The sequence below is a fragment of the Escherichia sp. E3659 genome (genome assembly GCF_005781135.1).
Lineage (GTDB): Bacteria > Pseudomonadota > Gammaproteobacteria > Enterobacterales > Enterobacteriaceae > Escherichia.
In genome coordinates this window covers 56256-156349 of sequence record NZ_VATQ01000007.1, presented here as the reverse complement: position 1 = coordinate 156349, position 100094 = coordinate 56256, and the positions used below count along the sequence as shown (strand labels likewise).

The 100094-nt window shown below is 51.1% G+C and carries 86 protein-coding genes, 1 tRNA gene and 2 pseudogenes (1 of these 89 only partly in view); 33 read left to right on the top strand and 56 right to left on the bottom strand.

Annotated elements, in window-relative coordinates; translation table 11 throughout:
- Positions 1–157: 157 nt before the first annotated feature.
- Genes torD through torC form a run of 3 tightly spaced genes read right to left on the bottom strand, consistent with a single transcriptional unit; the run spans position 158 to position 4457 of the window.
- Entirely contained in the window at positions 158–757 is a 600-nt protein-coding gene (torD, locus tag FEK47_RS08205) for a molecular chaperone TorD (protein WP_135486353.1), read from the bottom strand.
- The gene (gene torA, locus FEK47_RS08200; RefSeq protein WP_135486354.1) at positions 754–3288 is read right to left on the bottom strand and encodes a trimethylamine-N-oxide reductase TorA; all 2535 of its coding nucleotides are present in this window, start codon (positions 3286–3288) and stop codon (positions 754–756) included. Before torA ends, torD begins: the two co-directional genes overlap by 4 nt.
- The gene (torC, locus tag FEK47_RS08195) at positions 3288–4457 is read right to left on the bottom strand and encodes a pentaheme c-type cytochrome TorC (protein ID WP_130215817.1); all 1170 of its coding nucleotides are present in this window, start codon (positions 4455–4457) and stop codon (positions 3288–3290) included. The genes torA and torC overlap by 1 nt, the downstream gene beginning before the upstream one ends.
- Positions 4458–4588: 131 nt before the next feature.
- On the opposite strand from torC, the gene torR reads away from it, so the two are divergent.
- The 3 genes from torR to FEK47_RS08180 all read left to right on the top strand — a co-directional run bounded on the left by torR (position 4589) and on the right by FEK47_RS08180 (position 9203).
- Entirely contained in the window at positions 4589–5281 is a 693-nt protein-coding gene (gene torR / locus FEK47_RS08190; protein WP_130205416.1) for a two-component system response regulator TorR, read from the top strand.
- A gap of 32 nt (positions 5282–5313) precedes the next feature.
- The gene (gene torS / locus FEK47_RS08185) at positions 5314–8058 is read left to right on the top strand and encodes a TMAO reductase system sensor histidine kinase/response regulator TorS (protein ID WP_135486355.1); all 2745 of its coding nucleotides are present in this window, start codon (positions 5314–5316) and stop codon (positions 8056–8058) included.
- A 71-nt stretch (positions 8059–8129) separates the two neighbouring features.
- Positions 8130–9203 carry a 4Fe-4S binding protein gene (locus FEK47_RS08180; protein WP_135486356.1) on the top strand — a complete coding sequence of 358 codons (1074 nt, stop codon included), beginning with the start codon at positions 8130–8132 and terminating at the stop codon, positions 9201–9203.
- Positions 9204–9251: 48 nt separating this feature from the next.
- Here FEK47_RS08180 and FEK47_RS08175 read toward each other — a convergent pair whose 3' ends face one another.
- The 4 genes and pseudogenes from FEK47_RS08175 to cspG form a co-directional block, all read right to left on the bottom strand.
- Positions 9252–9425, bottom strand: a complete 174-nt coding sequence (locus FEK47_RS08175; RefSeq protein ID WP_130205410.1) for an addiction module toxin, GnsA/GnsB family — start codon at positions 9423–9425, stop codon at positions 9252–9254.
- Positions 9415–9632 (bottom strand): annotated as a pseudogene (locus tag FEK47_RS08170) (cold-shock protein). The gene FEK47_RS08175 and the pseudogene FEK47_RS08170 overlap by 11 nt, the downstream one beginning before the upstream one ends.
- Positions 9619–9807 (bottom strand): cold-shock protein, encoded by a 189-nt coding sequence (locus FEK47_RS08165; protein WP_130216139.1) that lies wholly within the window; start codon positions 9805–9807, stop codon positions 9619–9621. The pseudogene FEK47_RS08170 and the gene FEK47_RS08165 overlap by 14 nt, the downstream one beginning before the upstream one ends.
- A gap of 10 nt (positions 9808–9817) precedes the next feature.
- Positions 9818–10030, bottom strand: a complete 213-nt coding sequence (gene cspG / locus FEK47_RS08160) for a cold shock protein CspG (RefSeq protein ID WP_000066493.1) — start codon at positions 10028–10030, stop codon at positions 9818–9820.
- 286 nt (positions 10031–10316) lie between these two features.
- Between cspG and cspH the strand changes: the two genes are divergently transcribed.
- On the top strand, positions 10317–10529 hold the full coding sequence (cspH, locus tag FEK47_RS08155) for a cold shock-like protein CspH (RefSeq protein WP_130205408.1): 213 nt from the start codon (positions 10317–10319) through the stop codon (positions 10527–10529).
- On the opposite strand, the gene FEK47_RS08150 is transcribed toward cspH, so the two are convergent.
- The 10 genes from FEK47_RS08150 to hyaA form a co-directional block, all read right to left on the bottom strand.
- Positions 10517–11827 (bottom strand): AppA family phytase/histidine-type acid phosphatase, encoded by a 1311-nt coding sequence (locus FEK47_RS08150; RefSeq protein ID WP_135486357.1) that lies wholly within the window; start codon positions 11825–11827, stop codon positions 10517–10519. The two genes, cspH and FEK47_RS08150, sit on opposite strands and share 13 nt — an antisense overlap.
- An 80-nt stretch (positions 11828–11907) precedes the next feature.
- A complete protein-coding gene (gene cbdX / locus FEK47_RS08145) occupies positions 11908–12000 on the bottom strand; it encodes a cytochrome bd-II oxidase subunit CbdX (protein ID WP_032161491.1) in 93 nt (30 codons plus the stop codon).
- Positions 12001–12012: 12 nt separating this feature from the next.
- Positions 12013–13149 carry a cytochrome d ubiquinol oxidase subunit II gene (gene appB, locus FEK47_RS08140; RefSeq protein ID WP_130222090.1) on the bottom strand — a complete coding sequence of 379 codons (1137 nt, stop codon included), beginning with the start codon at positions 13147–13149 and terminating at the stop codon, positions 12013–12015.
- Between the two features lie 11 nt (positions 13150–13160).
- On the bottom strand, positions 13161–14705 hold the full coding sequence (appC, locus tag FEK47_RS08135; protein WP_135486358.1) for a cytochrome bd-II oxidase subunit 1: 1545 nt from the start codon (positions 14703–14705) through the stop codon (positions 13161–13163).
- Positions 14706–14839: 134 nt separating this feature from the next.
- Positions 14840–15697: a hydrogenase expression/formation protein gene (locus tag FEK47_RS08130; RefSeq protein WP_135486359.1), complete on the bottom strand. Its 858-nt coding sequence runs from the start codon at positions 15695–15697 to the stop codon at positions 14840–14842.
- The gene (hyaE, locus tag FEK47_RS08125; RefSeq protein ID WP_135486360.1) at positions 15694–16092 is read right to left on the bottom strand and encodes a hydrogenase-1 operon protein HyaE; all 399 of its coding nucleotides are present in this window, start codon (positions 16090–16092) and stop codon (positions 15694–15696) included. The genes FEK47_RS08130 and hyaE overlap by 4 nt, the downstream gene beginning before the upstream one ends.
- Positions 16089–16676, bottom strand: coding sequence for a hydrogenase 1 maturation protease (hyaD, locus tag FEK47_RS08120; RefSeq protein WP_135486361.1), 588 nt, complete (start codon positions 16674–16676; stop codon positions 16089–16091). Before hyaD ends, hyaE begins: the two co-directional genes overlap by 4 nt.
- On the bottom strand, positions 16673–17383 hold the full coding sequence (gene hyaC / locus FEK47_RS08115) for a Ni/Fe-hydrogenase b-type cytochrome subunit (RefSeq protein ID WP_001186409.1): 711 nt from the start codon (positions 17381–17383) through the stop codon (positions 16673–16675). Before hyaC ends, hyaD begins: the two co-directional genes overlap by 4 nt.
- A gap of 18 nt (positions 17384–17401) precedes the next feature.
- Positions 17402–19195, bottom strand: coding sequence for a Ni/Fe-hydrogenase large subunit (gene hyaB / locus FEK47_RS08110; RefSeq protein WP_135486362.1), 1794 nt, complete (start codon positions 19193–19195; stop codon positions 17402–17404).
- Positions 19192–20310: a hydrogenase 1 small subunit gene (gene hyaA / locus FEK47_RS08105; protein WP_138183159.1), complete on the bottom strand. Its 1119-nt coding sequence runs from the start codon at positions 20308–20310 to the stop codon at positions 19192–19194. Before hyaA ends, hyaB begins: the two co-directional genes overlap by 4 nt.
- 405 nt (positions 20311–20715) lie before the next feature.
- Between hyaA and FEK47_RS08095 the strand changes: the two genes are divergently transcribed.
- From FEK47_RS08095 to tusE, 3 genes are all read left to right on the top strand, one after another.
- A tRNA-Ser gene (locus FEK47_RS08095) sits at positions 20716–20803 on the top strand.
- A 198-nt stretch (positions 20804–21001) separates the two neighbouring features.
- Positions 21002–21661, top strand: a complete 660-nt coding sequence (gene yccA / locus FEK47_RS08090; RefSeq protein ID WP_000375136.1) for an FtsH protease modulator YccA — start codon at positions 21002–21004, stop codon at positions 21659–21661.
- A 91-nt stretch (positions 21662–21752) separates the two neighbouring features.
- The gene (gene tusE, locus FEK47_RS08085; RefSeq protein WP_000904443.1) at positions 21753–22082 is read left to right on the top strand and encodes a sulfurtransferase TusE; all 330 of its coding nucleotides are present in this window, start codon (positions 21753–21755) and stop codon (positions 22080–22082) included.
- On the opposite strand, the gene yccX is transcribed toward tusE, so the two are convergent.
- Entirely contained in the window at positions 22079–22357 is a 279-nt protein-coding gene (gene yccX / locus FEK47_RS08080) for an acylphosphatase (RefSeq protein WP_000048252.1), read from the bottom strand. The two genes, tusE and yccX, sit on opposite strands and share 4 nt — an antisense overlap.
- A 94-nt stretch (positions 22358–22451) precedes the next feature.
- Here yccX and rlmI point away from each other — a divergent pair, with 94 nt between their 5' ends.
- Positions 22452–23642, top strand: a complete 1191-nt coding sequence (rlmI, locus tag FEK47_RS08075; RefSeq protein WP_064528417.1) for a 23S rRNA (cytosine(1962)-C(5))-methyltransferase RlmI — start codon at positions 22452–22454, stop codon at positions 23640–23642.
- Between the two features lie 57 nt (positions 23643–23699).
- Positions 23700–24017: a heat shock protein HspQ gene (gene hspQ / locus FEK47_RS08070; protein ID WP_001295356.1), complete on the top strand. Its 318-nt coding sequence runs from the start codon at positions 23700–23702 to the stop codon at positions 24015–24017.
- A 45-nt stretch (positions 24018–24062) separates the two neighbouring features.
- Here hspQ and FEK47_RS08065 read toward each other — a convergent pair whose 3' ends face one another.
- Positions 24063–24476, bottom strand: coding sequence for a CoA-binding protein (locus tag FEK47_RS08065; protein ID WP_064528416.1), 414 nt, complete (start codon positions 24474–24476; stop codon positions 24063–24065).
- Between the two features lie 172 nt (positions 24477–24648).
- On the opposite strand from FEK47_RS08065, the gene FEK47_RS08060 reads away from it, so the two are divergent.
- Both FEK47_RS08060 and mgsA read left to right on the top strand, forming a co-directional pair.
- Positions 24649–25311, top strand: coding sequence for a DUF2057 family protein (locus FEK47_RS08060; protein ID WP_130205387.1), 663 nt, complete (start codon positions 24649–24651; stop codon positions 25309–25311).
- Positions 25312–25406: 95 nt separating this feature from the next.
- Complete coding sequence (gene mgsA, locus FEK47_RS08055; RefSeq protein ID WP_064528411.1) at positions 25407–25865, top strand: methylglyoxal synthase; 459 nt, start codon at positions 25407–25409, stop codon at positions 25863–25865.
- Positions 25866–25896: 31 nt separating this feature from the next.
- On the opposite strand, the gene helD is transcribed toward mgsA, so the two are convergent.
- Positions 25897–27951, bottom strand: coding sequence for a DNA helicase IV (helD, locus tag FEK47_RS08050; protein WP_135486414.1), 2055 nt, complete (start codon positions 27949–27951; stop codon positions 25897–25899).
- A 122-nt stretch (positions 27952–28073) separates the two neighbouring features.
- On the opposite strand from helD, the gene FEK47_RS08045 reads away from it, so the two are divergent.
- Both FEK47_RS08045 and yccS read left to right on the top strand, forming a co-directional pair.
- Positions 28074–28520 (top strand): YccF domain-containing protein, encoded by a 447-nt coding sequence (locus FEK47_RS08045; protein WP_064528407.1) that lies wholly within the window; start codon positions 28074–28076, stop codon positions 28518–28520.
- Positions 28521–28529: 9 nt separating this feature from the next.
- Positions 28530–30692: a YccS family putative transporter gene (yccS, locus tag FEK47_RS08040; RefSeq protein ID WP_135404481.1), complete on the top strand. Its 2163-nt coding sequence runs from the start codon at positions 28530–28532 to the stop codon at positions 30690–30692.
- On the opposite strand, the gene sxy is transcribed toward yccS, so the two are convergent.
- Positions 30655–31284 (bottom strand): CRP-S regulon transcriptional coactivator Sxy, encoded by a 630-nt coding sequence (sxy, locus tag FEK47_RS08035; RefSeq protein WP_135486363.1) that lies wholly within the window; start codon positions 31282–31284, stop codon positions 30655–30657. The two genes, yccS and sxy, sit on opposite strands and share 38 nt — an antisense overlap.
- Positions 31285–31501: 217 nt before the next feature.
- Between sxy and sulA the strand changes: the two genes are divergently transcribed.
- Positions 31502–32011, top strand: coding sequence for an SOS-induced cell division inhibitor SulA (sulA, locus tag FEK47_RS08030; RefSeq protein WP_064528402.1), 510 nt, complete (start codon positions 31502–31504; stop codon positions 32009–32011).
- Positions 32012–32367: 356 nt separating this feature from the next.
- A complete protein-coding gene (gene ompA, locus FEK47_RS08025; RefSeq protein ID WP_064528817.1) occupies positions 32368–33420 on the top strand; it encodes a porin OmpA in 1053 nt (350 codons plus the stop codon).
- Between the two features lie 73 nt (positions 33421–33493).
- On the opposite strand, the gene matP is transcribed toward ompA, so the two are convergent.
- The gene (matP, locus tag FEK47_RS08020) at positions 33494–33946 is read right to left on the bottom strand and encodes a macrodomain Ter protein MatP (RefSeq protein WP_064528401.1); all 453 of its coding nucleotides are present in this window, start codon (positions 33944–33946) and stop codon (positions 33494–33496) included.
- Between the two features lie 185 nt (positions 33947–34131).
- On the opposite strand from matP, the gene FEK47_RS08015 reads away from it, so the two are divergent.
- Complete coding sequence (locus FEK47_RS08015) at positions 34132–35892, top strand: Lon protease family protein (RefSeq protein ID WP_135486364.1); 1761 nt, start codon at positions 34132–34134, stop codon at positions 35890–35892.
- 68 nt (positions 35893–35960) lie between these two features.
- On the top strand, positions 35961–36479 hold the full coding sequence (gene fabA / locus FEK47_RS08010) for a bifunctional 3-hydroxydecanoyl-ACP dehydratase/trans-2-decenoyl-ACP isomerase (protein WP_000227926.1): 519 nt from the start codon (positions 35961–35963) through the stop codon (positions 36477–36479).
- 69 nt (positions 36480–36548) lie between these two features.
- Here fabA and rmf read toward each other — a convergent pair whose 3' ends face one another.
- The 6 genes from rmf to rlmKL form a co-directional block, all read right to left on the bottom strand.
- Positions 36549–36716, bottom strand: coding sequence for a ribosome modulation factor (rmf, locus tag FEK47_RS08005; protein WP_000828648.1), 168 nt, complete (start codon positions 36714–36716; stop codon positions 36549–36551).
- A gap of 256 nt (positions 36717–36972) precedes the next feature.
- On the bottom strand, positions 36973–37536 hold the full coding sequence (pqiC, locus tag FEK47_RS08000) for a membrane integrity-associated transporter subunit PqiC (RefSeq protein WP_064528397.1): 564 nt from the start codon (positions 37534–37536) through the stop codon (positions 36973–36975).
- Positions 37533–39173: an intermembrane transport protein PqiB gene (pqiB, locus tag FEK47_RS07995; RefSeq protein WP_130205377.1), complete on the bottom strand. Its 1641-nt coding sequence runs from the start codon at positions 39171–39173 to the stop codon at positions 37533–37535. Before pqiB ends, pqiC begins: the two co-directional genes overlap by 4 nt.
- 4 nt (positions 39174–39177) lie before the next feature.
- Complete coding sequence (pqiA, locus tag FEK47_RS07990; RefSeq protein ID WP_130222101.1) at positions 39178–40431, bottom strand: membrane integrity-associated transporter subunit PqiA; 1254 nt, start codon at positions 40429–40431, stop codon at positions 39178–39180.
- A 203-nt stretch (positions 40432–40634) separates the two neighbouring features.
- Positions 40635–42542 (bottom strand): ABC transporter ATP-binding protein, encoded by a 1908-nt coding sequence (locus tag FEK47_RS07985; RefSeq protein ID WP_130222102.1) that lies wholly within the window; start codon positions 42540–42542, stop codon positions 40635–40637.
- An 11-nt stretch (positions 42543–42553) separates the two neighbouring features.
- A complete protein-coding gene (gene rlmKL, locus FEK47_RS07980; RefSeq protein ID WP_064528388.1) occupies positions 42554–44662 on the bottom strand; it encodes a bifunctional 23S rRNA (guanine(2069)-N(7))-methyltransferase RlmK/23S rRNA (guanine(2445)-N(2))-methyltransferase RlmL in 2109 nt (702 codons plus the stop codon).
- A gap of 242 nt (positions 44663–44904) precedes the next feature.
- Between rlmKL and ycbX the strand changes: the two genes are divergently transcribed.
- The gene (gene ycbX, locus FEK47_RS07975; protein ID WP_138183158.1) at positions 44905–46014 is read left to right on the top strand and encodes a 6-N-hydroxylaminopurine resistance protein YcbX; all 1110 of its coding nucleotides are present in this window, start codon (positions 44905–44907) and stop codon (positions 46012–46014) included.
- Here the strand turns inward: ycbX and zapC are convergent.
- The gene (zapC, locus tag FEK47_RS07970) at positions 46011–46553 is read right to left on the bottom strand and encodes a cell division protein ZapC (RefSeq protein WP_064528385.1); all 543 of its coding nucleotides are present in this window, start codon (positions 46551–46553) and stop codon (positions 46011–46013) included. The genes ycbX and zapC overlap by 4 nt on opposite strands.
- 172 nt (positions 46554–46725) lie before the next feature.
- The gene (gene pyrD / locus FEK47_RS07965) at positions 46726–47736 is read right to left on the bottom strand and encodes a quinone-dependent dihydroorotate dehydrogenase (RefSeq protein WP_130205367.1); all 1011 of its coding nucleotides are present in this window, start codon (positions 47734–47736) and stop codon (positions 46726–46728) included.
- Positions 47737–47972: 236 nt separating this feature from the next.
- Here pyrD and ssuE point away from each other — a divergent pair, with 236 nt between their 5' ends.
- Genes ssuE through ssuB form a run of 5 tightly spaced genes read left to right on the top strand, consistent with a single transcriptional unit; the run spans position 47973 to position 52209 of the window.
- Complete coding sequence (ssuE, locus tag FEK47_RS07955; RefSeq protein ID WP_001263932.1) at positions 47973–48548, top strand: NADPH-dependent FMN reductase; 576 nt, start codon at positions 47973–47975, stop codon at positions 48546–48548.
- Positions 48541–49500, top strand: a complete 960-nt coding sequence (ssuA, locus tag FEK47_RS07950) for an aliphatic sulfonate ABC transporter substrate-binding protein SsuA (protein ID WP_135486366.1) — start codon at positions 48541–48543, stop codon at positions 49498–49500. Before ssuE ends, ssuA begins: the two co-directional genes overlap by 8 nt.
- Entirely contained in the window at positions 49497–50642 is a 1146-nt protein-coding gene (gene ssuD / locus FEK47_RS07945; RefSeq protein WP_135486367.1) for an FMNH2-dependent alkanesulfonate monooxygenase, read from the top strand. Before ssuA ends, ssuD begins: the two co-directional genes overlap by 4 nt.
- A gap of 11 nt (positions 50643–50653) precedes the next feature.
- Complete coding sequence (gene ssuC, locus FEK47_RS07940; protein WP_135486416.1) at positions 50654–51445, top strand: aliphatic sulfonate ABC transporter permease SsuC; 792 nt, start codon at positions 50654–50656, stop codon at positions 51443–51445.
- Positions 51442–52209 carry an aliphatic sulfonates ABC transporter ATP-binding protein gene (ssuB, locus tag FEK47_RS07935; protein ID WP_135486368.1) on the top strand — a complete coding sequence of 256 codons (768 nt, stop codon included), beginning with the start codon at positions 51442–51444 and terminating at the stop codon, positions 52207–52209. The genes ssuC and ssuB overlap by 4 nt, the downstream gene beginning before the upstream one ends.
- Before the next feature lie 305 nt (positions 52210–52514).
- Here ssuB and pepN read toward each other — a convergent pair whose 3' ends face one another.
- Positions 52515–55127, bottom strand: coding sequence for an aminopeptidase N (gene pepN, locus FEK47_RS07930; protein WP_135486369.1), 2613 nt, complete (start codon positions 55125–55127; stop codon positions 52515–52517).
- A gap of 265 nt (positions 55128–55392) precedes the next feature.
- Between pepN and pncB the strand changes: the two genes are divergently transcribed.
- From pncB to aspC, 4 genes are all read left to right on the top strand, one after another.
- Entirely contained in the window at positions 55393–56595 is a 1203-nt protein-coding gene (gene pncB, locus FEK47_RS07925; RefSeq protein WP_135486370.1) for a nicotinate phosphoribosyltransferase, read from the top strand.
- Positions 56596–56763: 168 nt separating this feature from the next.
- The gene (gene asnS / locus FEK47_RS07920) at positions 56764–58164 is read left to right on the top strand and encodes an asparagine--tRNA ligase (protein ID WP_130215767.1); all 1401 of its coding nucleotides are present in this window, start codon (positions 56764–56766) and stop codon (positions 58162–58164) included.
- 603 nt (positions 58165–58767) lie between these two features.
- Complete coding sequence (gene ompF, locus FEK47_RS07915) at positions 58768–59838, top strand: porin OmpF (RefSeq protein WP_130205353.1); 1071 nt, start codon at positions 58768–58770, stop codon at positions 59836–59838.
- A 183-nt stretch (positions 59839–60021) separates the two neighbouring features.
- Complete coding sequence (aspC, locus tag FEK47_RS07910; protein WP_130205351.1) at positions 60022–61212, top strand: aspartate transaminase; 1191 nt, start codon at positions 60022–60024, stop codon at positions 61210–61212.
- 221 nt (positions 61213–61433) lie between these two features.
- On the opposite strand, the gene gloC is transcribed toward aspC, so the two are convergent.
- The 7 genes from gloC to cmoM all read right to left on the bottom strand — a co-directional run bounded on the left by gloC (position 61434) and on the right by cmoM (position 72192).
- On the bottom strand, positions 61434–62081 hold the full coding sequence (gene gloC, locus FEK47_RS07905; protein WP_130205349.1) for a hydroxyacylglutathione hydrolase GloC: 648 nt from the start codon (positions 62079–62081) through the stop codon (positions 61434–61436).
- Positions 62082–62107: 26 nt separating this feature from the next.
- Positions 62108–62656, bottom strand: coding sequence for a YcbK family protein (locus FEK47_RS07900; RefSeq protein ID WP_130205347.1), 549 nt, complete (start codon positions 62654–62656; stop codon positions 62108–62110).
- A gap of 180 nt (positions 62657–62836) precedes the next feature.
- Positions 62837–64684, bottom strand: a complete 1848-nt coding sequence (ldtD, locus tag FEK47_RS07895; protein ID WP_135486371.1) for a L,D-transpeptidase — start codon at positions 64682–64684, stop codon at positions 62837–62839.
- Positions 64685–64942: 258 nt separating this feature from the next.
- Complete coding sequence (gene mukB, locus FEK47_RS07890; protein ID WP_138183157.1) at positions 64943–69403, bottom strand: chromosome partition protein MukB; 4461 nt, start codon at positions 69401–69403, stop codon at positions 64943–64945.
- Complete coding sequence (gene mukE, locus FEK47_RS07885) at positions 69403–70107, bottom strand: chromosome partition protein MukE (RefSeq protein ID WP_001602111.1); 705 nt, start codon at positions 70105–70107, stop codon at positions 69403–69405. Before mukE ends, mukB begins: the two co-directional genes overlap by 1 nt.
- Complete coding sequence (mukF, locus tag FEK47_RS07880; protein WP_130205341.1) at positions 70088–71410, bottom strand: chromosome partition protein MukF; 1323 nt, start codon at positions 71408–71410, stop codon at positions 70088–70090. The genes mukE and mukF overlap by 20 nt, the downstream gene beginning before the upstream one ends.
- Positions 71407–72192, bottom strand: a complete 786-nt coding sequence (gene cmoM, locus FEK47_RS07875; RefSeq protein ID WP_135486372.1) for a tRNA uridine 5-oxyacetic acid(34) methyltransferase CmoM — start codon at positions 72190–72192, stop codon at positions 71407–71409. Before cmoM ends, mukF begins: the two co-directional genes overlap by 4 nt.
- Positions 72193–72327: 135 nt before the next feature.
- Here cmoM and elyC point away from each other — a divergent pair, with 135 nt between their 5' ends.
- Complete coding sequence (gene elyC / locus FEK47_RS07870) at positions 72328–73107, top strand: envelope biogenesis factor ElyC (RefSeq protein ID WP_000899542.1); 780 nt, start codon at positions 72328–72330, stop codon at positions 73105–73107.
- Here the strand turns inward: elyC and FEK47_RS07865 are convergent.
- The 14 genes and pseudogenes from FEK47_RS07865 to FEK47_RS07790 all read right to left on the bottom strand — a co-directional run bounded on the left by FEK47_RS07865 (position 73084) and on the right by FEK47_RS07790 (position 88961).
- The gene (locus tag FEK47_RS07865) at positions 73084–73977 is read right to left on the bottom strand and encodes a YcbJ family phosphotransferase (protein ID WP_130205335.1); all 894 of its coding nucleotides are present in this window, start codon (positions 73975–73977) and stop codon (positions 73084–73086) included. The genes elyC and FEK47_RS07865 overlap by 24 nt on opposite strands.
- A 154-nt stretch (positions 73978–74131) precedes the next feature.
- Positions 74132–74878 carry a 3-deoxy-manno-octulosonate cytidylyltransferase gene (gene kdsB / locus FEK47_RS07860; protein WP_064528339.1) on the bottom strand — a complete coding sequence of 249 codons (747 nt, stop codon included), beginning with the start codon at positions 74876–74878 and terminating at the stop codon, positions 74132–74134.
- Positions 74875–75057, bottom strand: coding sequence for a protein YcaR (ycaR, locus tag FEK47_RS07855; RefSeq protein ID WP_000350058.1), 183 nt, complete (start codon positions 75055–75057; stop codon positions 74875–74877). Before ycaR ends, kdsB begins: the two co-directional genes overlap by 4 nt.
- Before the next feature lie 51 nt (positions 75058–75108).
- The gene (ycaQ, locus tag FEK47_RS07850) at positions 75109–76341 is read right to left on the bottom strand and encodes a crosslink repair DNA glycosylase YcaQ (protein WP_135486373.1); all 1233 of its coding nucleotides are present in this window, start codon (positions 76339–76341) and stop codon (positions 75109–75111) included.
- Between the two features lie 36 nt (positions 76342–76377).
- Positions 76378–77364: a tetraacyldisaccharide 4'-kinase gene (gene lpxK / locus FEK47_RS07845; protein WP_135486374.1), complete on the bottom strand. Its 987-nt coding sequence runs from the start codon at positions 77362–77364 to the stop codon at positions 76378–76380.
- Positions 77361–79109: a lipid A ABC transporter ATP-binding protein/permease MsbA gene (gene msbA / locus FEK47_RS07840; protein WP_130205329.1), complete on the bottom strand. Its 1749-nt coding sequence runs from the start codon at positions 79107–79109 to the stop codon at positions 77361–77363. The genes lpxK and msbA overlap by 4 nt, the downstream gene beginning before the upstream one ends.
- Before the next feature lie 36 nt (positions 79110–79145).
- Positions 79146–81409, bottom strand: a pseudogene (locus tag FEK47_RS07835) (ComEC family protein).
- A gap of 205 nt (positions 81410–81614) precedes the next feature.
- Positions 81615–81899 (bottom strand): integration host factor subunit beta, encoded by a 285-nt coding sequence (gene ihfB / locus FEK47_RS07830; RefSeq protein ID WP_000167336.1) that lies wholly within the window; start codon positions 81897–81899, stop codon positions 81615–81617.
- A gap of 159 nt (positions 81900–82058) precedes the next feature.
- A complete protein-coding gene (gene rpsA, locus FEK47_RS07825) occupies positions 82059–83732 on the bottom strand; it encodes a 30S ribosomal protein S1 (protein ID WP_000140327.1) in 1674 nt (557 codons plus the stop codon).
- Positions 83733–83842: 110 nt separating this feature from the next.
- Positions 83843–84526, bottom strand: coding sequence for a (d)CMP kinase (cmk, locus tag FEK47_RS07820; RefSeq protein WP_000125014.1), 684 nt, complete (start codon positions 84524–84526; stop codon positions 83843–83845).
- A 172-nt stretch (positions 84527–84698) separates the two neighbouring features.
- Positions 84699–85463 (bottom strand): metallopeptidase YcaL, encoded by a 765-nt coding sequence (gene ycaL / locus FEK47_RS07815; protein ID WP_130205325.1) that lies wholly within the window; start codon positions 85461–85463, stop codon positions 84699–84701.
- A 164-nt stretch (positions 85464–85627) separates the two neighbouring features.
- Complete coding sequence (gene aroA / locus FEK47_RS07805; RefSeq protein WP_130258238.1) at positions 85628–86911, bottom strand: 3-phosphoshikimate 1-carboxyvinyltransferase; 1284 nt, start codon at positions 86909–86911, stop codon at positions 85628–85630.
- A gap of 70 nt (positions 86912–86981) precedes the next feature.
- Positions 86982–88070: a 3-phosphoserine/phosphohydroxythreonine transaminase gene (serC, locus tag FEK47_RS07800; RefSeq protein WP_000057132.1), complete on the bottom strand. Its 1089-nt coding sequence runs from the start codon at positions 88068–88070 to the stop codon at positions 86982–86984.
- A 198-nt stretch (positions 88071–88268) separates the two neighbouring features.
- Positions 88269–88961: a DUF421 domain-containing protein gene (locus tag FEK47_RS07790; protein ID WP_135486375.1), complete on the bottom strand. Its 693-nt coding sequence runs from the start codon at positions 88959–88961 to the stop codon at positions 88269–88271.
- A 129-nt stretch (positions 88962–89090) separates the two neighbouring features.
- Here FEK47_RS07790 and ycaO point away from each other — a divergent pair, with 129 nt between their 5' ends.
- From ycaO to pflA, 4 genes are all read left to right on the top strand, one after another.
- Positions 89091–90851, top strand: coding sequence for a 30S ribosomal protein S12 methylthiotransferase accessory factor YcaO (ycaO, locus tag FEK47_RS07785; protein ID WP_135486376.1), 1761 nt, complete (start codon positions 89091–89093; stop codon positions 90849–90851).
- 405 nt (positions 90852–91256) lie between these two features.
- The gene (focA, locus tag FEK47_RS07780; RefSeq protein WP_000642546.1) at positions 91257–92114 is read left to right on the top strand and encodes a formate transporter FocA; all 858 of its coding nucleotides are present in this window, start codon (positions 91257–91259) and stop codon (positions 92112–92114) included.
- A gap of 54 nt (positions 92115–92168) precedes the next feature.
- The gene (pflB, locus tag FEK47_RS07775; RefSeq protein WP_130258236.1) at positions 92169–94451 is read left to right on the top strand and encodes a formate C-acetyltransferase; all 2283 of its coding nucleotides are present in this window, start codon (positions 92169–92171) and stop codon (positions 94449–94451) included.
- Positions 94452–94642: 191 nt separating this feature from the next.
- A complete protein-coding gene (gene pflA, locus FEK47_RS07770) occupies positions 94643–95383 on the top strand; it encodes a pyruvate formate lyase 1-activating protein (protein WP_000111043.1) in 741 nt (246 codons plus the stop codon).
- 78 nt (positions 95384–95461) lie between these two features.
- Here the strand turns inward: pflA and FEK47_RS07765 are convergent, their stop codons facing one another.
- Both FEK47_RS07765 and FEK47_RS07760 read right to left on the bottom strand, forming a co-directional pair.
- Positions 95462–96892 carry an amino acid permease gene (locus FEK47_RS07765; RefSeq protein ID WP_130260772.1) on the bottom strand — a complete coding sequence of 477 codons (1431 nt, stop codon included), beginning with the start codon at positions 96890–96892 and terminating at the stop codon, positions 95462–95464.
- A 209-nt stretch (positions 96893–97101) separates the two neighbouring features.
- Positions 97102–98250 carry an MFS transporter gene (locus FEK47_RS07760; RefSeq protein ID WP_130215689.1) on the bottom strand — a complete coding sequence of 383 codons (1149 nt, stop codon included), beginning with the start codon at positions 98248–98250 and terminating at the stop codon, positions 97102–97104.
- Positions 98251–98563: 313 nt separating this feature from the next.
- Here FEK47_RS07760 and ycaC point away from each other — a divergent pair, with 313 nt between their 5' ends.
- Positions 98564–99190, top strand: coding sequence for an isochorismate family cysteine hydrolase YcaC (gene ycaC, locus FEK47_RS07755; RefSeq protein WP_012133028.1), 627 nt, complete (start codon positions 98564–98566; stop codon positions 99188–99190).
- A 35-nt stretch (positions 99191–99225) separates the two neighbouring features.
- Here ycaC and dmsC read toward each other — a convergent pair whose 3' ends face one another.
- Both dmsC and dmsB read right to left on the bottom strand, forming a co-directional pair.
- Positions 99226–100089 (bottom strand): dimethyl sulfoxide reductase anchor subunit DmsC, encoded by an 864-nt coding sequence (dmsC, locus tag FEK47_RS07750; RefSeq protein ID WP_130205291.1) that lies wholly within the window; start codon positions 100087–100089, stop codon positions 99226–99228.
- Position 100090: 1 nt separating this feature from the next.
- Positions 100091–100094, bottom strand: the 3' portion of a protein-coding gene (gene dmsB, locus FEK47_RS07745; RefSeq protein WP_000213094.1) for a dimethylsulfoxide reductase iron-sulfur subunit DmsB. The gene runs 614 nt beyond the window's last position; the window shows 4 of its 618 coding nt (coding positions 615–618); its start codon lies off the right edge, out of view; the stop codon is at positions 100091–100093.

Here is a 100094-nt window from a genome sequence, read left to right as displayed (position 1 = left end):
ACCTAAGGCCGGATACGGCATGCGGACTGCAGGTCAGAGAAAACTGGCCGATTTTCTCTGCACAGGAGGGATAATACAAGGCCGGATAAGGCGTTCACGCCGCATCCGGCGGCTGTGCCATAATGCCTGATGCGGCGCTTAACGCGTCTTATCAGACCTACCAATCGGCATTATCTCTATTGGTCATCGCAAGCAATAACTGGCTTAGTGCCGCGTAAAAACCAAAGCTGTCATACTGATAGCAACGCACAGCAAACTCTGGTAACCATTGCCGCAGCGACGTCAGTGTTTTTTGCCGCAGATTGTCAACTTCCTGTGCAGGTACAATCCCCTCTCCCCGGGCAAAATGCAGATGACTTAACAACTCAAGAAAAATCGCCAGATGATCTGCCGGTTCGTTGAAATTGCCACTGGTGTCCATCCCAGCCTCAGCCAGTAAGCCTTTGATCACCTGTGGGTCCTGCTGATACGCCGATGCATACGGCAGTGCCGCCTGCCTGTCAGTCATCAAAAACAGGCCGCAAAAGTCGGCGGCCAGTTCCAGACGGGCGTCGTCACGTACTGTCAATGCAGCAATACTTTTCTCCAGCTCATTCACCGCCGCAGTCAGCGGCGGCTCGCGTTTCAGCAAAGAAAACCATTCAGCCATCTGTGCACTGGCGATTTGCGTCAATTGTTCATCGTCCAGTTCACGGGAGAACAACTGCGCCAGCCAGGCATAGACACAAGCATTCTGTTCCGTCGTTAGTGAAGTCATGATTTCACCTGCGGTGCCGGAACATATGCACACTGCGCCACCATCTCAATCGGACCGCTAAACGCCGTTACCTTCTCTATTGGACCGGTGAATTTTTCAATTTCCACGATGGTCGTGTGTGAGCTGGTGGCCTGCGCCAGTTGCGAAGTCCCGATGTCGGGCGTAAGCACATTAGGGTTACCGTATTTACACAGCGCATTGAGCTCACCGCCTTTATCCGGATCATACCAGGCGCCTTCATGGATCCGGATCACGCCAGGCGCATAGAGATCAGAAACCACCGCGCCCACCAGAACCTGCCCCCGATCGTTAAAGACGCGCACCACATCACCGTTAACAATCCCGCGCGCACGGGCATCCTGCGGGCTGATATATACCGGCTCTTTACCCGCTACGCTGTAATGCTGACGCAGTGTTTCAGATTCACACAGTTGCGAGTGGACGCGATAATCAGGGTGTACCGATTGCAAATGCAGCGGATACTTCTGCGAACCTGGTCCACCGTGGGAACGTTCAATTTTCTCAAACCACATTGGATGCCCCTGACAATCGTCATAGTGCATGTCGGCGATGGTTTGCGAGTAGATCTCAATCAACCCGCTCGGCGTCCCCAGCGGTTCGAGGTCAGGATCTTCTCGGAACGCCTGATGACGCACGAACATCTGCGGATGTTCATAGACCACGTATTCTTTACTGTTCCACAACTCATCAAAGGTCGGTAAATGGATGCCGAGTCCTTTGGACTGCTGGAGCGCGTCCTGCCAGATGCGCTTGAGCCAGCCCATCTCATCCAGCCCTTCAGTAAAGGCTTCCTCACGGTCAAAGCGGCGGCATAACTCGCGGAAAATATCAAAGTCGTTGCGCGCCTCAAATTGCGGCTGCACCACCTGTTTAGTGGTGATAAGCCCATGGCTGGCATAGTCACCAAACTGGTCGAGATCGTTACGCTCAAACTGAGTAGTTGCGGGTAATACAATGTCGGAAAAGCGGCAACTGGAGGTCCACTGGTTATCAATGGAAATCACCGTCTCCAGCTTGCGCCAGCCTTCGATAATGCGGTTGATCTGCTGATGGCGGTGGAACGGATTGGTCCCGGCGAAAACACACATTTTCAGCGGCGGCAACTTAACTGTTTTGCCGTCCCAGTTGATCTCTTTCCCCGGTTCCAGAATGGCGTCGATATAACGGGCCGTTGGGATGGTGCTGCTGTAACCTTTGTAATCGTTGTTGTTATGAACTGGCGGAATTTTCGTGGCACCGGGAAAACCGCTCAGGATAATCCCTTTACGGCCTGGCACGCCTGAGCCGCTGCTGTGCCAACTAAAACCAAAACCGCCACCTGGCAGGCCAATCTGCCCGAGCATTGCCGCCAGCACCACAATCATCCATGACCACTGCTCGCCGTGCTGCATACGTTGGGCGCACCAGCCAGCCATAATTTGCGTTCTTGTGCCCGCCATTTTCCGCGCCAGCATGCGGATCGTTTCGGCGTCAATGCCACACAGCTTTTCTGCCCAGACGGCATCCTTCGGCTGGCCGTCTTTCTCACCCAGCAAATACGGCAGAAATTGCTCGAAACCGACGCAATAATCAGCAATGAATTGTTTGTCGTACAGATTTTCGCTGTACAGGGTATGGGCCATCGCCAGTTGTAGCGGGACATCGGTTTGCGGGTTAACAATAATATGTTTAACGTGCTCACGCCCCAGATATTCATGCGTTGAACTGACCACCGGGTCGATGCTGATAACTTCGATTTCGCCCGCCGCCACCTTTTCTTTCAGTTGCTCGTAATATTCATAAACATCGTGAGACGGGCAGCGGAAATTAACCTGCTGATTCTTCACCAAATCGGTGCCCCACATGACGATGATTTTACTGTTTTGCAACACTAACGGCCAGGATGTTTGCTGTTCGTAAACTTCCATTGATCCCACCACCCGCGGCAGGATCACCTGCGCTGCTCCGGTGGAATAGTCACCGCCGGTACTCACTTTATTGCCATGTAGTGCGATGGCTTTCGACAGCATTCCCCCGGCGCTATGAAATTTACCGGATGATTGCCCGCCGCTGGCGGTCAGTAACGCACTGGGGCCATAGGTTTTTTGCACCCGTTCCAGTTCTTCATAGAACATGTCCAGGGCTTCATCCCAAGTGACGCGGACAAAACGGTTATCGCCGCGCTGAGTGGTGTCACTCAGATGGCGCTTACGCAGCCAGTCGACTCGTACCATTGGGTAGCGAATACGCGCCGGATTGTGGACGTGATCCGGCAGCCCGGCGATAATTTTCGTCGGGTACTTATCCAGTTCGAACGGTTTCACCGCCACAAAGCGCCCGTCTTTCACCGTCGCGCGAATGGCGCCAAACCGCGAACCGGTCAGGATACCTTCTTTCGACGTAACAGCCTGCGCTGCGTTAACACGGCGTGGAGTTAACAGCGATGGCCCCAGCATTCCGGCCAGCGTTAAGCCACCAAGCTGGGTAAGAAAACGTCGACGTGATGCCTGAAAAATGTCTTTATTTTTCATTATTTTCCTTCCTTATCGCTGTGAGACTTCCCTGCGGTATCCGACGCATGCATTTGCAGATATTTCAGCATGGTGCGTTCTTCCCGTTTATCCAGGCTGGTAAAACCAATCATGCCGTTGATTTGGCCGATCCAACCGTTGGCGTCGTAATGGGTGGTTGCTGACGCGCCGTGGCACTGTTTACAGGCGCTGCTGTACAGCGTATCGCCATAGGCCCAGATTGGTTTGATGTCGTCGACCATATCGCCCTTCTTCAACCATGCGGTGGCCTGCATCTTACTCCACTCGGTTTTGGTGTCAGCAACGGTGGTTTTCTCCAGCATTTTCGCCTGCTGCTGGATATCGCCACGAATGGAAGCGACAAAAATCCGTTTGCCGGGTAACTCAGTCAGAACCCGTTGAGTCCCAGCGCTTTCCGTCCAACCGATGATAGCCACCTGCAACCAGTCGCCGTCACGTTTAAGTACTTTCACTTCAGAGGCTGGCAGCAGTGAACCCGTCGCTTCTTTATCATCCTTTGCTGCATAAAGCGGCTTTATATCTATAGAATAAAGGATGTCTTTATCATCTCTGGCGCTGGCGCGTAGTTCTTCGAACTGTTTACGCGAGCCGCTGCTCATGTCCGGCAGCTGATGGGCAATGCCTTTATGGCAGTCGATACAGGTCTGATTATCTTTCGCTGCGGCGGCCATTTGACGTGCGGCTTCCGGATGCTGCTTCGCATGATCCATCGCGTCGTAGTTATGGCAGGAACGGCAGGTTGCTGAATTATTCTCTTTCATCCGCGCCCATTCGCGCTCGGCGAGTTCTGCGCGTTTAGCGTTGAATTTCTCAGGGGTATCGATGGAGTGACCAATAACGGTCTGATACACCTCATTACTCGCTTCCAGTTTCCGCTTCAACATTCCCGGTAAATCTGACGGGACATGGCAGTCATGGCATTCAGCTCGCACGCCAGAAGCATTCTGGAAATGCGCCGACTTTTTATATTCTTCATACACCGGCGTCATACTGTGGCAACTGACGCAAAACTCAGTGCTGCTGGTGGCCTTGATCCCGAAGTGAGGTAACACAATCAAGGCAATACCGATCACAATCCCCATCAGCACCAGCGCTAACACCGACCAACGCGCACTTGGCCGACGTAGCGCACTCCATAGTCGTCTCATAATAACTCCTGTAAAAATATAATTTGGCAACTGTGATCTTAATAAGCAAATATGAATAGCGGCACTCGTCAGGATGAATGGCTTATGACAGCATATGAATGGATATGAACAGGAAGATCGGGAAAGCAGGGATGTCACACCATATTGTCATTGTTGAAGATGAGCCTGTGACGCAGGCACGTTTGCAAAGCTACTTCATCCAGGAAGGGTATCTCGTGTCGGTCACGGCAAGCGGCGACGGACTACGGGAAATTATGGAAAACCAGCCTGTTGATCTCATTTTGCTGGATATTAACCTGCCCGATGAAAACGGTTTAATGCTTACCCGAGCCCTGCGCGAACGCTCAACGGTGGGGATTATTCTGGTAACCGGGCGCAGCGATCCTATTGATCGAATTGTCGGGCTGGAGATGGGCGCCGATGATTATGTCATCAAACCGCTGGAGCTGCGTGAACTCGTGGTACGGGTAAAAAATCTGCTCTGGCGTATCGATCTGGCCCGTCAGGCCAACGCTCTCTCTCAGGATAACTGCTATCGTTTTGCCGGATATTGTCTGAATATCTCACGCCACACGTTGGATCAGGACGACCGACCTATCAAACTCACCCGCGCGGAATACGAAATGCTGGTGGCCTTTGTCACTAATCCTGGCGAGATCCTCAGCCGTGAACGACTGCTGCGTATGCTCTCCGCCCGGCGGGTAGAAAACCCCGATTTGCGCACCGTGGACGTATTGATCCGCCGTTTGCGTCATAAACTCAGCGCCAACCTATTAGTTACGCAGCATGGCGAAGGGTATTTCTTAGCCGCTGATGTCTATTAATCCACCGATTCAGGTAATGTGGTGCACCAAGGATGATTTTCACTCTGGCCAAAAGATTGTGGATGGCGTTTGCCCTGATGGCATTGCTGACGCTGGTGAGTATCTTTGTAGGTTGGTATAACCTGCGCGTTTTAACCCAAAGCGCTCAGACCAATACTCTGGCACTGATCCCAACCATGAATATGGCCCGTCAGTTGAGTGAGGCCAGCGCGTGGGAACTCTTTACCGCCCAAAATCTGAACAACACGGATAGCGTAGAGATGTGGCAATCCCAGGGGAGGACGTTATCGGCGCAGAAGCTGAAAATTGACACCCTGTTGCAGGGTCTGCGCGAGAAAGGGTTTGAGACAATAGCCATTGAACGGCAAGCCTATGAGATTGACCACTCGCTACGCCAGCAAGGTGATCTGGTCGGCCAGCGGCTGAAACTCCACGATCAACAGCAACAACTCAGCCAGCAAATCGTCGCCGCGGCCGGAGAAATCGCCAACATCGCGCAATCCCAGACCCATTACATTGCTATCGCCACCGCATCACCGCAGTCTGGCCCGCAAAGTGTGTTTGGCCACAATCATAACAGGTCGGCGGAGAGCGCCGTCGAACAGTGGGTTGCTGGCGATCGTGAGTACGTCAGGCAGATGCACGAAATGCGCTTTAGCGCTCTGCAAATACAGCATTTCGTTATGAAACTGGAGCTGGAGGAGAGTGAAAAAAATAAGAACAGGCTGCCTGTTCAATTGAAAAACGCCCTTAACAGGGTACAGCTTCAACAAAGGCGCATTAAGGCCCCACCGGTTCGCGCGCAGGCGGAAAAGGCACTGGAGACAGTACAACGATATGTCGAGTTACTGGCGCTCTACCAACGAGAAAAAGCACTCAATACTCACCTGCAGACGCTGACGCAAAATAATATTGTGCAGTTTGCACAGTTCAGCAACGAAGTTAATCAGTTGGTCGCAACCATTGAGCGGCGTAATCGGGCCGGACTTACACATCTGGAAAGCGCCAGTGAACATGTACGGTTTAACCTGCTACTGCTGGGCGTCGTTTCACTTTGCTCATTGATTCTGATCCTCTGGCGCGTGGTTTATCGCTCAGTCACGCGCCCTCTTGCCGAACAAACGCAGGCGCTGCAACGCTTGCTGGATGGTGATATCGACTCCCCTTTCCCGGAAACCGCTGGCGTACGGGAACTGGATACCATCGGGCGGCTGATGGATGCTTTTCGCAGCAGTGTTCATGCGCTTAATCGCCACCGCGAACAACTGGCGGCGCAGGTCAAAGCGCGCACTGCCGAATTGCAGGAACTGGTGGTAGAACACCGCCTGGCACGGGCGGAAGCAGAAAAAGCCAGTCAGGCAAAATCGGCGTTTCTGGCAGCAATGAGCCATGAGATCCGCACTCCGCTGTACGGAATTCTCGGCACCGCGCAGTTGCTGGCAGATAACCCGGCGCTTAACGCCCAGCGTGATGATTTGCGGGCGATTACCGACTCTGGCGAATCATTGCTGACCATCCTCAATGATATTCTCGATTATTCGGCTATCGAAGCAGGTGGCAAGAATGTTTCGGTCAGCGATGAGCCCTTTGAACCGCGCCCACTGCTGGAAAGTACCCTGCAATTAATGAGCGGACGGGTTAAAGGTCGTCCGATTCGACTGGTAACGGAAATTGCCGACGATGTCCCAACCGCGTTAATGGGCGATCCGCGCCGTATTCGCCAGGTTATTACCAATTTGTTGAGTAATGCCCTGCGTTTCACCGATGAGGGGCAGATTATCCTGCGCAGCCGCATTGATGGCGAGCAATGGCTGGTCGAAGTGGAAGACAGCGGCTGTGGTATTGATCCCGCGAAACTGGCTGATATATTTCAGCCGTTTGTTCAGGTGAGCGGCAAGCGCGGCGGCAGTGGACTGGGGCTGACTATCAGTACCAGTCTGGCTCAGGCGATGGGCGGCGAACTGACCGCCACCAGCAGGCCGGGAGTTGGAAGCTGTTTTGGCTTACGGTTACCGTTACGTGTTGCCACTGCGCCTGCACCAAAAATAGTCAATCAGGCGGTGCGTCTGGACGGTTTACGATTACTGTTGATTGAAGATAACCCGCTAACACAGCGTATTACCATCGAGATACTTAACACCAGTGGCGCTCAGGTCGCGGCCGTAGGAAATGCCGCGCAGGCTTTAGAGACGCTGCAAAATAGTGAACCGTTTGCTGCCGCGCTGGTGGATTTTGATCTGCCGGATATCGACGGCATTACACTTGCCCGGCAACTTTCGCTGCAATATCCGTCGCTGGTTTTGATTGGCTTTAGCGCCCATGTCATCGACGAAACGCTGCGCCAGCGTACCAGTTCGCTATTTCGCGGAATTATCCCTAAACCGGTGTCGCGTGAAGTGCTTGGTCAGTTACTGGCGCACTATCTGCACCTGCAAACACATAACCATCAACCACTGGATGTATCGCAGCTCAATGAAGATGCGCAGTTAATGGGGGTGGAGAAAATCCACGAATGGCTGACATTATTTAAACAACATGCCCTGCCCCTTCTCGATGAAATGGACACTGCTCGCGCCAGACACGACAGCGACAAAATCAAACGTGCCGCGCATCAGTTGAAAAGCAGCTGTGCCAGTCTGGGCATGCGCAGTGCCAGTCAGTTGTGCGGACAACTTGAGCAGGAACCATTAACCGCGGTCCTGCCGCGTGAAGAAATTACGCGTAGCATCGCTGCCCTGGAACAGTGGCTGAATAAGAAAGCCCCGAACCCGATGTGAATCAATATCATCCCGTTAAGAAAACTTAGAATAGTGGCATTTGGTATGCAACTTAACGGGCGGGCAAAATTATGACAGAGAAAAAAAGAATCCGCTGGCAGCGACGGCCAGGCACGACGGGCGGTAAATTACCGTGGAATGACTGGCGCAATGCCACGACCTGGCGTAAAGCGACGCAATTATTACTGTTGGCAATCAATATTTATATTGCCGTCACCTTTTGGTACTGGGTGCGCTATTACGAAACGGCAGGTAATACGGCATTTGTCGCCAGACCGGGTGGCATTGAAGGTTGGCTGCCGATTGCTGGTCTGATGAATCTGAAATACAGCCTTGCAACAGGTCAGTTACCTTCCGTGCACGCCGCCGCGATGCTGTTATTGGTCGCTTTTATCATTATCAGCTTACTGCTGAAAAAAGCCTTTTGTTCGTGGCTATGCCCTGTTGGTACGCTCTCTGAATTAATTGGCGATCTCGGAAAAAAACTGTTTGGTCGACAATTCGCCCCTCCCCGCTGGCTGGATATTCCTCTACGCGCGGTGAAATATTTGCTATTAAGCTTTTTTCTTTATATCGCGTTATTCATGCCCGCCCAGGCGATTCACTATTTTATGCTATCGCCTTATAGCGTGGTGATGGACGTTAAAATGCTCGATTTCTTTCGCCATATGGGGAAAGCGACATTAATCAGCGTGACGGTTTTGCTGATTGCCAGCCTATTTATTCGCCATGTCTGGTGTCGTTATCTCTGCCCATATGGCGCGCTGATGGGACTGGTTTCGCTATTATCGCCGTTTAAGATTCGTCGCAATGCCGAAAGCTGTATCGACTGCGGTAAATGTGCGAAAAATTGCCCATCACGGATCCCGGTCGATAAATTAATTCAGGTCAGAACGGTGGAATGTACCGGTTGTATGACCTGCGTGGAGTCATGCCCGGTGGCCTCAACATTGACCTTTTCACTGCAAAAACCTGCGGCAAATAAAAAAGCCTTTGCGTTGTCTGGCTGGTTAATGACGCTACTGATTCTGGGGATTATGTTTGCGGTGATTGGTTACGCAATGTATGCGGGAGTATGGCAAAGCCCGGTGCCGGAGGAATTGTACCGACGCTTAATTCCACAAGCGCCAATGATTGGTCACTAAATTAGCAACAAGCGGAACATCACCTCGCACGGGGTGATGTTCACAAAATCACATTATTTTGATTTTGACATCATAACTTTCAAGCCCGGTCATTTTCTCCCGCGCGGTGAAGCGAATTTCAGAGACTTCTTTCCCTGTGTTCTTGTTAAATTCGGCGATTTTTTGCGCGATAAAATCTGAGATTTCCGTTTCGGCTTGTTTTTTTAGCTCTTCAATATTCACTGTTAACCTCTTCTGGTCTTAAAAGACAGCAACACGCCAGTAAGGTGTTGGTTCCCGGTACCTGGTCAGGTAAGAAATGTTATAAGCTATCTCCCTGAAAGATTCAATAATCAACAGGTTATCGCTTATTATACATACAGAGTTGAGGAAAAATAAGCCAGATATAAAAAAGGCTCCACGAGGGAGCCTGATATTATTTGGTAAAATCCAGTGGTGTCTGGTCAGTGCGTATTTGCAATGCGATGTTATCAAAGGTGATCATCGTCGATTTGCAGAAAATACACTTTGCACCTAAAGGATTTCGCTCCGTCACATCGAATGCCGATGTGCGGTACTGTGAACCATGACAACATGGACAGCGGAAATGGAGATGCTGAGTAATAGCGGCAACCTTAGAGCGTAACAACGTTCGCTGCCGAGGGACCACGTTGCCCCTGCTCAATAGAAAATTCGACTTTCTGATTTTCGTTCAGCGTGCGGAATTCATTGCTCTGGATGGCGGTGAAATGGACGAAAACGTCCTTGCTGCCATCATCAGGAGTGATAAAGCCGAAACCTTTATCTGCGTTAAACCATTTTACTAAACCAGTCATTTTATTAGACATATTTTTACTTCCTTCATTTTGGGCCTTTCGGCAAACAGGGCTTTAATACAGAAACTACTTAGTGTTCAGGAGAGAGACTCAAAAGAAGGGGATAATGCCTGATAATGAGAACTGCTTTAGTAAACTACTTTGTATGCTGTCTGTCTTTCAAACCGACGCAGCTACTAACGCATGATAAATAAGATTAAGCAAACTTTATTTTGGCCGTCCAGCGGTCTTAAATAAAACTAGCTTTATTTTATTTAGACCGTATAGTGCAGCGCAGATTTATCAGTAAGGAATTTGTTTGTCCCGTAAAATGACAGGAATTGTCAAAACCTTTGATCGCAAAAGCGGCAAAGGATTCATCATCCCCTCCGACGGTCGTAAAGAAGTCCAGGTCCATATTTCCGCATTCACCCCCCGCGACGCAGAAGTGCTCACCCCAGGGTTACGTGTGGAATTTTGCCGCGTCAATGGCCTGCGAGGCCCCTCAGCGGCAAATGTTTATTTGTCCTGATGGAGAGTGCATGCCGGAATGCGCGCTTCATCCACGATTTGCGTAAAACCAGCCAACGAACACATGCCCTGCGCGTTTCTTTCGCCACACTCAGCCAATGTTAACTCCACTTCACCTGGCGGCGTTTTTAGCGACAACGGAGTTTTGTCACGCATCTGCTGTAGGGTCTGGAATACCAGCGATACCTGAACCCACTGGCTGTTATCACTAAGTCGCCGCCAGCGTTTAAAAACCAGTTCGCCCCCCGGTGGGGTATTATCCGGCTGGCCTGGTAGCGTCCAGTTAAGCTCTAACGCGCCCCCCAGATTCGCCAGATTAGTGTCGTGTCCGGCAATAAATAGCAGTGAAGTGGGTAATGTCACGCCATAAACCTGTTGTTGCGTGTTATTTGGCGTCAGCGCCGTCAGCACTAAATCCAGCAACGGCGTGGCGCGACTACGGGCAACATCTGGTGTCCGTTGCAGTAAATAAAACTGCGCGTTATGCAGACTTAGCAAGGTGTTCCACTGGTGTGAATCAGTAATTCGTCCCCAGCCAGGCTCCGGCATTCCCTGTGCCTGTTGCAGGAGAAATATCTCCGTCAGCATTGAAGCCAGGCTTGCCGCACCGGTCAGGGATACATTGTCATCACTCACTTTGAGTTCGGACGGCAATGCCTGAGTCAACGTACAACTTTCGTCCTGATTGTCTCGTTTAAGGCACAGATTTGATTGCTGGAAATTGAGAACCTGCTCCAGTTCGCGAAATGCGGTTTGCCGATGCTCGGTAAACTCCGCTATCGATCCCCCTGCTCTACTGAGAATAGTCGCGGTAACGTTCGGCTTATCCAGTTGGCAAACGCCAGTTTTAAGGGGATTAAACAGGGGATCGGGCCGGGAAGTATCTGGCTGGGTATATACTGTAATCGTACAGTTGGGTGCCAGCCCGGCAGCAAAGGCTTCACCTGTTTTACGCGTACGTTCATCGACATCCGCAATAATCGCAACCTGATCAGGTTTCGGGCAGCCATTTTTTGCCAGTAAACCGTCAGCGACCAGGCGTTGGCGTTGATAATGCCCAAGATAAGTGACCAGTTCGCCGCCACGCGGGGTCAACCAGCCCAATTTCACCGGCCACTCAGGCCATGTGTCTGGAGTGACATCCTGCATGAGTGGCGTGGCTTTGGTGGGCGCACGCACGCCATGACGGCTGACAATCACCACCCGCTCCAGCTTCAGTTCCGGCTCACTCTGAGCGAATGCAAGTGGCGAGGTTAACGGAATCAGAAGAGATAAAAATGGGATCAAAATCGCTTTCATCGATATGTTTCCGTTTTTCATATCCGACATGACTGCCTGATGCGACGCGTCGTATCAGGCCTAAGTTCGTTGTACGCCAGTCATCCCTTCAGACGCGGATCCAGCCATACCAACACGACAGTAGAAAGCGAACACATCAACAAAATGCCGACGAACCACAATAGATACCACATTGTTCATGCTCCTTAGTACAGCTCATGATCGTGACGGCGCAGCGTTTCAGTCGTCATACGACCCCACATTTTGTAGTAGCTCCATAGAGTGTAGAGCAACACTATTGGCAAAAATATCAGTACAATTACTAACATAATGCTAAGTGTCAGTTGGCTGGAGGTACTGTCCCATACAGTCAGGCTGGATATCGGACTGATACTCGAAGGCATAACAAAGGGAAATAACGTAACGCCAGCGGTGAAAATCACACCAAATTGCATCAATGACGCCATCAGAAATCCCCAACCGGGGCGACCACGGTAAATTGCCATCGCCGTCAGTAACGGGCAGAAGAAACCGAGCAGTGGGAAGATCCACAAGACGGGCGATTCGACGAAGTTATTCATCCAGGCACCTGGCAGTACCGTCACCATTTTCATCAGTGGATTGGACGGACCGTTGACATCCTGAGCGAGTAACACAAAGCCATCAATACCGACCCACAGCCAGTAACCCGCCAGCAGGAAGCAGAGCATCACCAGCAGCGCGGCGCGTTTGGTCGCCAGTTGTGAACGCAGATGAATAGCGCCAACGGTTTTCAGCTGCAACCAGACGCCCCCTTGCAAAATCACCATACCCAGACTGAGCAAGCCGCACAGCAAAGGGAATGGCGTCAGCAACTGCCAGAAGCTACCGAGATAATCCACGCGTAATTGCGGAGTGAAGGCAAACGGCACGCCGAGCAACAAGTTGCCGAAGGCGATACCAAAGACCACTGGCGGGACCAGACTACCAATGACCAGACCGGCATCCCACATTTTGCGCCAGCGGGCATCCGCTATTTTGCCGCGATAATCAAAAGCTAACGGGCGGAAGAACAGCGAGCACAGCACCAGGATCATCGCCACATAAAAGCCAGAAAACGCCGCTGCATAGACTCTGGGCCAGGCGGCAAATAATGCCCCACCTGCGAGGATCAGCCAGACCTGGTTACCCTCCCAGTGAGCGCCAACGCTGTTGATCACTATCCGACGTTCATCATCGTCACGCGCCACCAGTGGCAGCAGACAACCGATCCCCATGTCAAATCCGTCGGTGACCATAAAGACCACCAGAATGACGCCCATCAGCAGCCACCAGATGAACCGTAATGTTTCATAATCAAACATGACTCTCTCCTTTACCCCTGTTGCTGCGCTGGTTGTTCACTCTGCATCGCACTCGGCCCCAGGCGGGCATATTTCTGCATCAGGTAGACTTCAGCGATTAAGAACAGGGTGTAAAGCCCTACGATCATGATCAGAGAGAAGGCCAGTTGGCCCGTGGTCAATGCAGAGTGCGCGGAGTATGTCGGTAAGATGTCCTGAATCGCCCACGGCTGACGACCAAACTCGGTCATAAACCACCCGGCTTCAATGGCAATCCACGGCAGTGGCAAACTCCAGAGCGCCATTTTCAGCACCCAGCGATGTTGTTCGATTTTGCCGCGCAGCGTCTGGACGAGCGCAATCAGCATCACCAGTAACAGCAGCGAACCGCAGCCAACCATGATGCGGAAACTCCAGAATACCGGCGCAACTTGCGGGATTGCGCCACGCATCGCCGCCTGGTACTGCGCAGCAGTGACATGATTCATATCCGGTGCATAGCGGGAGAGCAGCATGCCGTAACCGAGATCGCCTTCTAACTCGCGAAACGCCTGTAATACATGCGGCTCGCGGTTGCCCTGCGATATCTCCTGCATTAACAGCCAGGCTATGCGTCCCCGTTGCAGCCGTGGGTAGGTTTCAGCCATCAAATTTTTCAGCCCGGGAACAGGTTTATCCAATGAATGAGTGGCGAGGATGCCTAACAGGGCCGGGATTTTAATGGCAAAAGCGTTGCGTTCTTGATCTTGTTCCGGCCAGGCAACGAGATGGAACGGCGCGGGTGCCGGTTCGGTTTGCCACTCCCCTTCCATCGCCGCCAGTTTTACCGGCTGTACTCGTGCAACTTCATATGCAGAGCTGTCTCCGAGTTGCAGCGCGCCGATTATCGCCAGGGTCCCGAAGACAGAACCGATGGCAAACGAGCGGAGTGCAACGTCGCGCTCCCGCCCACGCAGCAAATACCACGCGCTGATCGCCATAATGAACATCGCCCCGGTCACATAACCTGCCATCACCGTGTGCACAAATTTCACCTGGCTGACAGGGTTAAAGACCAGATCGCTGAAGCTGGTCATCTCCATACGCAGGGTATCGATATCGAAATGCGCCCCGGTCGGGAACTGCATCCAGCCATTGGCATTCAAGATCCACAATGCGGAGATATTTGAACCGAATGCCACCAGCCAGGTGACCAACAGGTGTTGGTATTTATTCAGGCGTTGCCAGCCGAAGAAGAACAGACCGACAAAAGTGGATTCGAGGAAGAAGGCCATTAATGCTTCCATCGCCAGCGGTGCGCCGAAAATGTCGCCTACATAGTTGGAATAGAATGACCAGTTAGTACCAAACTGAAACTCCATCGTCAGGCCGGTGGCCACGCCGAGAGCAAAGTTGATACCGAAGAGCTTACCCCAGAAACGCGTCATATCGCGGTAGATTGTTTTGCCGGTAACCACGTAAATAGTTTCCATGATGGCCAGCAAAAAAATCAGCCCCAGGGTAAGGGGCACAAATAAAAAGTGATACAGCGCGGTCAGCGCAAACTGCCAGCGCGATAAGTCAATAACATCCCACATGCTAACTCCTGTAGGCGAAGAGAGGGTAATAACCCTTTAATAGTAGATCCCTCTTTTTATCCTTACAGTTTGTAGGTAATTGTATTCGCTAATTGCGATATTCACAGGACCGAAAGCGATATTTGCCACCGTTTTTACTGTTGTGCGCTTTCCGCCAGCCACTGACAAACCTCGCCGAGACGCTGCGCAGAGTCCGCCAGATCTTCCGGCGCAGCCAGCACAACTTCGGGTATTGGGCAGATTTCATAACTCTCAAGCAGAGGGCCTTTTAAGGTGTCCATACAGCGTAAATGCCAGACATGGCGTAATCCCGTAGCGTTGATATAGCTCTCGCCATAGCCAATGGTGCGAATCTGAATATTGCCCGGCCCGCAAAGACGCGACAGAAAAAGCCGGTCAGCTTCGCTGATGGGTAACTGCGTCAGGTTAATACTGTGCGGCTGCGCGTCGGGGTTTCGCACATGCGCCAGCAACTCATGGGCCAGCGGTAAGCCATTCATCAGGCCATCGATGGGGGGCGGTAATAGCGAATCTGTCGGCAGCGCGTTTTGCGTTGCCGCCTGCCACAACGCCAGCGGCGCGCAGCCAGCCTCCAGTTTGTCCTCCAGCAACTGTTCGCCGCGACGTCTGCGTACACGCCATAATCCACAGAAGATCGCCTCCTGAATTTCACTTTCACTGCCGTCAGCGTGCTGGATGCGCACTGACACTTCCCCTTCCCCAAGCAGCGTATTGATGAAATGACGATCGTCGGCGTTGAGATTTAACAGATCGACTGCCAGCACCTCACCCAGCGGCGGCTGGCGTTTGCTTAGTTGATGTTGTAACTCGTTTAACAGCGCAATCACCTGCGGGCTATGCACACATTGCTCCAGTGCCGCCATACTTGGTTCATCATTCACCTGACAGGTAATCGGCAGTGGATTCATACTGAAACTGTCGTCGCCAGGTTGTGTTCCCGGTCCCAGCAGATGGAAGAAAGTGTCGCTCATGAGGCTCGCTCCTGTTGCGGTTCGACAAGCCCACGCATCAGGTTTATCAGCTCCGCCCACGGGTGAATGCCGTTCAACACGCCGCGATAGCGACCGCCGGTAAACACCAGGGTGGCGGGAAAGCGAAAAACACCAAAGCGATCGCCAATGGCTTCGCTTTGCGCAAGATCGGCAATCGCCACCTTCCACGCATAGTCTGGAAACTCGCGCAGTAGCTCGCCGATCATTACCGGATTGTCGCTGACTTCAGGCGTCCGTTTTGGGTCACAGCTTAACAACACCACACCGTCTGGCGTTTGCGTAAGCCAGTCATCAAGATGGGATTCACTGACCGGCGTCCAGCCGCGCGCCAGCATTCGTTGCCACAACGCATCAAATGGCGTGTCGTTGCTCATCCCTGCTCCTCCAGCGTCATCCTGTACTGGCGCAAGCGAACGCCTTCGTAATTTTCCATCGACAGACAGTCATAGTTGAGACAACGAGACTCCTCAGTCGGTTGCGGTACAACTCCCCACTCAGCCAGCTGTACCAGCGCCGCCTGTTCCGCAGCGGGCAGTTGCTCTCGCGCCAGTTCGCTCAGGCTACCGCCGTAGTCGTCGAGCATCGCGGGTTGCAGGCCGACGAGGGCAATATGTGCTGGCAGATGTCCGCGGATATCTGCCAGCGCCAGCACTTCGGAGAAACTGTTCTGGTGCAGGCTCATTTTCTTCGCGCTGAGATAGGCCGGAATACGTTCTCCGGCATAGGTTCGTAGCGTTCCTGGCTCCAGCCCATAATCAATGGCATCGAGAATCAACAAGTGGCTGGCGCTTTCGACATAGCCCAACAGGTTCAGCCCTTGGGTACCGCCATCGACAATCTCCACATCCTCGGGCCAGTGATAATGGGCATACAGCCGTTCCGCCACCCGCACGCCGAAGCCTTCATCGGCCCACAGCAGGTTGCCCAGCCCCATTACCACCACGCGTTGCTCGCTCATGAACGCTCCTTGTTGCTTTTGACTTTAAAAAATTTGTGGCTGCGGTAGCCGTTCACCATGGTGGAGATCACCGTGTCATCAGACATGATGTCTTCACGCAGCGCCATGTAGACATGACCGATCACAAACGCGCCAATCAGCCACATCCCCAGGCGATGCCAGCTGTGAATGTCCATTGAGTTGCCGCCCGTCCAGTAGAAAAATTCCACCACGTAACGGAACGGTGTGAAGATGGCGTACTGACTGTGCTCGCTGAACAGCGCAAAACCGGTGACGATCATAAAAACGGACATCAGGAAATAGCCGAACATCGCGGCCTGGGCGATGGGATTATGACCAATATCAGCACTCGGGCGTTTGGCCAGAAACAGATACCAGCGGATTTCATACCACACGCCCAGCCACCAGCTTTTACGCCACACTGGCACGATGAACAGCTCCCGTGAGTAGCGATTACCAACAAATGCCCAGTAGATCCGCATCAGTAATATCACGGTAAAAATCATCCCGGCGCTGAAGTGAATTAACCGGATGTACCCCATGTAGAACAGATAAGTCGCCTCGCCGCTGACCGAAGGCAGCGGTTTGCCAATAAAGTAGCCAGTAACCATCAACACTGCCATGCACAGCACCGTCAGCCAGTGCCAGATCCGCACGGGCGCTTCAAAGACATAGTGGCTGACAACGTTGTCGCTTTTCTGTTGCATGATGATTCTCCTTCGCTGTTAACGCACCTGCACGGAGATAAGCTCGCTACCGTCGTTGCCCAGCACATGAGTTGAACAGGCGAGGCACGGGTCGAAGCTGTGCAAAGTACGCAGGATTTCCAGCGGCTGTTCAGGAATAGCCATTTTGGTGTTCATCAGCGCCGCTTCATACGCACCAATTTGCCCTTTGGGATCGCGCGGGCTGGCGTTCCAGGTGGTCGGCACCACGCACTGATAGAGATCAATCTTGCCATCGCGAATGGCGGCCCAGTGGCCTAACGCCCCGCGCGGCGCTTCGGTAAAACCGACGCCCCGGCACTCTTTCGGCCAGGTCGCAGGCTCCCATTTTTCGGTAGAGGCAGTGGCGAGATTGCCGTTTTTCAGGTTGGTCATCAGCTTGTCGAAGAAGTACTGCAACTTACCTGCGGCACACTGCGCTTCGTGCGCGCGGCACAGAATGCGGCCTAAAGTCGACTGGATGCCGGAAAGCGGCAGGTTCAGCGCCGACATCATGCGATCGACCGACTCAACGGTCGCCGCATCGCCTTTGTGGTAAGCGATTAACGTGCGCGCCAGTGGCCCCACTTCCATCGCATGGCCGCGCCAGCGTGGCGCTTTGATCCACGAGTAGCGTTCCTGTTCATTCAGCTGCTGAATGTTAGTATCACTGCCTTTGACATCGCCGGGGTTGTACCACGGATCGGTAATACCATCGAAGGGATGACGTCCAACCCGATCGTCGGGATAACGATACCAGGCGTGATCGACAAACTCCTGCACCTGCTGCGGATCCACTAAATCTACTGGCAACACGTTTTTGAAGTCGCCGTTGATCACCGCACCGCCAGGCATCAGCAGACTTTTTTCGCCAAAGTCGTTGGCGATATCCGGGAACGCACCGTAGCTGAGGACGCATTGATCCGAAAGGCCCGTGCCGATCTCGCTCCACGGTTTGTTGAACTGGCCGATGGCTAAAGCGTCGGGGATCATCACGTTATTAATGAAGTCCGCCGTACGGGTAATGATCGACTGCACCAGGTTCAGGCGTTCCATATTGACCGCCCCGACCGCGCCGCTTTCGTCAATGTTAATTGCACATGGCATCCCGCCGACAATCCAGTTCGGATGTGGGTTTTTACCGCCAAAGACCGCGTGGATTTTGACAATTTCACGCTGGAAATCGAGAGCTTCGAGATAGTGGGCAAAGCCCATCAGATTGGCTTCTGGCGGCAGTTTATATTGCGGATGGCCCCAGTAGCCGTTGCGGAAGATCCCCAACTGCCCGCCTTCAACAAATTTCTTCAGTCGGTTTTGCACATCGAAGAAATATCCAGGAGACGATTTCGGCCACGAGGAGAGGCTTTGCGCCAGTTCAGAGGTTTTACGCGGATCGGCTTTCAGCGCATCTAACACATCGATCCAGTCCATCCCGGCGAGCTGATAGAAATGCACCAGGTGATCGTGGCACCAGAGCGTTGCCAGCATAATATTGCGGATGATATTGGCGTTGTCCGGCACTTTAATACCGATGGCATCTTCGATGGCGTAAACCGAAGCCAGGGCGTGTACGCCGGTACAGACGCCGCAGATACGTTCAACGAACGCCCACGCATCGCGCGGGTCGCGCCCTTGCAGGATGATCTCCAGCCCGCGAAACATAGTGCCGCAAGAGACGGCATTGGTTATCACATTCTGATCGTTGATATTTACTTCGCAGCGCATATGGCCTTCGATGCGCGTGATCGGGTCGACCACCAGGCGGCGCCCGGCATTGTTGATGGTGTATCCCTGAGTTTCGTACTGAGTGCTCATGCCTGTTTATCCTCGTTGCCCGGCTGTTGTTCTGCTTCTGCAAGTTGCTGGTTATGACGTCTGCGCTGGTCAACGGCGCTGGCGACTGCATGTACGCCAACCGCCGCAGCCACCACGCCAAGCGCGGTTAAGCCGACGGTATCGGCGGTGGAGTGAGTCCCCATTTGCGGAATATCGACCACGCGGCTGTAGAACGAGCCGCGATCCCAGAAGCCATTTTCAGAACAGCCAAGACAACCGTGACCAGACTGGATCGGGAAGGAAACGCCATCGTTCCAGCGGGTAGAGGAACAGGCGTTATACGTAGTTGGCCCTTTGCAGCCCATTTTGTACAGGCAGTAACCTTTACGCGCCGCGTCATCATCCCAACTCTGGACGAACTCTCCGGCGTCGAAGTGGGCGCGGCGATAGCATTTATCGTGAATACGCTGACCATAGAACATCAGCGGACGCCCCATTCTGTCGACATCCGGCAGGCGATCGAACGTCACCATGTAAGTAATGATGGCGATCATCACATCCGGGATCGGCGGGCAGCCTGGCACTTTGATAATGGGTTTGTCGGTAATGACTTTGTCGATAGGCGTTGCCTGCGTCGGATTAGGTCGCGCGGCCTGCACGCAGCCCCAGGACGCGCAGGTTCCCCAGGCGATAATCGCACTGGCTCCGGCAGCGGCACGTTTGAGTTTCTCAATAAACGGTCGACCGCTGCTGATACAGAACATCCCCTGCTCGCCCAGCGGCGGATTGCCCTCTACCGCAAGGATATATTTGCCATTGTATTGTGTGATGATGTCTTCAAAGACTTCTTCCGCCTGAGTTCCGGCGGCAGCCATCAGAGTATCGTCGTAGTCGAGAGAAATAAGGGAAAGAATGACATCCTTCGCCAGTGGGTGAGCGGAGCGGATAAAAGATTCGGTACAGCAGGTGCATTCCAGACCGTGGATCCACACCACCGGAATGCGCGGTTTATTTTCCAGCGCCCAGGCAATCTTTGGTGCCATTCCCGCGCCTAATCCCAGCGAGGTTGCAGCCAGACTGCAATATTTGAGAAAGCTGCGCCGGGTGACCCCCTGACGCCGCATGGCCTGGTAAAATGTCTCCTCGTTATTCATATCGCACGTCTCTTCTCCTTGCGACACCAGCAGGACGCCGGGCGCTTATGGGTCGGCAAGCGACGTCCCTGTAGCAAGGCAAACCATCGTTTTACGTGAGATGCTGAAAACGAAAGCTCATCCTTCTGCACTGGCGCACGTCGCCAGAAAGTATTGTTAATAAATCGTAGTGAAACTTTTGCACAAAACAATACAAACAGTGTGGATTTGTCTTTTAGCGATAAAAATGGACCTTATTTTCCTTAAGGTTTGGCGCAGAAGAATTACGAGCCCATTTTTATGGCGACAGAATGTCCAAATTGCTGTTATTTCAAGCTATCGACACGCATTTGTCTGTTTTTCAAGCAAACAAACAAATTGGGGGTTTACACGACGCATCGGGATGTTTATAGTTCGCGTCATTCCGGAAGTGTGGCCGAGCGGTTGAAGGCACCGGTCTTGAAAACCGGCGACCCGAAAGGGTTCCAGAGTTCGAATCTCTGCGCTTCCGCCAAATAAGATAAGGGGTTAGCTAAATGCTAACCCCTTTTTCTTTTGCCTGTCAAAATGCTATACCACACTCAGTGGCTTAACCATCCTCTGCTAAACCTGTTCCAGATCAAATGCGTAAAGATGGGTAAAACCTCTGGGTAGCTTTCGGCATTATCATTATGCTGCTTCATTAATTACATCTGTCATAGAGAGTGACTCAATGGATCGTATTGTTAGTTCTTCACATGACCGTACATCGCTGCTTAGCACCCATAAGGTGCTGCGTAATACCTATTTTCTCCTGAGCCTGACACTGGCCTTTTCGGCGATTACCGCGACGGCCAGTACGGTTCTGATGCTGCCATCTCCGGGGCTGATTCTGACGCTGGTGGGTATGTATGGTTTGATGTTCCTGACCTATAAAACGGCGAATAAGCCGACCGGGATTATCTCCGCGTTCGCGTTTACCGGTTTTCTGGGTTATATCCTCGGGCCAATTCTGAACACCTATCTGTCAGCCGGAATGGGTGACGTAATTGCCATGGCGTTGGGCGGTACGGCATTAGTGTTCTTCTGCTGCTCTGCGTATGTGCTGACCACTCGCAAAGATATGTCGTTCCTCGGCGGTATGCTGATGGCGGGTATTGTTGTTGTCCTGATCGGGATGGTGGCGAATATCTTCCTGCAACTGCCTGCTCTGCATCTGGCGATCAGCGCGGTGTTCATTCTGATCTCCTCTGGCGCAATTCTGTTTGAAACCAGCAACATCATCCACGGCGGTGAAACGAACTACATTCGTGCCACTGTGAGCCTGTATGTGTCGCTGTATAACATCTTCGTTAGCCTGTTGAGCATTCTGGGCTTCGCCAGCCGCGATTAATCTCGCCCGCTATCTCTTTCTGAGCCTCGCTTTATGCGGGGCTTTGTTTTTTGTTACACTGCCGCCAGTCTGACTAAGGTAGTAAATAATTATGCTGATCTTCGAAGGTAAAGAGATAGAAACCGATACCGAAGGCTATCTCAAAGAGAGTAGCCAGTGGAGCGAACCACTGGCGGTGGTCATTGCAGAGAACGAAGGTATTACACTGTCGCCAGAACACTGGGAGGTGGTGCGTTTTGTGCGTGACTTCTACCTGGAATTTAATACCTCTCCGGCAATTCGTATGTTGGTTAAAGCGATGGCGAATAAATTTGGTGAAGAGAAAGGCAATAGCCGCTATCTGTACCGACTGTTCCCGAAAGGTCCGGCAAAGCAAGCCACCAAAATTGCTGGCCTGCCTAAACCGGTGAAATGCATTTAACGAATACGAAAATCCGTTAACTCCCCGGAGGGATGATGCGGCTCGCTAAGCACCCGTTCCACACGCGCTGAACGCGGGCCGCCGCTTTTTAACCACTGCATTAATTTTTCCACCTGCCCTTCTTCACCGCAGGCAACGACTTCCACGCTGCCATCGTCAAGATTTTTGGCGTAACCAGTTAATCCCAATCTTTTCGCTTCGTACTGGGTGGTATAGCGAAACCCTACGCCCTGAACCCGGCCGTATACCCAGGCAATTATGCAGACTTTCGACATGACTGCTCCCCTTATCCTTAATGGACGCGTTGCAAATCCATGGAAAACTCCGGACAATGGCGCCCATTTCTTTGCATCGACAGAATAGTTAATTATGAGTGTACGTTTAGTGTTAGCCAAAGGGCGCGAAAAATCATTACTTCGTCGCCATCCGTGGGTCTTTTCCGGCGCCGTTGCCCGGATGGAAGGTAAAGCCAGCCTCGGAGAAACCATCGATATTGTTGATCATCAGGGAAAATGGTTAGCACGCGGCGCTTATTCGCCAGCATCGCAAATCCGTGCGCGCGTCTGGACGTTTGACCCGTCAGAATCCATCGACATTGCCTTTTTTACTCGCCGTTTACAACAGGCGCAAAAGTGGCGCGACTGGCTGGCGAAAAAAGATGGCCTCGACAGCTATCGTTTAATCGCTGGCGAATCTGATGGCCTGCCTGGCATTACTATCGACCGCTTCGGCAATTTTCTGGTGCTGCAACTGCTGAGTGCTGGCGCAGAGTATCAGCGCGCGGCATTAATTAGCGCCCTGCAAACGCTCTATCCGGAGTGCGCAATTTACGACCGCAGCGACGTCGCTGTACGTAAAAAAGAAGGTATGGAGCTGACCCAGGGTCCCGTTACCGGCGAGCTGCCGCCTGCCCTGCTGCCGATTGAAGAACACGGTATGAAGCTGCTGGTGGACATTCAACACGGCCACAAAACGGGCTACTACCTGGACCAGCGTGACAGCCGCCTGGCTACCCGCCGCTACGTTGAAAATAAACGCGTACTCAACTGTTTCTCCTATACCGGTGGTTTCGCCGTCTCGGCATTAATGGGTGGATGCAGCCAGGTAGTCAGTGTCGATACTTCGCAGGAAGCCCTGGATATCGCGCGGCAGAACGTTGAGCTGAACAAGCTGGATTTGAGCAAGGCTGAGTTTGTCCGTGATGACGTCTTTAAATTGCTGCGTACCTATCGCGATCGCGGTGAAAAATTTGACGTTATCGTGATGGACCCGCCGAAGTTTGTTGAGAATAAAAGCCAGTTGATGGGCGCATGCCGTGGCTATAAAGACATCAACATGCTGGCCATTCAGCTGTTGAATGAAGGCGGAGTTCTCCTGACTTTCTCATGTTCTGGCCTGATGACCAGCGATTTATTTCAGAAAATCATCGCTGACGCCGCAATTGATGCCGGTCGTGATGTACAATTTATAGAGCAGTTCCGTCAGGCCGCCGATCACCCGGTGATCGCTACCTACCCGGAAGGGCTTTATCTGAAAGGGTTTGCCTGTCGCGTCATGTAACTTGAAAAGTGAAATTTTGCCCATATATCAAAGGTAAAGATTTCCCGGGAGGTGACTATGATTGCCAGCAAATTCGGTATCGGCCAGCAGGTCCGCCATTCCCTGTTAGGTTATCTCGGAGTGGTCGTGGATATCGACCCGGTTTACTCGCTCTCTGAACCGTCGCCTGATGAGCTGGCGGTGAATGACGAGCTTCGCGCCGCTCCGTGGTATCACGTGGTGATGGAGGATGACAACGGCCTACCGGTTCATACCTACCTGGCTGAAGCCCAGCTAAGTAGCGAATTGCAGGATGAACATCCAGAGCAACCGTCAATGGATGAGCTAGCGCAGACTATCCGCAAACAACTCCAGGCGCCGCGTCTGCGTAACTAATCCTCATAAACATGCCCGGAAGGTTTTCGCCTTCCGGGTATTTTTTTATTTCGCCAGGCCCAAACGAGGGATCTCAATCGCCGGGCAGCGATCCATCACCACGTTTAGCCCTGCATCACGCGCCAGCACTGCCGCCTGTTCATTTATAACACCCAGCTGCATCCATAAGGTTTTCGCACCAATAGCGATCGCCTCCTGCGCCACGCCCCATGCTGCTTCTGAATTACGGAAAACATCGACCATATCCACTTTTTCCGGAACCTCCGCCAGCGTGCCGTAACCTTGCTGGCCTAACAGCGTTTTACCGGCGACCTTTGGGGAGACGGGAATAACGTGATAGCCCTGATCGAGCAGATACTTCATTACGCGATAACTTGGACGATCGGGTTTGTCACTTGCTCCCACCAGCGCAATGGTGCGGGTGGACGTTAAAATGCCTGCAATATCGGTTTCTTTCATCATTTCCTCCAGACTATTTACCAAAGTGTACGACAATCCCGACATGCCAACCATGTAGCTACTACGAATGTATGAGAGCAAAAGCAGAAAACATGTCTATATGTTAGTAAGTATGATTAAAGAAAAATTTTGATACATTATTAGTCGGGCGGTCTTTGGACAGGAGCTACCTATGAAAACCGGCATTATGACCACCTTGATTGCACTGTGTTTGCCGGTATCCGTTTTTGCCACCACACTGCGGCTATCCAGCGATGTTGATCTCCTGATACTCGACGGTAAAAAGGTTTCCAGTTCTCTGCTTCGCGGTGCTGATAGCATCGAACTGGATAATGGACCACATCAGTTAGTGTTTCGCGTTGAAAAGACAATCCATCTTTCCAGTAACGAAGAACGACTTTATATCTCCCCGCCGCTGGTCGTTAGCTTTAATACCCAGCTCATTAGTCAGGTGAATTTTCGTCTCCCTCGCCTGGAGAATGAACGAGAAGCGAACCATTTTGACGCAGCGCCGAACCTTGAATTGTTAGATGGCGATGCGACGCCGATTCCGGTGAAGCTGGATATTCTCGCCATTACCTCTGCCGGGAAAACAATCGATTATGAGCTGGAAGTCGAACGCTATAACAAATCCGCAAAACGCGCTTCGCTACCGCAATTTGCCACTATGATGGCGGACGACAGTACACTGCTCTCCGGCGTTTCGGAACTGGATGCAATTCCTCCGCAGTCACAGGTTCTCACTGAACAACGGCTGAAGTATTGGTTTAAACTGGCTGACCCACAAACGCGTAATAACTTTCTGCAATGGGCGGAAAAACAACCTTCTTCCTGAGATTTTTGTGCCTGTGCGCAGGCTTTTTCAGTCTTTATCTTGCAGCGATAAGTGCTTACAGTAGTCTGTAGGAAAGTTAACTACGGATGTAAATTATGGAACTGACAACTCGCACAATGGCGGCGCGTAAACATATTGCGCTGGTGGCACATGATCACTGCAAGCAAATGCTCATGAGCTGGGTGGAACGGCATCAGCCGCTTCTGGAGCAGCACGAACTTTATGCAACGGGCACCACAGGTAACTTAATTTCCCGCGCGACAGGAATGAACGTCAACGCGATGCTGAGCGGCCCGATGGGCGGCGATCAGCAGGTTGGCGCATTGATCTCAGAAGGGAAAATTGATGTGCTGATTTTCTTCTGGGACCCGCTGAATGCTGTACCACACGACCCCGACGTGAAAGCGTTGCTGCGTCTGGCGACGGTGTGGAACATTCCGGTCGCCACCAACGTGGCAACGGCTGATTTCATCATCCAGTCACCACATTTCAACGACGCTGTAGATATTCTGATCCCGGATTATCAGCGTTATCTCGCAGAACGCCTGAAGTAAGTTCGCACAGGCGGCACTCGCCGCCTGTTTCTTACGGTTTCCTTGCTACCGGTACATCCAGTTTTTTCAGGTCGTCCACAAAGGGAGAAGGATTCTCTTTGCTGAACAGTACCCAAACCCGATGCCGTGCGCGAGTGAGCGCAACGTACATCAATCGCCGTTCTTCGGCGTCCGGGTAGTCCTCTACCGGGGGCAGTAGCGCCTCTTCCATAATGGACTCACGCGCCACAGCCGGGAAGCCATCACTCCCCTCCTGCAAACCAACGATGATGACGTAGTCGGCCTGTTGCCCTTTGCTGGCATGAATTGTCATAAAGTCGATTTGCAGCTTCGGCCAGCGCGTCGTGGCTTTATCCAGAGTAACGGGCTTCAGATGGTGGTAACGCGCCAGTACCAGAATGCGCTCTTCGGGTTTGACATAACCAGATAGCTTGTCCAGTAAAGCGTCAAGCTGACTCTCATCCAACAAGGTGACGGCTTTTTTGTCACCATTCGTTAAGCTATTCAGCGGTTTTTTCAACTGATTAGGGTTCTGCTGAATAAAACGATTTGCCACCTCTCCTATGCGGCTATTGAAACGGTAAGTCGTGTCTAAATCACAGCGATCGCCTTCACCGAAGTTTTCATGGAAGGCCGTGGTGAGCGACATTTGCGCGCCGCTGAAGCGGTAAATAGCCTGCCAGTCATCGCCAACGGCAAACAACGTTGTCTGACTATTTTGTTTACGCAATGCTGCCAGCAAGGCCGCTCGCTGTGGGGAGATGTCCTGGAATTCATCAACCAGAATATGTTTCCACGGGCTGATAAACCGCCCTTTCTCAAGGATAGCAATCGCCTGATGAATCAGACCTGAAAAATCGACAGCGTTTTCCGCTTTCAGCGCACCTTTCCAGGCTTTCAGCAACGGTGCCATCAATTTGATTCGTTTACTGAACAGATCCCGAATCTCTTCTGGCGCACTGGCAATCATTTCAGCCTGCGCGCCGCCGTGCATCCGCATCAGACTGACCCAGCGATCGAGGCGAGATGCGAGACGACGCTGCAATTTTTCATCATCCCAGAAGTTGCCTTCTGGCACTGACCACTGCAGTTCTTCCATCAACCATTGTCGCCAGCCCTTCGCCTGTGCTTTCTTTTCACTACACTGCTTGCGCCACTCAGCAATAAAGAGTTCATGGCGGGCTGCGGTGTCATTTTCCAGGTTGCTGACTGTCGGTACTTTTTTGCTGCCTTGCTGAATAATATGCAGGGCCAGAGAATGAAACGTGCGCGCGGTAATCTCTTCGGTATGCAGCCGTTCACGAATCCGCTCGTCCATCTCTTCCGCCGCTTTTCGGCCAAACGCCAGCAATAAAATTTGCTCGGGTGATGCTTCACCACGCGCCAATAACCAGCCAGCGCGCGCCACCAGCACAGACGTTTTTCCGCTTCCTGCACCAGCCAGCACTAACAAGGAATGCTCACCATTAACCACCGCCCGGGCCTGCGCCGGATTAAGCGGTGAAGACTCAACCTGACGGAAAAAATCCGCATATTCGTTAAGCATGGTTTCGGTATACGCCTGATTATGCTGCAACCGACTGCCTTCAATATCTTTCAGCCAGGCCTGACATTTGCGCCACGGCTCACGACAGTTATCAAATTCCTCCAGGCGATTAACCGGTAATGGCAACGCTGACAAAGCCTGACGAATTTGTTGCTGTACCCCAGTGGTTTGCTCCCGCGTCAGCCATTTATTTTCTCCAGTGCGGGCAGCAATAAGATCCAGTTGTTGCTGCAATACGCCAGCAGCAATTTCGCTCATTTCCTCGCTCCAGCGCCGCCAGTGAGCATCAAGATGATGGTGAAAACGCTGCGTCTCTGCCCATTCAGTGCCATGCAGACGCACGACTTTTTCATCAGGCAATACAAATTCCAGCTCACCCCATACCAAACCACGTTTGCAGTGAATAGCCAGTAATTGATTGAAAGGAATAAGGTATTCGTGGCGATCGCCGGAAACTTTTATCCCGGCATTGAGGATCACCGCCCGATCGTAAGGGTGCTGTGCCAGACGTTTGCCAAGAGTTGTCGCTTTCAGTTCCATGTCTCTGTAGATCCACACGATGTCATTTCTTATCAGTGTAACCGCCAGAGAAAACGTGCTCCAGCCCAAAAAAACGTTACAATTGCCGCCCATTACTGAAAACCACAGTAAAGCGAGGTTTTATGCGTACCGTTTTGAACATTCTGAACTTTGTGCTTGGCGGATTCGCCACCACTCTTGGCTGGCTGTTAGCGACCCTGGTCAGTATTGTGCTGATTTTTACCTTACCGCTGACACGGTCCTGCTGGGAGATAACCAAACTGTCTCTGCTGCCTTATGGCAATGAAGCCATTCATGTCGATGAACTAAACCCGGCAGGCAAAAATGTGCTGCTTAACACTGGCGGTACGGTGCTGAATATTTTCTGGCTGATTTTCTTCGGCTGGTGGCTATGCCTGATGCATATCGCAACAGGTATCGCGCAATGCATTTCCATCATTGGTATTCCGGTTGGTATTGCGAACTTTAAAATTGCCGCTATTGCACTGTGGCCGGTCGGACGCCGCGTGGTATCGGTAGAAACAGCTCAAGCTGCGCGTGAAGCCAATGCACGTCGCCGTTTCCAATAATCCAACATTATGGCCTTTATGCTAAGTCCTTTGCTCAAACGCTATACCTGGAACAGCACCTGGCTGTATTACGCGCGCATTTTTATCGCACTTTGCGGCACTACTGCGTTTCCGTGGTGGCTGGGTGATGTAAAACTTACGATTCCGCTGACTCTCGGAATGGTGGCGGCAGCACTGACCGATCTCGACGACCGACTGGCGGGACGTCTGCGTAATCTCATTATTACGCTGTTCTGTTTTTTTATTGCCTCGGCTTCAGTAGAGCTGTTATTTCCGTGGCCCTGGCTGTTCGCCATTGGTTTAACGCTCTCCACCAGCGGCTTCATTTTGCTCGGCGGCCTGGGTCAACGCTATGCGACCATCGCTTTCGGTGCATTGCTGATTGCCATTTACACGATGCTGGGAACCTCCCTGTATGAGCACTGGTATCAGCAGCCTATCTATCTGCTTGCTGGTGCGGTTTGGTACAACATCCTGACGCTTATTGGTCATTTGCTGTTCCCTGTCCGCCCGTTGCAGGACAACCTGGCACGTTCTTATGAACAACTGGCGCGGTATCTGGAACTCAAGTCACGTATGTTTGATCCTGATATTGAGGATGAAAGCCAGGCTCCGCTGTATGATTTGGCGCTCGCCAACGGGCAACTTATGGTGACGCTGAACCAGACGAAAATCTCGTTGCTGACCCGCTTACGCGGCGACCGCGGCCAGCGGGGAACGCGTCGTACACTACATTACTATTTTGTAGCGCAGGATATCCACGAGCGAGCGAGCTCTTCACATATTCAGTATCAAACGCTGCGAGAACATTTTCGCCACAGCGACGTGCTGTTCCGCTTCCAGCGCCTGATGTCAATGCAGGGCCAAGCCTGCCAACAATTGTCACGCTGTATTTTACTGCGCCAGCCTTATCAGCACGATCCACATTTTGAACGCGCTTTTACGCATATTGACGCCGCACTTGAGCGAATGCGCGAAAACGGTGCGCCCGCCGATCTGCTAAAAATACTGGGATTCCTGCTGAACAATTTACGTGCCATAGATGCCCAACTGGCGACGATTGAATCAGAACAAGCTCAGGCGCTGCCCCACAATGCAGACGAAAATGAACTCGCCGACGACAGCCCTCGCGGGTTTAGCGATATCTGGCTGCGTCTTAAACGTAACTTAACGCCGGAGTCTGCACTCTTTCGCCATGCAGTGAGAATGTCGCTGGTATTGTGTGTTGGTTACGCCATCATTCAGATTACCGGAATGCATCACGGGTATTGGATCTTGCTGACAAGTCTGTTTGTCTGCCAGCCAAACTATAACGCCACGCGCCACCGACTGAAGTTAAGGATTATTGGTACGTTAGTGGGTATTGCGATTGGTATTCCTGTGCTGTGGTTTGTTCCGTCACTGGAAGGACAACTGGTGCTGCTGGTGATTACCGGCGTGCTCTTTTTTGCCTTCCGTAACGTGCAATACGCTCATGCAACGATGTTCATTACGCTTCTGGTGTTACTGTGCTTCAACTTGCTGGGTGAAGGTTTTGAAGTCGCGCTGCCTCGCGTAATCGATACACTGATCGGCTGTGCAATAGCATGGGCGGCGGTGAGCTACATCTGGCCCGACTGGCGGTTTCGCAATCTGCCGCGAATGCTTGAACGCGCGACGGATGCTAACTGCCGTTATCTCGATGCCATTCTTGAGCAATATCATCAGGGGCGTGACAACCGTCTGGCGTATCGTATTGCCCGTCGCGATGCTCACAACCGTGATGCTGAACTGGCGTCGGTGGTGTCGAATATGTCCAGTGAACCGAACGTCACACCGCAAATTCGCGATGACGCATTCCGTTTACTGTGCCTTAACCATACGTTTACCAGCTATATTTCTGCCCTTGGCGCACACCGCGAGCAGTTAACCAACCCTGAAATTCTGGCGTTTCTTGATGACGCAGTTTGCTATGTTGATGACGCGCTACATCATCAACCTGCCGATGAAGAACGCGTCAATCAGGCATTAGCTGGCCTGAAACAGCGGATGCAACAACTTGAACCGCGGGCAGACAGCAAAGAACCTCTGGTCGTACAGCAAATCGGGTTACTGATTGCATTACTGCCAGAAATTGGCCGTCTGCAACGTCGGATTACTCAAGTTCCTCAGGAAACTCCTGTTTCGGTGTAATAGAATCTGCCCATTCTGCAAGCTCCTGGCGGCGTGCCACCGGGAGCGCAGCTTCATGAATACCGATAATTGCGCCTTCAAGCATGAACAGAATCTTTTCTGTCACCAGACTGTTATGCTGCCGTAGTCGCAACCAGCACATTTTCGCCCCAAGTATACGTAGCGCCCGAACATCCTTAATCCCCACTTCCCCGAGAATCGCTTCCAGGTGATAAGACATATTGGGCAAATCTTTCAGCCGTTGCTGGGTGTCGCGCGAACTTTTCTCTTTAAGCGCAGCGTCCAGCGAATATTTCGACAGCCGCACCAACTTCTGTTGATTCCGCCATAAGCTTTCATCAACCCGGTAGTAATTGAGAGTAACGGGGCGGCCACACTTTTTGTATGTCAGCCAGACTGGCGGATGTTTTACACAGTACTGTGCGCTTTGCTCACAAGCTCGAAGGTACAACTCACCATCAGAAACCATCGCAAACACTGTATCGTCAACGGTCAGACTGTAACTGCCAAACAACGATCGATATTCAATAGTGCCTAACATCGACAGATATTCTTGTGACTTATAGATCCGCTTGTAGGAGAGGCTTTTCATAAAATTCCTTTTAAAATCATAATATAAAAGAATAATTCACATTAACGGATCCGTTAAATACGAAAATAGGCAACTTATTCTCAAGGGGCAAGATTAATTTAAGTTTTCAGGTCACCAACGACAAAAATTGCGAGGCTCTTTCCGAAATTTGTGTTGATCTTTGTTGTCACTGGATGTACTGTATATTCATACAGTAACTCACAGGGCTGGATTGATTATGTACACTTCAGGCTACGCAAATCGTTCTTCGATGTTCTCCTCCACAGCAAGCAAAATTGCGCGTGTCTCTACGGAAAACACTACAGCCGGGCTAATTAGTGAAGTTGTCTATCGCGAAGATCAGCCCATGATGACGCAACTCCTGCTTTTGCCATTATTACAGCAACTCGGCCAACAATCGCGTTGGCAACTTTGGTTAACGCCGCAACAAAAACTAAGTCGTGAATGGGTGCAGGCAGCGGGACTACCCTTAACTAAGGTGATGCAGATAAGCCAGCTTTCCCCTTGTCACACCGTGGAATCAATGGTTCGTGCTTTGCGTACGGGAAATTACAGCGTAGTGATCGGTTGGTTGGCAGACGATCTGACAGAAGAAGAGCATGCTGATCTTGTCGATGCCGCCAATGAAGGTAACGCAATGGGGTTTATTATGCGTCCAGTAAGCACACACTCTCACGCCACGAGACAACTTTCTGGGCTAAAAATTCACTCAAATTTGTATCATTAAGTAAATTTAGGATTAATCCTGGAACTTTTTTTGTTAACCCGTAGACGCTTTCACTTGTCACTAATTTTACTTGTGGAGGCTTGTCTGAAGCGGTTTCCGCGATTTTATCCTGTAAAGTATCGTTAACAAAAAAGGTTAAACGTACCTTATACAAGTCTTTTTTTTCATATGCCTGACGGAGTTCACACTTGTAAGTTTTCAACTACGTTGTAGACTTTACATCGCCAGGGGTGCTCGGCATAAGCCGAATTTATCGGCAGAGTTACAATTGAGCAGATCCCCCGGTGAAGGATTTAACCGTGTTATCTCGTTGGAGATATTCATGGCGTATTTTGGATGATAACGAGGCGCAAAAAATGAAAAAGACAGCTATCGCGATTGCAGTGGCACTGGCTGGTTTCGCTACCGTAGCGCAGGCCGCTCCGAAAGATAACACCTGGTACACTGGTGCTAAACTGGGCTGGTCCCAGTACCATGACACTGGTTTCATTCCTAACAATGGTCCGACCCACGAAAACCAACTGGGTGCAGGTGCTTTTGGTGGTTACCAGGTTAACCCGTATGTTGGCTTTGAAATGGGTTACGACTGGTTAGGTCGTATGCCGTACAAAGGCGACAACATCAACGGCGCATACAAAGCTCAGGGCGTTCAGCTGACCGCTAAACTGGGTTACCCAATCACTGACGATCTGGACATCTACACTCGTCTGGGTGGTATGGTATGGCGCGCAGACACCAAGGCTAACGTACCTGGTGGCCCATCCTTTAAAGACCACGACACCGGCGTTTCTCCGGTATTCGCAGGTGGTGTTGAGTACGCGATCACTCCAGAAATCGCTACCCGTCTGGAATATCAGTGGACCAACAACATCGGTGACGCTAACACCATCGGTACTCGTCCGGACAACGGTCTGCTGAGCCTGGGTGTTTCCTACCGTTTCGGTCAGGGCGAAGCAGCTCCAGTAGTTGCTCCGGCTCCGGCTCCGGCTCCAGAAGTACAGACCAAGCACTTCACTCTGAAGTCTGACGTTCTGTTCAACTTCAACAAAGCAACCCTGAAACCGGAAGGTCAGGCTGCTCTGGATCAGCTGTACAGCCAGCTGAGCAACCTGGATCCGAAAGACGGTTCCGTAGTTGTTCTGGGTTACACTGACCGCATCGGTTCTGACGCTTACAACCAGGGTCTGTCCGAGCGTCGTGCTCAGTCCGTCGTTGATTACCTGATCTCCAAAGGTATCCCGTCTGACAAGATCTCCGCACGTGGTATGGGCGAATCCAACCCGGTTACTGGCAACACCTGTGACAACGTGAAACAGCGTGCTGCTCTGATCGACTGCCTGGCTCCGGATCGTCGCGTAGAGATCGAAGTTAAAGGCATCAAAGACGTTGTAACTCAGCCGCAGGCTTAAGTTCTCGTCTAATAAAAACCCCGCTACTGCGGGGTTTTTTTTCATCTGTAGTAAAGTAAATGACCTTCGCCAGTTATTCCTTACCAAGTAATGCCTGCAAATCCTGCTTCAAAGAAGACATTTTATTCGCATACTTCTCTTTGTTTTCCGCATCTTCAATCAGCTGGACAATCGTTTCGGATAGCGTTTTACCACGACGTTGCGCAAGCCCTGCTAACCTTTGCCAGACAATAAATTCCAGATCGATAGATTTCTTGCGCGTATGCTGATGCTCCGCATTAAAGTGCCGTTTTCGTCTGGCCCGAATCGTCTGTTTCATGCGATTAAGCAGCTCTGGATTCATATGTTTTTCAATCCAGCCATTTACGAGTACAGGTTCGTTCTCCAGCGATAGCAACACATCGACGGCTTCCTGGGCGGCACTGGCCTCTATGTAACGGGTGATCAACTCACCTTCACGGTGCTTCTTCACCAGATATTTCCATTTCCAACCACTTTCAAGATTTTCAAGTTGTTGATATTTCATAGCGATCTCAATGTTACCGTGTAACTCTTTACAGAATATCAGCTTTTTACCTGTGTGATGAAAAGAATCTCTGTCCTGTGAGCTTTAACGCGCATGCCGGGACTTTTGTCGGTGCTTTCTACGTGTGCTGCAGTGCCGGTTACGGTATAATCGCGCCTTTGACAACAGACTAAAAAACATCGACTTTGACCATTACGAAACTTGCATGGCGTGACCTGATTCCTGATACCGAAAGCTATCAGGAAGTATTCGCACAGCCACATTTGATTGACGAAAACGATCCTTTATTCAGTGACACTCAACCGCGACTGCAATTTGCGCTTGAGCAGTTGCTGCACGCGCGGGCATCATCCTCTTTTATACTGGCAAAAGCGCCGGAAGAATCCGATTATCTGAATCTTATAGCCGATGCTGCACGCACGCTACAAAGCGATGCAGGCCAACTGATGGGCGCTCACTATGAGATTTCCGGCCACACCATACGCTTACGGAACGCAGTTAGCACTGACGATAATTTTGCGACCTTAACCCAGGTTGTTACTGCTGACTGGGCTGAAGCCGAACAGCTTTTTGGCTGTTTGCGCCAGTTTAATGGCGACATTACCTTGCAGCCAGGACTGGTACATCAGGCCAATGGCGGCATTTTGATTATCTCCTTGCGTACACTGCTGGCCCAGCCATTGCTGTGGATGCGTCTGAAGAACATCGTCAACCGCGAACGCTTCGATTGGGTAGCATTTGATGAGTCGCGCCCTCTCCCCGTCTCTGTACCTTCGATGCCATTGAAGCTGAAAGTTATTCTGGTAGGCGAACGCGATTCATTGGCCGATTTCCAGGAGATGGAGCCAGAACTGTCTGAACAAGCTATCTATAGCGAATTTGAAGATACTCTGCAGATAGTCGATGCCGAATCCGTACGCCAGTGGTGTCGCTGGGTGACTTTTATCGCCAGACTTAACCACTTGCCAGCGCCAGATGCCGACGCCTGGCCGGTACTTATCCGCGAAGCAGTACGCTATACCGGTGAGCAAGAAACGCTGCCACTTAGTCCGCAGTGGATCCTCCGCCAGTGTAAGGAGGTCGCTTCATTGTGCGAAGGTGATACCTTCTCCGGCGAGCAGCTAAACTTAATGCTACAGCAGCGGGAATGGCGCGAAGGTTTCCTCGCCGAGCGCATGCAGGATGAAATCCTTCAGGAGCAGATCCTGATTGAAACCGAAGGTGAACGCATCGGGCAAATTAACGCCCTTTCGGTCATTGAATTTCCAGGCCATCCACGCGCATTTGGCGAACCTTCTCGCATTAGCTGCGTTGTGCATATTGGCGATGGTGAATTCACCGACATCGAACGGAAAGCGGAGCTTGGCGGCAACATTCACGCTAAAGGGATGATGATCATGCAGGCGTTTTTGATGTCGGAACTTCAGCTTGAGCAACAGATCCCTTTCTCGGCGTCACTGACCTTTGAGCAATCTTACAGTGAAGTGGATGGTGACAGCGCATCAATGGCCGAGCTCTGCGCTCTGATCAGCGCCCTTGCTGATGTCCCGGTGAATCAGAGTATCGCCATTACAGGTTCAGTGGATCAGTTTGGTCGCGCCCAGCCTGTGGGCGGTCTGAATGAGAAAATCGAAGGCTTCTTTGCTATCTGCCAGCAGCGTGAGTTAAGTGGGAAGCAAGGTGTGATTATCCCCAGCGCTAACGTTCGCCATTTAAGTCTTCACAGTGAACTGGTGAAGGCGGTAGAGGAAGGCAAATTCACCATCTGGGCAGTGGACGATGTGACTGATGCACTGCCGTTATTATTAAATCTGGTGTGGGATGGCGAAGGCCAGACGACGCTGATGCAAACTATCCAGGAACGTATCGCGCAAGCATCGCAACAGGAAGGGCGTCACCGTTTTCCGTGGCCACTACGTTGGCTGAACTGGTTTATTCCGAACTGATCGGACTTGTTCAGCGTACACGTGTTAGCTATCCTGCGTGCTTCAATAAAATAAGGCTTACAGAGAACATGGTAGATAAACGCGAATCCTATACAAAAGAAGACCTTCTTGCCTCTGGTCGCGGTGAACTGTTTGGTGCTAAAGGCCCACAATTGCCAGCACCGAACATGCTGATGATGGACCGTGTGGTCAAAATGACTGAAACGGGCGGTAACTTCGACAAAGGGTATGTAGAAGCAGAGCTGGATATTAATCCGGACCTGTGGTTCTTCGGTTGCCACTTCATCGGCGATCCGGTAATGCCGGGCTGCCTGGGCCTGGACGCGATGTGGCAGCTGGTAGGATTCTACCTCGGCTGGCTGGGCGGCGAAGGTAAAGGCCGCGCCCTGGGCGTTGGCGAAGTGAAATTCACAGGCCAGGTGCTGCCGACGGCGAAAAAAGTGACCTATCGTATTCACTTTAAACGCATTGTTAACCGTCGTCTGATTATGGGCCTGGCGGATGGCGAAGTGCTGGTTGATGGTCGTTTGATCTATACCGCCAACGACCTGAAAGTGGGTCTGTTCCAGGATACGTCTGCATTCTGATTTTAATCAGACAGAGTATATAAAGGCGAAACCTCCGCAATGCGGAGGTTTCTTTTTAAAGAGACAGAATCAGGCCATTACTACCCTGTCCGCCATGGCTTCTCGCCAGCCTCCCAGCCATTGTGACCTTTGATTCAGCGTCTGATAGGGACACATTTCTTTTGAGCGTCCGGCGATGCCGGCCTGATAACCACGTTGATGTGCCCGTTCCAGGCGATCTCGTTTTTGTCTCTTCATGCCTCGTTTCCCTCATACTGGTTTCTGGTGGAAAAGAAAACAGTGATTACTAAATGTGCAATCACAGTTAAGCAATACCGCGAATCATAACTGCCGTCAATGCTCAAAATTCACGCCACTGCCATATTTGTGAGCTACACGGGCATGTCAGTTGTACAAAAAATGTGAAGCGGAACAAGTTTTCCCATGGCTTATAAACAAAAAAAACCGCCTCAGGCTACATGCCGGAGACGGTTTTATTTACAAATCTTTATAATTAAGGTAGACGCTTTATCTCTTGCGCAATAGTAGCGGCTTCCTGACTCCAGACACTGGCCAGCACTTTGACCATTTCATCGTAGCCATCCTGATTCTGCACCCCTTCCACACGGAACGGACGTTTTATCAGTTGTCCCTGATGGTTTAGTAGCCATTCGCCACTCACAATCACCTTACCATCGTAACGGCCGTTAAACTCCGTCACAGTCACATTAAGCGTGTCCTGGGTACTTCCCAAAGGCTGGGAGGCTACGACCCAACCGGGCAGTTGCGCACTCAGGTTAGCGACCAGGGTATTGCGCAACTGTTGATCCAGCGGGCTGGCCCACAGGTTGTTATTGGCAATCACATACTTCACATCACTGGTCTGGTATACCACACCATTCCCTGCCAGATAATCAGGTACGGAAACCTGCTCGACCCATAGCAGGCGGTTACCCTGGCTGGCGGTACTTTGCGTACCGCTCTGCACCACAGGTAATTGGTAATAGTTTTTGTTAATTTCACCGGAGCTGCATCCGGCCAGCCACAGTGCCGCTATCGTCACTAGCCACTTTTTCATTGTTTCGCCCTCTTCGGCTCTGGATCTTTTTTATCCTTCGCTTCAAATACCAGTGCGTTGCTCTTCTCGTTGAGCGTTTTCAGAACCGGCTGCAGTTCACGCAATACCTGATCAAGACGCTGCATATCCGCCACCATCTTGTTATAAGCTGCGGAACCCGGCTGGAAGCCCTGCATGCTGCGATTCAATTCGCGCAGTGTCGACTGCATATCCGTCGGCAACTGTTGCATCGACTGGCTGGCAAGGATCTTGTTCATACTATCCAGCGTAGTCTGCAGGTTTTTCATCGTGCGCTGACTTTCCGACAACGTACTGGTCGCCTGTTCAATCATCGGATTCAACGGCAGTTTGTTAATCTTATCCAACGCTTCCATCAGACGTTGCTGGATTTGCGCCAGACCACCGCTAACGGTCGGGATTATTTGATAGCCATTAAACTCACGCACACCGGTAATTGCCGGAGCATTTGGATAGAAGTCCAGATCGACGTACAGCGCTCCCGTGACCAGATTCCCGGTTTTCAGTGAACCGCGTAAACCACGCTTCAGCAATTCGGCCAGGTGTTCTACCACATCAGCATTTTCACCTAACTGCATTTTCAGTCGTTCTGGTTCAATACGCACCATGACTGGAATGCGATAATCATCGTTAAAGACCTGACGCATATTCGGCGCAAAGAATGGCACTTTGCTTACCGTACCGAGACGAATACCGCGGAATTCCACTGGCGCGCCAGGTTGCAGACCGCGTACCGAATCTTTAAAGAACATCAGATAATCAATGTGATCTGTGTACAGTGAATCCTGGATACTCTTCTGATCATCATACAAAACGAATGACGTTTTTGGCGCAACCGGCTGTCCCAAATCCAACCCTTCAGGCACGTCAAAGCTGACACCACCACTTAGCAACGTCGTCAATGACCCCATCTCTACGCGCATCCCCGCCGAGGTCAGATCCACCGCTATGCCGCTATCTTTCCAGAAGCGAACGTTGCTCGTTACCAGGCGGTCATAAGGCGCATTGATGAACAGTTGATAGCTGATATTACGCTTCTGGGTATCGAAGGTGCTGGTTTCAACCGACCCTACGCGATAACCACGAAACAGCACGGGATCTCCCGCCGTGAGCTGCCCAGCTTTGTTGCTGTCAAGAATGACACGGATCCCTTTGGCATCTGGTGGGGCCAACGGTGGAGAATCAAGCAAATCATATTTTGTTTGCTTACTGCCTGCAGCCCCCGGTTGCAACTCGATATACACACCGGAAAGCAACGTACCAAGGCCACTAATGCCTTCACGACCAATTTGTGGTTTCACTACCCAAAAAACAGTATCTTTGTGCAGCAGTTTTTCCATACCGGCGTTGAGACGCGCTTTGATTTCAACATGCGTTAAATCATCAGCCAGCGTGGCACTTTCGACCACACCGACGTCCACGCTACGACTTTTAATGGTAGTCTTGCCGCCTTCTATTCCTTCCGCATTAGCAGTGATCAGGGTAACTTCCGGCCCTTGATGACTGTAATGATAAAAAAGTACCCAGGCCCCGATGAGTGCCGTAACGATGGGAAATATCCACACAGGGGACCAGTTCTTCACTTTCTGGATTTTGGCTTCCCCACTATTAGATTCCATACTGTCAGGACTCCTCATGCTCTGGTTCAGGTTGACGATCCCACGACAAACGTGGATCAAACGTCATCGCAGAAAACATTGTCATAATGACGACTAAAGCAAACATTAATGCACCCATTGCCGGATAAATACTCATTAAGCCTCCCATACGCACCAGCGCCGAGAGCACCGCTATCACGAAAACGTCAATCATTGACCAGCGGCCTACAAACTCAACAACTTCGTAAATCAAATGCATTCTTTCACTATCACGCTTGCCGTGCCCTTTCGCATCCCAGCACAGCCAGGCTATGGCGATCATCTTTAAAGTTGGCACCATGATACTGGCTAAAAAGATGACGGCGGCAACCGGATAAGAGCCTTCGCTCCATAATAAGATAACCCCGGCGAGAATGGTCGACGGCATCTTAGAGCCTAAAAAATCGGTCACCATAATGGGTAAGATGTTCGCCGGGAGATATAACATGATCGACGTAAAAAGCAGTGCCAGCGTCCATTGCAGACTGTTTTTGCGTCGAACATATCCTTTGGTGCCACAGCGCGGACACACTGGATCATCGGCAGGAAGAATTGCCGTACAGCATGAGCAAGAGCGCAGCCCCTGGCGTATTCCCGTTATGCCCGGTTTCAGCGTCTGGTGAAGCTCTGGCATCGGGGCAATATCATCCCATAACCAGCGGCGATCAACGCACTGAAAGGCGCGTAATTGCAGCACACAAAATAAACACCAGGGAATGAAACTACTGCCCACGCCAATGCTGCCGTAAGCCATCAGTTTGACAAAACTGACCAACACACCGGCAAGGAAAATCTCAGCCATTCCCCAGGTTTTGAGCTGAAAAAGTACCCGCCCCAGTTGTTCTTTTAAACGAACAGGTATTTCCGCGCGATTAACCAACAGTAAAATAGTGATCAGGCAAAACGCGGGGACCAGTTGCACAAACAACAGGAAAAAAGTACCGAGGCTGGCATAGTCCTCGGAAAACAGTACGCCCGGGATTTCCAGCAACGTAATCTCACTGGTTACCCCTGCAACGTTCATATTGACAAAAGGGAACAGGTTGGACAGCAGCAGCATGAACAGTGCAGCCAACGCATAAGCGGTAGGACGCTGTCGAGGGGCATCCCACGCAACGGTTAACGTTGTGCCACACCGAGGACATGCCGCCTTCTGACCATGCTCAAGGTGGGGTAAAACCACCAGCATGTCACACTGCGAGCACAGGATGTGCTTCGCGGCATGATGATGTTCGCACATTGGTACTCCTTAATGATGCGCTATTTACAGAATGCTGACATAGCACTCGCTTTTAATGTCGGATGCTGAACTACCGCATTATCCGCTCAGGGAGCTCGTGGAAACGCAATAAATTGACGTTTCCACCCAGGCCAGATAAGCGTAGCGCATCAGGCAATTTGGCCGTTGTCAGCAGTCTCTCTTTTCACTTAACTGATTAGCGATCAGCCACCATTTTTTAACGCTTCAAGATACTCCCAACGTTCAAAAGCCTGCTCCAGTTCCTGTTCAGCGGCAGTCAGATCAGCGAGCACTTTTTGCGTATGCTCATGGGGCTGGCTGAAGAAAGAGGCATCTGCCACCTGCGCCTGTAAGGCTTCCAGTTTTGCTTCCAAATCTTCAAGCAGTTGCGGTAGCTGTTCTAATTCGCGCTGCAATTTATAGCTTAGTTTGCTACTGCTGCGTTTTACAGTTTCTGCTTTCGGCGCAGCTACTTCTTCGTTTTTTTTCACCGCAGGCTGTTTTAACGCCACATACTGTTCTTGCTGTCCGCGCGCGTCGTGATAACCGCCGACATAACGGCCAATTTTGCCGCCACCTTCGAAGATCCAGCACTCTGTTACGGTGTTATCAACAAACTGACGATCGTGACTAACCAGCAATACTGTACCCTGGTAGCTGTCGATCAGCTCTTCAAGCAGTTCCAGCGTTTCAACATCGAGATCGTTGGTCGGTTCGTCGAGGATCAGTAAGTTACTTGGTTTCAGGAACAGACGCGCCAAAAGCAGACGGTTACGTTCCCCGCCAGAGAGCGCGCGCACCGGCGTCATCGCCCGTTTCGGATGGAACAGGAAGTCCTGTAAATAACCCAGTACATGGCGCGGTTTACCGTTAACCATCACCTCTTGCTTACCTTCAGCAAGGTTATCCATCACCGTTTTGTCGGGATCGAGTTCCGCGCGGTGCTGGTCAAAATAGGCGACTTCCAGTTTAGTGCCGACATGAATGCGTCCGCTGTCCGGCTGAAGTTGACCAAGCATCAGTTTCAGCAACGTGGTTTTGCCACAGCCATTCGGGCCAATCAGGGCAATTTTATCGCCACGTAGTACCTGGGCAGAAAAATCTTTCACCAGTTGCTTACCGTCAACCTGGTAGCAAACGTCTTCCATTTCGAAAACGATCTTACCGGAGCGACTGGCCTCTTCTACCTGCATCTTTGCAGTACCCATTACCTCGCGACGTTCACCGCGTTCACGACGCATTGCTTTCAGCGCACGCACGCGGCCTTCATTACGGGTACGACGCGCTTTGATCCCCTGACGGATCCACACTTCTTCCTGTGCCAGTTTGCGATCGAACTCGGCATTTTGTAGTTCTTCCACGCGCAGGGCTTCTTCTTTTTCCAACAAATACTGGTCGTAATTACCCGGATAGGTGACCAGTTTGCCGCGATCGAGATCGACAATACGCGTCGCCATATTGCGAATAAATGAACGGTCGTGGGAGATGAAAATAATCGTACCGTTGAACGTTTTCAGGAAACCTTCCAGCCAGTCGATGGTTTCAATATCCAGGTGGTTAGTCGGTTCATCGAGCAGCAACACGCGCGGATTGCTCACCAGCGCTCGCCCTAATGCGGCTTTACGCAACCAGCCGCCGGAAAGCGACGACAGCGCGACGTTAGGATCTAATCCCAGCTGTGCCAGCACTTCGTTGATGCGGTTTTCCAGTTGCCACAGGTTGTGGTGATCCAACTGTTCCTGTACTTTCGCCAGTTCGTTGAGATTTTTCTCGCTCGGGTCGTTCATCACCAGGCGCGAAATATCGTGATAGCGTTTCAGGTATTCCGCTTGTTCTTCAATGCCTTCGGCAACGAAATCATAAACGCTACCCTCAACGTTACGCGGTGGATCCTGCTGCAAACGCGCAACGATCAAATCTTGCTCGTAAATAATGCGACCGTCATCCAGCCCCTGTTCACGGTTGAGGATCTTCATTAACGTCGATTTGCCTGCGCCGTTACGGCCCACCAGACAAACACGTTCGTTATCTTCGATATGCAGTTCTGCGTTATCGAGAAGCGGCGCGTCGCTGAACGACAGCCATGCGCCATGCATACTGATTAATGACATTACTATTCCTTTCAGGCTGCGGTAATCAGCCAGCAGTTGTGGATCTGGCGGTTACGGGCGAAATCCTGGGAGAGCGTTTTTTGCGTAATTTCTTGTGCTTTCAGTCCCAGTTTTGCCAGTCCGTCAAGATCCATACGGAAACCACGTTTGTTGTTCGAGAACATGATCGTCCCACCTGCACGCAGCAGACGTTTCAAATCTTTCATCAGCGCCAGATGATCGCGCTGAACATCAAACGCATCTTCCATTCGTTTTGAGTTAGAGAAGGTTGGCGGATCGATAAAGATCAGATCGAACTGTTCATTTGCCTCACGCAGCCACGCCAGGCAATCGGCCTGAATCAGGCGATGCGCACGACCGGTTAAGCCGTTAAGGCGCAGGTTTCGTTCTGCCCACTCCAGATAGGTACGCGACATATCCACCGTAGTGGTGCTGCGCGCGCCGCCTAATCCCGCGTGCACGGTGGCGCTACCGGTATAGGAGAACAAGTTGAGGAAATCTTTGCCTTTGCTCATCTGACCGAGCATACGACGGGCGATACGGTGATCGAGGAACAAACCAGTATCAAGATAATCCGTCAGGTTCACCCACAGGTGAGCGTTATATTCGGTGACTTCAAGAAACTCGCCCTTCTCGCCCAGTTTCTGGTACTGATTTTTGCCCTTCTGGCGTTCACGGGTTTTCAGCACCAGTTTGTTTGGCGCAATCCCGAGTACCGAAATGGTCGCCGCGATAATATCGAACAGACGTTGACGCGCTTTGTGCGCATCAATGGTTTTCGGCGGCGCATACTCCTGCACCACCACCCAATCGGCGTAGCGGTCAACGGCAACGTTGTATTCCGGTAGATCGGCGTCGTACAGGCGGTAGCATTCAATGCCTTCCTGACGCGCCCACTTCTCGAATTTTTTGAGGTTCTTACGCAGGCGGTTGGCGTAGTCTTCTGCCACCATTGCCGGTTTGCTGTCTGGAGTGCTTTCGGCAACGTGGTAATTTTTCTGCACGCAGTCCAACGGACCGTTTTTCGCTTTGTACTGTTTGTCTGCACGCAACTGCAGGCAACTTAACAGATCCGGCGAGGCACTGAATAAAGAGAGATTCCAGCCGCCGAACTGGTTTTTCATGATTCGGCCCAGCAGGCTATGCAGCGCAATCAGCGCCGGTTCGCTGTCCAGACGTTCACCGTATGGCGGGTTGCTCAACACTGTACCGTATGGCCCTTTCGGCAGCGGATTGGTCAATTGCGCGACATCTTTCACTTCAAAAGTGATCAGTTCGCCAATCCCCGCAAGACGGGCGTTGGTGCGCGCACGTTGAATCACCCGCGCATCGCTGTCGGAACCGTAGAAATGAGAGTTGTACTCAGCCAGACCTTTACGGGCGCGGGTTTGCGCTTCCGCTTTTACTTCTTGCCAGATAGCTTCATCATGTTGCGCCCAGCCGCTAAAGCCCCAACGCCCGCGGTGCAAACCTGGCGCGCGATCGGTCGCCAGCATCGCCGCTTCAATCAACAACGTACCGGAACCACACATCGGATCAAGCAGCGGTGTTCCTGGCTGCCAACCGGAACGCATCACAATTGCCGCCGCCAGAGTTTCTTTGATCGGCGCAATACCCGCACGATCACGATAGCCGCGCAGATGCAAACCATCTCCACTTAAATCGAGAGCGATGCTGGCGGTTTCTTTATTTAGCCAGACGTTCACGCGGATATCCGGCGCATCGCGATCGACATTCGGACGCGGCAGATTCTTACGGGTGAAAGCATCAACGATCGCATCTTTGACTTTCATCGCGCCGTACTGGCTGTTGCGGATGGTGTCATTCAGACCGCTGAAGTGGACAGCAAAGGTCGCGCCAGGATTAAACATCTCTGTCCAGTTGATCGCCTGAACGCCGAGATAAAGGTCTAAGTCACTGTAAACCTTGCACTCGCCCAGCGGCAACATAATACGCGAGGCCAGGCGACTCCACATCAGGCTCTGGTAAACAAGCCGCGTGTCGCCCTTGAAATGGACCCCACCCTGAACCACCTGGCATTCAACGGCCCCCAGGTTTTCGAGTTCAGTTTTTAACAGCTCTTCCAGCCCACGGGCCGTACTGGCAAACAGAGAATTCATATCGTCACTTTTACTCTAAGGCCTACCGCAGTAGGCGTAATTGTTGCAGTCAGTTTGGACATGGACAGCACGGAGAAACCGGAACGTACACCAGTACGTGAGGATTTCGAGCACTGCCCAGGGCTAAACTGACAAATAAAATAGCCTAACGGGATAGGCACTAAGAAAATTGTTGCGCATTATAGCTAATAAGCGCGTCATGTCATAAAGTTGAGGGCTTATTTTCATTTGAGGACCGCACCGTGACGACATTAACCCGGCTTTTTATTCATCCTGTTAAATCGATGCGCGGCATCGGTCTGACGCATGCTCTGGCTGATGTCAGCGGTCTGGCCTTCGATCGCATCTTCATGGTCACCGAACCTGACGGTAGATTTATTACTGCGCGCCAGTTTCCGCAGATGGTGCGGTTTACCCCTTCGCCCGTGCATGACGGCTTACATCTCACCGCGCCAGATGGCAGCAGCGCATACATCCGTTTTGCTGATTTCGCTATGCAGGACGCGCCAACCGAAGTGTGGGGTAACCATTTTACTGCACGCATTGCGCCAGATGAGATCAACAAATGGTTAAGCGGCTTTTTCTCCCGTGAAGTGCAACTGCGCTGGGTAGGACCGCAGATGACACGGCGCGTAAAACGCCATAACACTGTACCCTTGTCGTTTGCTGATGGCTATCCGTATCTGCTCGCTAATGAAGCCTCACTGCGTGATGTGCAGCAACGCTGCCCGGCAAGTGTAAAAATGGAGCAATTTCGCCCCAATCTGGTGGTTTCCGGCGCGGCAGCCTGGGAAGAAGATACCTGGAAAGTGATTCGCATTGGCGATGTGGTGTTTGACGTGGTAAAGCCCTGCAGCCGCTGTATTTTCACCACTGTCAGCCCGGAAAAAGGACAAAAGCATCCGGCAGGCGAACCGTTAAAAACGCTGCAATCATTCCGCACTGCCCAGGATAATGGCGATGTCGATTTTGGTCAGAATTTAATTGCCCGCAATAGTGGCGTTGTTCGTGTTGGTGATGCAGTGGAAATTCTTGCAACTGCACCGGCGAAAATCTACGGCGCGGCAGCCGCAGACGATACTCTCCCGACAACGCAGCAAATGAATGCAAATGTAGATATCGACTGGCAAGGACTGGCATTTCGCGGTAATAATCAACAGGTTTTGTTGGAGCAATTAGAAAATCAAGGGATTCGGATCCCCTATTCTTGCCGCGCGGGCATATGCGGAAGTTGTCGGGTTCAGCTTCTGGAAGGCGAAGTCACCCCGCTGAAAAAATCAGCTATGAGCGACGACGGGACAATTCTTTGCTGTAGTTGTGTACCGAAGACTGCATTGAAACTGAAAGGTTAAACGGCCTGTTCAAGGCTGAAGCTGTCATAACTCATATGAGGTTTCAGTCTGTCATTCATAATTTTGATGGCGTCACCCAGTTGCATGGCGCGACCAGCGATGACAACACAAGGCTGCGCAAGGAGACACAGCGCGGCATTTTCGCCAGATTCAACAACCAGCAGGCTGACTTGTTCATTGGTATCGCTTAACCAGACACAGGCTGCATCACCCGGCACTGGCGACCACATTTCACCATGAGAAACAAAATGCCAGCTTTTCGGCATTTGCGGTTTGAGATAACGAACTGCCACCAGCGCATTAAGCACCAGTTCAGCTTTTTGTTCTTTTGATAAGTTAAGGTCGCGGCATTTTTCTTCAAACGAGAAATAGAGCGCGGCATCATCAACGCAGAATCCCGCTGGAGAAAAGGCATCTGGTGTCAACATTTTGCGCGCAAAACGTGAGCGAAATAGCATGCCATTGGCTAAATCAAGCATCATTCGATCATGCTCTTCATCATAATACCAACGCCAGTTATCGTCTGGTTTAATTCGCATATGCTTCTCCTCTACCCTATAAATCCACTGCAACATATTCCATTGTCGCTTCGCTTAATAACCTCAACAAAAAAGTACAAAATGTCTAAATAAGTAACAGCAATGAATATAAAACAACCAGGGCTGAAAATAAAGCCCTGATTATCTTATAAAGAGAAAATGAAAGAAATAATTAGATATGGTTAACGATTTCTTTAATCAGCGGCGGACCTTTAAAAATAAAACCGGAATAAATTTGCACCAAAGAAGCCCCCGCAGCTATCTTCTCGCGAGCAGCAATTACCGAGTCAATACCACCAACACCAATAATCGGTAAGCGGCCGTTTAATTCCTGCGACAAGCGACGAATAATTTCCGTACTTTTTAATTGTAAGGGACGACCACTTAAGCCACCGGTTTGATCACAATTTTTCATCCCCTGAACCAAAGAACGATCGAGTGTCGTATTAGTTGCAATGACGCCATCAATATTATGGCGAACTAAACTATCGGCAACCTGGATCAACTCTTCTTCAGAAAGATCCGGCGCGATCTTCACTGCTATTGGTACATATTTATGGTGGTGCGCTTGCAGATCATTTTGTTTATTTTTAATTGCCGTTAATAAATCATCCAGTGCTTCGCCATATTGCAGAGTGCGTAATCCCGGGGTATTTGGTGATGAAATATTGATGGCAATATATCCTGCATAGGCGTAGATTTTTTCCATACAAATCAGATAGTCATCTTTGCCTTGCTCAACCGGCGTATCTTTATTTTTGCCGATATTGATTCCCAGAACACCGTCGTAGTGGGCTTTTTTAACGTTCTCTACGAGGTTATCAACGCCGAGGTTATTAAAGCCCATACGGTTTATTAAACCTTCAGCATCTACCAGGCGAAAAAGACGCGGTTTGTCGTTTCCTGGTTGTGGACGCGGGGTGACAGTACCGATCTCGATCGATCCAAATCCCATTGCACCAAGGGCATCAATACACTCCCCGTCTTTATCAAGACCGGCTGCCAGGCCAAGCGGGTTTTTAAAGGTCAGTCCCATACAGTTAACCGGCTTCGCTGGAACATTTTGCCGAACAAGCGCTTCAAAGGGTGTTCCGGTGATGCGGCGTAATTGCTGAAAAGTAAACTCGTGTGCGCGCTCTGGATCGAGCTGGAAAAGGGCTTTACGAACGAAGGGGTAGTACATGAACTCTCCTGGATTCCCGGTGTGCAAACCGGGGGCGTATTATGTGCGAGTTCGCAGCAAAAGGGAATTGACCTGCAGCAATAAATAGCAAACGTTTTCTTGTTGCGCCTTTTTTATGCTTTTTTTGGCTTTCCTTCTTCAGATAAATCATTTCGACTCACGAACGCCCTCTGTCAGACTGACCGAATTGTTATCAATATTAACAAAACAAGAACAATTGGTTATAAGGAGAGAATATGCGTGTCATCACCCTGGCGGGTAGTCCTCGCTTTCCTTCCCGCTCCAGTTCCTTACTGGAATATGCGCGGGAAAAACTGAATGGCCTGGATGTTGAGGTTTATCACTGGAATCTGCAAAACTTCGCCCCGGAAGATCTGCTCTATGCCCGTTTCGATAGTCCGGCACTCAAGACCTTCACCGAACAGCTACAACAGGCCGATGGGCTGATTGTCGCCACACCTGTGTATAAAGCCGCCTATTCCGGCGCGCTGAAAACCCTGCTCGACCTGCTGCCGGAACGCGCTTTGCAAGGCAAAGTGGTGCTACCGCTGGCGACGGGCGGCACGGTGGCTCATCTGCTGGCGGTCGATTACGCACTTAAGCCAGTTTTAAGTGCGCTGAAAGCCCAGGAGATCCTGCACGGCGTGTTTGCCGATGACTCTCAGGTGATTGATTACCATCACAAACCACAGTTCACGCCAAATCTGCAAACCCGTCTTGATACCGCGCTGGAAACCTTCTGGCAGGCGCTGCACCGCCGTGATGTTCAGGTTCCTGACCTTCTTTCTCTGCGAGGTAATGCCCATGCGTAACATCATTAAACTGGCGCTGGCGGGATTACTTAGCGTCTCAACACTCGCAGTTGCCGCAGAGTCTTCGCCAGAGGCGTTAAGGATTGGCTATCAGAAAAGCAACATCAGTTCGGTACTGGCGAAAAATTACCAAATGCTGGAAAAACGTTATCCGCAAACAAAAATCTCCTGGGTGGAGTTTCCCGCTGGCCCGCAGATGCTGGAAGCGTTAAACGTTGGCAGTATTGATCTCGGCAGTACGGGGGATATTCCACCCATCTTTGCTCAGGCCGCCGGGGCTGATTTGGTGTACGTGGGCGTCGAGCCGCCGAAGCCAAAAGCCGAAGTGATTCTGGTACCAGAAAACAGTCCGATCAAAACCGTAGCCGATCTTAAAGGTCACAAAGTTGCCTTTCAGAAAGGTTCCAGTTCGCACAACCTTTTACTGCGCGCCCTGCAACAGGCCGGGCTTAAATTTACCGATATCCGGCCCACTTACCTGACGCCCGCCGATGCCCGCGCCGCGTTTCAGCAAGGTAACGTCGACGCCTGGGCTATCTGGGATCCCTACTACTCCGCCGCGTTATTACAGGGCGGCGTGCGGGTGTTGAAAGACGGCACGGGTCTCAATCAAACCGGGTCGTTTTATCTGACTGCTCGCCCCTATGCAGAAAAAAACGGCGCTTTTATTCAGGGTGTGCTCACAACCTTTAGTGAGGCCGATGCGTTAACCCGCAGCCAGCGCGAGCAAAGCATCGCTTTACTGGCAAAAACAATGGGCTTACCGGCTCCGGTAATTGCCTCGTATCTGGATCATCGTCCTCCCACCACCATCAAACCGGTTAACGCCGAGGTTGCAGCCTTACAGCAGCAAACGGCAGATCTGTTTTATGAAAACCGTCTGGTGCCGAAAAAAGTCGATATTCGCCAGCGCATCTGGCAGCCCACGCAACTGGAAGGAAAACAATTATGAGTCTGAATATGTTCTGGTTTTTACCGACCCACGGTGACGGGCATTATCTGGGAACGGAAGAAGGTTCACGCCCGGTTGATCACGGTTATCTGCAACAAATTGCGCAAGCGGCGGATCGTCTGGGTTATACCGGCGTGCTAATTCCAACGGGGCGATCGTGTGAAGATGCGTGGCTGGTGGCGGCGTCGATGATCCCGGTGACGCAGCGGCTGAAGTTTCTTGTCGCCCTGCGCCCCAGCGTAACCTCACCTACCGTTGCCGCCCGCCAGGCCGCCACGCTTGATCGTCTCTCTAACGGACGCGCGTTGTTTAACCTGGTCACAGGCAGCGATCCACAAGAGTTGGCAGGCGACGGCGTATTCCTCGACCATAGCGAGCGTTACGAAGCATCGGCGGAATTTACCCAGGTCTGGCGACGTTTATTGCTGGGCGAAACGGTGGATTTCAACGGCAAACATATTCATGTACACGGAGCCAAACTGCTCTTTCCACCAATTCAACAGCCCTACCCCCCGCTTTACTTTGGCGGATCGTCAGACATCGCCCAGGATCTGGCCGCCGAACAGGTTGATCTTTATCTCACCTGGGGTGAACCGCCGGAACTGGTTAAAGAGAAAATCGAACAAGTGCGGGCGAAAGCTGCCGCGCATGGACGCAAAATTCGTTTCGGTATTCGTCTGCATGTGATTGTTCGCGAAACCAACGACGAAGCGTGGCAGGCCGCTGAACGGTTAATCTCCCATCTTGATGATGAGACCATCGCCAAAGCACAGGCCGCATTCGCCCGGACGGATTCCGTAGGACAACAGCGAATGGCGGCGTTACATAACGGCAAGCGCGACAATCTGGAGATCAGCCCCAATTTATGGGCGGGCGTTGGCTTAGTACGCGGTGGTGCCGGGACGGCGCTGGTGGGCGATGGTCCGACGGTCGCTGCGCGAATCAACGAATACGCCGCGCTTGGCATCGACAGTTTTGTGCTTTCGGGCTACCCGCATCTGGAAGAAGCGTATCGGGTCGGCGAGTTGCTGTTCCCACATCTGGATGTCGCCATTCCGGAAATTCCCCAGCCGCAGCCGCTGAATCCGCAAGGCGAAGCGGTGGCGAATGATTTTATCCCCCGTAAAGTCGCGCAAAGCTAAGGAACACGATGATGGCAACGCCAGTGAAGACGTGGTTATTGCGTGTTGCCCCCTGGTTTTTACCGGTGGGCATCGTGGCGGTGTGGCAACTGGCCTCCTCGGTTGGCTGGTTGTCGACGCGTATTTTGCCCTCACCGGAAGGGGTGGTGATGGCGTTCTGGACGCTCTCCGCCAGCGGCGAATTGTGGCAGCATCTGGCGATCAGTTCCTGGCGGGCGCTGATTGGCTTTTCAATTGGCGGATCGCTGGGCTTGATTCTGGGACTGATTAGCGGGCTGTCACGCTGGGGAGAACGGCTGCTGGATACCTCAATTCAGATGTTGCGCAACGTGCCACATCTGGCGCTGATCCCGCTGGTGATTTTGTGGTTTGGCATTGATGAATCCGCAAAAATCTTTCTGGTGGCGCTCGGTACGCTATTCCCCATTTATATCAACACCTGGCATGGCATCCGTAATATCGATCGCGGGTTGGTGGAAATGGCGCGTAGCTATGGATTATCCGGCATACCGCTGTTTATCCATGTGATCCTGCCTGGTGCCCTGCCCTCAATTATGGTCGGCGTGCGTTTTGCGTTGGGCCTGATGTGGCTGACGCTGATTGTTGCCGAAACCATTTCTGCCAATTCAGGCATTGGTTATCTGGCGATGAATGCGCGGGAGTTTTTGCAAACGGACGTGGTGGTAGTCGCCATTATTCTTTACGCCCTGCTCGGCAAACTTGCTGACGTCAGTGCGCAACTGTTAGAGCGGCTCTGGCTGCGCTGGAACCCGGCTTATCATTTGAAGGAGGCCACGGTATGAATACGGCTCGTCTGAACCAGGGCACACCATTGTTGCTCAATGCAGTAAGCAAACATTACGCGGAAAATATCGTCCTGAACCAACTGGATTTACATATTCCGGCAGGTCAGTTTGTGGCGGTGGTGGGCCGCAGCGGCGGCGGTAAAAGTACCCTGCTGCGACTACTGGCCGGGCTGGAAACGCCAACCGCAGGCGATGTGCTGGCAGGCACAACACCGCTGGCTGAGATTCAGGATGATACGCGAATGATGTTTCAGGATGCGCGTCTGCTGCCATGGAAATCGGTGATTGATAACGTTGGGTTAGGCCTTAAAGGTCAGTGGCGCGATGCCGCGCGTCGGGCGTTGGCTGCGGTAGGACTGGAGAATCGCGCCGGGGAATGGCCTGCCGCACTTTCAGGCGGGCAGAAACAGCGAGTGGCGCTGGCAAGAGCGTTGATCCATCGACCGGGTTTATTGTTGCTTGATGAACCACTCGGTGCGCTGGACGCTTTAACGCGACTGGAGATGCAGGATTTGATTGTGTCACTTTGGCAGGAGCACGGCTTTACCGTACTGTTGGTGACGCATGATGTGAGCGAAGCGGTGGCGATGGCTGACCGGGTGCTGTTAATTGAAGAAGGAAAAATTGGTCTGGATTTGACGGTGGATATCCCCCGTCCGCGCCGGTTAGGATCAGTGCGATTAGCGGAGCTGGAAGCGGAAGTGTTGCAGCGGGTGATGCATCGTGGGAATTCTGAACAACCGATTCGGCGTCAAGGTTAATATGCCGGATGCGGCGCGCAAAACCAGCAATTTCAACGGGCTTGCAGGCCTGATAAGACGCGTCAGCGTCGCATCAGGCAGTTGGACACGGTTGCCGGATGCGGCGTGAACGCCTTTTCCGGCCTACAAAACCAGCAATTTCAACGGGTTTGTAGGCCTGATAAGACGCGTCAAGCGTCGCATCAGGCAGTTGGACACGGTTGCCGGATGCGGCGTGAACGCCTTTTCCGGCCTACAAAACCAGCAATTTCAACGGACTTGCAGGCCTGATAAGACGCGTCAGCGTCGCATCAGGCATATTTGTATCAAGCCAGAGCTTTAGTTATCTTCTCGTACAGATCGCCAGAGAGATTTTCCAGCCCTTTCAACTGTTCCAGCGCCGCGCGCATTTTCTCCTGACGTTTGGCATCGTAACGTTTCAGGCGAATCAACGGCTCAATCAAGCGTGAAGCCACCTGCGGGTTACGGCTGTTGAGGTCGGTAAGCATTTCCACCAGGAACTGGTAACCGCTGCCATCTTCGGCATGGAACGCTGCCGGGTTGCTGCCCGCAAACGCGCCAATCAACGAACGAATACGGTTCGGGTTACTCATGGTAAATGAGCGATGCTGCAACAGGCCTCGCACCGTCTCCAGCACATTCGCCGCCGGGCTGGTAGCTTGCAGGATAAACCATTTATCCATCACCAGACCGTCCTGATGCCACTTATCGTCGTATTCCTGCATCAACTTGTCACGGCATGGCAACTGCGCAGCAACCGCCGCAGAGAGCGCCGCCAGCGCATCGGTCATATTGTTCGCTTCGTGGAACTGCTTACTCACCAGCACATCAGCCAGATGCGTTTCACCAAAAGCGAGGAAGCGCAGGCAGGCATTACGTAGCGTCCGTTTCGCAATATCTTCATGCTCAACGCGATACTCGCTCTGGTAATTCGCGTTATAGATTGCCAGCAGCTCATCCGCCAATTCAGTCGCCAGAGTACGGGTGAGTGCTTCGCGCACTTCGGCAATGGCAATCGGATCAATGATATCGAACAGTTCCGCCATTTCATTGACGGATGGCAGCGTGAGGATTTCTGCCGCCAGTGCCGGGTCAATCTTCTCATCGAGTAGCACCGCGCGGAAAGCATCAGCCACATGCACCGGCAGAGACAGCGGCTGTCCTTGCTGATGACGGGCGACGTTCAGCTTGATGTAGGTTGCCAGCAGGCTTTGCGCCGCATCCCAGCGGGAGAAATCATTACGCGCATGACGCATCAGGAAGGTCAGTTGCTGATCGCTCCACTTATATTCCAGTTTCACTGGCGCAGAGAATTCGCACAGCAGCGCAGGCACCGGCTGGAAGTAGACATTATCAAAGACAAAGGTCTGTTCGGCCTGAGTGACGTTCAGCACGGAATTGACCGGATGACCGCCTTTCTGCAACGGGATCACTTTGCCTTCGTTGTCATACAGTTCGATGGCAAACGGAATATGCAGCGGCTGTTTTTCTGCCTGATCCGGTGTGGCTGGCGTGCGCTGGCTGATGGTCAGGGTGTACTGCTCAGTTTCCGGATTGTAGTCGTCTTTGACGGTCACAACTGGTGTGCCGGACTGGCTGTACCAACGGCGGAAATGGGAGAGATCGACATTTGACGCATCTTCCATTGCCTGAACAAAGTCGTCACAGGTCGCTGCACTGCCATCATGGCGCTCGAAATAGAGCTGCATCCCTTTCTGGAAGTTTTCTTCGCCCAGCAGGGTGTGGATCATACGAATCACTTCCGCGCCCTTCTCGTAAACGGTCAGGGTGTAGAAGTTGTTCATCTCAATAACCATGTCCGGGCGGATTGGGTGCGCCATCGGGCTGGCATCTTCCGCAAACTGCAATCCGCGCATGGTGCGCACATTATTGATACGGTTTACCGCGCGGGAACCAAGGTCAGAGCTGAATTCCTGATCGCGGAAGACGGTTAAACCTTCTTTCAGGCTGAGCTGGAACCAGTCGCGGCAGGTCACACGGTTACCGGTCCAGTTATGGAAATATTCGTGACCAATAACGCGCTCAATATCAAGGTAATCTTTGTCGGTGGCGGTGTCGGTGCGGGCCAGCACATATTTGGAGTTAAAGATATTCAGACCTTTATTCTCCATTGCGCCCATATTGAAGAAATCGACCGCGACGATCATATAGATGTCGAGGTCATACTCCAGGCCGAAGCGTTCTTCATCCCACTTCATGGAGTTTTTCAGGGACGTCATCGCCCACGGCGCGCGATCAAGGTTGCCGCGATCGACATACAGCTCCAGCGCTACTTCGCGGCCAGAACGCGTGGTGAAGGTGTCGCGCAGTACATCAAAGTCGCCTGCCACCAGCGCAAACAGGTAGCACGGTTTCGGGAACGGGTCCTGCCACTGTACCCAATGACGTCCGTTTTCCAGTTCGCCTTGCGCAACGCGGTTACCGTTGGAAAGCAGGAATGGATATTTGGTTTTATCGGCAATAATTTTGGTGGTAAAACGCGCCAGCACGTCCGGGCGGTCAAGATAATACGTAATATGGCGGAAACCTTCGGCTTCACACTGGGTGCAAAGCGCATCGCCTGACTGATAAAGTCCTTCCAGCGCGGTATTCGCTGCCGGACTAATTTCATTAACAATCTTGAGCGTAAAACACTCCGGTAAATTACTGATGACCAGTGCACCCTCTTCTTCTTTCCAGGCGGTCCACGGCTCATCATTAATATGAATAGAAACCAGTTTAAGATCTTCGCCATCAAGACGAAGCGGTGCATCTGATGCACCGTGACGGACAGCCTGGCTGACTGCGGTAACTACCGTCTTTTGCGCGTCCAGGTCAAAGGTCAAGTCAATATCAGTAATCTGGTAATCCGGCGCACGATAATCGTGACGGTATTTGGCTTGTGGCTGTTGAGTCATAAATAACCTTTAGCATCTTTTATAGAGTCTGGTGTTCAGTCTATTCCTGTTGCGTAAATCTCGCTACGCAGAATCTTCATCTTTTCAGGTACAAACGCTTTTATTGCTACATTTGTATAACATACACAGCGCAACGCTATCGACCATAAAGGTGGCATATGGTGTGATCGGGGTTCAATAAATTGCGAAACAAGGTATACTCCAGCAGTTTCCTAAGATGTTTATTGTACTAAACGCTCCCGTAAGAGGACGCTACTGCGCACCTATGACACAATTCGCTTCTCCTGTTCTGCACTCGTTGCTGGATACAGATGCTTATAAGTTGCATATGCAGCAAGCCGTGTTTCATCACTACTATGATGTGCATGTCGCGGCGGAGTTTCGTTGCCGTGGTGACGATCTGCTGGGTATTTATGCCGATGCTATTCGTGAACAGGTTCAGGCGATGGAAAACTTGTGCCTGCGGGATGATGAATATCAGTGGCTCTCTGCCCTGCCTTTCTTTAAAGCCGACTATCTCGACTGGCTGCGTGAATTCCGCTTTAATCCGGAACAGGTCACTGTTAGCAACGATAACGGTAAGCTGGATATTCGTTTAAGCGGTCCGTGGCGTGAAGTCATCCTATGGGAAGTTCCTTTGCTGGCGGTCATTAGTGAACTGGTACATCGCTATCGCTCACCGCAGGCCGACGTTGCGCAAGCCCTCGACACACTGGAAAGCAAATTAGTCAACTTCTCGGCGTTAACCGCCGACCTTGATATGTCGCGCTTCCATCTGATGGATTTTGGCACTCGCCGCCGTTTTTCTCGCGAAGTACAAGAAACCATCGTTAAACGTCTGCAACAGGAAAAGTGGTTCGTTGGCACCAGTAATTACGATCTGGCGCGTCGACTTTCCCTCACGCCGATGGGAACCCAGGCACACGAATGGTTCCAGGCACATCAGCAAATCAGCCCGGACCTTGCCAACAGCCAGCGAGCTGCACTTGCTGCCTGGCTGGAAGAGTATCCCGATCAACTGGGGATTGCGTTAACCGACTGTATTACGATGGATGCATTCTTACGTGATTTCGGCCTGGAGTTTGCCAGCCGCTATCAGGGCTTGCGTCATGACTCTGGCGACCCGGTAGAATGGGGCGAAAAAGCGATTGCACATTATGAGAAACTGGGGATTGATCCGCAAAGCAAAATACTGGTTTTCTCCGACAATCTGGATTTACCTAAAGCGGTTGAGCTTTATCGCCACTTCTCTTCTCGCGTGCAATTAAGTTTTGGCATTGGCACACGCCTGACTTGTGATATTCCTCAGGTAAAACCCTTGAATATCGTGATTAAACTGGTGGAGTGTAACGGTAAACCGGTGGCGAAACTTTCTGACAGCCCTGGCAAAACTATCTGCCATGACAAAGCGTTTGTCCGCGCGCTACGTAAAGCATTCGACCTTCCGCACATTAAAAAAGCCAGTTAATATCATCAGGGAGCCATAACGGCTCCCTTTTTTGCCTTTTATTCCGAAATCTTTTGTCCCATCTGCGAATTCTGCTTGTCTGATTGCAGATGCCAGGTAACATAGGTATCCCCCCATTGACGGGTGGACAAGTGTTTATTTTTTCCGACTATTAACAGAGAGAATATTATGAGCGTTGTGCCTGTAGCCGACGTACTCCAGGGCCGCATAGCCGTTGACAGCGAAGTCACCGTGCGCGGATGGGTACGTACCCGCCGAGATTCAAAAGCTGGCATCTCCTTCCTCGCCGTTTATGACGGTTCCTGCTTTGATCCTGTACAGGCTGTCATCAATAATTCTCTGCCCAATTACAATGAAGACGTACTGCGTCTGACCACCGGTTGCTCGGTCATTGTGACGGGTAAAGTCGTGGCATCGCCGGGCCAGGGGCAACAATTTGAAATTCAGGCCAGCAACGTTGAAGTTGCCGGTTGGGTTGAAGATCCAGACACTTACCCGATGGCCGCAAAACGCCACAGCATCGAATATCTGCGTGAAGTCGCTCACCTGCGTCCGCGTACCAACCTGATTGGCGCAGTAGCGCGCGTTCGCCACACGCTGGCACAGGCGCTGCATCGCTTCTTTAACGAGCAGGGCTTCTTCTGGGTTTCTACGCCGCTGATTACCGCGTCCGATACCGAAGGCGCTGGCGAAATGTTCCGCGTTTCAACGCTGGATCTGGAAAACCTGCCGCGTAACGATCAGGGCAAAGTCGATTTCGATAAAGACTTCTTCGGTAAAGAGTCTTTCCTGACCGTATCTGGCCAGTTGAACGGCGAAACCTATGCCTGTGCGCTGTCGAAAATTTATACCTTCGGCCCGACCTTCCGTGCTGAAAACTCCAACACCAGCCGTCACCTGGCGGAATTCTGGATGCTGGAGCCAGAAGTCGCGTTTGCTAACCTGAACGATATCGCCGGTCTGGCTGAAGCCATGCTGAAATATGTCTTCAAAGCAGTTCTCGAAGAACGCGCTGACGACATGAAATTCTTCGCTGAACGCGTAGATAAAGATGCCGTTTCACGTCTGGAACGCTTCATTGAAGCAGACTTCGCCCAGGTTGATTACACCGACGCAGTGACCATTCTCGAAAACTGCGGCAGGAAGTTTGAAAACCCGGTTTACTGGGGTGTCGATCTCTCTTCCGAGCACGAGCGTTATCTGGCGGAAGAACACTTTAAAGCACCGGTAGTGGTTAAAAACTATCCGAAAGACATTAAAGCGTTCTATATGCGTCTTAACGAAGACGGTAAAACCGTTGCCGCAATGGACGTTCTGGCGCCGGGTATTGGTGAGATCATTGGTGGCTCGCAGCGTGAAGAGCGTCTGGACGTGCTGGACGAGCGCATGCTGGAGATGGGCCTGAACAAAGAAGATTACTGGTGGTATCGCGATCTGCGTCGCTACGGTACTGTTCCACATTCCGGTTTCGGTCTTGGCTTTGAACGCCTGATTGCCTACGTGACCGGCGTACAGAACGTGCGTGACGTGATTCCTTTCCCACGTACTCCGCGTAACGCCAGTTTCTAATTCACTTCCTGAAAGAGCCAGCGCACGCTGGCTCTTTTTTCATCCCCTTCTGTCAAGTTATCTGTTTGTTAAGTCAATCAATCTATTTGCAACCCCTCAAGGCCCCTCTTCCTGTTACGGAATATTTCTCTGAAATATTTGCGAACAAAAAATTAACCCACAGTCTTATTGCGGATTAGCAATTTCTTAGCTGATAGCACAATTTTTATACTTATTTTTGGCTTTCTGGACGCCTGAAAGCGTGATTCAGTGTGACTGCGGGGATAAATGATCAGAAAGAAAATTTTCGTTTAGTTAATTTAAATATAAGGAAATCATATAAATAGATAAAATCCACTGCAAATATCATTAAAGTCTAATGGAAATATGACGGCGTTCACAAAGTTCCTTAAATTTTACTATTGGTTACACATTTTTTCTTTTTGTAACTATATCTTTATCTTTGTAGCACTTTCACGGTGGCGAAACGTTAGTTTGAATGGAAAGATGCCTGCAGATACATAAAACACCAAACTCTCATCAATAGTTCCGTAAAGATTCATTGACAGAACTTATTGGCGGCAGTGGCAGGTGTTATAAAAAAAACCATGAGGGTAATAAATAATGATGAAGCGCAATATTCTGGCAGTGATTGTCCCTGCTCTGTTAGTAGCAGGTACTGCAAACGCTGCAGAAATCTATAACAAAGATGGCAACAAAGTAGATCTGTACGGTAAAGCTGTCGGTCTGCATTATTTTTCCAAGGATAACGGTGAAAACAGTTACGGTGGCAATGGTGACATGACCTATGCCCGTCTTGGTTTTAAAGGGGAAACTCAAATCAATTCCGATCTGACCGGTTACGGTCAGTGGGAATACAACTTCCAGGGTAACAACTCTGAAGGTGCTGACGCTCAAACTGGCAACAAAACCCGTCTGGCATTCGCTGGTCTGAAATACGCTGACGTAGGTTCTTTCGATTACGGTCGTAATTACGGTGTTGTTTATGACGCACTGGGCTACACCGATATGCTGCCAGAGTTCGGTGGTGATACCGCATACAGCGATGACTTCTTCGTTGGTCGTGTTGGCGGCGTTGCAACTTACCGTAACTCCAACTTCTTTGGTCTGGTTGACGGCCTGAACTTCGCTGTTCAGTACCTCGGTAAAAACGAGCGTGACACTGCACGTCGTTCCAACGGCGACGGTGTTGGCGGTTCCATCAGCTACGAATTCGAAGGCTTTGGTATCGTTGGTGCTTATGGTGCAGCTGACCGCACCGACCTGCAAGAAGCTCAGCCTCTCGGCCAGGGTAAAAAAGCTGAACAGTGGGCAACTGGCCTGAAGTATGATGCAAATAACATCTACCTGGCAGCAAACTACGGTGAAACCCGTAACGCTACCCCGATCACTGGTGGCTTTGCCAACAAAACGCAAGACGTTCTGTTAGTTGCGCAATACCAGTTTGACTTTGGTCTGCGTCCGTCCATCGCTTACACCAAATCTAAAGCGAAAGACGTAGAAGGCATCGGTGATGTTGATCTGGTGAACTACGTTGAAGTGGGCGCAACCTACTACTTCAACAAAAACATGTCCACCTATGTTGACTACATCATCAACCAGATCGATTCTGACAACAAACTGGGCGTAGGTTCTGATGATACCGTTGCTGTAGGTATCGTTTACCAGTTCTAATAGCAGACCTCTTTGTTAAATGCCGAAAAAACAGGACTTTGGTCCTGTTTTTTTATGCCTTCCAGAGCAATCTCACGTCTTGAAAAAACAGCCTGCGTTTTCATCAGTAATAGTTGGAATTTTGTAAATCTCCCGTTACCCTGATAGCGGACTTCCCTTCTGTAACCATAATGGAACCTCGTCATGTTTGAGAACATTACCGCCGCTCCTGCCGACCCGATTCTGGGCCTGGCCGATCTGTTTCGTGCCGATGAACGTCCCGGCAAAATTAACCTCGGGATTGGTGTCTATAAAGATGAGACGGGCAAAACCCCGGTATTGACCAGCGTTAAAAAGGCTGAACAGTATCTGCTCGAAAATGAAACCACCAAAAACTACCTCGGCATTGACGGTATTCCTGAATTTGGTCGTTGTACTCAGGAACTGCTGTTTGGTAAAGGTAGCGCCTTAATCAATGACAAACGCGCACGTACAGCCCAGACCCCAGGTGGTACCGGTGCATTACGTGTAGCTGCCGATTTCCTGGCAAAAAATACCAGCGTTAAGCGTGTGTGGGTGAGCAACCCAAGCTGGCCAAACCATAAGAGCGTATTTAACTCTGCGGGTCTGGAAGTTCGTGAATACGCTTATTACGATGCGGAAAATCACACTCTGGACTTCGACGCTTTAGTTAACAGTCTGAACGAAGCTCAGGCTGGTGACGTTGTCCTGTTCCACGGCTGCTGCCATAACCCTACCGGCATCGATCCTACACTGGAGCAATGGCAAACACTGGCGCAGCTTTCTGTTGAGAAAGGCTGGCTGCCGCTATTTGACTTCGCTTACCAGGGTTTCGCCCGTGGTCTGGAAGAGGATGCTGAAGGTCTGCGCGCTTTCGCGGCTCTGCATAAAGAGCTGATCGTCGCCAGTTCCTACTCTAAGAACTTTGGCCTGTACAACGAGCGTGTTGGCGCTTGTACTCTGGTTGCCGCAGACAGTGAAACTGTCGATCGTGCATTCAGCCAGATGAAAGCAGTAATTCGCGCAAACTATTCTAACCCACCGGCTCACGGGGCTTCGGTTGTTGCTACGATCCTGAGCAACGAGGCTTTGCGTGCGATCTGGGAACAAGAGCTGACCGATATGCGCCAGCGCATTCAGCGTATGCGTCAGTTATTTGTTAATACACTGCAGGAGAAAGGCGCAAACCGCGACTTTAGCTTTATCATCAAACAGAATGGTATGTTCTCTTTCAGTGGCCTGACAAAAGAACAGGTACTGCGTCTGCGTGAAGAGTTTGGCGTGTATGCTGTTGCTTCTGGTCGCGTAAACGTGGCCGGAATGACGCCAGATAACATGGCGCCGCTGTGCGAAGCGATTGTGGCTGTGCTGTAAGCGTTAAAACCAATGCAGCCCGCTGAAAGCGGGCTGAGACTGATGACAAACGCAACATTGCCTGATGAGCTACGCTTATCAGACCTATGCGTCCCCTGCAATATTTTGAATTTGCACGATTTTGTAAGCTGGATAAGGTGCTCGCGCCGCATCCGGCATAAACAAAGCGCACTTTGCCAGAAATCCAGGCCCGCATTAAAAGCGGGCTTTTTTATGTGCTTTTACCAGACGGGCATTTCGTCTTGCAGGAAGGGATTATGCAGGCGCTCATAACCAAGAGTGGATAATGGTCCGTGACCCGGAATAAATGTCACGTCATCCCCCAATGGCAGCAATTTATCTTTGATTGAAGAAATCAGTTGATTGTGATCGCCTCGTGGGAAGTCACTGCGCCCTACTCCGCCTTTGAAAAGGACGTCGCCAGAAATCAACAGTTTTGCCTGATTATCAAAGAAAACCACATGGCCTGGCGTATGCCCTGGGCAATGTAACACCTGTAAAGTCACATTCCCTATGCTGATAGTGTCGCCTTCATTCAGCCAGCGATCTGGCGTTAATGGCTGACACTCTTCCAGGCCAAACATGCGACTCTGCGCAGGCAAGCCTTGCAGCCAGAACTCATCTTCTTTTTCCGGGCCAAGCACTGGCACGCCGTAGTGTTGTGCCAGTTCCGCCGCTGCGCCAACGTGGTCCAGATGACCATGCGTCAGCAGGATCTGCATTAGCGTCAGACCGCTGGCGTCAACTTCCTGTTTGATTTTTTCCGCATCGCCGCCCGGATCAACCAGTGCGGCCAGGCGAGTTTGCTCACACCAGATCAATGAACAGTTCTGGGAAAATGCGGTGACCGGAATAATACGATAGTTCATACTGCCCCTGTTTCGTTAAGCGATTGTTACCAGTGCCGCGCTGGCCCGGTATCAATATGCACAAAGTTACTGCGTGGGTAATATCCTACACCACCTGCGCGCATAGATAACGCAGCTTTGCGTATATTGCTTAACGCAATACCTTCAATATGGAAGTCCATCGCCTGCCCTTTAGTGTGATAGCTTTTCTTTGCTACTCCACGGCTGTGGGCGCGTAATTCATTATTGGTGTCAATAGAACGGTAGCCAGAAATGAGCTGTACTGGCTTGCGAGTGCCTAACAACCCTTGCAGGCGATATAACTGGTCGAATAATCCTGGGTCGATGGACCTTATTTTGTTCGCGCGGAAATCGCGGAAAAAATGGTTTAGTTTTGCCAATTCTTCCTGAATATAGCCTCTGCCATCGAAAAACTCCGCCTTAATTGACTCTCCGGTATGGAGATTGTTAAGTGTCAAAATGCGCGGACGTGGGGTAGAGAGTGTCGCAAATGAAGGCGTCGGCAGGATGGCGGCACCAAGTGCAACACCACCAAGCGCCAGTAGTTTGCGGCGATTAGCGTCGAATTTGTCCATGATAATCAAGTCTACAGGTCAATGTTATCGTTTATATGCACTTCTGGCGCACAAGAGGCACCTTAACCGCCCATAAAGCTGACGTCAAGATGACTCACCCCCAGCAGCGACGGGGGCTACAGAGAATAGCCCCCGAACATGCCAATTATTACGACAACAGATTTTCCCGAACTACTTCATTTATCTGATTAATTGTTCCGCTTTTGAGACAATTTGCGAGCTGGATCGTGCAGGCAGATCATAATTGTAAATATCTGTACGATATTGGGTACGACCATCTGCACCAACAAAGGCGGTCAGATAGTAAAGATTAACCGGTATCGATTGACGAATATTAACGTAACGGGTATCACCCCGCTTCAGAGCATCGGAGATACGCTTGTCATTCCAGCCAGCATCCTGCAGCAGCATATTTGCCAGATCCGACGCCTTATTCACCCGCACACAGCCAGAACTCAACGCGCGTGTTTCACGTTTGAAAAGATTGTGATTCGGCGTGTCATGCAAATAGATAGCGTCTGAACTCGGCATATTAAATTTATACCGTCCTAGCGAATTTCGCGGACCAGGAGCTTGCTGGAAGCGGAACGGCAAATTCGATGCGGTGATCGTCGACCAGTCAATCTGCCACGGGTCAAGCGCATCTTTGCTGTTCCAGCCGCGCATCACCGTATAGCCATGACTTTCCAGATAACCAGGATCGTTACGCACCTTTGGCAGAATATCTTTGCGTGCCAGCGTCGGTGGTACGTTCCACGGCGGGTTTACCACCACATTGTTTAAGGCACTGCTCATCATCGGCGTTTTGCGATCGGGACGACCGACAATGACCCGTGAATCCAGCACTTGATTGCCGTTCTGATAATAGACCAGCGAATAGGCCGGAATGTTAACCATAATGCCAGTAGAAAGCTCGGATGGCAGCAAGCGCAATCGCTGGATATTGAGCGCCAGCACGCCTGCTCGCTGTGCAGGCGTGACGTTTAACCAGTCTCGCGTTGCCGGGCCAATAGAGCCATCTGCCCCTAAGCCTTGCCATGCCTGAAAACGTTTCACGGCTTCCACCAACTCATTATCATAAGCAGCTCGGACGGCTGGCGCAGGTTTACTGCGAGCTGTAGTTTGCTTATCCATCGGCTTAGTTTCGGCTGTTTCGATTGCAGCGGCAGACGGACTAACTACCGCGCCTGTCGATGTTTCATCGCCCGGCAGTGCTATTTTCGGCCCACCTTCGAGCATACCTGTACGCTGCAAAATCTCGCGCAGCGCCGGGACGTCGTTACTCCATTGACCAGGGCGTAGCGTTGCTTTACCGGTCAGTTGCGGCCACGGTTTGGAATCACTCAATAAGGTCAGCAAAGATTCATGCATTGCTGAATATTGCGGATGCTGTGGTGCCAACCCTGTGACAAAAGTGGTCAGTTGTCCGTTATCCAGCGCCACCTGCCAATGGTTAATGACCGAGAGCGGCGGTGTTGAGAGCGCATAAGGTTTACTGCTGTACAGCCAGCGGGTACCTTTGACCGGAATGTTTGCGACGAAATGGAGATACCCCATCATTGCATCCGATAGCACCACATCGCGCGCCATACCGTTAACGCCAGGGTCAGTCAGTAACTCCACCCATTTGTTAAACTGCGGTTGAAAACCGGCAATCGCCACTTCCGCCAACTGCTGCTGGAAAGCTTTAACTGCATCACGATTTTCCCACATCGGCTGCATATCGCGTGCTGCATACAAGAGTTGAAGCTGGTTAAGATAAACCGGCTTATAACCTGCAGGTAATTGTGATTCAATTTGCGTGCGGGCCTTTTCTGCCGCACCTTCAGGTAGCGGTTGGATCCCCGCCATTATTGCCGTGGCTTGCGCCTGCGGCAGTACATCTCCCTGTTCACTTACAGCCACCGGGCTGTCACCAGGGATAACCTCAGGCTCATCAGCCTGCACACTGAACAGTGGAGCGAATGTTACGGCCAGGCACAAACTGATTGCCGAAAGCCGACGACCACACATCATGTTAAGCAACATCCCTTGCCCCCTGTTTTTATCATACTCTGAATAGCCAGGCTGTTTTATCTTAACTGCCTTTACAACGCCAATACTCATGAAAGTATGACGAGCAAGCCTGTTACTTATCAGGCTTACCTTCAGTATATAAACGTCGGTACGTTTTTACACAACCTAATGTAAAGAAGTTTAAAGAAAAGCGCGCCATAATGCGGCATTTTTTTAGTGCAGAAACGGAGTTTTTTCGAAAAAAAAGGCGGCATCGCTGCCGCCTTGAACTTAACTTGCCTGAGAAGGCGCTTCATCCGTTCCTGGAAGCGTTTCAGGGAGTTGCGGCGCAAATCCTCGCAGGCCGACTACGTGAACGTGTTCGGTATTCTGGAAGACTTTACGCACCAGTTTATAGGTGGTGCCTTTCTCCGGGCTGATATTTTCAGGTGCCGCGATGATGAGCTGCATTTGCAAACGCTCACACAATTCAAACAGCGTGGCGATGGAACGGGCGTCCAGTCGCGCAGCTTCATCGAGGAATAGCAGACGGCAAGGAGAGATATCTTTACCGCGCAGGCGGCGAGATTCATCTTCCCAGCTCTGTACTACCATCACCAGAATCGACATACCCGTACCGATAGCCTCACCGGTCGACAGTGCGCCAGACTCCGCGCGCAACCAGCCATCGGAACCACGGTTAACCTCAACTTCCATCTCCAGGTAGTTACGGTAATCCAGAAGTTCTTCACCAATGGTCTGCGGCGTGCGCTGGCCCATATCAATTTGTGGGTTAAGTCGCTGATACAGTTTTGCCAGAGCTTCCGAGAAGGTCAGGCGGTTGCTCTTGAACAGATCCTGATGTTGCTCATGCTGTTCTGAAAGCACGTCAAGCAGCATGGCGTGGGTTTCACGCACGTTCACGTTCAGACGCACACTGTTCACCTGACCGAACGATACGCTCTGCAAGCCCTGGTTGAGCATGCGGATACGGTTCTGTTCGCGCTGAATGGTTTTGCGAATGATGTTCGCCACACTGCGGGAGCTGATCGCCAGTTTCTGTTCGCGAGAAGTTAACTCTTCGGTCAGACGGCTAAGTTCGATTTCCATCTGCTCGATAGCTTCCACCGGATCATCGGTACGAATAATATCCTGGCGAATACGTTCGCGCAGATGCTGATAAACCGCCACGAAGAACTGGATTTTGCGCTCAGGTCGTTTTGGATCTTCCGACATGCGCAGCACGTCGCGCAGATGTTCGTTATCCGCCACCGCCAGACGCAGCGCACCTAACGCCTTATCCGACATGGAACGTAAATCATCGGCAGAGAGATAAGCCAACTCACGACGGTGTAAGCGGCGTTCAACGCCATTATCTTTCACCATGCGCATTACCGCACACCAGCCCGCTTTGGCGGTCACTACCTGCTCGCGCATCTCAAAGTAATCACGTTCCAGCTTGCGCAGTTTGCGGGTCAGGTTGTCCATCTCCGCTTCGCAGAAGGTCAGCGCTTTTTCCAGTTGATTGCGGCGTGAACGGTTATTGCTCAGTTGCGCATGCAATTCGTCACGACGAATACGCGCCCGCTCTTCTGCCCCGCTATCGGCACGCACGCCGATATCCTGCAGTTCACGTTGCAGATCGTTAAGCAGCTCTTTTTTGGTGTCGTAAGAACTTTTCAGCGAAGCCAGTACCTGGTTGTACTGACTCAACTGCGCAGCGTGACCGCGCAACGCTTCACGAGCACGAGTACGTTCCGCTTCCGCCTGTTCCAGACGTTCACGCAGTTTTTCGTTGAGATCGCTGTTTCCACTAAGCATTTCTGCCGAGTCAGAGTAGCTAAAGTGCGCACGACGCTGTACCACTTCAGTCAGGGCAAATGCCTGTTGACGGGCATCGCGCTGCATCTGCTGAGAATACGCGTAATCTTCTTTTAACTGTTCGAACTGTTCCGGGTCGCTCTGCAACACAGAAACGATCGGCTCCAGTTTCGCCAGTTGGTTGCCAAACTGCTGAACAAAACGCGCAGCTTCCTGAGCTTCATCAAGACGTTCGCGAATTTCATCGACACGATCCGCCAGTGAGTCATCCGCTAACAGGTTGAGACGCGGCAGGATACGGTTCAGTGCCGCAACGCCCTCTTTCGCCTGCTCAAACTGAATTCGCTGCTGCTGGTTATCATTTTCATGATTACTCAACGCCCGCTCCAGTTCGACACGACGGCTGTTCAGTTGGCGAATTTCGGCTTCCGGATCGGACTCAAACGCCACTGCCAGATGGCTGCCAATAAAGCGGCTGAATGCCTGATGCAGTCGCTGGGTTTTCTGAACATCAAAGGAGAGCGTGGCAAAGCGTTCAGAGAGCAATTCGCGCTCGGCGTGCAGGCTTTCGATCCGGCTTTCACGCGCCGCGCGACCAAACAGCGGCACTTCCGGGAAACGTGAATAACGCCACTGACGCTCGGCGGTTTTCACCACCACCGCTTTTTCCAGCTCATCGACGTTGAACACGCTATCATCGAACGACTGCGGATCTCCCTCGATCAAGTAGAGATCTTCCGGGCAATCGGTTAAGCCTTCCAGCTGTTCGGCCACCTGTGACAGATCCGGCACCACAATGGCGTGGCGAGACGGGCCATACAACGCAGAGAAGTACGGCGCATCGTCCAGGCTAACGTCGTCATAAATTTCTGACAGCAGCACGCCGCCAAAGCGTTCCGCCAGCGCATTCAGACGCTGGTCTTCGGAGCCGCCTGGCTGGCTTAAACGTTCGATCTCTTCATCAACAGCGTTTTTGCGCGCGCCCACTTCATCACGTTCAACAATCGCTTCGCGCTCACGCTCCAGCAGTTGTTGCAGATATTCGGTGACATCCTGGCTGCAGGTGAACTCTTCACCGCACTGCTCGCTCAACTGATTGAGGCTGTTTTGCGCTGCCAGCCAAACCGGCGCACGCTGCATCAAACTCTGAATACGGGATTGCAGCTGTTCCTGTTCCTGGCGCAGTGCCATGCGCTCTTCACGGGCGTTGGAAACGCTGTCAGAAAGAGAGGCAATACGCGCTTCCAGTTCCTGATGCAGGGCTTCCAGTTCGTCGATATCAAAATTCTTGCCCTGACGTTTGCAGAAATCTGCCAGCAGACGCTCAGCATCTTGCTGCTCGCGCAGACGCTGTTCCAGTTCGCTTAAGCGCATCCGCAGTGGCTGAACCTGCTCTGCCAGGTGACGCTGATCGACCCCTTCGCGCAGCAGTTCGCGGGCGACATCCCACGCCTCGTTACGCGCCAGCGGGCCGTTGATTGCAACCACCAGCTGATAAGCCTGCTCAAACTGGCTGTGCGCGGTTTGCGCCATGCTCATTTTCTGCTCAAGAGAGAGCATTTTTTCAGTCGCTTCCAGCTCTTTCGCCTGGAAGGTTTCCAGCCATTCGGCGGCGCTGTCGGCGGTTAAGTCTGGCAGATGGCACAGTTCTTTGGCACGATTAAGCGCAGCAATCGCCTGGTTGTACTGGATCGCGCGCGTTTGCTGGACGTCCAGCGCCTGCTGGTAGTCGGCAAGCTGGCTTTTCAGCTCGTCCACTTCCAGTTCGGCGGCTTCCGCGCGCGCTTCGTTATCTTCCTGACGCTCGATGGCTTCTGCCACCACTTCATTTTGCTCTTCCAGACGGATCTGCAGCTCATCGAGATCCGCTTCGTAGCGTTCGATCTTCTCCTGCTGACGCAGTGCGGTTTGCACCAGGTTCAGGTGATCGCTGGCCGCCTGATAATCCGCTTCCAGATCGCCCTCGGCACCGTTGTGCTCTGCCAGTTCACGCGCCATATCGACGTGTTTGTACTGCTCCGCCGCCAGCTGCTGACGCGAATTGTGTAGCTCGCGACGAAACTCCAGCGCCTTATCGAGATGAACACGGCGCTCATTGGCGTGACGCATGTAGTCCGCCGCCACGTAGTTGGTAGCTTCGCTGATCAGATGCTTAAACAGGTCACGGTCCGACTGGGTGACGCGAATCGCTTCCAGCGTCATGCGGTTTTCGCGCAGCGCCGCTTCCATGTCCTGGAACGCTTTACGCACGCCGCTGTTTTCCGGCAGCAGGTAGTCGCGCAGAGAACGGGTAATGGCGCTGGAGATCCCGCCATACAGCGAAGCTTCGATCAGACGATAGAATTTACTACGATCAGACGCTGAGCGCAGACGACGCGCGATGATGCCCAGATCGAACATCAGCGAGTGGTAATCGGTAATGGAGTTGAACTGTTTAAACTGCACGCCTTCCATCGCCTCGAGCTTGTCTTTCAGCTCGTTAAGCGGCAGCACGCGCGCCTGACGTTCGTTCAGGGATTCGGTCACCAGCTGTGTCGGCTGCACCGACATCGGCAGTCCCTGAATGGCAAACGGCTTGATATCCACTTTACGATCGCGTCCGGCAACCTGTTGCAGACGCACACCGACCACCACGCGCTGGTGGCGCGAGTTAATGGTGTCGAGCATCGAATAACAGACACCCGCTTTCAGCTTACCGTGCAAACCTTTATCGCGCGAACCACTGGTAGCCCCGGCTTCCGTGGTGTTACGGAAATGCAGCAGAGTCAGGTCGGGAATGAGCGCCGTAACAAACGCCGCCATAGTAGTGGATTTGCCCGCCCCGTTACCGCCGGAAAGCGTCGTAACCAGCTCATCCAGGTCAAAAGTTCGGGCAAAAAAGCCGTTCCAGTTAATCAGCGTCAGTGAGCGAAATTTACCGCGTTCAATCATTATTCTTCCTCTCCGCTATCTGGCTGACTCTCTTCAGTTTCGTCATTGAGTTGCAGGTGATTTTCAATCGGCATTGCTTCACCATCGCGAATCAGACGACGTTGTGCTTCACGCGGATCGTCGCCCGCACGCACATCGGCACCAAAACGGAACACCGATTCTGTAATGCGGAACTTGCTGCTGTCGTGGCCCATAAACCACACCATGCCTAAACGACGCAGACGGTTGAGCGAAGAACGTACTTTTTCCTGCAACTTCTGACGGTCAACGTCTGAACCGGTTGAACGGTTGTTCACCAGTTTCAGCAATTTTGCTTCATCGGCCAGGGTGAGCAGTTCGTCATACAGTTCCTGCTGGGTAAAGATCCCCTCGTTGGCCAGCCGTTCCGGGCTGAGATAGAGATAACAGAGGATTTTACCGACCATCATGTCCAGTTCAGACAATACGGAACGTGGGATGATGGTGGTGGAGCGTGGACGTAAATAGAAGAAACCTTCCGGCGCGCGGATTAACTCCACGTTATAACGCGCGTAAAACTCTTCCAGATATTCCTGAAAATCCATCAGGAAAGCATGATTATCCAGTTCGTCGAGGCCAATATGGCGGCCTGAACGTAAGGCGCTATCCAGCGCCGGAAATAACGGATTCGCCAGCGCCTGCGCCAGCTTAACCGGCATCACTTGTTCAATATTTGTCGATGACATGCGCCTGTACCTTGGCTCCGTAATCATTAATCGGCTGCCATTTCGCTGGCAGTCCGGTGAAGTCTGCTTGCGCTACGCCGAGGCGTACCGCCTGATCAATAACAATACGCGCGACGTCAAAGTGACGCGCACGCGGATACTGCGCCAGATATTCGCGTACCACCAGACCAAGATCCAGCGGTACTTGTCTGGTTTTATAGACGGCGAGCTGCTCTTCGATAATCGCGGCGAGTTGTTCGCGGATCTCGTTAAACTCTTCGTACTCTAAATCTGGCGGAAGTTCCCCGGTCACTTCTTCATCGCGCAGTGCCATCTCTTCGTCACGCATATCCAGCAGACGATCGGCATTGGCGTAAGTCAGCGCCCACGGCTCATCAAAATAGGTTTGTACCGACTGACGTAAACGCTGAGCAAAGACGCGGTTTTTATCCATATCTATAGCGGTACGAATAAATTTGTGTACGTGGCGATCGTAGCCAATCCACAAGTCGATGGATTGCTGGCCCCAGCTGATAATACGATCGAGCTTACTTTGCAGATCGAACACCAGACGATCGACAAAATGCAGGTCGTCATGGGTCATCGTCGCATCCTGAATGCGCAACAGGTTGGCCTGCAACTTGTCGCCTGCTGCTTCCAGCGTATCCTGCAATTCACGCAGCGTTCCGGAAGTTTCCGAAAGCAACAATTCACAGCTGGAGATCGCCGCCCGCCAGTCTTTATTCAGCAACTGAGCGATATCGTCCTTCACCTGCTGTTGCTGTTCGTCCATCAGACGTTGCGTCAGGTCGATACTGTCGAAAATTTCCGCTACCGAATATTTCAGCGGCGCATAGACGTTGCGGTGCCAGTGAAATTCATCACCGCCCTCTTCGGCGGCATCGGCTGCACGTTTTAACTCACCCGCCACAATCGACAACTGCATAGAAAGGCGCAGCGTCGAAAACTCGCGCTGACGGATGTAGTAGTCAGTAATGCCGATGCCGAGCGGCGTCAGGCGATAAATAGCATTCCCTTCCGCCTGCTCGCTAGTAAAGCGGTTCAGCAGACGTTGACGCACCATATCGTTGATCGCGTTGTTGGCGCGCACGCCGATGGTTTCGCTGGTTTGCTCAAACGCATCACTCACATGGCGGAACGCATCCACCAGCTCGCCTTCACTCATCTCACCATCAAGACGCTCGCCATTCAGCGTGGCAACCGCCAGCAGAAAAGAGAGTCGGTCTACCGGCAGCGAGATGGAGAAGTCATTTTTTCTGGCCCAGGCAACCAGTTCGGGGACTGTCTGGGATAATTCACTCATACTTTATCCTTGCTCTGCGGTTTGTGCGCGGTGACATGAATATAACGCCCCAGGTTAATATACGGTTCCTGACGGCAATAACGCGTTTCTAATTCAAGTAATGCTTCATAGCTGTCGCGCTGTTGGTGCTTTTCACGCAGATAATCATGAAACACGCGAACGCCTGTCTTACCCATAATTTGCCAACCAGCTTCTTCCAGCCACAGATAAACCTGCGCCGGGTCGCGTGGATAATCTGGCGAAAGCGTCCGTTTTTTCTTTTTCGGCATTCCCGCCTGCACGTAATCAAAATTCCCGGCGACCATGTTATGCATCAGCAAGCCGTGCGCATTGTAGAACATTAATGACAACACGCCGCCTGGACGCAACACTGACCACAGGGTCTGCAATACGCTGCGGGGATCGGCCACCCACTCCAGCACCGCATGGAACAATATCAGATCAACGGGCGTTTCCAAATGTGAAGCAACATCCTGAGCGGCGCAATGTATAAATTGCATGTTGTCGCTCACACCTTTTGCTTCTGCCGCCTGTTTTGCGCGGTCGATCATCTGCGCAGAGAGATCGCATAAAATGACCTGATGCCCGCGCTCGGCCATTTTGATTGCGGTCTGCCCTTCTCCACCGCCAGCATCCAGCACACGCAGTTTTTGCGGGCCCATTTCCGCCAGCACGCGATCGAGATCCTGCCACAGAATAGCCTGTCGAAGCTGCCCTTTGGTGGTGCCGTAAATGTTACGGGAAAACTTTTCCGCAATATCATCAAAATTGCGATCCTGCATTGCTTTCTCCACCGGTTGGCTAAGACGTTTTCTGATAAAGACGCTATTTTGTCACAGCCACGGCGAGAATGAACCCGTCTGGTGTAATATCGCTGGCGATCCCTTGCTATATGGTCAAAAAAGGAACCAGAAAGGATGCTTTTTACACTGAAAAAAGTGATTGGCGGCATGCTGCTGCCACTTCCGCTGATGTTGTTGATTATTGGTGCTGGCCTGGCGCTGCTGTGGTTTAGCCGTTTTCAAAAAACCGGGAAGATTTTTATTAGCATTGGGTGGCTGGCGCTCTTGTTATTGAGTTTGCAACCGGTAGCCGACCGCCTGCTGCGTCCCATCGAAAGCACCTATCCGACATGGAATAATTCGCAAAAAGTGGACTATATCGTGGTGCTCGGAGGTGGTTATACCTGGAACCCGCAGTGGGCACCGAGCTCTAATTTAATCAATAACAGTTTGCCGCGCCTGAATGAAGGTATTCGCTTATGGCGCGAAAATCCTGGATCAAAGCTGATCTTCACGGGAGGCGTAGCAAAAACCAATACGGTGAGTACAGCGGAAGTAGGTGCCAGAGTGGCGCAATCGCTGGGTGTCCCACGCGAGCAAATTATCACACTGGATTTACCAAAAGATACCGAAGAAGAAGCTGCCGCAGTGAAACAGGCGATTGGCGATGCCCCTTTCCTGCTGGTGACATCTGCGTCTCATTTGCCACGCGCGATGATCTTTTTTCAGCAGGAAGGGCTAAATCCGCTGCCAGCCCCGGCGAACCAGTTGGCAATCGACTCGCCGCTTAATCCGTGGGAACGGGCAATCCCGTCTCCGGTCTGGTTGATGCATAGCGACCGCGTTGGCTATGAAACGCTTGGCCGCATCTGGCAGTGGTTAAAAGGTTCGTCAGGCGAGCCACGGCAGGAGTGATTTAGTCGCCAGATCAAAGTTGCTACGGTTAAACCGTCCGGTATTGACCAGTTGCGCAACTTCATCCCATAACACATACAGCCAACGCCGCCAGATGAAAGACTCCGCCACTGGCGCGCGTTGCAGATAACTCCAGAGCAAATCTTCCGCCAGGGTGTTATCCATCAACCGGAATAATTCATACTCACGCGGCGCCCAGAGCATTAACCCCGGTCCGACCATCGCCAGGAGCTGATCGCTACGGGAATCTTTCAGCATGCTACGCAAACAGAAATTGCCGTGAATCAGCACACAATTATCGTTAAAACCTTCAAACAACACCGGCAGACATTCACGAGTGCGGAACAGGATCCGCTTATCCTGCATGGTTAAACCTGTGTTATTAAACTGATTGAGCGTCGCCCACAACATTTCAACGTGCTGGCGATACCAGGAAGGCCAGAAATTTTCCTGAGTATTGTCAACCGCGCCAACACATCCGCGGCTGTCCTGACGGTGCCAGGCCAGCAACGCTTCAACAATTTGATCTTTCAGATGTTCCCAGCGCTCTGGCGTTCTTGCGGGAGCTTCCACAGAAACACCGCGCATCCGCTCCAGCAACAAGACATCGGGACCGGGATGTTCTTCATGCGTCATCACGCCATAGATAGTCGGCATGCGAACAGTCCCGCTCCGAGCCAGCATGGTGGTTTTCCATGCCAGCTGTCTGGCCTGCCCCGGGGTAGAAAAACTTCGCGCCATGAGCGGCATCGGGTTTCCCTGGCTGTCATACAACGCCCACAGAGTTGTGTCTGCTTTTTCATTCACACACTCTATACGACTCAATCTTTCGCCCAGTAAATGACTTAGTTCGGCACGCAGCTGTTCCATTCAGATTACCCTCATAAAAGCTACTGCTTTCATAATGAGCGCCAATGTAAAAGATGTCACCTGAATGAGATCAATTGTTGAAGGGAAAAAATGAAGAGAATCGTAACGCTACGACACTCCTCCCAAAATTGAGATGGAGTGTCGTGGGGAAAAATTAAGCCATTTCAGCGCGAACACGCTCAAGATCTTCGGGAGTATCTACACCGGTGCCAGGAACCTCCTGGGCGACAGCAACATGGATTTTTTCTCCATACCACAGCACGCGAAGCTGCTCTAGCATTTCGATATGTTCTAACGGGCTTGGCTGCCAGTTAACATAGCGGCGGATAAAACCTGCACGATAGCCATAAATGCCGAGATGGCGCAGGAAGTTATCTCCTACGGTTTCCAGACCTTTCGCAAAACGGTCACGATCCCACGGAATGGTGGCGCGCGAGAAGTAGAGCGCATAACCTTCGGCGTCGAGAACAACTTTAACCGCATTCGGATTAAAGGCTTCTTCCGCACTGTGGATAGGCACAGCCAAGGTCGCCATTCCAACCTGACGCTGGGCAAGGTTATCGGCAACCTGACGAATGATTGTCGCGGGGATCATCGGTTCATCCCCCTGCACATTCACAATCACCGTGTCGTCGCTGAACGCGCATTTTTCGACAACTTCCGCCAGGCGTTCTGTACCTGACTGGTGATCAGCACGCGTCATGCATACTTCACCGCCAGCAGCTTCAACAGCGCGGGCGACATCCTCATGATCGGTTGCGACGATGATGCGCTCGGCACCTGATTCGCGTGCGCGTTCGAGTACATGAACAATCATGGGTTTGCCGTTAATATCGACCAGCGGCTTACCTGGCAGACGCGTGGAAGCGTAGCGCGCGGGAATAATGACCACAAAACTCATGATTTACTCTCATCAGCAGTCAGCACGCGTGCTTCCGTTTCCAGCAGCACTGGAATGCCATCGCGCAGCGGAAAAGCCAGGTTGTCCAGTTTGCAAATAAGCTCTTGTTTTTCCTGGTTATACCAAAGTTTGCCGTTGCAAACCGGGCAGGCAATGATTTCAAGCAGACGATGATCCATAGTTCCTCCAGATGGATCGGGTTATGAATGCATAAATCTTATCATAATCATTTATGCGTCGGGGTCTATTTCCCAGCCGGTGCGGCAATCGGTAAAGAAACCGTGCGGGCAGCGCCCTATTGTTACTCGTGTTGCCTGCTGCCAGTGAGCAAAATCAGTAATCGCCTGACGCAGCCCTTTTTGAAGGGTCACTGTTGGTTTTACCCCATCCTGTAACCAGAGAGAGAGCACTTCAAAGATGCCAGTCTGGCGATGCATCTTAGAATCCATTCGCCCAACTAATTGCCCACGATGCAATAACGGTAGAACGAAATAACCATACTGGCGTTTGGGCGCTGGCGTGTAACACTCCAGCCGGTAGCTAAAATCAAAAAGTTGCTCTGCCCGTTTACGATCCCAGACAACAGGATCAAAAGGCGAAAGTACCGCGCTGTGCGTTGCAGTGAGCTTTCCGGCGAGCGCACGTTCGAGTAGCGGCAGCAAATCAGCATGCAGCCAAAGATTACCCAATTTTTCAACATGCACAGCAATGATTTGCTGCTGTTCAGCCCTCGCTTCGCGCCACGCTGCCAGCGCCGGACGTTTCAGCCGGTAGTAATCCGCCAGCCACTGTTCGCGAAATATTCCCAGGCTGCGCGCACTGTTATCCAGCATGATGATTTCTGCTTCTGTTTGCGAAACGAGATCGCGCTCATCATCCCAGTCAGGCATGACACGGTGGGTTAAATCATAAACGCGCTGGAAGTTGCGCCGTTCAATCACCATCACCTTTCCGGCGGTAAAGAGCCCTTCCAGATGCCGTTTATGCGGCTTCCACTCCCACCAGCCGCTCGCCCCTTTACGAGGATGCTCAAAATCGGCTGAACGTACCGGTCCCTTATCATGAATATGCTGAATTAACTGTGCAATTTCCGCCGCATGTTCCTGCATCCAGGCATCTTTGTATTTCCAGCCCATTTTTTCAGGTGCCAGCATGCGGTGGCGAATAAGACGAAAATCGCTACGCGGCATAAAGCAGGCTTCATGCGCCCAGTATTCCATTAATTCGCCACACGCCAGAGACTCATCCAGCCACTGCGCAGGATAATTTCCCAGACGACTGAAAAGCACCAGATATGGACTACGGGCAACGATATTAATGGTGTCAATTTGCAGCAAGGACATGCGAGAAATGGTAGCCAGAATATCTTCCGGCGACGCGCGACGACGGGGCTTGTTTAACAGGCCTTGCGCGGCAAGGTGAAGATTACGCGCATCAGCAAGGGAGAGGTACGGCAGCGACATTCATGACTCCATCAATCGAACGCTGCCGCGGCGTAACTAGTTGCCAGAAGCCAGCGAAGTTAGTTGCGCAAGCAGTTTTGCTGGTTCATCACCTGAAAGCTGTGCGTCAACGGGCAAATACCACCAATTTTCTTCTGCAAAAGCCAGGCATTTCACCGCATCTTTTTCAGTCATTACCAGCGTTTGCCCGGCGCTTACCAACGCGCTAACATCCGCATGATTCAAAGACTGATGATCGGCCAGCGGTACACATTTTTCCGGTTGTACGCCGCACATCTTCAGCGTGGCAAAAAAGCGCGGCGGATGCCCAATCCCCGCCATCGCCACCACATGTTCAAGCTGAGCAACGTCACAACGCGTACCGGTACGTAAATTCACCGCCTGACCCGGCAGCAGAAGCATGGGGATTTCACCGCTGTGGGGGACACCGCCGTTGACGATTACCGCATCAACCGATTTTAAGCGCCCCGCGCGCTCGCGCATTGGCCCCGCCGGCAACCACCAGCCATTGCCAAAGCGACGCACGCCATCGATGACGACGATTTCCACATCACGCGCCAGACGATAATGCTGTAAACCGTCATCAGTCACGATAATCTGCACATCGGGATATTGCGCCAGAATGGCTTTTACCGCATCTGAACGGACAGGAGAAACTGCAACAGGTGCACCCGTACGCTGATAAATCAGCACCGGTTCATCGCCCGCCTGTGCGGTGGTGGTATCTGCCGACAATAACAGCGGATACGACTCAGCTTTACCGCCATAGCCCCGGGACACTACGCCAACACGAATACCGCGTTTTTGTAGTTGTTCCACCAGCCAGACAACCACCGGAGTTTTTCCGTTGCCGCCTGCGGTGAGATTACCAACCACGACAACCGGTACGGGGGCACGCCAGGCGCGCTTCAGTTTTAGTTTATAGCAAAGACGGATAACGCCACTCACCAGACCATACAGCCAGGAGAGTGGCAGCAGTAGCCGCCACAAAGGCGACTCACCAGACCAGATTTTTTCGATCATTGGCCAAACTGCATTTTATGAAGTTGTGCGTAGACTCCACGGTGCTCAAGCAAATCGTTATGCGTACCGCGTTCCACAATGATCCCGTCCTCGACGACCACAATTTCGTCTGCCTTTTCAATGGTAGACAAGCGGTGGGCAATCACCAGAGAGGTACGGTTTTTCTGCAACTCGTCCAGTGCCGCCTGAATCGCGCGTTCGGATTCGGTGTCCAGCGCCGAGGTGGCTTCATCCAGAATCAGAATTGGGCTATCACGCAGCAAGGCACGGGCAATGGCAATACGCTGGCGCTGACCGCCAGAGAGCAACACGCCGTTTTCACCAATCACCGTATCAAGACCGTTATCCATCTTATTGATAAAGTCCATGGCGTAGGCCATACGTGCCGCTTCTTCAATTTGCTCACGGCTGTACTGTTCAGTACGAGCGTAAGCAATGTTGTTGGCAACCGTGTCATTAAACAGATGGACATTCTGCGACACCAGAGCAACCTGGTTACGTAAAGACGCCAGGGTATACTCGCGCAGATCGTGACCATCCATCAGGATCTCGCCTTCATCGATATCATAAAAACGGGTGATCAGGCTGGCGATGGTCGATTTACCCGACCCCGAACGCCCTACCAGAGCCACTGTTTTCCCTGCCGGGATCTTCAGGTTGATATTACGCAGCGCAGGGACTTCACGCCCCGGATAGGTAAAAGTGACATTGCGGAATTCAACGTCACCAGTAGCACGCTCAATCTCGCGTTTACCTTCGTCTTTCTCCTGTTCACTATCCAGAATGGTAAACAGCGTCTGACATGCTGCCATCCCGCGTTGGAACTGGGCGTTAACGTTGGTCAGCGATTTCAGCGGACGCATCAGTGCAATCATCGAAGAGAAGACGACAGTAATCGTACCGGCTGTCAGGCTATCCATCACGCTTGGGAAGCTCGCAGCGTAGAGAACAAATGCCAGTGCCAGAGAGGCGATCAGCTGAATGATCGGGTCAGAGATGGAAGAAGCAGAAACCATTTTCATGCCCTGCAAACGCATCTTGTTGCTGACCTTATCAAAACGCTTCGTTTCTACTTCCTGGCCGCCAAAAATCAAGACTTCTTTGTGGCCTTTCAGCATCTGTTCAGCACTGGTGGTCACCTGCCCCATGGTGTTCTGCATGTTTTTACTGATGCTGCGAAAACGCTTCGACACGATACGAATCGCAATCGAGACGATCGGTGCCAGCACAATCAAAATGATCGACAACTGCCAGCTGTAATAGAACATCATGGCGAACAGACCGATAATGGAAGCACCTTCACGCACCACCGTAATCAACGCGCCGGAAGACGACGAAGCAACCTGTTCAGAATCGTAAGTAATACGTGAAAGCAGTGTCCCGGTTGACTGTTTGTCAAAAAATGACACTGGCATGCCCATCATGTGGCCGAACAGACGTCGACGCATGGTCATGACCACTTTTCCTGATACCCAGGAGATACAGTAGCTGGAGATATAACTGGTGATACCACGTAAAATCATCAGGCCGATAACTACCAGCGGCATCCACATCAGCACGGAGCGATCTGTTTTACCAAAGCCATCATCGAGAAGCGGCTTAAGGAGCGATAACATGAAGGTATCGCTGGCTGCGTTGAGAATTAACGCTATGCCCGCCACGATCAGACCCGCTTTAAAAGGCGCAATGGTTGGCCACAGTCGGCGGAATGTCTGCCACGTAGAGAGATCTTTGTCGTTATGCATTCAAAAAACCAGCATTTGTTGAAATAGCCGCATATTCTACCCGTTATCCACTGGCACGCCAAACCACTGATGATACCAACGAGGTAAAATTTGCTCCCTTAGGCTGCTCACCCGCCAACCTTGCGCTGAAAAATAGACCGTTATTTGCCCCTGATGTGGGGTGTCAACCCATTGATATCCTTGTAGTTGATAGCGAAGTTTGACTTTGCTGGAGGGTAATCGCCATGCGTTATAGCGCGATGCCGATGCCAGTGCCATTTTTCCATTTACCCGCTGAATCAATGGCACTGATGACGAGGTATTACTACCGTGATGGGGTACCTGAATCAAAGTTGCCTGAACCTGTTGCCAGTAATGACTTAGCATTTTTTGTTCAGCGGGGGCTTCAATATCGCCAGTCAAAAGAATGCTATGTGTTCCATCATCAACCTTAATCACACAGGAATGGTTATTTCCCTTTTCGTTACTCCCTTGCAAAGGCCAGTGCACGCTAAACTGCAATCCTTGCCACTGCCACGCTTCGCCACGCACGCAGGGCTGATGATGCACCCAGTTTAAGGGGCTTCTTACCCATAACGTCGGCCAGGCATGTAATATCGAGTCCAGCCCACCCCGATGATCAAGATGTTCATGACTAAGAATAACGCCTACCGGTTCAAGGTCATGCCAGCGGAGCCAGGGAATAATCAGTTGTTGCCCACTGTCCCCCTCCGGCCAGGCGAGCCCTGTATCATAGAGAACCGCTTTACCGTTTCGAGCGATCACCATTGCCAGCCCTTGCCCGACATCAAGCATATAAACCTGCCACTCATCAGACCGTGGTTTTTGCCACAGTGGCCAACACATTATAATTCCTCCAGCCATACACACCGCAGGCAACGTTTGCCATGCGTTTAGTCGCCATATCACCAGTAATAACCAGGGCGAAAATGATAGCCATTGCCAACGTTCAGCAATGCTTATCCACCCTTCAGGCAAACTCTTTAACCCCCAAAAAAGTAAAGCTAAGGACCGATCGGCAAGAAACCATATACCTTGTTCCAGGATTAATGGCCCGCTTAAATGCACAACCATCGCGGCGAGGATCAACGGAACCGAAATAAATGTCACTAAGGGAATAGCGAACAAATTTGCCATAAATGAAGTCAGACTAATGCCATGAAATATGACTATTTGCACCGGCATTAGCAGGAGTGTTATACCAAGTTGCAGATGGATAAGTGAAACAATAGATTGCAATACAGGCGGCAATGCCCTGACTGGGCAGGGAAACCACTGATACCAAAATATCAGCGCTGCCACCGCTGCGGCAGAGAGCCACAAACTTTGCGAGAGGATAGCGACAGGATCCATCAGCAGAATTGCTGCCAGGCAGCATATCCACACATCCCAACCACTCCATTGCCGGCCGCTCAATTTGAGCGCTCCCAGGTCGCAAGCGCCACCACGGTACGCAATGCAGGCGGCTGCATACCGGTAAGCCAGGCATAAAAAGCAGCGCAGCAAACTCCACCGATTAATGGCATCTGCCAGTAAATCCAACGCCCGGGGAGGAAAATTTGCCCGCCACGAATTAGCCCCGCAGCCAGTAATGCTGCAAAAGCGATGTGTAAACCCGATATCGCCATTAAATGTGCCGTACCGGTATCGCGCATTATATTTTTAATTTCTTTAGATACCGATAACCGTTCACCCATTCCTAAGCCGAGCATCACCGTCTGCCATGAATACGGCTGCAGCGTCGTTTGCAGGGATGCCAGATATTGCGCACGTAGGCTACAACCTGGTTCAATGACGCTTGCTTGCAGAAAACGTCCGGTAAGTGGCTGATGCTGGGCAATGGCATAACGCTGGCTGTCAAAGCCGCCATCATTAAGTTGACCGTGAACAGCACGCACTTTCAGTTTCATCGACCATCGTTGCCCAGCGCATACCGATTGTGGCAAATATTCGCCATATAACGCGATGCCTGGCGCGGGAAATAACCGCCGCCCTTGTAGATGAGTAATTTGCCCGTAATGCGTGGTCATGCCGTCAGTGGCGGTAATCTCGACGACTGCATCCTGCGTCGCGCCAGTTAAGTTTTCTCCTGCCCACAGAATTTGCTTCGCCGCCAACACGCCCCAAAGAAAAAACAGCAATGTCAGCGTGAAATAACGGACGACTTTAACAGGAATAAATGCCAGTACGCAGACGAATACAGTTAGACTCGCGAGAGTTAATGTCCCAGGCAACTGCGGCAAAATCAGCAGCGGTAAAATCCCGCAAATTATGCACAGGCTAACTGTCGTTATTTTCATGCACTCCTCCCTGTTTTTGGAAAGTGTGCAACTTTGTTGAGTGGTTGTCTGGCGGGAGTTTTGCGTTGCCCGAGGCACGTTCAGAAGAATTTAGCAGGATCATGAAAACTGTACACAACTCTGCGAGACAGCTTCCAGAACCATATTGCAGAAATGAAAAAAGCACCCGTCAGGTGCTTTTTCCGCGTTCAAGTTTTACTAAAACTTAACCGTAAATATTGGCGCGATCGCGCAGTTCTTTACCAGGTTTAAAGTGAGGAACGTATTTTCCTTCCAGCTCTACTTTATCGCCAGTCTTCGGATTACGTCCGGTACGCGGTGCGCGGTAGTGCAAAGAGAAACTGCCGAAACCGCGGATTTCAATACGCTCGCCCTGCGCAAGAGTCGAGGCCATATGCTCCAGCATCTCTTTTACTGCATCTTCAACCGTCTTGGCGGGAATGTGCGATTGCTGGGTGGCAAGTCTTTCTATCAATTCTGACTTGGTCATGATTCCTCCGGTTCCTTAAAGGCAAATTTAACGGCTGCTGTTGCTGCATTGATTAAGGGCGGCCGTAGCCGCCCTTAGTGCTTGATTACAGGACGAAACCTGCAATCTGTCAAGTAAACTCAGCAAACTTCGGAATAAAAATCCCGAAGAGTCAGAGAATTACTCGCCTTTAGCTGCTTTGAAAGCTTCAGCCATTGCGTTGTTGGAGAAGTTTGCATCTTCCTGTTTGTTAACAGTTGCGATTGCATCTTTCTCGTCAGCTTCGTCTTTCGCACGAACAGACAGGCTGATTGCGCGGTTTTTACGATCAACGCCAGTGAATTTAGCTTCAACTTCGTCGCCAACGCTCAGAACCAGGGTAGCGTCTTCAACGCGGTCACGGGATGCTTCAGAAGCACGCAGGTAACCTTCAACGCCGTCAGCCAGTTCTACGGTTGCGCCTTTAGCGTCAACTGCAGTTACTTTACCGGTTACGATAGCGCCTTTCTTGTTCAGAGCAACCCAGTTGTTGAACGGATCTTCTGCGAGCTGTTTAACGCCCAGGGAGATACGTTCACGTTCTGCGTCAACCTGCAGAACAACTGCAGCGATTTCGTCGCCTTTTTTGTATTCACGAACTGCTTCTTCGCCTGCAACGTTCCAGGAGATGTCAGACAGGTGAACCAGGCCGTCGATGCCGCCGTCCAGGCCGATGAAGATACCAAAGTCAGTGATAGACTTGATTTTACCTTCAACACGGTCGCCCTTGTTGTGGGTTTCCGCGAACTGCTGCCACGGGTTAGCTTTGCACTGTTTCAGACCCAGGGAGATACGACGACGTTCTTCGTCGATATCCAGAACCATAACTTCCACTACATCGCCAACGTTAACAACTTTGGACGGGTGGATGTTTTTGTTGGTCCAATCCATTTCGGAAACGTGTACCAAGCCTTCAACGCCTTCTTCGATTTCAACGAAGCAGCCGTAGTCGGTCAGGTTGGTCACGCGACCAGTCAGTTTGGTACCTTCCGGATAACGTTTAGCGATAGCTACCCACGGATCTTCGCCCAGCTGTTTCAGGCCCAGAGATACACGGGTACGTTCGCGGTCGAACTTCAGCACTTTAACAGTGATTTCGTCGCCCACGTTGACGATTTCGCTCGGATGCTTAACGCGTTTCCAGGCCATGTCAGTGATGTGCAGCAGGCCGTCAACGCCGCCCAGATCAACGAATGCACCGTAGTCAGTGAGGTTCTTAACGATACCTTTAACTTCCATGCCTTCCTGCAGGTTTTCCAGCAGCTGATCGCGCTCTGCGCTGTTTTCGGATTCGATAACGGCACGACGAGAAACAACAACGTTGTTGCGCTTCTGATCCAGCTTGATTACTTTGAATTCAAGCTCTTTGCCTTCCAGGTGCAGAGTGTCACGCACCGGACGAACGTCTACCAGAGAACCTGGCAGGAACGCACGAATACCGTTCAGCTCAACAGTGAAGCCGCCCTTAACTTTGCCGTTGATAACACCGGTAACAGTTTCAGCATCTTCGTAAGCTTTTTCCAGCGTGATCCAGGCTTCGTGACGTTTAGCTTTCTCACGGGACAGCAGAGTTTCACCGAAGCCGTCTTCTACTGCGTCCAGAGCAACGTCAACTTCGTCACCTACCTGGATTTCCAGCTCGCCCTGGGCGTTTTTGAACTGCTCTGCCGGGATGGCGGACTCAGATTTCAGACCAGCGTCAACCAGTACTACATCTTTGTCGATAGCAACAACAACGCCACGAACGATAGAACCCGGGCGGGTTTCGATTTCTTTTAAGGACTCTTCAAAGAGTTGAGCAAAAGATTCAGTCATGTTTAATCTTCAGGTTTATATTTAACGTCCACCTGGCTCCGTGCCGGATGGGGTTGTTTAACATACCCGCTGTCATTCCATTGCAACGGGGGTACTGCAAATTCGGTCGCTTATGCGAGAGCCAATTTTTGGCGCGCGTAGTGTAACGCTTTTTCAATCACTTGCTCAATGCTTAAGGTGGTGGAATCCAAAACTAAAGCATCGGCTGCCGGAACCAAGGGCGCTACCGCGCGATTACGATCGCGGTCGTCGCGTTCTTTGATCTCGGCCAAAAGGCGCTCAAAGTTAACACTAAAGCCCTTCTCCTGCAACTGTAGCATGCGGCGATGCGCACGTTCTTCCGAGGAGGCGTCAAGGAAAATTTTTACTGGCGCATCAGGGAATACCACTGTCCCCATATCGCGACCATCGGCGATCAAACCGGGTAACTCTCGGAATGCGCGTTGGCGACGCAATAATGCTTCACGAACGCGTGGGAATGCAGCGACTTGTGAAGCAGCATTCGCCACTTCCTGAGTACGAATTTCGCCGCTGACATCTTCCCCTTCGAGGATCACTTCCAGATTGCCATTGGTCGACACAAAACGTACATCCAGATGGGATGCCAGCGGCACCAGCGCATCTTCCGACGCAACATCAACATGGTGATGTAATGCCGCCAGTGCCAGTACGCGATAAATTGCACCCGAGTCCAGCAGATGCCATTGCAACGCTTCCGCCATAGCCTTACACAAGGTGCCTTTCCCTGCACCGCTTGGGCCATCAATGGTAATAACCGGGGCAATTGCCGTCATCTTTATCTCCTTAAAACAGGCGTACCGTTAACATAACCGCGCGCATTATACGCGTCGGCGCCACAAATCGTTAACGTTGTGTGCAAAAACCAGTTTTGTCTGTATTCAGATGGGGATTTATTGCGCAATTATAGCGGGCTGGCGAAAGACCAGCCCGAAAGATGACAATGATTTACTTACCGGAGGCGATACGATCGCGGATGTGCTGTGCACGCTCTGCTGATGGTGGATGAGAGTCAAACATAGACTGAGTACGACCGCCATCCAGGCTGGCCAGTTTTTCAAAGCTACCGACCAGTCCCTGGGTGTTAATGCCACGTTTCTTCAGCAGATCAAAGGAGAAATCATCTGCTTCAGACTCTTTATCGCGGGAGTACTTAGCATTGATAGCGCCTTCTGCGATATCGCCCAGTTGCGAGCGAGAAAGCTGGGAAGCAACACCGCTGGTGGCGGAAATTGCATCGCGTGCGGCAACGATCGCATAAGATGCTTTCATTTCAGCCAGTGAGTGACCCAATGCAACGTGTCCCAGTTCATGACCCAGAACGCCTTCAATTTCGTTGTCGTTCATCATGTCCATCAGGCCACTGTAGACACGGACACAGCCGTTTGCCATCGCCCATGCGTTAACGTCGCTGGTCATATAAACCTTATAGTTGACCGGCGTACCGTTAATGTTGTTACCCAATGCTTTGGCGATTTTTGCCAGACGTTTACCGTACTTGCTGGATTTGCTTGCAACTTGATTGCCGCTGTCCATTTCGGTACAGCCCTGATTGGCAATGGCTTTTGCATCGGCGTCGCTTAACGTTGCAGCTTTATAGGCATTTAAACCGGAGCTGATAGCCATATTGGTATCAATACCGTGCGTATTTTGACACCCTGTCAGTAGTGCTGCAGAAGTCGCAATCGCCAGCAGTAATTTAGTATTCTTCATGTGAATCATCCGTTGATTAATCATATATAAATATTATGTATCAATAACTTACATTGATAATCGACGTTACCACTGTTCAAAATGACTCACAAGGTCCGAAAAAAAACGCCGGCAATGTGCCGACGTTTTTAGAAAGAAATATTTGTCTATTTATCGCCCGTTATTCAAGCTGGTTGGCTTATCCGCGCCAGTTGTTCGAAGTAATCCGGGAAGGTTTTAGCCGTACATTTGGGGTCAAGAATCGTCACTGGCGTATCTGACAATGCCACCAGCGAGAAACACATCGCCATCCGGTGATCATTGTATGTCGCGATCTCGGCAAAGTTCAGTTTTTCCGGTGGAGTTATGCGAATGAAATCGTGCCCCTCTTCAACTTCTGCACCGACTTTACGTAGCTCTGTTGCCATCGCGAACAGGCGATCCGTTTCTTTTACGCGCCAGTTATAAATATTGCGCAGCGTGGTTGTGCCTTTTGCAAATAACGCCGTCGTGGCAATGGTCATCGCCGCATCGGGAATATGGTTCATATCCATATCGATGGCGTTCAGTTCGCCACACGTGCAGGCAATATAATCATCGCCCCAGCTAATGGTCGCCCCCATTTTTTCCAGTACATCAGCAAATCGAATATCGCCCTGCATACTGTTGCGTCCAATGCCGGTCACTTTTACCGTGCCGCCTTTGATTGCTGCTGCTGCCAGGAAGTAAGAAGCTGAAGATGCATCTCCTTCGACCAAATAAGTACCCGGAGACTGATAAGACTGCCCCCCTTTTACGACAAATTGTTGATAGTGCTGATTTTCAATCTCAACACCAAACGTTTTCATCAGGTTGAGCGTGATATCGATATAAGGTTTAGAAACCAGATCACCTTTAATACGAATAACTGTATCTTTCGGCGCAAGAGGCGCAGTCATTAACAGTGCGGTGAGGAACTGGCTGGAAACGGAGCCATCAACGTCAACGTTGCCGCCAGTAAAACCGCCCTGTAAACGCAACGGTGGATAATTATCTTGTTCCAGGTAAGTGATTTTCGCTCCGCCCTGGCGCAACGCATCCACCAGATGACCAATCGGGCGTTCTTTCATACGCGGCTCACCAGTCAGGACAATATCATTGTTTCCCAGACAAAGTGCCGCCGCCAGCGGACGCATAGCCGTTCCGGCGTTTCCAAGAAACAACTCCAGCGCGCTTTCTGCGTGTAATGGACCGCCGTTACCGATGATTTCGCAACGCGTACGATCGGCTGAAAGCGTGTAACTTACCCCTAACGCCGTTAATGCATTCAGCATATGGCGCACGTCATCGCTATCCAGCAGATTAGTTAATACTGTTTTGCCGTGTGCTAATGCCGCCAGCAATAAAGCGCGGTTAGAAACGCTCTTGGAACCGGGCAGATTAATAGTGCCATCGACACGGGCGATGGGGTGCAACGTCAGGGATTCCATGAACTCAACTCTCTACAACAGAAATAAAAACCCCACAGTCTGGCTGTGGGGATTACGCAAAATGTCGGCATTAGCCGTGACGACGCTCGAACTCAACCATGAAGTCTGTCAGTGCTTTAACGCCTTCCAGCGGCATGGCGTTATAAATAGAAGCACGCATTCCGCCGACCACACGGTGACCTTTCAGCGCATGTAAGCCCGCAGCGAAAGACTCTTCGAGGAACAATTTATCAAGCGCGCTATCCGCCAACTGGAACGGCACGTTCATCCGCGAACGGTTAGCTTTCGCCACATCATTGCGGTAGAAATCGCTGTTATCAATCACACCATACAGCAGTTCTGCTTTTTGCTGATTGATCTTATCCATTGCAGCCACACCGCCGTTCGCTTTCAGCCATTTGAAGACCAGACCAGACAGATACCAGGCAAACGTTGGCGGCGTGTTAAACATGGAGTCGTTATCGTTGAGGATGGAATAATCCAGAATCGACGGACAAGCGATATTCGCTTTGCCCAGCAAATCTTCACGAACGATGACGATTGTCAGGCCAGCCGGGCCGATATTTTTCTGCGCGCCAGCGTAAATTACGCCATAACGGCTGACGTCAATCGGACGGGAAAGAATGGTTGAAGAGAAGTCGGCTGCGACCACCACATCTTTGCCGAAGTCTGGCGTTTCGTCGATGGCGATACCATCAATGGTTTCATTCGGGCAGTAATGCATATAAGCAGCATTATCAGAGAGTTGCCATTCGCGCATTGGCTTAACCGCACGCAGACCATCAACAGTCACTTTGGCGTCAAAGACATTAGGCGTGCAGTATTTTTTCGCTTCTTTAATGGCACTTGCCGCCCAGTAACCGGCATCAACATAATCTGCGGTGGTTTTATCACCAAGAATATTCAGCGGTACAGCAGCAAACTGACCGCGACCGCCGCCGTGGCAGAACAATACCTTGTAGTTGGAGGGGATATTAAGAAGATCACGAAAATCCTTCTCGGCTTCCTCTGCAACCTGAATGAACTCTTTGCCACGGTGACTCACTTCCATCACCGACGTACCAAGACCGTTCCAGTCGCGCAGTTCCTGTTGAGCCTGTTTAAGCACCTCTGCCGGTAGCATTGCCGGACCAGAACTAAAATTGAAGATTTGAGCCATTTCCCCTCACCACGTTGCGTTGCTATTAACCCGCGGTCAATCGATTGCGACCACAGGTAATACATTATTCCTGTGGCTATCGGTTTTATCATTCAGTGACACACATCGCAATGAGTAAAACCGTTGAGGGCAAAAATGTGGCTTGCATCACACAAAAGAATCTCTCGGATTATTATCAAAAAGCCGATGTTTTTACTGTCAGGTCACCCGTTTTGCCCGACTTGCCTTCGTCCATTCTGGATTTGCACAGCGCGGACATAATTGTTTTTCCCCCGCATTCATATGAATGATTTCACTGCAACGGATGCATGCATAGTCCGCCGACTCCGGCACCACTTTGTAACGCTGAGTACAGTCACTGGGTAAAATAAGTAAGCCCGGTTTTACTTTTTCATTTTCAAAGAAATAGACGCTAATTTGCCCGTTGGTTTCGAGAATAGCCAAACGTACCTGCCCCAGTTGTTCCACGCCACGCAACCGTAGTTCCATAAAGAACTCAAATTCCGTCATGTTGGAGTTATTGAGTTTCGACCAGGCCAGCTCGCCATCTTCAATAATGACAACCGGTTTACCTTCCAGCAAATCTTCCAGTTTTTCACTGTGCGCCATCAACCACATCACCAGGCGGTATAACAACGCCAGAGTAATAAAGACGATAAGCACCGGGACCATTGGCACATCGTCATAAAACGCCACATCCCCCGCCGCCGATCCCAGCGTCAGAATGATTAATACTTCAAATAGCGACATTTGCCGCACGCCGCGTCTCCCTGTCATTTTGAGAAACAAAAAGACCAACACAAAGGTATAGAGACTACGTAGTGCAACTTCGCCAAGGAAATCAAAAGGCACTTTATCGAATGCCATACGGTGGAGATCGAACGCCTTCATTTTTATGCTCTTATCGTGGTTTATCCGCTAAAAGCATAGTCAACAGTTCATCGGCATGGCGGCGGTGATAGCACCTTTGAGATAAAACCCGTATTATTGCGCGCTTTCCGTACGACTAAAGTGATTTTCATGACGCAAACATTTATCCCCGGCAAAGATGCCGCACTGGAAGATTCCATCGCTCGCTTCCAGCAAAAACTCTCCGACCTCGGTTTTCAGATTGAAGAGGCCTCCTGGCTGAATCCGGTACCGAACGTCTGGTCTGTGCACATTCGCGACAAAGAGTGCGCCCTGTGTTTTACCAACGGCAAAGGCGCAACCAAAAAAGCGGCGCTGGCTTCTGCCCTCGGTGAATATTTCGAGCGTCTGTCTACCAACTACTTTTTTGCGGACTTCTGGCTGGGCGAAACCATCGCCAACGGTCCGTTCGTGCATTATCCCAACGAAAAATGGTTCCCGCTGACCGAAAATGACGATGTGCCAGAAGGGCTGCTCGATGACCGTCTGCGCGCATTTTACGATCCGGAAAATGAACTGACCGGTAGCATGCTGATTGACCTGCAATCCGGTAACGAAGATCGTGGTATTTGCGGCCTGCCGTTTACGCGTCAGTCCGACAATCAGACCGTTTATATTCCGATGAATATCATTGGTAACCTGTACGTCTCCAACGGTATGTCCGCAGGTAATACCCGCAACGAAGCACGCGTTCAGGGATTGTCTGAAGTTTTCGAACGCTATGTGAAAAACCGCATTATTGCTGAAAGCATAAGCCTGCCAGAGATCCCGGCAGACGTGCTGGCGCGTTACCCAGCGGTGGTTGAAGCGATCGAAACACTGGAAGCAGAAGGTTTCCCGATCTTCGCATATGATGGTTCGCTTGGCGGCCAGTATCCGGTAATTTGCGTGGTACTGTTCAATCCTGCTAACGGTACCTGCTTTGCCTCTTTCGGTGCGCATCCTGATTTTGGCGTAGCACTGGAACGTACCGTGACCGAACTGCTGCAAGGCCGCGGTTTGAAAGACCTGGATGTGTTTACTCCGCCAACCTTCGATGATGAAGAAGTCGCTGAACATACTAACCTCGAAACGCACTTTATCGACTCCAGCGGTTTGATCTCCTGGGACCTGTTCAAGCAGGATGCCGATTATCCGTTTGTGGACTGGAACTTCTCCGGCACCACTGAAGAAGAGTTCGCCACGCTGATGGCTATCTTCAAAAAGGAAGATAAAGAAGTTTATATTGCCGATTACGAGCATCTGGGTGTCTACGCTTGCCGCATTATCGTGCCTGGCATGTCCGATATTTATCCGGCTGAAGATTTATGGCTGGCAAATAACGGTATGGGCAGCCATTTACGGGAAACAATTCTGTCACTGCCCGGTAGCGAGTGGGAAAAGGAAGATTACCTGAACCTCATCGAGCAACTGGATGAAGAAGGTTTTGATGACTTTACCCGCGTGCGTGAGCTGCTGGGTCTGGCGACCGGACCGGATAACGGCTGGTACACTCTGCGTATCGGTGAATTAAAAGCCATGCTGGCGCTGGCTGGTGGCGATCTGGAACAGGCTCTGGTCTGGACCGAATGGACGATGGAATTTAACTCATCAGTATTTAGTCCGGAACGCGCCAACTATTATCGTTGCCTGCAAACGTTGTTATTACTGGCACAGGAAGAAGATCGCCAGCCACTGCAATATCTGAATGCGTTTGTTCGCATGTACGGCGCAGATGCCGTAGAAGCCGCCAGTGCGGCAATGAGCGGCGAAGCGGCGTTTTATGGCTTGCAACCAGTAGATAGCGATCTGCACGCGTTTGCTGCACATCAGTCGTTGTTGAAGGCCTACGAAAAGCTGCAGCGCGCCAAAGCAGCATTCTGGGCAAAATAAAATCAAATAGCCTACGCAATGTAGGCTTAATGATTCGTCTGAGTTATATTACGGGGCGTTTTTTTAATGCCCCGCTTTACATATATTTGCATTAATAAAATAATTGTAATTATAAGGTTAAATATCGGTAATTTGTATTTAATAAATACGATCGATATTGTTACTTTATTCGCCTGGTGCTCCCTTTTAATTAACTGTTTTAGCGGAGGATGCGGAAAAAATTCAACTCATTTGTTAATTTTTAAAATTTATTTTTATTTGGATAATCAAATATTTACTCCGTATTTGCATAAAAACCATGCGAGTTACGGGCCTATAAGCCAGGCGAGATATGATCTATATCAATTTCTCATCTATAATGCTTTGTTAGTATCTCGTCGCCGACTTAATAAAGAGAGAGTTAGTGTGAAAGCTGACAACCCTTTTGATCTTTTACTTCCTGCAGCAATGGCCAAAGTGGCCGAAGAGGCAGGTGTCTATAAAGCAACGAAACATCCGCTTAAGACTTTCTATCTGGCGATTACCGCCGGTGTTTTCATCTCAATCGCATTCGTCTTCTATATCACAGCAACCACTGGCACAGGCACAATGCCCTTCGGCATGGCAAAACTGGTTGGCGGCATTTGCTTCTCTCTGGGGCTGATTCTTTGTGTTGTCTGCGGAGCCGATCTCTTTACTTCCACAGTGTTGATTGTTGTTGCCAAGGCGAGTGGGCGCATCACCTGGGGCCAGTTGGCGAAAAACTGGCTAAATGTCTATTTTGGCAACCTGGTCGGCGCACTGCTGTTTGTACTTTTAATGTGGCTTTCTGGCGAATATATGACCGCGAATGGTCAATGGGGACTAAACGTCCTACAAACCGCCGACCACAAAGTGCACCATACTTTTATTGAGGCCGTCTGTCTTGGTATCCTGGCAAACCTGATGGTATGTCTGGCAGTATGGATGAGTTATTCTGGCCGCAGCCTGATGGACAAAGCGTTTATCATGGTGCTGCCGGTCGCGATGTTTGTTGCCAGCGGTTTTGAGCACAGTATCGCAAACATGTTTATGATCCCGATGGGTATTGTAATCCGCGACTTCGCATCTCCGGAATTCTGGACCGCTGTCGGTTCTGCACCGGAAAATTTTTCTCACCTGACCGTGATGAACTTCATCACTGATAACCTGATTCCGGTTACGATCGGTAATATTATCGGCGGTGGTTTGTTGGTTGGGTTGACATACTGGGTCATTTACCTGCGTGAAAACGATCACCATTAATGGTTGTCGAAGTACGCAGTAAATAAAAAATCCACTTAAGAAGGTAGGTGTTACATGTCCGAGCTTAATGAAAAGTTAGCCACAGCCTGGGAAGGTTTTACCAAAGGTGACTGGCAGAATGAAGTAAACGTCCGTGACTTCATTCAGAAAAACTACACTCCGTACGAGGGTGACGAGTCCTTCCTGGCTGGCGCTACTGAAGCGACCACCACCCTGTGGGACAAAGTAATGGAAGGCGTTAAACTGGAAAACCGCACTCACGCGCCAGTTGACTTTGACACCGCTGTTGCTTCCACCATCACCTCTCACGACGCTGGCTACATCAACAAGCAGCTTGAGAAAATCGTTGGTCTGCAGACTGAAGCTCCGCTGAAACGTGCTCTTATCCCGTTCGGTGGTATCAAAATGATCGAAGGTTCCTGCAAAGCGTACAACCGCGAACTGGATCCGATGATCAAAAAAATCTTCACTGAATACCGTAAAACTCACAACCAGGGCGTGTTCGACGTTTACACTCCGGACATCCTGCGTTGCCGTAAATCTGGTGTTCTGACCGGTCTGCCAGATGCTTATGGCCGTGGTCGTATCATCGGTGACTACCGTCGCGTTGCGCTGTACGGTATCGACTACCTGATGAAAGACAAACTGGCACAGTTCACCTCTCTGCAGGCTGACCTGGAAAACGGCGTAAACCTGGAAGCAACTATCCGTCTGCGCGAAGAAATTGCTGAACAGCACCGCGCTCTGGGTCAGATGAAAGAAATGGCTGCTAAATACGGCTACGACATCTCTGGTCCGGCTACCAACGCTCAGGAAGCTATCCAGTGGACTTACTTCGGCTACCTGGCTGCTGTTAAGTCTCAGAACGGTGCTGCAATGTCCTTCGGTCGTACCTCCACCTTCCTGGATGTGTACATCGAACGTGACCTGAAAGCTGGCAAGATCACCGAACAAGAAGCGCAGGAAATGGTTGACCACCTGGTCATGAAACTGCGTATGGTTCGCTTCCTGCGTACTCCGGAGTACGATGAACTGTTCTCTGGCGACCCGATCTGGGCAACCGAATCTATCGGTGGTATGGGCCTCGACGGTCGTACCCTAGTTACCAAAAACAGCTTCCGTTTCCTGAACACCCTGTACACCATGGGTCCGTCTCCGGAACCGAACATGACCATTCTGTGGTCTGAAAAACTGCCGCTGAACTTCAAGAAATTCGCCGCTAAAGTGTCCATCGACACCTCTTCTCTGCAGTATGAGAACGATGACCTGATGCGTCCGGACTTCAACAACGATGACTACGCTATCGCTTGCTGCGTAAGCCCGATGATCGTTGGTAAACAAATGCAGTTCTTCGGTGCGCGTGCAAACCTGGCGAAAACCATGCTGTACGCAATCAACGGCGGCGTTGACGAAAAACTGAAAATGCAGGTTGGTCCGAAGTCTGAACCGATCAAAGGCGACCTCCTGAACTACGATGAAGTGATGGAGCGCATGGATCACTTCATGGACTGGCTGGCTAAACAGTACATCACTGCACTGAACATCATCCACTACATGCACGACAAGTACAGCTACGAAGCCTCTCTGATGGCGCTGCATGACCGTGACGTTATCCGCACCATGGCGTGTGGTATCGCTGGTCTGTCCGTTGCTGCTGACTCCCTGTCTGCAATCAAATATGCGAAAGTTAAACCGATTCGTGACGAAGACGGTCTGGCTATCGACTTCGAAATCGAAGGCGAATACCCGCAGTTTGGTAACAACGATCCGCGTGTAGATGACCTGGCTGTTGACCTGGTAGAACGTTTCATGAAGAAAATTCAGAAACTGCACACCTACCGTGACGCTATCCCGACTCAGTCTGTTCTGACCATCACTTCTAACGTTGTGTATGGTAAGAAAACCGGTAACACCCCAGACGGTCGTCGTGCTGGCGCGCCGTTCGGACCGGGTGCTAACCCGATGCACGGCCGTGACCAGAAAGGTGCAGTAGCGTCTCTGACTTCCGTTGCTAAACTGCCGTTCGCTTACGCTAAAGATGGTATCTCTTACACCTTCTCTATCGTTCCGAACGCACTGGGTAAAGACGACGAAGTTCGTAAGACCAACCTGGCTGGTCTGATGGATGGTTACTTCCACCACGAAGCGTCCATCGAAGGTGGTCAGCACCTGAACGTTAACGTGATGAACCGTGAAATGCTGCTCGACGCGATGGAAAACCCGGAAAAATATCCGCAGCTGACCATCCGTGTATCTGGCTACGCAGTACGTTTCAACTCGCTGACTAAAGAACAGCAGCAGGACGTTATTACTCGTACCTTCACTCAATCTATGTAATTAGATTTGACTGAAATCTTACAGTAAAAAGCGTACAATAAAGGCTCCACGAAAGTGGGGCCTTTTTTAGCAAGAGAGCCTTTTTTGTCAGCTATCTATACTTTAGGGTAACTGCCAAAACAGACTCGACGTAGCCTTCGAGCTGCGCACCAACACGGCCTCAGATGGGCCACATCTGGAGAAACACCGCAATGTCAGTTATTGGTCGCATTCACTCCTTTGAATCCTGTGGAACCGTAGACGGCCCGGGTATTCGCTTTATCACCTTTTTCCAGGGCTGCCTGATGCGCTGCCTGTATTGCCATAACCGCGACACCTGGGACACGCATGGCGGCAAAGAAGTTACCGTTGAAGATTTAATGAAAGAGGTGGTGACCTATCGCCACTTTATGAATGCTTCAGGCGGTGGCGTTACCGCATCCGGCGGTGAAGCAATCCTGCAAGCTGAATTTGTTCGTGACTGGTTCCGCGCCTGCAAAAAAGAAGGCATTCATACCTGTCTGGATACCAACGGCTTTGTTCGTCGTTACGATCCAGTGATTGATGAACTGCTGGAAGTGACCGATCTGGTAATGCTCGATCTCAAACAGATGAACGACGAGATCCACCAGAATCTGGTCGGCGTTTCCAATCATCGTACGCTGGAGTTCGCCAAATATCTGGCGAACAAAAATGTGAAGGTCTGGATCCGCTACGTTGTGGTCCCAGGCTGGTCTGACGATGACGATTCAGCGCATCGCCTCGGTGAATTTACCCGTGATATGGGCAACGTTGAGAAAATCGAGCTTCTCCCCTACCACGAGCTGGGCAAACACAAATGGGTGGCGATGGGTGAAGAATACAAACTTGATGGTGTTAAACCACCGAAGAAAGAGACCATGGAACGCGTGAAAGGTATTCTTGAGCAATATGGTCATAAAGTAATGTTCTAATTTCCCCGTAAAGCGGCAACTTTATTGAGTTGCCGCTTTGTTATTCCGCGCTTCATTCTGCAGAACTAACCACAATGATTAGTTCGTATTCGCTTTACGAGCCAATAGCGGGAATATCAACCCCAACCCCACCAGCACAAATGGTGTAGCGATATTCAGCGCTAGCTGGAAGGTCCACTCTGCAGTGAAGGCTTCCATTTTCGGGAAGATCCCCGTCAAACAGGCAAAAGCAGTAAAGGCAAAACACCAAATCCCGACAGTCATCGCCAGAGACTTATTACGAATAAAGACATATTCCGGTTTATATTTCTGCGCCAGGCGAACTACTGCAATAAACGCCACGAACACCCACAAATAACGCAGTGGCATCACTACTGAGTTCAAATTGAGCAGCCATTTGTAGAGATTATTCATGTCACCAATACCCAGTGTTGGCAGCATAATCAGAATCGCCACCAGCACCAGGGTCAGTAGATAACCATTAACCGGTGTACCTGAATCATTGGTCCGGCACAATCTGGCAGGAATATATTTACTATCCGCATCACCTAATAACACTTTCAGAGGAGCATCGATGGAGAACACCAGAGCGGCGACTTGTCCCAGGGTATTTGCAATGGCGTAAATCACCATCAGGGTATTCCCCATGTTGTAATACTCGCCCAGCTTCTGAAAAGCGTAATACTGACCGTTAGTCATTAAGTCATCAGGAATATTACGCGAGTCAAACATCATCCCCATTGCGAGAGAGCCCAGAATGGCACAAACCGCAACCATCACCGCCAGGCATAGCATCCCTTTTGGAAATTCTTTTCCTGGGTTGCGCGTTTGATTAACGTAGGGAGAAATCTTCTCTGCACCGCCAACCGCGAAAACCAGCATTGAAATAGTGGTAATGTAGGTAAAATCGATATGGGGAATGAACGTTTCCCAGGTAATGTTCGTGGTCGCAATATGCACTTCAGTAATCGCAGGCGCGGTTACTGCCATCGCCACATACAGGAGCGACATGATAAACATCGCAATCCCTGCCACAGAGCCGACGATTTTCAGCGATTTCATACCACGTGAAGCGATCCACATAAAGAAGACAAACAGCACCAGCGTTAACCCCTGTAAGGCTACAACTGAATATTCTTTGATTAATGAACCGTCACCTTTCATCGCCCAGCCGAGCGCAATCAGAATGGCCTGTGGTTTTTGTGCCAGATAGGGTATATGCACCACCCAATAGGTCCACGCGGCAAGATAAGCCAATCCGGGGCCCATTGTGTGTTTAATCCAGGTACTGACTCCGCCTTTCCCATCTTTAAAAGTCGACCCCAACTGACCGACAATCAATGCATATGGTGTAAAATAGAGCGCAAATATAAACAGCCATGAAAAAACAACGACCAACCCCTGGTTGGCATAATTATTAACAACATTGCCAAATCCCCAAACCGTAATAAAAGACATCAGTGCAATGTTGTACCAGCGCAACTGTTTTTCCTGAACGTTCCCAGCCATAGATCGATCCTTCGCTATTTTTTTAATAGATACCTGTAAAACGAGGGATTATGCGCGGCTAATAAGAAGTACGAAAATAGCGGAATGAAAAATTATAACCTGCTGCACACTTTATTTTTCCATAAATGAAATTTGGTAAAAGCAAGTTGTATGGAGGAAACAAAAAAACAGAGTGTGATACAGCATGTTCACACTCTACACTAATTCATTTACACATGAGCGACAGGTTTGGGTGTATGACCGGCGTTACGCAGCAGCATCAACAAGTAGATAAATGACACACTGGCAATCATAATAAATAACAGTTTATCGGAAAAATTCTGCATCAGTATGGCGGTAAAAGACGGACCAAGCAGACTACCGACTGTATAACTCAACAGTAAAGCCTGATTCATCGCCACCAGTTGATGATGTTCAACCTTCTCACAAGCCCAGGCCATCGCTACTGGATACAGCGTGAACCCCGCAGCACCAAGAATAAACAATGAAGGCGCCATCGCGGCCTGGCTTAACATTGCAATACTACCAAGAATGACAACAAAAACCTGAACGCGCAGTACCAGTAGACGACCAAATTTATCCGCCAGACGCCCAATAGGCCACTGCCCAAGGATTCCTGCGCTGACCAGTACAGCCATCCAGAAACCGATGCTGGCGTTATTGATCCCCTGATGGTTAAGATACAATGGCATCAGACCATACAGAGAGCCCAGGACAATCCCGGAGATAATACAGCCATTGACCCCAAGCCGTGCCTGACGGAGTTTAAGCATTGATGTAATCGGCGTAGCCGGATGTTTTTCCGTTTGCTGATTCAGAATACGAGTAAACAACAACGGTAAGATGCCTGCCAGTATCAAACCCGTTGCCCACGGTAACACGGCCATCAGCTCAGTCGACACTTTGCTGACCAGTAACTGGCCTAAAAACGTCCCCACGTAATAAACCATCATATACGCAGCAAGCAGCCGCCCACGGTTACGGGATGTCCCACTGCACATCAGCGCGCTTTCAACCACAACCCAAATCATTGCGCAACCAACGCCTGCAACGAAACGCCAGGCAAGCCAGCTCCAGAAGCCAATCATAAGGCCAAGCCCGGCACATCCAGCCGCAAAAATAAAGGAAGCCAGGTAGTAACTACGATTAAACCCAAATCGTTTAATGACATACCCTGTTAGCAGGGTACCAACGAGGTTACCTGTAAAATATGACGAGCTGACAACGCCGACCTGCCATGTGGGCAAGTGTTCCTGAGCGAGCCATAGAGGCACGAGCGTATTCAGCACCGCAATCGCCAAAGTCAACAAAAGCAGGCCAGACAGCAAGAGCATGACAGGCCGGGTATACGTGGACATGAATTAAAACCGTGAGGAAGTTCAAATTTCATGCGCATCATGCCACCAACCAAAACATTGTCAATGGGGGAAAATGCACCATAGCGCAGCGGCTCTATTATCGATTTATATTATTCATTCATAACACTAATAACGAAGAAATAATTAATATCATCTGTTTGTTTTTATTGATCTAATACAATCTTCATGTGTTTATTTCAGTCGAAATTTTTCATGGTCATAGCAAATCTGGATTTCCCATCTACGCTTTCAAGGCAACGCATCGCGCCTGAACGCTTTCAGGCGTGCTACAGAGTCTCAAAAGGAGAAGAGAATGACCAAACCGTATGTTCGTCTCGATAAAAATGATGCTGCTGTTTTGTTAGTTGATCACCAGGCTGGTTTGCTTTCCCTTGTGCGGGATATTGACCCCGACAAATTCAAAAATAACGTGCTGGCGCTGGGTGATTTAGCAAAATATTTCAATCTCCCCACCATTCTCACCACCAGTTTTGAAACCGGCCCTAACGGCCCATTAGTCCCCGAGCTGAAAGCACAGTTTCCGGATGCGCCTTATATTGCGCGTCCTGGAAATATTAACGCCTGGGATAACGAAGATTTTGTCAAAGCAGTTAAAGCGACGGGTAAAAAACAACTGATTATTGCAGGGGTGGTAACCGAGGTTTGCGTAGCATTCCCGGCGCTTTCGGCTATTGAAGAAGGGTTTGATGTCTTTGTGGTAACCGACGCTTCTGGAACCTTTAACGAGATTACCCGGCATTCAGCGTGGGATCGTATGTCACAAGCTGGCGCTCAATTGATGACATGGTTCGGCGTGGCTTGTGAACTGCACCGCGACTGGCGTAACGATATTGAGGGACTGGCAACGTTGTTCTCTAATCACATTCCTGATTATCGTAATTTGATGACCAGTTATGACACGTTAACGAAACAGAAATAAGAGATAACCGGGGCCGAAACCCCGGTTATTACACCTTAACTGGCAACGGCCATGCCAACGGTCATATGCAAACCGTAGAATACCCCGCGGCCGATTAATTCCCCTGCGAGAAGCAGGATGAATGATACGGAAAGCAGAGGCACCGCAGGCTGAAAGCCTTTCACCTGCGGTGCAATCCACAAGCACAGGGCAACAGCCAAAAGCACGATCCGCCAGGACATCAGCGCACCATAGTCCGGCACCAGTGCGGCAGCCTGTTGCACTGAACTATGAATGGTCGCCAGTTCTGCGCCCTGCATTACTGACATCACGCCACTCACCACCAGTGCCAACACGGAAATTGCAGGCAGCAGACGCATCGCCCATCCATCGACGCCAGCCAGGCTCAGCAACAGGTAACCCAGCAACGGGCCGCCCATAAACATGGTCAGGAAGAAGCCCATCGGCGTCCAGATGCTGTACCAGGTCGGTACGGTATCGATGCTGTTATAGACACGCACCATCATCCAGACAAAGACCACGCCGAGAACCATCGTCACCACCAGCCAAAGCGTGCGTAATGCCGGTGACAATTTTTTCAGCATCGCCAACAACCAGCCGATGCCACCTACGGCAAAAAAGATCGAACCGCTGGCGATTTCGTTACTCAGTGCTGAAGCCCCTACCCGGTTAAGCGAGTTAAAGGCGCGCATTGGTGAGCCAAGATGGAGCATAGAGGCGATAAACCCAATGCCCATCAGAACCCATAAGCCAAACATGCAGGCGATAACACGCTGCTGGGCTTCTGCTCGCAGGTCACCTTTAAGCAGTGCCAAAGCCAGAACGATAAAACCGCCCGCCACACATTGCCCAAAGACCGTGAAGATCATCAGCGGCCATTCATGCCATCCACTTCCCATCTCAC

Bases quoted from the DNA above. Each gene is read 5' to 3' on its own strand.
- pflB (WP_130258236.1), top strand. From the start codon at position 92,169: ATGTCCGAGCTTAATGAAAAGTTAGCCACAGCCTGGGAAGGTTTTACC.
- fabA (WP_000227926.1), top strand. From the start codon at position 35,961: ATGGTAGATAAACGCGAATCCTATACAAAAGAAGACCTTCTTGCCTCT.
- aroA (WP_130258238.1), bottom strand. From the start codon at position 86,911: ATGGAATCCCTGACGTTGCACCCCATCGCCCGTGTCGATGGCACTATT.
- ompA (WP_064528817.1), top strand. From the start codon at position 32,368: ATGAAAAAGACAGCTATCGCGATTGCAGTGGCACTGGCTGGTTTCGCT.
- ldtD (WP_135486371.1), bottom strand. From the start codon at position 64,684: ATGTTGCTTAACATGATGTGTGGTCGTCGGCTTTCGGCAATCAGTTTG.
- pqiC (WP_064528397.1), bottom strand. From the start codon at position 37,536: ATGAAAAAGTGGCTAGTGACGATAGCGGCACTGTGGCTGGCCGGATGC.
- torR (WP_130205416.1), top strand. From the start codon at position 4,589: ATGTCACACCATATTGTCATTGTTGAAGATGAGCCTGTGACGCAGGCA.
- pflA (WP_000111043.1), top strand. From the start codon at position 94,643: ATGTCAGTTATTGGTCGCATTCACTCCTTTGAATCCTGTGGAACCGTA.
- cmk (WP_000125014.1), bottom strand. From the start codon at position 84,526: ATGACGGCAATTGCCCCGGTTATTACCATTGATGGCCCAAGCGGTGCA.
- zapC (WP_064528385.1), bottom strand. From the start codon at position 46,553: ATGCGAATTAAACCAGACGATAACTGGCGTTGGTATTATGATGAAGAG.
- hyaE (WP_135486360.1), bottom strand. From the start codon at position 16,092: ATGAGCAACGACACGCCATTTGATGCGTTGTGGCAACGAATGCTGGCG.
- torC (WP_130215817.1), bottom strand. From the start codon at position 4,457: ATGAGACGACTATGGAGTGCGCTACGTCGGCCAAGTGCGCGTTGGTCG.
- mukB (WP_138183157.1), bottom strand. From the start codon at position 69,403: ATGATTGAACGCGGTAAATTTCGCTCACTGACGCTGATTAACTGGAAC.
- asnS (WP_130215767.1), top strand. From the start codon at position 56,764: ATGAGCGTTGTGCCTGTAGCCGACGTACTCCAGGGCCGCATAGCCGTT.
- cspG (WP_000066493.1), bottom strand. From the start codon at position 10,030: ATGTCTAATAAAATGACTGGTTTAGTAAAATGGTTTAACGCAGATAAA.
- matP (WP_064528401.1), bottom strand. From the start codon at position 33,946: ATGAAATATCAACAACTTGAAAATCTTGAAAGTGGTTGGAAATGGAAA.
- cbdX (WP_032161491.1), bottom strand. From the start codon at position 12,000: ATGTGGTATCTATTGTGGTTCGTCGGCATTTTGTTGATGTGTTCGCTT.
- ycaO (WP_135486376.1), top strand. From the start codon at position 89,091: ATGACGCAAACATTTATCCCCGGCAAAGATGCCGCACTGGAAGATTCC.
- yccA (WP_000375136.1), top strand. From the start codon at position 21,002: ATGGATCGTATTGTTAGTTCTTCACATGACCGTACATCGCTGCTTAGC.
- cmoM (WP_135486372.1), bottom strand. From the start codon at position 72,192: ATGCAGGATCGCAATTTTGATGATATTGCGGAAAAGTTTTCCCGTAAC.
- ssuC (WP_135486416.1), top strand. From the start codon at position 50,654: ATGGCAACGCCAGTGAAGACGTGGTTATTGCGTGTTGCCCCCTGGTTT.
- FEK47_RS08065 (WP_064528416.1), bottom strand. From the start codon at position 24,476: ATGAAAGAAACCGATATTGCAGGCATTTTAACGTCCACCCGCACCATT.
- FEK47_RS07865 (WP_130205335.1), bottom strand. From the start codon at position 73,977: ATGGAACAGCTGCGTGCCGAACTAAGTCATTTACTGGGCGAAAGATTG.
- hyaB (WP_135486362.1), bottom strand. From the start codon at position 19,195: ATGAGCACTCAGTACGAAACTCAGGGATACACCATCAACAATGCCGGG.
- hyaA (WP_138183159.1), bottom strand. From the start codon at position 20,310: ATGAATAACGAGGAGACATTTTACCAGGCCATGCGGCGTCAGGGGGTC.
- ycaQ (WP_135486373.1), bottom strand. From the start codon at position 76,341: ATGTCGCTGCCGTACCTCTCCCTTGCTGATGCGCGTAATCTTCACCTT.
- FEK47_RS07760 (WP_130215689.1), bottom strand. From the start codon at position 98,250: ATGTCCACGTATACCCGGCCTGTCATGCTCTTGCTGTCTGGCCTGCTT.
- FEK47_RS07790 (WP_135486375.1), bottom strand. From the start codon at position 88,961: ATGAAGGCGTTCGATCTCCACCGTATGGCATTCGATAAAGTGCCTTTT.
- rmf (WP_000828648.1), bottom strand. From the start codon at position 36,716: ATGAAGAGACAAAAACGAGATCGCCTGGAACGGGCACATCAACGTGGT.
- FEK47_RS07765 (WP_130260772.1), bottom strand. From the start codon at position 96,892: ATGGCTGGGAACGTTCAGGAAAAACAGTTGCGCTGGTACAACATTGCA.
- ssuB (WP_135486368.1), top strand. From the start codon at position 51,442: ATGAATACGGCTCGTCTGAACCAGGGCACACCATTGTTGCTCAATGCA.
- torD (WP_135486353.1), bottom strand. From the start codon at position 757: ATGACTTCACTAACGACGGAACAGAATGCTTGTGTCTATGCCTGGCTG.
- FEK47_RS08060 (WP_130205387.1), top strand. From the start codon at position 24,649: ATGAAAACCGGCATTATGACCACCTTGATTGCACTGTGTTTGCCGGTA.
- hyaC (WP_001186409.1), bottom strand. From the start codon at position 17,383: ATGCAACAGAAAAGCGACAACGTTGTCAGCCACTATGTCTTTGAAGCG.
- rpsA (WP_000140327.1), bottom strand. From the start codon at position 83,732: ATGACTGAATCTTTTGCTCAACTCTTTGAAGAGTCCTTAAAAGAAATC.
- helD (WP_135486414.1), bottom strand. From the start codon at position 27,951: ATGGAACTGAAAGCGACAACTCTTGGCAAACGTCTGGCACAGCACCCT.
- msbA (WP_130205329.1), bottom strand. From the start codon at position 79,109: ATGCATAACGACAAAGATCTCTCTACGTGGCAGACATTCCGCCGACTG.
- ycaL (WP_130205325.1), bottom strand. From the start codon at position 85,463: ATGAAGAATACTAAATTACTGCTGGCGATTGCGACTTCTGCAGCACTA.
- mukE (WP_001602111.1), bottom strand. From the start codon at position 70,107: ATGTCATCGACAAATATTGAACAAGTGATGCCGGTTAAGCTGGCGCAG.
- FEK47_RS08150 (WP_135486357.1), bottom strand. From the start codon at position 11,827: ATGAAAGCGATTTTGATCCCATTTTTATCTCTTCTGATTCCGTTAACC.
- FEK47_RS08180 (WP_135486356.1), top strand. From the start codon at position 8,130: ATGACAGAGAAAAAAAGAATCCGCTGGCAGCGACGGCCAGGCACGACG.
- rlmKL (WP_064528388.1), bottom strand. From the start codon at position 44,662: ATGAATTCTCTGTTTGCCAGTACGGCCCGTGGGCTGGAAGAGCTGTTA.
- ssuE (WP_001263932.1), top strand. From the start codon at position 47,973: ATGCGTGTCATCACCCTGGCGGGTAGTCCTCGCTTTCCTTCCCGCTCC.
- appC (WP_135486358.1), bottom strand. From the start codon at position 14,705: ATGTGGGATGTTATTGACTTATCGCGCTGGCAGTTTGCGCTGACCGCG.
- appB (WP_130222090.1), bottom strand. From the start codon at position 13,149: ATGTTTGATTATGAAACATTACGGTTCATCTGGTGGCTGCTGATGGGC.
- pncB (WP_135486370.1), top strand. From the start codon at position 55,393: ATGACACAATTCGCTTCTCCTGTTCTGCACTCGTTGCTGGATACAGAT.
- elyC (WP_000899542.1), top strand. From the start codon at position 72,328: ATGCTTTTTACACTGAAAAAAGTGATTGGCGGCATGCTGCTGCCACTT.
- aspC (WP_130205351.1), top strand. From the start codon at position 60,022: ATGTTTGAGAACATTACCGCCGCTCCTGCCGACCCGATTCTGGGCCTG.
- serC (WP_000057132.1), bottom strand. From the start codon at position 88,070: ATGGCTCAAATCTTCAATTTTAGTTCTGGTCCGGCAATGCTACCGGCA.
- ycaC (WP_012133028.1), top strand. From the start codon at position 98,564: ATGACCAAACCGTATGTTCGTCTCGATAAAAATGATGCTGCTGTTTTG.
- pepN (WP_135486369.1), bottom strand. From the start codon at position 55,127: ATGACTCAACAGCCACAAGCCAAATACCGTCACGATTATCGTGCGCCG.
- FEK47_RS07900 (WP_130205347.1), bottom strand. From the start codon at position 62,656: ATGGACAAATTCGACGCTAATCGCCGCAAACTACTGGCGCTTGGTGGT.
- ompF (WP_130205353.1), top strand. From the start codon at position 58,768: ATGATGAAGCGCAATATTCTGGCAGTGATTGTCCCTGCTCTGTTAGTA.
- torS (WP_135486355.1), top strand. From the start codon at position 5,314: ATGATTTTCACTCTGGCCAAAAGATTGTGGATGGCGTTTGCCCTGATG.
- hyaD (WP_135486361.1), bottom strand. From the start codon at position 16,676: ATGAGCGAGCAACGCGTGGTGGTAATGGGGCTGGGCAACCTGCTGTGG.
- kdsB (WP_064528339.1), bottom strand. From the start codon at position 74,878: ATGAGTTTTGTGGTCATTATTCCCGCGCGCTACGCTTCCACGCGTCTG.
- mgsA (WP_064528411.1), top strand. From the start codon at position 25,407: ATGGAACTGACAACTCGCACAATGGCGGCGCGTAAACATATTGCGCTG.
- sulA (WP_064528402.1), top strand. From the start codon at position 31,502: ATGTACACTTCAGGCTACGCAAATCGTTCTTCGATGTTCTCCTCCACA.
- pqiB (WP_130205377.1), bottom strand. From the start codon at position 39,173: ATGGAATCTAATAGTGGGGAAGCCAAAATCCAGAAAGTGAAGAACTGG.
- FEK47_RS07985 (WP_130222102.1), bottom strand. From the start codon at position 42,542: ATGTCATTAATCAGTATGCATGGCGCATGGCTGTCGTTCAGCGACGCG.
- sxy (WP_135486363.1), bottom strand. From the start codon at position 31,284: ATGAAAAGCCTCTCCTACAAGCGGATCTATAAGTCACAAGAATATCTG.
- tusE (WP_000904443.1), top strand. From the start codon at position 21,753: ATGCTGATCTTCGAAGGTAAAGAGATAGAAACCGATACCGAAGGCTAT.
- ssuD (WP_135486367.1), top strand. From the start codon at position 49,497: ATGAGTCTGAATATGTTCTGGTTTTTACCGACCCACGGTGACGGGCAT.
- yccS (WP_135404481.1), top strand. From the start codon at position 28,530: ATGGCCTTTATGCTAAGTCCTTTGCTCAAACGCTATACCTGGAACAGC.
- FEK47_RS08130 (WP_135486359.1), bottom strand. From the start codon at position 15,697: ATGAGCGACACTTTCTTCCATCTGCTGGGACCGGGAACACAACCTGGC.
- gloC (WP_130205349.1), bottom strand. From the start codon at position 62,081: ATGAACTATCGTATTATTCCGGTCACCGCATTTTCCCAGAACTGTTCA.
- dmsC (WP_130205291.1), bottom strand. From the start codon at position 100,089: ATGGGAAGTGGATGGCATGAATGGCCGCTGATGATCTTCACGGTCTTT.
- ihfB (WP_000167336.1), bottom strand. From the start codon at position 81,899: ATGACCAAGTCAGAATTGATAGAAAGACTTGCCACCCAGCAATCGCAC.
- lpxK (WP_135486374.1), bottom strand. From the start codon at position 77,364: ATGATCGAAAAAATCTGGTCTGGTGAGTCGCCTTTGTGGCGGCTACTG.
- torA (WP_135486354.1), bottom strand. From the start codon at position 3,288: ATGAAAAATAAAGACATTTTTCAGGCATCACGTCGACGTTTTCTTACC.
- pyrD (WP_130205367.1), bottom strand. From the start codon at position 47,736: ATGTACTACCCCTTCGTTCGTAAAGCCCTTTTCCAGCTCGATCCAGAG.
- hspQ (WP_001295356.1), top strand. From the start codon at position 23,700: ATGATTGCCAGCAAATTCGGTATCGGCCAGCAGGTCCGCCATTCCCTG.
- mukF (WP_130205341.1), bottom strand. From the start codon at position 71,410: ATGAGTGAATTATCCCAGACAGTCCCCGAACTGGTTGCCTGGGCCAGA.
- ssuA (WP_135486366.1), top strand. From the start codon at position 48,541: ATGCGTAACATCATTAAACTGGCGCTGGCGGGATTACTTAGCGTCTCA.
- pqiA (WP_130222101.1), bottom strand. From the start codon at position 40,431: ATGTGCGAACATCATCATGCCGCGAAGCACATCCTGTGCTCGCAGTGT.
- ycaR (WP_000350058.1), bottom strand. From the start codon at position 75,057: ATGGATCATCGTCTGCTTGAAATCATTGCCTGCCCGGTTTGCAACGGC.
- FEK47_RS08045 (WP_064528407.1), top strand. From the start codon at position 28,074: ATGCGTACCGTTTTGAACATTCTGAACTTTGTGCTTGGCGGATTCGCC.
- rlmI (WP_064528417.1), top strand. From the start codon at position 22,452: ATGAGTGTACGTTTAGTGTTAGCCAAAGGGCGCGAAAAATCATTACTT.
- yccX (WP_000048252.1), bottom strand. From the start codon at position 22,357: ATGTCGAAAGTCTGCATAATTGCCTGGGTATACGGCCGGGTTCAGGGC.